The sequence below is a fragment of the Streptomyces sp. NEAU-YJ-81 genome, from assembly GCF_017592595.1.
GTDB classification, from domain to species: Bacteria; Actinomycetota; Actinomycetes; order Streptomycetales; family Streptomycetaceae; genus Streptomyces; species Streptomyces hygroscopicus_B.
On sequence record NZ_JAGFNO010000030.1, the window covers coordinates 1 to 113,897 of the forward strand.

Below are 113,897 nucleotides of genomic sequence, written 5' to 3' on the forward strand. Positions count from 1 at the left end.
TCCCCATACGGGGAGCCCGGGCCGCGGTCTCAGTGGCTCAGGTGCCTGGGTGGCCTCAGTGCCGGGGCGGCTGCCGGTCGGCCGATTCGGTACGGGCCTCGGACACGATCTGGTCGGTCCACTCCGAGAGCACCGGATCGGCGGCCGTGCCGACCTGGGACTTCCGCTCCCGCTCGGCCTTCTCCTCCGCCTCCATCTCCGCGATCACGTCGATCGGCGGCGGAGCCTTGGCGAGGAAGATCCAGGTCAGATAGACACAGAGCAGGAACGGCGGAATGCCGAGCGCGACCTTGACCCAGCCGAGCTGGGTGGCGTCCCCCCACCAGTAGAGCGGGAACAGCACCGCCGACTTGGCCAGCAGAATCAGCCCCCACGCCCAGGTGGACCGGGTGTAGGCGCGGAACCGGCCGGGGTTACGGGTACGCCAGGAGAGGTTCTCCTTGAGCATCGGCCCGAGCAACACCCCGATCAGCGGAAAGCGGAAGATCGCCGAGAGAATGTAGGCGATCGCCAGCCCCAGGGTGTAGAGCATGCCCGGCAGATAGAAGTTCTTCGCGTCGCCGGACATCATCGCGAAGATCGCGCCGAACGCGACCCCGAACACCCCGCTGAAGGCGTGCTTCAGCGTCTCCTTGCGCACCAGCCGGGTGACCGCGAGCAGCACGGTGAGACCGAGCGCGGCGATCGCGGCGAGATGGATGTCGCGGTTGATCGTGTACAGCAGGACGAAGACCAGACCGGGGACGGTGGTGTCCACCATGCCCCGCACCCCGCCGAACGCCTCCAGGAGCGCGGTGTCCGCCGCCGCCCTGCTGTCGGCGGCGGCGCTTCGGTGCCCGGTCGGGGTCGTCTTGTCGTCTGGCGTCACCGGCTACTCCTGTCCGAGCGGTCGGAGTTCGTACTTCGGATTGAACAGCACCCGGCGCCCATGGCTCATGGAGATCCGGCCCGAGGCGATCAGCTTGCGCCCCGGTTCTATCCCGATGATGGAGCGACGGCCCAGCCACACCACGTCCAGCGCGGCGGTGCCGTCGAAGAGCTCCGCCTCCAGAGCGGGAACTCCGGCCCGCGGTCTGAGCGTCACCGTGCGCAGCGTGCCCGTCACCTTGACGATCTGACGGTCGCCGCAGTCGCCGATCTTGGTGCAGCCCGCGGCCTCCGCGTCCTGCTGCAGCTCGGCGGAGTGCAGTTCCTCCTGGGAGCTCGACAGCCGGTCCAGCATCCGCCGGAACCGGCCGACCGGTTTGTCGGACCTGACTCCCCTGTCGGCCCCGTCGGAGGGGTGGGGTACGGAACTCATACGGCCAGCGTACCGGTGCGTCGGCGTCGAAACGCCGTCCCGCACTCATCGCCCGACCCACTCAGCGCTCGAACCGGTAGCCCATCCCCGGCTCGGTGACGAAGTGGCGCGGATGCGAGGGGTCGGCCTCCAGCTTGCGGCGCAACTGCGCCATATAGACCCGCAGGTAGTTGCTCTCGGTGCCGTACGAGGGGCCCCAGACCTCCTGCAGCAGCTGCTTCTGGCTGACCAGGCGGCCGGCGTTGCGCACCAGGACCTCCAGCAGATGCCATTCGGTGGGGGTCAGCCGCACATCGCGGCCGTCGCGATGGGCCTTCTTGGCGGCCAGGTCGACGGTGAACGAATCGGTCTCCACCACCACCGAGTCGTCCGGCTGCCCGGCGGGCTCGGCACGGCGGACGGCCGCGCGCAGCCGGGCGAGGAGCTCGTCCATGCCGAACGGCTTGGTGACGTAGTCGTCCGCCCCGGCGTCCAGGGCCTCGACCTTCTCGTCCGAGGTCTGACGGGCGGAGAGCACCAGGATCGGCACCCGGGTCCAGCCCCGGAGCCCCTTGATCACCTCCACCCCGTCCATATCGGGCAGACCGAGGTCGAGCACGATCACATCGGGATGGCGGGCGGCGGCCAGCCGAAGCGCGGTGGCGCCGTCCCCGGCGGCGTCGACCTCGTACTTGCGCGCCTTCAGGTTGATCACGAGGGCGCGTACGATCTGCGGCTCGTCGTCGACCACAAGCACCCGGTTCATGTGGCGGGCCTGCCTTTCCGTGTCGTTGTGCCTGACGTGGAGCCGACCTGGACCGGGAGGCCGGGGTCGACCGGCGGGCGGCCGGCGGCGACACGCAGCGTGAGCACCATGGTCATACCGCCGCCGGGGGTGTCCTCGGCGGTCAGCCGGCCGCCCATGGCCTCGGCGAAGCCACGGGCGACGGCCAGCCCGAGGCCGACCCCGGCGCCGCGCGGGGCGTCCCCGTACCGCTGGAAGGGCTCGAAGATACGGTCCTTCTCGCTGTCCGGCACGCCCGGGCCGCCGTCGGCCACGCGCAGCTCCACACGGTCGCCGAGGGCGCTCGCGGAGACCAGCACGGGGCGGTCCGGCGGGCTGTACTTCACCGCGTTCTCGACGATGTTGGCGACGCCGCGCTCCAGCAGCCCGGGGTCGACCGCGACCATCGGCAGCTCCTCGGGGATGTCGAGGGTGACCTTGGCCATGGGGACGCCGACGAGCGCCATCGGCACCACCTCGTCCAGGTCGATCTCCCGGATGAGCGGAGTGACGGTGCCGGTCTGCAGCCGGGACATGTCCAGGAGGTTGCCCACCAGGTGGTCCAGCCGGTCGGCGCCGTCCTCGATGCCCTCCAGCAGCTCGGCCTCGTCCTCCTCCGACCAGGCGACGTCATCGGAGCGCAGGGAGCTCACGGCCGCCTTGATGGCCGCGAGCGGGGTGCGCAGATCGTGGCTGACGGCGGCGAGCAGCGCGGTGCGGATGCGGTTCCCCTCGGCCAGCTCACGGGCCTGCCCGGCCTGCTGGGCCAGCCGCTGCCGGTCGAGGACGACGGCGGCCTGGGCGGCGAAGGCGGCGAGCACCCGGCGGTCCTCGGCGGGCAGGACCCGGCCGGAGAGCGCGAGCGCCATATGGTCGCCGACCGGCATGTCCACCTCCGCGTCCTCGGGCCGTTCGGGCGCCGGGGTCCCGTCGTGGCTGCCGACGCTGCCCGCGCAGGTCCACGGGGCGACGTCGCTCTCCCGCTCCAGCAGCGCCACCGAGTCCATGGCGAACGTCTCGCGGACCCGCTCCAGCAGCGCCTCCAGGCTGGTCTCGCCGCGCAGCACGCTGCCCGCGAGGAACGACAGTATCTCGGACTCGGCCCGCAGCCGGGCGGCCTGGTGGGTGCGGCGGGCGGCGAGATCAACCACCGAGGCCACACAGACGGCAACCGCCACGAAGATCGCTATGGCGACGATGTTCTCGGGGTCGGCGATGGTCAGGGTGTGGGTGGGCGGGGTGAAGTAGTAGTTGAGCAGCAGCGAGCCGACGGCCGCCGAGGCGAGGGCGGGCACCATGCCGCCCAGCAGGGCGGCCAGCACATTGAGGAACAGGAAGAGCAGCACCTCGTTGGCGAAGCCGGGCCCGGCCTCGGAGGCGAGGGTGGCGCCGGTGCCGGTGAGCAGCAGCGTGAGCAGGGCCGGTCCGGCCACCCCTACCACCCAGCCCGCGATCAGCCGGGAGCGGCCGAGCCGGGCCCCGCGCGCGACCGGCAGCCCACGGCCCTTGGCGACCTCGTCATGGGTGACGATGTGGACGTCCAGGTCGGGCCCGGAGTCACGGGCGACGGTGGCGCCCACCCCGGGTCCGAAGATGTACTGCCAGGTCTTGCGGCGGCTGGAGCCGAGCACGATCTGCGTCGCGTTGACACCGCGGGCGAACTCCAGCAGTGCCCCCGGAATGTCCTCCCCTATGACGTGGTGGAAGGTGCCGCCGAGGTCCTCCACGAGGGTGCGCTGGACCGCCAGCTCCTTGGGGGAGGCCGAGGTCAGGCCATCGCTGCGGGCGATGTAGACGGCGAGGATCTCGCTGCCGGAGCCCTTGGCGGCCATCCGGGCGGCGCGGCGGATCAGGGTCCGTCCCTCCGGGCCGCCGGTCAGCCCGACGACGATGCGCTCACGCGCCTGCCAGGTGGAGCGGATGGAGTGCTCGTCGCGGTACTGCTGGAGGTATTCGTCGACCCGGTCGGCGGTCCACAGCAGGGCCAGCTCGCGCAGCGCGGTCAGGTTCCCGGGCCGGAAGTAGTTCGACAGCGCGGCGTCGACCTTGTCGGGCGCGTAGATGTTGCCGTGTGCCATACGGCGGCGCAGCGCCTGGGGCGACATGTCGACCAGCTCGATCTGGTCGGCCCGGCGCACCACCTCGTCCGGGAGGGTCTCCCGCTGGCGCACCCCCGTGATCGACTCCACCACGTCGCCCAGCGACTCCAAGTGCTGGATGTTGACGGTGGAGACCACGTCGATGCCCGCGCGCAGCAGCTCCTCGACGTCCTGCCAGCGCTTTTCATTCCGGGAGCCGGGGACGTTGGTGTGGGCCAGCTCGTCGACGAGGGCGATGGCGGGGTGGCGCGCCAGCACCGCGTCCACGTCCATCTCGGTGAAGGTGCTCCCCCGGTACTCCAGCTCCCGGCGGGGCACCTCCTCGAGCCCGTGCATCATCACCTGGGTACGGCGACGGCCGTGGTGCTCCACGAAGCCGACCACGAGGTCCGCGCCCCGCTCGACCCGGCGATGCCCCTCGGACAGCATCGCGTACGTCTTGCCCACGCCCGGTGCCGCACCGAGGTAGATCCGCAACTTTCCGCGTCCCATACCCCTATTTTCCCTGTTGGACGGCGCCTGAGCTCATGGCGAGCTGCCAGAGGGCGATGCTTGTAGAGCAAACCTCGTCTCCGGCCGGGCCGGCCGTTCCTTGACGGCTCCCTTACGGTCGTCGGCGCCGTCTTGACGCGCCTTTGACGCCCGGCCGCCCAACCCCGGGCGAACCCCATACGAAAAGCCGGTGGGCCGTACTCCGCAGAGAAGAGTACGGCCCACCGGCAGACGCTCACCTCGGGCCGGGCCTTGCGCCGTCGGCTCAGCCGGATGTGAGCGAGCAGCCCGCCAGGGCGTCGAGACCGGAGGGGGCGGTCGAGCCCTGGCGGGAGAAGGAGAGTTCGATGCGGTCGATCGTCGAGGCCCGCTTGTCCTTCAGCGGGCCCAGGATGGCGTTCTGCACGAAGTTGGGGCCGCCCTCGCCCTGGCTCGTGCTGAGCCGCTTGTTGGCCTCGTCGAGCTGCGTCTGGAGCAGCGCGATATTGCGGTCCACCTCGGCCTGGGCCGCCGCCGGCACGCCGCTGATCTTCGAGGCGACATCCGGGCAGCTGATCGTCTGGCCGGAGCCCGCGTCGGCCCCGCCGCCCTGTTCGGCTCCTCCGCCCTGCTCGGCCCCGGAACCCTGCTCGGCTCCTCCGCCCGCGGGCTCGGACGCGGCGGCGGTCGGGGTCGCGCCGCTGTCCGCCTCACCGCCCGAGAGGGTGCACTCGGCGAGCGCGTCCAGCCCCGCCGGCTTCTCGGCGCGCCGTCCGATGGAGATCGCGATGCGGTCCAGGGTGGACTTCCGCTTGTCCGCCAGGGGACCGAGGATGGCGTTCTGCACGAAGTTGGGGCCGCCCTCGCCCTGGCTGGTGCTGAGCCGCTTGTTGGCCTCCGCCAGCTGCGTGTCCAGCAGGGCGAGGTTACGGTCCACCTCGGCCTGGGCCTCCGCCGGGATCTCCGGGAGGGAACCGGCCACCGCGGGGCAGCTGATGGTCTGCGCGGCCTTGGTCGACGCATTGGCGTCGCCGCTGCCGTCGTCCTGATCGGCCATGGCGGCTCCCACCACGACAGCCGCACAGGTGATACCGCCGATCGCGCCGGAGACGAGGATTCTCCGGCGGTGCAGTAACGGAAGGCCACGCGACATCTGATCACTCACCTCGTTGAGGTCGGACAGGGGGTGTCTCTCGCGACGCGCCCTCTCCCCCTCGGAGCGTCACAAGGTCTCGCGCCCATGAGTACGGCCGGTGCGGCCGGTGTGTTCACCGTGTCGCGCGAAATCCCCGAAGCGACCTCCGAGAAACGCCGAAGGGACCCGGGGGCCCTGCCCCGGGCCCCTTCGGGCCTTGTCTCCTGCCGTGCGCGACGGCGGCTCAGCGGACCTCGGAGATCTCCGGGCCGCGCTGGAGCCGGTCGGCGCCGCCCGCGAACCGCGAGCCCTGCGCCTCGTCCTGCTGCACCCCGTCGGGCACCATCTGCGCGTCGTCCGGCAGCTTGAGGACGATCGGGTCGCGCGGGGCCATCGGGCCCTCGCCGCGCACGACGACCGTGTCCCGGAAGATCGCCTCCAGGAGGCTGCCGGTCTCGGGCTGCACCGCGCCCTGCCCGGAGATCACACCGCGCAGGAACCAGCGGGGCCCGTCCACACCGACGAAGCGGACCACCTGCACACCGTTCTTGCCGTCCGGGAGCTGCACCGGGACCTGGGCGCGCAGCTCCCAGCCGAGCGGGCCCTCGACCTCGTCGACGACCCCGCCCTGCTGGGTGATGCCGGTGGCGATCTCGTCGCGCACCTCGCCCCAGATGCCTTCCTTCTTGGGCGCTGCGAAGCCCTGGAGCTGCACGGCGCTGTCCCGCAGCACCACGGTCGCGGCGACGATCGCGTCCCCCGCGACCTCCACCCGCAGCTCCATGCCCTCGACGCCGGGTACGAACAGACCACCGAGGTCCACCCGGCCCTCGCCGGGCTCGCGCACCTCGGATACGTCCCAGGGGCCCTCGGGGCGCGGGGCCGGCGGCAGGCTCACCCGGCCGGCCTCCACGGGTGCGGCGGTGTCCTCAGCGCCGTCCGCGTCCTCCGCGTCCTCGGCCAACTCGTCGGAGGTCACGTCGAGCGACTCGACGTCCTCCTTGCTGCGCTTGCGGCGACGTCCGAACACGTCATCGTCCTTCCCGGTCGGAACCGACCGAAGCGAATCCATTCCCACCCGTTGTGCCGTCCACGGCGGCATGACCGCCGGTGGACCCGAAGCCCCCTTCGGCCCGCGCCGACCCGGGAAGCTCCGCCACCTCCTGGAAGCGCACCTTCTCGACCTGCTGGACGACCAATTGGGCGATCCGGTCGAAGCGCTCGAACCGCACGCTCTCGCGCGGGTCCAGATTGACCACGATCACCTTGATCTCTCCACGGTACCCGGCATCGATGGTCCCCGGGGCATTCACCATGGCTACGCCGCAGCGCGCGGCAAGTCCGGACCGTGGATGCACGAAGGCGGCATACCCCTCCGGGAGCGCGATAGACACTCCGGTGGGCAGAACCGCGCGCTCCCCCGGAGCCAGCTCGGCCGCCTCGGTGGTGACCAGGTCGGCCCCCGCGTCGCCGGGGTGGGCGTACCCGGGGATCGGCACCTCGGGGTCCACCCTGCGGATCAGCACGTCGACGGGCAGCGGACTCATGGGTTCACCTCGAAAGCGCGCGCGACCTTCACCTGATCCGGATCGGCGAGCGCCGCGTCGATCTCCTCCGCCCGGCCGTTCTCGATGAAGTGGTCGACCCGCACCTCTATGAAGAGGGCCTGCGCCCGCACCGCGACGGGGCCGTCCGGAGCGCCGAGCCGGCCCGTGGCCGAGCAGTAGACCTTCCGGCCGTGCACGGCGGTCACCCGTGCCTCCAGATGCAGCTCGGTGCCGACCGGCACGGGCCGTGCGAAGTCGGTCTCCAGCCGCCCGGTCACCGTGATCGCCCGCTGCAGCCAGTTGAGCGCCCCGAGCGTCTCGTCCAGCGCCGCGGCCAGCACCCCGCCGTGGGCCAGGCCCGGCGCGCCCTGATGGCCGGGGCGCACCGTGAACTCGGCGGTGACGCTCACGCCCTCGCCCGCCCGCGCGATCAATCCCAGGCCCCCCGGATGATCGCCGCAGCCGAAGCACTGGTCGTAGTGCACACCGAGGGGCTTCCCGGGCGCGGGCGCGTCGGGGTGGCGCACGGGTGCCGTGGCGCCCTCCGGTGGCGTCAGCCCTGTCGTTCGTCCAGTCACAACGGCTGACCTTACCCGCGAGAACAGTCCGGTTCGGCGGCCATGCCAAGCTGATACGCATGCAGCCTTACGAAGAACGCCTCAGCGCGCCCCGTTCCTGGTGGTTCATCGCCGTTCTGATCGGGGTCTCCGTGGGGTTGATCATGCTGCCGTTCGGCACTCTGCCGATGCTCGGCGGGCTGATCGGCGGTGCGGCGCTGGCCTGCGTCGCGGTGAGTTCGTACGGGTCGGCCCGGGTGCGCGTGGTGGGGGACTCACTGGTGGCCGGCGAGGCGCGGATCCCGGTGTCGGTGCTGGGGACCCCGCAGGTGCTGGACGCCGCCGAGACGGCGGCCTGGCGGACCTACAAGGCCGATCCGCGGGCGTTCATGCTGCTGCGCAGCTACATCCCGACCGCGCTGCGGGTGGAAGTCACCGATCCGCAGGACCCGACACCGTATGTGTATGTGTCCACACGGAATCCGGAGGCGCTGGCCGCCGCGCTCACGGCCGTGCAACCCGCCTGAGCGGGGCCGCGCGAGGCGCTCATCTCTCCAGGGACAGCGGGAGGTCCCAGGGGATCTGCTTGGCCCGCAGATCCTTGCGGACCTTGCGCGCGAGCTTCTTGGTGTCGCGCCGGTTCATCGCGGCTCCCACGGCCGCGCCGACCATGAAGGGCGCCAGGACCGGCATGTTCCGGAAGCTGCGTCTGAGGACCTGCTGCCGCAGCTCGCGCTTCATCTGGACGCCCAGGGCCGCGTTGACGCTCGCCGGCTGGGCGACGTCGATGCCGCGCTCCTCGGCCCAGCAGCCGAGATACGCGATGGCGCGCTGACGCACCGTGCCGGGCGCCCGCACGCCGTAGACCTCGTGCAGCTCGGCGATCAGCTTGAACTCTATGGAGGCCACGCCGACGATCTCGGCGGCCAGCTCGGTGGGCATGGCGGGCGGGGCCGGCAGCATCGCCGCTGCGCCGACGCCCGCACCCACTGTGGCGGTGCCGCCCGCGGCACCGGCCACCAGTTTGTCCGCGAGCTCTTCGGGGCCGAGCCCCGGGAACTGCTCGCGCAGCATCGCGAGATCGCGGACCGGGATGCGTGGAGCATTGGCGATGATCCGGTCGGCGACCGCGTAGACCCCCGCTCTCGCGCGCTCGCCGCCTCTTCGTACACCGCGGCCGAGGTTGGTCGCGAGCGAGGCCATCCGGCCTCGCTCGGCCTCGTCCACGTCGTCGTGCTCCGCCTCCACGCCGACCCCGCGGCTCAGGCCGCGCAGTCGCGGCAGATCGGCTGGCCGTTCTTGGTCTCGGCGGCCAGCTGGCTGCGGTGGTGCACGAGGAAGCAGCTCATGCAGGTGAACTCGTCCGCCTGACGAGGCAGCACCCGGACGGACAACTCCTCATTGGAGAGGTCCGCACCGGGCAGCTCGAGTCCCTCGGCCTGCTCGAACTCGTCGACGTCGACGGTGGACGCAGACTTGTCGTTCCGCCGGGCCTTCAGTTCCTCGATGCTGTCCTCGTTGACGTCATCGTCGGTCTTGCGTGGGGTGTCGTAGTCCGTTGCCATGTCGCTCTCCCCCTCTGGGTATCTGTGGTGTCTCCAGCGCACGTAACGCGTGAGAGGCCGGACTTGTGCCCGACCCGAGGCGGAGATTTTGCCTCACATCAAGGTCTGTTACTCAATCGACACCCAACCGCACCCCTGAAGAGGTGATCGGGTTGGATGGCCATCGGGACCGTACACGGTCCGCATGTCGCACTCGCATGCGCCATGACGTGTACTTCCCGTGATCACGGTCCCCGAAAACCCGGATGTTCCCGGCTTTCCGTCAACCGCGACGATCACGCAGAGTATATGGCCGGAAAATCGCCCATGTGATCGATCACACAGCCTACCTCGGGTGGGCGGATCACGAAAATTCCGCCCAAAGCGAACATCTCCCGGGCAGGCTCCCGGCCTCGGGTTTCCCGGCGTCAGACCGGGAGCACCACCCGCATCACCAGGCCACCTCCCTCACGCGGCTCCGCCGCGATCCTGCCGCCGTGGGCGCGCGCCACGGACCGCGCGATCGACAGCCCGAGGCCGACGCCCTTGTCGCTGCCGGTGCGCTCGGTACGGAGCCTGCGGAAGGGTTCGAAAATGTTGTCCATCTCGTAGGCGGGGACCACCGGACCGGTGTTCGCCACCACCAGCACGGCCTGGCCCGGCCGGCTCTCGGTGGTGACCTCCACCCAGCCGTCCTCCGCAATGTTGTACCGCACCGCGTTCTGGACGAGGTTCAGCGCGATCCGCTCGAGCAGCACTCCATTGCCCTGGACCACCGCCGGAGCGCGCTGTCCGCGCAGCTCCACGCCCTTGCCCTCGGCCTCCGCCCGGACCTGCTCCATCGCCTGGGAGGCCACCTCGGCGAGATCCACCGGCTTGCGGTCGACGATCTCGTTGTCGCTGCGGGCCAGCAGCAGCAGACCCTCCACGAGCTGCTCGCTGCGCTCGTTGGTGGCCAGCAGGGTCTTGCCCAGCTGGACCAGCTCCGGGGACGCCTGGGGGTCCGAGAGCTGCACCTCCAGCAGGGTGCGGTTGATCGCCAGCGGGGTGCGCAGCTCGTGCGAGGCGTTGGCGACGAACCGCTGCTGGGCGGTGAACGCACGGTCCAGGCGCTCCAGCATCTCGTCGAAGGTGTCGGCGAGCTCCTTGAGCTCATCGTCCGGGCCGTCCAGCTCGATCCGGCGGGACAGGTCCGAGCCCGCCACCTGGCGCGCGGTCCGGGTGATCCGGCCGAGCGGCGAGAGCACCCGCCCGGCCATCGCGTAGCCGAAGGCGAAGGCGATCACGGACAGGCCCAGGAGGGCTATCAGGGAGCGGCGCAGCAGCCCGTCCAGGGCGAGCTGGCGCTGCTCCTTCATGCAGGTGTTCAGGACCGCGTTGAACTGGTCCGGGCTGCTCTGGCCGATGATCTCGGGGCAGGTGTTGTTGGTCGGCTGGACACTGCCGCCGACCAGTTTGAACGGCAGCTCGTTGCCGACGTGCAGGGCCTGGGCGGCCAGCAGGTAGATGATCGTCAGCAGCACCACCCCGGCGATCAGGAACATCCCGCCGTACAGCAGGGTGAGCCGTATCCGGATCGTGGGGCGCAGCCAGGGGTTGGGGCGCGAGGCGCCCTGGGGGTCCCAGCTGGGCTTGGGCGGTGCCGTCGGCGGCAGCGGGGTCGGAGTCGTCGCCATGCCGGATCAGATCCGGTAACCCGAGCCGGGGACGGTGACGATCACTGCGGGCTCGCCCAGCTTGCGGCGCAGGGTCATCACGGTCACCCGCACCACGTTGGTGAACGGGTCGGTGTTCTCGTCCCACGCCTTCTCCAGCAGCTGCTCCGCGGAGACCACGGCGCCCTCGCTGCGCATGAGCACCTCCAGGACCGCGAACTCCTTCGGCGCCAGCTGGATCTCCTTGCCGTCCCGGAACACCTCACGGCGGTTGGGGTCCAGCTTGATCCCGGCGCGCTCCAGGACGGGCGGCAGGGCGACGGTCGTCCGGCGGCCGAGCGCCCGCACCCGCGCGATCAGTTCGCTGAAGGCGAAGGGCTTGGGCAGATAGTCGTCCGCGCCGATCTCCAGGCCCTCCACGCGGTCGCTGACGTCGCCGGAGGCGGTGAGCATCAGGACCCGGGTGGGGATGCCGAGTTCGACGATCTTGCGGCAGACGTCATCGCCGTGCACCAGGGGCAGGTCCCGGTCGAGGACGACGACGTCGTAGTCGTTGACGGCGATGCGCTCCAAGGCGGCGGCTCCGTCATACACGACGTCGACGGCCATGGCCTCCCGGCGTAGTCCGGTGGCCACCGCATCGGCGAGCAGCTGCTCGTCCTCGACGACGAGTACGCGCACGTCGTTAGTCCTTCCTTGATTGCCGCACTGGGCATGATCTCGCCAAACTCGATGAGTGTTCGGCGCCTCCATCCTGCCTCGAAGTCTCATAAACCGGCGGTAAGAGGGATCGCCTCGGGATCCCGCAGCCCGATCATGGACGCGGTGGCAGGGGCGGCAGCGGCTGGAACGCCGAATTCAGATTCTTTCGGGGCCCGAGGTTTCCGCCCAGGACGGGGTGGGGAGGACGACTGCACACCCGCGATCACGCCTTGTCTCCGGCATCCCTCACTGTCATTGCCGTCGGCAAGGGCCACGCACGTGATCGTCCCGCCGTCGGCACACCCCCGTGCCACCGACCCACGACGAGGGGGCGCACATGGACGCGTTCACCGCAGGCATTCTGCAGCGCATAGAGAACACCAAGACCGATCTCATTCGCGCCCGTGAGACGGGCGACGATTTTCTTGTGGACGTGGAGCAGTCGGAGCTGGAAGACCTCCGTCGCCTCGCCGCCGAGCACGGTGTCGAAGTAAGCGCCTCGTTTGCTTGATCCCTTGCGGATTCCGGACCCGATCCAGATCCGGATTCCCTCCATGTAGCCGATTCCCATTCACCTCCGGATGGTGATCCAGAAAGCATCCGGTAACCACGCCGAAGCGCCCCGGTGTCCTTGTGACTCCGGGGCGTTTCCGCGTGTGGGCGGGGGGTGTGGACCGGGGGCATGTGGACCCGGGGGCGGGATCAGTCGTGCCAGGCGCCCAGGTCGTCCAGAAGCCCCCTCAGCGGCTCGAAAAGGCCGGGGGCGGCGGCGATGGTCAGCTCCGTGGAGGCAGGGACGCCAGGCCGCCCTCCGGTGAGCGCGCCCGCCTCGCGCGCTATGAGGGCACCGGCCCCGAAGTCCCAGGGGTTGAGCCCGCGCTCGTAGTAGCCGTTGAGCCGGCCGCAGGCCACATCGCACAGGTCGATGGCGGCCGATCCGCCGCGCCGGATGTCCCGCACCCGCGGCAACACGTCGTTGAGCACCCTGGCCTGCCCGATGCGGCGCTCGCGCACATACCCGAAGCCGGTGCCGATCAGCGACTCCTCCAGCGGGGCCGCGGGGCGGCAGTGCACCGGCTCCCCATTCAGCCGGGCGCCGCGGCCCAGGACCGCCTGAAAGGTCTCGCCGCGCATCGGGGCGGTCACCACCCCGACGACCGTCTCGCCGTCCTTCTCGGCGGCGATGCTGACCGCCCACGACGGCAGGCCGTAGAGGTAGTTCACCGTGCCGTCGAGCGGGTCGATCACCCAGCGCACCCCGCTGCTGCCCTCGCTGTTGGCGCCCTCCTCCCCGAGCACGCCGTCCTGCGGGCGGCGGCGCGCGAGGAGGTCGGTGATCAGCTTCTCGGCGGCGATGTCCATCTCGGTGACGACGTCGATCGGGCTGGTCTTGGTGGCCGCCACCCCGAGGTCGGCCGGGCGGCCGTCGCGCAGCAGGTCCCCCGCGCCACGGGCGGCCTCCAGCGCCGTATCGAGGAGTTCGGTCATGAGCGGGTCGGTCATCGTGCTCCTTAGCGGATTGCCCGGACGGGCAGCGGCGGTGGCGGGGCGGGGACGCTCAGTCCGAGCCCGCGGCGGCGGGGCGCGGCGAGCGGGCCGGACAGCAGCCCACCGGGCATACGTCATGGCTCGGGCCGAGGGCGCCCAGGGCGCAGCGCTCCGGGGCGGCCGCGGCCCGGTCCTCGGCGAAGCGCTCGGTGGCCGCGCGCTCCAGCACCAGATCGCGCACGCCCGCGGCGAACCGCGGATCGGCGCCGACGGTCGAGGCGCGGGAGACCGGCAGACCGAGCTCGGCGGCCTTGGCCGTGGCCTCGGTGTCGAGGTCGTACTTGACCTCCATATGGTCCGAGACGAAGCCGATCGGGACCATGACGACGGCGGGCACGCCCTCGCCGTGCAGCTCCTCGAGGTGATCGCAGATGTCCGGCTCCAGCCAGGGGATGTGCGGCGCGCCGCTGCGCGACTGGTAGACCAGCCGCCAGGGGTGCGGCGCACCGGTCTCCTCGCGCACCGCGTCGGCGATCAGCCGGGCCACATCGAGGTGCTGGGCGACATACGCGCCGCCCTCCCCGTCCTCCGTGTGCGCCTCCACCGGGCCGGAGGTGTCGGCGGCGGCGGTCGGGATGGAGTGCGTGGTGAAGGCGAGGTGGGCCCCGGCGCGGCGCTCCTCGGGCAACTGGGCGAGGGCGGCCAGCGTGGCGTCCACCATGGGCCGCACGAAGCCGGGGTGGCTGAAGTAGTGCCGCAGCTTGTCGACGCGCGGCAGCGGCAGGCCCTCGCCCTCCAGGGCGGCCAGGGCGTCCGCGAGGTTCTCGCGGTACTGGCGGCAGCCGGAGTACGAGGCGTAGGCGCTGGTGGCCAGCACCAGGATGCGGCGGTGGCCGTCGGCGGCCATCTCGCGCAGGGTGTCGGTCAGATACGGCGCCCAGTTGCGATTGCCCCAGTAGACCGGCAGGTCCAGGCCGTGCTCGGCGAAGTCCTTGCGCAGCGCGTGCAGCAGCTCGCGGTTCTGCGCGTTGATCGGGCTGACCCCGCCGAAGAGGAAGTAATGCCGGCCGACCTCCTTCAGCCGCTCGCGGGGGATGCCCCGCCCGCGCGTGACGTTCTCCAGGAACGGCACGACGTCCTCGGGGCCTTCCGGCCCGCCGAAGGAGAGCAACAGCAGTGCGTCATAAGGGTCGGGGGAAGGCTGTACTGACTGATCCGGCATGCTTCCGATCCTGCCACCAGCCGCTGACAGGCGGGAAACGGCCCTGCGCGAACCAGGGACATGCCCGTAATCTGTATCAGCTCGTACGATCCTTACCCTGCTCACGGCGGAGCCTGCCTTGCCCAGTACCAGCCCCTATCGTGCGATCTTCGCCGCCCCCGGAACCAAGGAGTTCTCCGCGGCCGGCTTCCTCGGGCGGATGACGCTGTCCATGGCGGGCATCGGCGTCGTCACCATGGTCTCCGAACTCACCGGCCGGTACGGGCTCGCGGGCGCCCTGTCGGCCATGCTGGCGCTCTCCGCGGCCTCCATCGGCCCGCAGATATCCCGGCTGGTCGACCGGCACGGACAGCGCCGGGTGCTGCGCCCGGCGACCCTCGTGGCGCTCACCGCCGTCTGCGGACTGCTGCTGAGCGCGCACCGGGGCTGGCCCGACTGGACGCTGTTCGTCTTCGCCGCCGGGGCCGGCTGTGTGCCCAGCGTGGGCTCCATGGTGCGGGCCCGCTGGGCGGCGATCTACGGGGACTGCCCGCGCGAGCTGCACGCCGCGTACGCCTGGGAGTCCATCGTCGACGAGGTCTGCTTCATCCTCGGGCCGGTCATCTCGATCGGGCTGTCCACCACCTGGTTCCCGGAAGCGGGCCCGCTGCTGGCCGCCTGCTTCCTGGCGGCCGGGGTCTTCTCGCTGACCGCGCAGCGGGCCACCGAGCCCGTACCGCATCCGCGCGGGCAGCACACCGGCCGTTCGGCACTGCGCTCGCGCGGGCTCCAGGTGCTGGTGGCCACCTTCGTGGCGACCGGCGCGATCTTCGGGGCGATCGACGTGGTGACGGTGGCCTTCGCCGAGGACGAGGGCCACAAGGGCGCGGCGAGCCTGGTGCTGGCGGTGTACGCGCTGGGCTCCTGTCTCGCGGGCGCGGTCTTCGGACTGCTGCGGCTGAGCGGATCGGTGTCCCGTCGTTGGTTGTGGGGTATTTGTGCGATCGCCGTGAGTATGATCCCGCTCCAACTGGTCGGGAACCTGCCGTTCCTGGCCGTGGCGCTCTTCGTCGCGGGCCTGGCCATCGCACCCACGATGGTCACCACCATGGCCCTCGTCGAACGCCACGTACCACGCGCGCATCTGACCGAGGGGATGACCTGGGTGAGCACCGGGCTCGCGGTCGGGGTGGCGCTCGGCTCGTCGGCCGCCGGAGGGGTGGTGGACGCGGCCGGGGCCCGGGCGGGGTACGCGGTGCCGGCCGTGGCCGGGGTGTTCGCGGCGGCGGTGGCGTTCCTCGGGTACCGCCGGCTCCGGCCGGCGCCACAGCGGGAGGGGTCGGGTGCGGATGGCCGTCAAGACCATGAAGACCGTACGGAGCAGCGTGTGGCGTAACTGGGCGGGGAATGTGACGGCCCGCCCGGTGCGGAGCGTCGCGCCGTCGTCCACTCAGGAGCTCGCCGAGGTGGTCCGCCGGGCGGCGGCGGAGGGGTTGAAGGTGAAGGCGGTGGGCTCCGGGCACTCCTTCACCACCACGGCCGCCACCGACGGGCTGCTCATACGCCCCGACCGCATGGCGGGCGTGCGCGGGCTGGACCGCGAGGCGGGGACCGTGACCGTCGCCGCCGGCACCCCGCTCCGGCAGCTCAACGAGACGCTGTCGGCCCATGGGCTGTCGCTGGCCAATATGGGCGACATCATGGAGCAGACCGTGGCCGGGGCGACCGCCACCGGCACCCACGGCACCGGCCGGGACAGCGCCTCGATCGCCGCCCAGATCAAGGGCCTGGAGCTGGTGACGGCGGACGGTTCGGTGCTGCGCTGCTCGGCGGCGGAGAACCCGGAGATCTTCGCGGCCGCCCGGATCGGGCTCGGCGCGCTCGGCGTGGTCAGCGCGATCACCTTCGCCGTGGAACCGGAGTTCCTGCTCACCGCGCGCGAGGAGCCGATGCCCTTCGACCGCGTCATGGCCGATTTCGAAAGGCTCGTGGCCGAGAACGAGCACTTCGAGTTCTACTGGTTCCCGCACACCGGGAACTGCAACACCAAACGCAACAACCGCAGCACCGGCCCCGCCGCCCCGGTGGGCCGGGTCAGCGGCTGGGTGGACGACGAGCTGCTGTCCAACGGCATCTTCCAGGTGGCCTGTTCGGTGGGCCGGGCGGTCCCCGCCACCATCCCCGGAATCGCCAAAATCTCCAGCCGCGCCCTATCTGCCCGGACCTACACGGACATCCCTTACAAAGTCTTCACCTCTCCGCGCCGAGTGCGCTTCCTGGAGATGGAGTACGCCGTGCCGCGCGAGGCCGCGGTCACCGTGCTGCGCGAGCTCAAATCAACCGTCGACCGGTCCGGATTGCGGGTCAGCTTCCCGGTGGAGGTGCGCACCGCGCCCGCCGACGACATCGCGCTGTCCACCGCCTCCGGGCGCGAGACCGCGTACATCGCCGTCCATCTGTACCGGGGCACCCCGCACCGGGCGTACTTCACGGCGGCCGAGCAGATCATGATCGCCCACGGCGGCCGTCCGCACTGGGGCAAGCTGCACAGCCGCGACGCGGGATACCTGTCCGGGGTCTATCCGCGGTTCGGTGAGTTCACGGCGGTACGCGACCGGCTGGACCCGGACCGGCTGTTCGCCAACGACTATCTGCGGCGGGTGCTGGGCGACTGACACGTCACGGCCCGTCGGTGGCGCCGGGCGTGGGCGTGACATCGCCGGAACCATCCGTTCCGCCCTCCGTGGCACCTCCGGACGGGGTCCGGGAGGGGCCGGGGGTGGCGGGCGCGGAGGTGCCGGGCGCGGTCGTGCCGCCGGTGCCGCTCTCGGGGCCGGAGCCCTTGCCGGAGCCGGACGATCCGGACGAACCGGGCGTCGGCGCGGTCGACGCGTCGGCCGCGCCGCCCCCGCGAGAGGTACGTGGAGACGGTGTCGGATCGCCGCCGCCCCGGGACACGCCGGGGCTCTGGGACGGGGCGGCCGGGCCGCGGCGCGAGGGGCCGGGGGTGGACTTCGACCCGGAGGAGCCGCTCACGCTGTCGCTGACGGTGGTTCCGCTCCGGCTCTCCCCCCAGACGTTGGACACCGGGCCTCCGGAGTACATCTCGATCCCCGTGATGACGCTCATGGCGGTGACGAAGACCGCCAGCGCCCCGAGGACGTGGCGCCGCCTCCCGCGCAGCCGGGTGCCGTGCGTGGTCGGCTCGCCGTACTCACCGGCCGCCCCCTTCCGCCGGAGCGTGACGGGCCCGGCGGGCCGCCGGGGCCCCGTCTGGACCCGCACCTCCTTGATCTGCTCACCGGTGCGGTGGAACAGATGCTGGAAGACGGTGCCGCCCGCGGTCGCCACCACGCTCATCACACCGGCGCCCAGGATCGTCCCGTAGACGCCCAGTTTGGAGGCGAGTACCGCGGCGGCGATGGCCGCCAGCGCGCTGCCGGCCACATGGGCCACGCTCAGCTCGATCCGCCCGCTCTTGGGTTGTCCGTCGCCGTCGGCCTTACCGTGCATCTCCCGCCTCGCTTGGACATTCGTTCCAGCCTGCAGGGAGAAGTGACCGATAAACGAAGCAGATCGTTCCGATTCTGTCGTTTCTGTGAAACTTGCCACCCAAATTGGGCCTCACTTCGAAGGATTCAGGCTCCGATCCCCCTTCCGGCCATGAACTCGGCTGGCGTGCCGCTCCACCCGAGCGGCCCGAATGGAGTACTGTGGCGAGCCCTGGCCCCGCTTTCCCGTCCGGCCGCCCGGACCCAGCGGGAGGGGTCAGAAGGCGGCAACCAACCGGCCCGGGCAACTCGGCAAAGTTGTGGCAGGCTGCACCCGGGCAGGCCACACTCGTCTAGCGGGAGAGCAGCGACGCAACCGTGACGTCGGCAGGCACCACCCGGGAGGTTCCCATGCCCGAACTGCGTGTCGTGGCCGTCAGCAACGACGGCACACGGCTGGTGCTCAAGGCTGCGGACAGCACGGAGTACACGCTTCCCATCGACGAGCGACTGCGCGCCGCGGTGCGCAATGACCGCGCTCGGCTCGGCCAGATCGAGATCGAGGTCGAGAGCCATCTGCGGCCCCGTGACATCCAGGCCCGTATACGTGCCGGCGCCACGGCCGAAGAGGTCGCGCAGATGGCGGGCATCCCCGTCGACCGCGTGCGGCGCTTCGAGGGCCCGGTGCTCGCGGAGCGCGCCTTCATGGCCGAGCGCGCCCGCAAGACTCCCGTGCGCCGCCCCGGCGAGAACACCGGACCGCAGCTCGGCGAGGCCGTAGCGGAGCGACTGCTGCTGCGCGGCGCCGAGAAGGACACCACGCAGTGGGACTCCTGGCGGCGCGACGACGGCACCTGGGAGGTGCTGCTGGTCTACCGGGTCGCCGGTGAGCCGCACTCGGCGAGCTGGACCTATGACCCGCCCCGGCGGCTGGTCCAGGCGGTGGACGACGAGGCGCGGTCGCTGATCGGCGAGGCCGACGACACGCCCGAGCCCAGCTTCCCGTTCGTGCCGCGGATCGCCCGGCTGCCGCGTGACCGGGATCGGGACCGCGACCGGCCGTCGTCCGAGCGCTTCGACGACGACTCCCCGGCGGCCACGCCCGCGTCCGCCTCGCTGGACGACGGTCTCGGTGAGCGGGACTCGCTCACCAGCCTGCTGGAGGCCGTGCCCAACTTCCGGGGCGACATGGTCGTGCCGGAGTCGCCGGTCGCGTCGGCCGCTCCGCCGGAGGAGCCCGACGAGGAGCCGGAGGCCGTCGAGCCGCCCGCCTCCGCGGCGAGCGCGGGTTCGGCGTACGCGGATGTGCTGATGCCGCGTTCGGTGGCGGGCCACCGCGACCGGCTGACCGGTACGACGGACCGCCAGGCGGAGGCGGACGGCGTCCGCCCGGGCCGCCGGGCCGCGGTGCCGAGCTGGGACGAGATCGTCTTCGGCACCCGCCGCAAGAAGCAGGAGTAGCAGCGAAGGAAGCCGCCGGCCGCACCACGGCCGGCGGCGGCCGATCCGGGCCCTGCCACCGCACGCCGGTGGCGGGGCCCTGCGGCGTGTTCAGCCCCGCTCGGGGCCCGTGGCCACCGGACGGTCGCCGTCGGAGGACCATTCGCTCCAGGAGCCGACGTACAGCGCCGCCGGAACGCCCGCGACGGCCAGCGCCAGGACCTGGTGCGCGGCCGAGACCCCGGAGCCGCAGTACACCCCGACCTCGCCGTCCTCCGTGGCGCCCAGGGCCGCGAATCGCTCGGCCAGCCGGTCGGCGGGCAGGAAGTGACCGTCGGCCGTGACGTTCTCCACCGTGGGGGCGGAGACCGCGCCCGGGATATGGCCGCCGACGGGGTCGATGGGCTCGACCTCGCCCCGGTAGCGCTCGCCCGCGCGCGCGTCCAGCAGCACCCCGCGCCGCGCGAGCGCCGCCGCGTCGTCCGCCTCCAGCAGTGGCAGGGCCCCGGGCCGCGGGACGAAGTCGCCCTCGGGCGCGTCCGGTTCATCGGTGGACAGGGCGCCGCCGACCGCCGTCCAGGCGGGCAGACCTCCGTCGAGCACCCTGACGGACGGATGCCCCGCCCAGCGCAGCAGCCACCACGCGCGCGCCGCGGCCCACCCCTGTCCGCCGTCGTACGCCACTACGCGCCGGTCCTGGCTCACCCCGGCCCGGCGCATCGCGGCCGCGAACGCGGAAAGATCGGGCAGGGGGTGGCGGCCGGTCTTTCCGGGCGGGGCCGCGAGCTCGGTGTCGAGATCGACGTAGACGGCACCGGACAGATGCCCCGCCTCGTATGCGGGGCGGCCGGGCGGCCCACCGAGTTGCCAGCGCACATCGAGCAGGAGCGGAGGCTGCTCCTCCGCCAGCTCACTCATGAGATCGGATGCGGTGATGATGGCATGCATAGGAACCATCCTTGCGTAGATATCTCTGCGTCGATTGGACCACCCGGTCACCCGGTGTACGTCCGAGTGACACCAGAGCGCAATGAAGCCGAAACGGACGTGCGGTAGTAATTCAGACATTCTGCTGCGGGGTACGGCGAATTGCGGTTCCGCCAGGGCGCCATGTGCGACAGGTGGTGAAAACATCGGTCGGACCCCCCGCATCAGCACCTCCGCACGACCGTCCCGCGCCGCCGACCGGCCCGGGGCCGCATGTCCACCACGATGGTCCGAGGAGAGATTGACGTATGACCCAGGCAGCGACTCGGCGCACACCGGGCACGCCCTGCTGGACGAGTCTGATGGTGCACAGCCTTGCCGCGACACAGGACTTCTACCACTCCCTGTTCGGCTGGGAGTTCACACCGGGCCCACAGCAGCTCGGCGCGTACGTCCGCGCGGTCCAGGGCGGCCGGCCGGTCGCCGGGTTGAGCGAGCTGCCTCCGGAACGCCATTTGCCCGTGGCCTGGACGACCTATCTGGCGTCCGACGACACCGATGAGACCGCCGAGATGATCCGCGCCTGCGGCGGCACCGTGGCGGTGGGCCCGCTGGACGCCGACGAGGCCGGCCGGATGCTGATCGCCGCCGACCCCGAGGGCGCGGTGTTCGGGGTGTGGCAGGAGTCCACGTACACGGCGGAGGAGACCGGGGCGCCGGGCACCCCGGTCTGGCACGAGCTGCTGACCCGTGAGGGCACCGGGGTCCACAAGTTCTACCGGATGGTCTTCGGCTACCAGGCGGAGACGGCGGCCGGGGAGGAGCCCGGCTGCCGCACCCTGCACCTGGACGGCCGGCCGGTCTGCGCGATCCAGAGCGTGGGCGACGCCCTGCCGCGCGACCGGGGCCCGTACTGGATGACGCACTTCGCGGTGGACGATGTGGACGACACGGTGCGCCGGGTCACCGAGTTGGGCGGTCAGGTGGTGCGGCCGCCGTCGCGGGGAGCGACCGGCCACCGGGCCACGGTGCGGGACCCGGAAGGGGCCGCCTTCACCGTCGTACGGCGCGCCGAGGGATAGGCGGGAGCGCCGGCCGGAGGGCCAGGGGCTGAGGGGCTGAGGGGCTGATCAAAGGGAGACCCCTCAGTCGACGGGCAGCACATCCGGCGACAGGGCGGCGGCGCGGGCTCCGGCGGCCGTCACCCGGTGCCGGTGGTGACGTCGGCACAGCACCTCGTAACCGACCTCGCTCTCCGGCCGGTTGACGTCGCCCACGACGACCTGGGCGCCCTCGACGACCATCTGGCCGCCGACGGTACGGGCGTTGTGCGTCGCCCGGGCGCCGCACCAGCACAGCGCCTCCACCTGCAGCACCTCCACCCGGTCGGCGAGCTCCACCAGGCGCTGGGAGCCGGGGAAGAGCTTGCTGCGGAAGTCGGTGGTGATGCCGAAGGCGAAGACGTCCAGCTCCAGGTCGTCGACCACCCGGGCGAGTTGGTCGATCTGGGGCGGGGTCAGGAACTGCGCCTCGTCCACGATGACGTAGTCGACCCGGCCCCCGGCGGTCAGCGCCTGGACCACATGGTCGTAGAAGTCGAGGTCGTCGGCGACCTCGACCGCCTCGGTGGCAAGACCCAGCCGTGAGGAGAGCTTGCCCTCGCCCGCCCGGTCGTCCCGGGTGTAGATCATGCCCTGGAGCCCGCGCGCCGAGCGGTTGTGCTGGATCTGCAGAGCGAGGGTGCTCTTTCCGCAGTCCATCGTTCCGGAAAAGAACACCAGCTCGGGCATGGGGAAGCGGAGCCTTTCGTAGGGCGGGGGTGAACGGGGGCGCTCAGGAGCGTACTTCGAGGAGCGGCACCAGCTGCTCCACGGGGGTCATCGAACCGTGCAGCCCGACCATGGCGGACTCCTTCGGCTCGGTATGCGAGGCGACGATCGCGACGTCGTCACACGCGGCGGCCACGATATCGCCGATCCGGCGGTAGACCCGGTCGTCGACGCCCTTACCGCCGCCATCGGCACCGCCGGGCCCGCCGAACCAGCCCGCCTCGATGGCCTCGTCACGGCCGGCCACCCACATCCGCTCCCCCAGCACCTCACGCCAGACGGCCAGCACATCACCCGCGGCGCCGGGAACGGCGTACACATGGCGGGCGCGGCCCTCGCCGCCCAGCAGCGAGACGCCCGCGCGCAGCTCCCAGTCCTCGTCGAAGTCGATGCGCGACTCCGGGTCGAAGGGGATGTCGATCATGCCGTGGTCGGCGGTCACATAGAGCGCCGAGCGGGGCGGGAGCTGTTCGGCGAGCCGCTGGGCGAGCCCGTCGACATAGCGGAGCTGATCACGCCACTCGGGCGAGTCCACGCCGAAGCGGTGCCCCTTGCCGTCCACCTCGCTGTAGTACGTGTAGACGAGCGAGCGGCCCGCGGCGCCGAGTTGCTCGGCCGCGAGGTCCATCCGCTCCTCGCCGGTGAGCCGCCCGTGGAAGGTGCCGCCACTCAGGGCGATCTTGGTGAGCGGGGTCTCGGCGAACGTCGGCGCGGAGACCTGGCAGGTGTGCACGCCCGCGGCATCCGCGAGCTGGAAGACGGTCGGATACGGCTGCCAGTCGTGCGGATCCGTCCAGGGCTGCCAGCGCAGCTGGTTCATCAGCTGGCCGGTGCCGGGGTCCCGCACCGTATAGCCGGGCAGACCGTGGGCGCCGGGAGGCAGTCCGGTGCCCACCGAGGCGAGCGAGGTCGCGGTGGTGGACGGGAAGCCCGCGGTGAGCGGCTTCCCGGCACCGCCCAGCGAACTGGGCAGCAGCGAGGTCAGGAAGGGCGCCTCGCCGGGGTGGGCGCGCAGCAGCTCCCAGCCGAGGCCGTCGACCAGGAAGACGCAGACGCGGTCGGCGGGTGCGAGCCCCAGACCGGAGGAGAGCCCCGGGACCTCCTGGCCCGCGGCGACGGCGGGCAGCAGATCGGCGAGCGAGCCGGTGCCGTACTTCGGCAGGGGGGCGGAGCGGGGGTCGAGCGGGGTGGGCTCTGGCCAGAAGGAGGCGGCGGAGGGCAGCGGGCCGGTGGCGGAGCCGGACATCAGCGGCCGGTGTCCGGCGTGGCCGCGGTGGCCTCGGAGAGCGCCTGGGCGAAGGCCAGGGTCTGGCGGACGGTGTCGGGGCCGTCCCCCGCCTCGCTGACGCGCAGGCTGAGGTCGTCGGCGGTGGACGAGCCCGTATAGCCGTGGTCGGCCTCGCAGTTGGGGTCGCCGCAGGCGGCGGGCTCCAGGTCGAGGCGGCTGACGGCCCCCCAGCCGATGGTCAGCACCACCTCGCGGGGCAGTGTGCCCGGCGTGTACGACTCGGGGTTGGCCACGACCCGGCTGAGCACGACCGAGGAGATCCGCTGGAGCTTCACGGACTCGGTGGAGGTGGTCGCGTACGGCGACGGGGAGGTGCCGTCCGCGGCCTGCTCGTCGGTGTGGCTGACGATGAAGCGGTTGCCGGTGAGGACCAGGACCGTGACATGGCGGCGGACCTCGTTGGCGTCGAAGGTGGTCTCCTGATGGACCAGGTACGACACGATGGGCTCACCACCCACGGCGGCCTCCACCGCTTCGGCCACGAGTGCCGGGTAATAGCCGCTGCGCTCGATCGCCGCGCGCAGCCCCTGGGTCGTCGTACCGGTCTTCGCCATGTGCACCATCCTACGGGGCCGCGCCGACACCGGCGCCGGTGCCCGCCAAGGCGCCGGACGACTCAGTAGGCGGGCATGTGGCGGGGGCCCAGGTCGGTGCGCGGGGGCGGCGGGGCGAGCCGCGCCGAGGCGCCGAGCACGGAGAGGCCCTGCTGGGCGACGACGACGGGTTCGAGGTCGACGGCGACCATCTCGGGTTGGTCGTCCACCAGGCGGGACACCCGCAGCAGCAGTTCCTCCAGGGCCGCGGTGTCCACGGGCTTGGAGCCGCGCCAGCCGAACAGCAGCGGCGCGGTCCGGATGGACCGGATCAGCTCGGCGGCGTCCCGGCCGGTGACGGGGACGAGGCCGTGGGCGGTGTCGCCGAGCAGTTCGGAGGGGGCGCCGGCGAGCCCGAAGGAGAGCACGGCCCCGGCGGCGGGGTCGATGGCCGCCCGTACGACGGTGTCCACGCCGCGTGGCGCCATCCGCTGCACGACCAGCCCCAGTTCCTCGGGCCGGCCCAGGTAGTCGGTCAACTCGGCGTAGGCCCGGCGCAGTTCCGTCTCGCTGCCCAGCTCCAGCCGTACCCCGCCGAGGTCGGCGCGGTGGCGCAGGTGGGCGGCGGTGGGCTTGAGCGCGACCGGGAAGCCGAGCCGCTCGGCGGCCCGCACGGCGGCGTCGGGGTCGGGCGCGGGGAGGGCGGGCAGCACGCTGACGCCGTAGCGGGCCAGGAGGCGCTGGGTGTCGGCGGCGGACAGCTCGACGCCGAGGCCCGCGTCGTCGCCGGTCCCGCCGCCCGTGCCGCCGCCCTTACCGTCGCTGGTCCGGACGCCCGTGGCTTCGCCGGTCCCGCCGCCTGTGCCGCCGCCCTTACCGTCGCCGGTCCCGCCGCCCGCGCCGTCGCCCGGGGTGACGTCGGCCGGGGCGAGCAGCACCTGGATGTCGGCGGCCGCACCCGCCTCGTCGATGTCGTCGTACTCGGGGACCCGTCCGGGCTCGGCGGCCTCCTGCCGCCAGTGCGCGTACCGCACCGCCTCGGCGAGCGCGCGCACGGCCCGCTCGGCGGCGGGATAGGCGGGGATCCGGCGGGTGCCGGGGGCGGGCTCGCCGCCGGTGCCGGCCAGGGCCTCCGCGAGCTCCTGGATCTCCAGGTGGACCACGGCCACCGGCTTGGCCGGACCGGGCCCGGAAGCCTGGGCCGCCTCCCTTACGGCCGTCGCGAGGGCCTTCGCGCTGCCGTCGCCGTCCCCAGGGCCGGCATTCCCGTCGCCGACCCAGGGGATGGCGGTGACGACGACGGCGTCGCAGGCGTCGTCGGTAAGGGCCTCGGTCAGGGCGCGCCGGAAGTCGTCCGGGGCGGCAGCCGTGGTCAGGTCGCGGGGCGGCAGCGGGCGGAGCCCCTCGGTCAGGCAGGCGTCGTAGGTGATCAGGCCGAGCGACTCGGAGTTGCCGAGGATGGCGACGCGTGGACCGGCGGGCAGCGGCTGGGAGGCGAGCAGCACCCCGGTGTCGGCGAGTTCGGTGACGGTGTCGACCCGGATGACGCCCGCCTGCCGCAGCAGATCGGAGACGGTGGCGTCCGGGATCTGTGTGGTGGGCACGGCATGGCCGGTGGGGGCGCTGCCGGTGTGGCGGGCGCCCTTGACGACGACCACCGGTTTGACGGCGGCGGTGCGCCGGGCGAGCCGGGTGAACTTGCGGGGGTTGCCGATCGACTCCAGGTACATCAGGACGACGTCGGTGCGCGGGTCGTCGTACCAGTACTGGAGGAGGTCGTTGCCCGAGACGTCGGCGCGGTTCCCCGCGGATACGAAGGTCGATATCCCCGCGATCCCGGCGAGGCTCGCCAGCCCGGCGCCGCGCCGGTGCAGCCCGGACAGCAGCGCGATGCCGATCGCCCCGGACTGGGTGAACAGGCCCAGCCGGCCGGGGTTGGGCAGCTGCGGGGACAGGGAGGCGTTCAACCGGACGCCCTCGGCGGTGTTGCTGACGCCGAAGGCGTTGGGGCCGATGACGCGCATGCCGTAGGACCGGGCCTGGCGGACGAGGTCGCGCTGCCGGTCGCGGCCCTCGCTCCCGCTCTCGGCGTATCCGGCGGAGAGCACGACAAGGCCCTGGACGCCGTGCTCACCGCATTCGGCCACGACGGCGGGCACCCGCTCGGCGGGGACGGCGACGACGGCGAGGTCCACGGGCTCCTCTATGGCGCGCAGCGAGCGGTGGGCAGGGACCCCCTCGGGCTCCAGGTGCGCCATGTCGTCGGGGAAGGCGTGGTTGACGGCGTGGACGCGCCCCGTGAAGCCGCCGTCCAGGAGGTTGCGCAGCACGGTGCGGCCGACTCCGCCGGGCGTGCGGCTGGTGCCGATGACGGCGACGGAGCCGGGCGCGAGCAGCCGCTGGACGGAGCGGGCCTCGGCCCGCTGCTCGCGGGCGCGCATGACGGCCAGGGAGCGGTCGGTGGGTTCGAGGTCGAATTCGAGGCGGACGACGCCGTCCTCGAAGCTGCGCTTCTGGGTGTAGCCCGCGTCCGTGAACACCTTGATCATCTTGGTGTTGGCGGGCAGCACCTCGGCGGCGAACCGGCGGATGTCCCGCTCGCGTGCGACGGCGGCGATGTGTTCGAGGAGCGCGGAGGCCACTCCGCGGCCCTGGTGGGCGTCCTGGACGAGGAAGGCGACCTCGGCCTCGTCGGCGGGGGCCGCGGCCGGCATCCCCCGTCCGTCGATGCGGTCGTAGCGCACCGTGGCGATGAACTCATCCCCCACGATGGCCGCCAGGCCCACCCGGTCGACGTAGTCGTGGTGGGTGAAGCGGTGGACGTCACGGTCGGAGAGGCGGGGGTAGGGCGCGAAGAAGCGGTAGTACTTCGACTCGTCCGAGACCCGCTCGTAGAAGCTGACCAGCCGCTGGGCGTCATCGGGGGTGATGGGACGGATCTGTGCCGTGCCGCCGTCCCGGAGCACCACATCGGCTTCCCAGTGGGTCGGGTAGGCGTGATGGTCCGACGGGCTCCGCATGGGGCCCAGGGTACGGGCCCGCCCGGTCCGGATGGTGGACACCCTTGCGTCGGGGCCGAGTGTCGGGGGAAGGTCCGTATCGGGCCAGTCCGGGCATGCCCGGGCTCACTCGGACATAGACCGGGTGGATCCGGACACCGTATGATTTTGGTCTAGACAACAGCACCCGTCACACCTGAAGGGCAACACCATGGCTGAGCGCCGCGTCACCATCGGCTGGGCCGAGGGCCTGCACGCCCGCCCTGCGTCGATCTTCGTCCGGGCGGCCACCGCCGCCGGCGTCCCCATCACGATCGCCAAGGGCGACGGCACCCCGGTCAACGCCGCCTCCATGCTGGCCGTGCTGGGCCTCGGCGCCCAGGGCGGCGAGGAGGTCGTCCTCGCCTCCGACGCGGACGATGCCGAGGTCGCGCTCGACCGGCTGGCGAAGCTGGTGGCGGAGGGCCTCGAGGAGCTTCCCGAGACCGTCTGATCCCCCCTCTGATTCACAGGTGATTCCCGTGTGAATCAAGGATTCGACACGGCGGGGCCGCGGTGACCATTACGGTCACCGCGGCCCCGCTGTTTTTCCGTTTCCATCCCGACTCGGAGTACCGAGAACCGGGCGCCGCGAAACCGCGCCGGGAATTCCCGAGAGTTGTATACGGGATCGCTGTTAATTCCGGCCGCTCGCCGTGTTTACGGAATGTTTCGAAGCCCTCACCGGGGTGGGGCGGCGCTGCCGGTATTCCGCCAGCGCGCGCTCGGTGTGCGCCGCGGCGAGCGCCCGCGCCCGGTCGGCGTCGCCGCGCGCCACCGCGTCCACCAGCGCGCCGTGCTCCGCCCAGGACTCCACGGCCCGCGCGGCCGGGTCGGGGCGCCGGGCGCCCCCGGGCGGTGCGGGCTGCGGCGCGGGAGCGGCCGCGTACACCCACACGGTCTTGCGGCGCAGCTGGACGAGCATCGCGGCCAGGCTCGGGCTGCCGGACGCCTGGGCGAGCGTCTCGTGGAACCAGTCGCCCAGCGGCCGCAGTTCACCGAGCCGGCCGTGCTGGGCCCGCTCCCGGCCGAGCCGGACCAGCCCGCGCAGCACCTTCAGATGGGCCTCGGTGCGGCGCTGTGCGGCCCGTGCGGCGCCCAGCGGCTCCAGCAGCGCCCGGATGTCCAGCAGATCGGCCGCCTCGCGCTCGGAGGGCTGGGCGACGCAGGCACCCGCGTGTCGGCGGGTCGTCACGAAGCCCTCGGACTCCAGGGTGCGCAGGGCCTCTCGGACCGGCACCCGCGAGACGCCGTAGCGCCGGGCGAGAAGTTCCTCGGTGAGCCGGCTGCCGGGCTGATATGTGCCGGAGACGATGTCGTCGCGAATCGCCGTACACACCGCATGCGCCGAAATCCGGCGACCGCTCTGGACCGCGGTCGTATCCCCGCTCACTTCCGGTCCCACATTGTCGAACCTCCGCCTTAACGCCCGCGAAACGCATCCATGGAACGCGCATTGAACGACTCTATTCCAATCGGACGTCATTTCCGATGGCGGAGTGCATTTCATGGATATTTTTTGGTCAGCCGGCGGCGCGGCACGCCGAAGGCCCCGTCCGGGGGACGGGGCCTTCTCGGATTCTCGCGGGACCGCGGGCGTGCGCGGAGTCCCGCGAGGTCAGACGTTGACGCCGTGCGAGCGCAGATACGCCAGGGGGTCGATGTCCGAGCCGTAGTCCGGGCTGGTGCGGGCCTCGAAGTGCAGATGCGGTCCGGTGACGTTGCCGGTGGCGCCCGACAGGCCGATCTGCTGGCCGGGGGTGACCTTCTGGCCGACCGAGACGCTGATCGACGACAGGTGGCCGTACTGGGTGTAGGTGCCGTCGTTCATCTTGATGACGACGTTGTTGCCGTAGGAGCCGCCCCAGCCCGCCTCGACGATCTCGCCCATGCCCACGGAGTGCACCGAGGTGCCGGAGGAGGCGTGGAAGTCGATGCCGGTGTGGCTGCCGGAGGACCACAGACCGCTGGCCGCCTCGTAGCCGGTGGAGACGTAGGAGCCGCCGATCGGCGTCTCGAAGGTGTTGAGGCGCTTGCGCTCGGCCTCGCGCGCCGCGCGCTCCTTGGCCTCGCGCTCGGCCTTGGCCTTCTTCGCCGCGGCCTCCGCCTTTCTGGCGGCCTCCTGGCGGGCGATCGCCTCCGCCTTGGCCTTGGCGGCGGCCTGCTCGGCGGCGGTCTCCTGGGACTGCGCCTGGGCCTCGATGTGGTCCGCGATCCCGTCGCCGATCACGATCGCCTGGGTCAGACCGGTCTGCTGGGGGCTGGGGCCGGTGTCGGCCGCGAACGCCTGTCCGGTGATCCCGGCGACGACGCCCGAGGCGACGGTGGTGATGCCCACGACGTTCGCGCCGGTGCGGACGTTGATCTTGGTGGTGCGGCGGTGTTTCCCGGTGGCAGTGCGGGTGGACGCCATGCTGAGGCGCACTCCTTTCCTTCCTTCTCGCCTACCGGGTTAGCTGACGGGTTCGGAGCAGGAAGGTCTCCTACGGACTCCTCCCCCGGCCGGGGAAGGCGCCCGATTCACCCCTGGGGACGTGTGGGTCCCCGGCTCCCCTGGCTCGCGCCGTACGGGGACTCGGCGATGACTGTCCGTGCCGCGGGTGCGGCGGGTTGCTGGCGAACAGCCGGACTGACGCTAAACGGGCCCGCTTTCGATCACCAAACGGTTCCGGTTTTTTGTTGCTCTCGCCACAAACCAAACAAGCTGTCACTCCCGCAAATCGGGCATGAAGGAAGGACCCCGGCACCTTTACGGGGCCAGGGTCCTTCCGCTGTGAGCTCGTTGACGGGACCGGCTGCCGGATCGTCAGCGGACCCGGATCGTCAGTGAGCCGGCCGGATCGCCGGTTCTTGGTCCGGATCCGGCCAACCGGCCAACTCCGGGCGGCTCAGCCGGAGATGACGCGCACCTCGCCGATGCCCAGCGCCCGGACCGGCTCCTCGATCGCCGAGGCGTCCCCGACCAGCACCGTGACCAGCCGGTCCGCCGGGAAGGCGGACACCACCGCAGCGGTCGCCTCCACCGTGCCGGTCTCCGCGAGGCGGGCGTACAACTGCGCCTGGAAATCGTCCGGAAGGTGCTGCTCGACCTGGTCGGCGAGAGTGCCCGCGACGGACGCCGCCGTCTCGTACTTCAGCGGGGCGACGCCCACCAGGTTCTGCACCGCGACATCGCGCTCCTCGTCGGTGAGCCCCTCCTCCTTCAGCGTGCGCAGCACCTTCCAGAGGTCCTCCAGCGCGGGCCCGGTGACCTCGGTGGCCACCGAGCCGCTGATCGCCAGCATGGCGGCGCCCGCGGAGCCGCCCGAGGGCGCCGGGGGCGCGGAGCGCAGCACCTGGCCGAAGGCGCGCACCCCGTAGGTGTAGCCCTTCTCCTCGCGCAGCACACGGTCGAGGCGGGAGGTGAGGGTGCCGCCGAGGCAGTACGTGCCGAGCACCTGCGCGGGCCAGACCCGGTCATGGCGGTCGGCGCCGACGCGCCCGATGAGCAGCTGGGTCTGCACCGCGCCAGGCCGGTCGACGATCACCACACGGCCGAGGTCGTCCGCGACGATCGGGGGAACCGTGCGCGGCGCGCCCGCCCCACCCGTCCAGGCGCCCAGGGTGTCGGCGAGCGCCCCGTCGAGGTCGACCCCGGTGAGGTCGCCCACGATGACGGCGGTCGCGGTGGAGGGGCGGACATGCGCCTCGTAGAAGGCCCGCACGGCCGCGGCGTCGATGCCCTCGATGGTCTCCTGGGTGCCCTGGCGCGGCCGGGACATCCGCGATTCGGCCGGGAAGAGGGCCGCGGAGAGGGCCATCGAGGCGCGGCGGGCCGGATTGGCCAGCTCATGGGGGATCTCGTCCAGCCGGTTGCGCACCAGCCGCTCGACCTCGCCGTCCGGGAAGGCGGGGGCGCGCAGTGCGTCGGCCAGCAGTCCGAGCGCCTTGGGCAGCCGGGAGACCGGGACCTCCAGGGAGACGCGGAGGCCGGGGTGGTCGGCATACGCATCCAGCGTGGCGCCGCAGCGCTCGAGCTCGGCGGCGAACTCCTCGGCGTCGTGCTTGTCGGTGCCCTCCGACAGGGCGCGCGCCATGATCGTGGCGACGCCTTCGAGCCCGGCCGGCTCGGCGTCCAGCGGCGCCTCCAGATTGATCTCGACGGCGACGACCTGCTGGCCGGGGCGGTGACAGCGCAGCACCGTAAGGCCGTTGGGCAGCTCACCGCGCTCGGGGGCCGGGAACGCCCACGGCTTGGGCGCACCGCCCTTGGGCTGCGGGTGGAAGGTCATGGTCGCGGTGACGGCGTCGCTCACTGGGCCGCCTCCCCTTCTGCGTCGGTCTCGGCGGCTTCGGCGGTGTCGGCTGCGTCCTCGGCGCCCTGGAGGGGCTCGTAGACCAGCACGGCGCGGTTGTCGGGGCGCAGCCGCGCCGCGGCCACGGCCCGCACCTCCTCGGCGGTGATGTCGAGCACCCGCTCCACGGCGGTCAGCGCCAGCTGCGGGTCGCCGAAGAGCACGGCGTACCGGCAGAGCTCGTCGGCCCGGCCACCGACCGTGGCCAGCCGGTCCAGCCACTCGCGCTCGATCTGCGCCTGCGCCCGCTCCATCTCCTGCGGGGTCGGCCCCTCCTCGGCGAAGCGGGCCAGCTCCTCGTCCACGGCGGTCTCGATGGCCGGCACCTCGACACCGCCGGAGGTCTTCACGTCCAGCCAGCCCAGCGAGGGGGCGCCGGACAGCCGCAGCAGGCCGAATCCGGCGGCCACGGCGGTGCGGTCGCGGCGCACCAGGCGGTTGTGGAGCCGGGAGGACTCCCCGCCGCCGAGGACGGTCAGCGCCAGATCGGCGGCGTCGGCCTCACGGGTGCCGTCGTGCGGCAGCCGGTAGGCGGCCATCAGGGCACGGGCCGGGACCTCCTCCTCCACGACCTCGCGCAGCTGGTCGCCGATCACCTCCGGGAGCGTGCCGTCGCGGGGCGGCCGCTTGCCGTCGTGGGAGGGAATGGAGCCGAAGTACTTCTCGATCCAGGCGAGCGTCTGCTCGGGGTCGATGTCGCCGACGATCGACAGCACGGCGTTGTTCGGGGCGTAGTAGGTGCGGAAGAACTCCCGCGCGTCCTCCAGGGAGGCCGCGTCCAGATCGGCCATGGAGCCGATCGGGGTGTGGTGGTACGGGTGGCCCTCGGGGTACGCCATGGAGACGAGCTTCTCGAAGGCGGTGCCGTACGGGACGTTGTCGTACCGCTGGCGGCGCTCGTTCTTGACGACGTCGCGCTGGTTCTCCAGGCTCTCCTCGTCCAGCGCGGTCAGGAGGGACCCCATCCGGTCGGCCTCCAGCCACAGGGCGAGCTCGACCTGGTGGGCGGGCATGGTCTCGAAGTAATTGGTGCGCTCGAAGCTGGTCGTGCCGTTGAGCGAGCCGCCGGCCCCCTGCACCAGCTCGAAGTGGCCGTTGCCGGTCACCTGCGCCGAGCCCTGGAACATCAGGTGCTCGAAGAGGTGAGCCAGGCCGGTGCGCCCCTTGACCTCATGGCGCGAGCCGACGTCGTACCACAGACAGACCGCGGCGACCGGGGTCAGATGGTCCTCGGAGAGCACCACGCGCAGGCCATTGGCCAGGCGGTGCTCGGTCGCTTTCAGGCCGCCGGAGCCGGCCTGCTGCGTGGCCGTGTGACCCATGGGCATGTACGTCCCTTCGATCGCGTGATGGAGCGCGTGCCAGCCGCATGCGCAGCGCTTCTGTCACTGTATGCAAGGGGACGGACATCTGGCGAAGTTCCGGTCCGTTCCCGTCCTCCCGAGCTGCCGCGAACCGTTTCCGCAGCCTCTCCGGCGCCGCGCGGCGCCCTTCGAGGGGCCGTCACACGGGGCCGCCGGACCCGGTTTCGGGACCCGCTCCGGCCCTTGCGACCCCGGGCCGTTCCACACTTGTCGGCGGCCCGGGCCACAATGGTCCGCGTCAGATCCCGCATCGGCAGTTGAAGGAGCCGCAAGCGCGATGGCCCGCCGCAGCACGAAGACCCCGCCGCCGGACGACTTCGAGGAGCGCATCCTCGACATCGACGTCGTCGACGAGATGCAGGGCTCCTACCTCGAGTACGCCTACTCGGTCATCTACTCGCGCGCGCTGCCCGACGCCCGAGACGGGCTGAAGCCCGTGCACCGCCGCATCCTCTACCAGATGAACGAGATGGGGCTGCGCCCCGAGCGCGGCTTCGTCAAGTGCGCCCGCGTCGTCGGTGAGGTGATGGGAAAGCTCCATCCGCACGGCGACGCGTCGATCTATGACGCGCTGGTGCGCATGGCGCAGCCGTTCTCCATGCGCCTGCCGATGGTCGACGGCCACGGGAACTTCGGCTCCCTGGGCAACGACGACCCGCCCGCCGCGATGCGGTACACCGAGTGCCGGATGGCGTCGGCGACCTCGCTGATGACGGAGTCGATCGACGAGGAAACGGTCGACTTCTCACCGAACTACGACGGCAGTGAGCAGGAGCCGGTCACCCTCCCCGCCGCCTATCCGAACCTGCTGGTCAACGGCACGTCCGGGATCGCGGTCGGCATGGCGACCAATATGCCGCCGCACAACCTCGGCGAGGTCATCGCCGCCGCCCGCCATCTCATCAGGCACCCGGGCGCGGACCTCGACACCCTGATGCGCCATGTGCCGGGCCCCGATCTGCCGACCGGTGGCCGGATCGTCGGCATGAGCGGCGTCCGGGACGCGTACGAGACCGGGCGCGGCACCTTCAAGATCCGCGCCACGGTGGCCGTGGAGGACGTGACGCCCCGCCGCAAGGGCCTGGTCGTCACCGAGCTGCCCTTCGCCGTGGGACCCGAGAAGGTCATCTCCAAGATCAAGGACATGGTCGGCGCGAAGAAGCTGCAGGGCATCGCGGACGTCAAGGACCTCACCGACCGCGAGCACGGGCTGCGGCTGGTCATCGAGATCAAGAACGGCTTCAACCCCGAGGCCGTGCTGGAGCAGCTCTACAAGCTCACGCCGATGGAGGAGTCCTTCGGCATCAACAACGTGGCGCTGGTGGACGGCCAGCCGCTCACGCTGGGGCTGAAGGAGCTGCTGGAGGTCTATCTCGACCACCGCTTCAACGTGGTCCGGCGGCGCAGCGAGTTCCGGCGTACCAAGCGGCGCAACCGGCTGCACCTGGTCGAGGGTCTGCTGGTGGCCCTCCTCGACATCGACGAGGTCATCCGCCTCATCCGGCAGAGCGACAACGCGGCGGAGGCCAAGCGGTCCCTCATCGAGCGCTTCGGCCTCTCCGAGGTCCAGACGCAGTACATCCTGGACACTCCGCTGCGCCGGCTGACCAAGTTCGACCGGCTGGAGCTGGAGTCGGAGCGCGACCGGCTCAACACCGAGATCGAGGAGCTGACCCGGATCCTCGACTCCGACGCCGAGCTGCGCAAGCTGGTCTCCGGCGAACTGGCCACGGTGGCCAAGAAGTTCGGCACCCCGCGCCGGACGGTGCTGCTGGAGTCGTCGAACGCACCGGTGACCGCGGTGCCGCTGGAGGTCGCGGACGACCCCTGCCGGGTGCTGCTGTCCTCCACCGGGCTGCTGGCCCGTACCGCCGACGGCGAGCCGTTCCCGGTCGAGGGGAAGGCCAAGCGCGCCAAGCACGATGTGATCCTCTCGGCGGTCCCGGCGACGGCCCGGGGATCCGTGGGGGCGGTGACCTCGACCGGGCGGCTGCTGCGGCTCACGGTGATCGACCTCCCGATGCTCCCGGAGTCGGCCGGGCCGCCCAATCTGGCGGGAGGAGCGCCCATCGCCGAGTTCCTCTCCCTGGAGGAGGGCGAGGAGCTGATCTGCCTCACCACCCTGGACGAGTCCTCACCGGGGCTCGCGATCGGCACGGAGCAGGGCGTTGTCAAACGCGTGGTCCCCGACTACCCGGCCAACAAGGACGAGTTGGAGGTCATCGGCCTCAAGGAGGGCGACCGGATCGTGGGCGCGGTGGAACTGCGCACCGGCGAGGAGGATCTGGTCTTCATCACCGACGACGCCCAGCTGCTGCGCTACGCGGCGAGCCAAGTGCGGCCGCAGGGACGCGCCGCGGGCGGTATGGCGGGCGTCAAGCTCGCCTCCGGCGCCAAGGTGATCTCGTTCACGGCCGTCGACCCGGCGAGCGACGCGGTGGTCTTCACGATCGCGGGCTCGAGCGGCACGCTCGATGACTCGGTACAGCAGTCGGCCAAGCTCACCCCCTTCGACCAGTACCCGCGCAAGGGCCGGGCCACGGGCGGGGTGCGCTGCCAGCGGTTCCTGAAGGGCGAGGACATCCTGGTCCTGGCCTGGGCGGGCGCGACCCCGGCCCGCGCGGCGGGGGCGAACGGAACCCCGGCGGCGCTGCCGGAGATCGACCCGCGCCGGGACGGCTCGGGTGAGCCGCTCGCCAAGCCGGTGACGGTGGTGGCCGGGCCGGTGTAGCCCGGCACGAACAGGACGAGCGCGCAGCAGGGGCGCGGCACCGCGAGGGTGCCGCGCCCCTTGCCGTTCACGGGCCCCTGCGGCTTTCGCGGGCACCCTCACCGTTCACAGGCCCCCGCGGCGTTCACAGGCCCCCGCGGCGTTCACGGGCGCCCACGGCGTTCACAGGCACCCGCGCCGATCACTCCCCTGGCCCCGGCGCCCTGGGACGGCGGAAGGCTTACGGAAGGCCCCGACCCTCGCGGGCGGCGGAAGGTCACGGCACACGTGTCAGTGGCCGCTGCCGTTGCGCCGGGCGCGCAGCTGCCGGAGGGCGAGGCGCGCACCGGCGTGGCCGCGGTCCGCCGCCCGCCGGAAGTGCCGCTCCGCCTCGGCCAGCTCACCGCGGTCCAGGTGGACGGTGCCGAGCACCACCATGGCCGAGAGGTCACCCGTCGCGGCGGCCTTGCCGAGCCAGTGGACCGCCTCGGCGTACGCGCCCCGCTCGCCCAGCCCGATGCCGTAGACGGTCATCCCCCGCGGATCACCGGCCTCGGCCGCCTTACGGGCGAGCGATTCGGGAATCGGCCGCCCCTCGTCGTAGGCCGCCCTCACCATCGCCCTCAGCCCGGGGTCCAGCGAGCGCGCCCCGCGTCTCCCCCGGCGCCTGCGCCATCGCGCCCATAAACCGCCCATATCCGCCCCCTCCACCCCCGAAGCGCCATTGTCGCGCCTGGCTCCCACCCCATGGAACGGCAGGCACACGGCGGGATGCGGACTGCCACCCTCCGCCGCTTGCGGACCGTAAGGCGCCCATGCGGCTCCCGCCGCTCGTTCTTCCGGGGGCTCCGGTGCGCACGCACGGCGCGCGCTCACGGCTCCGGCGCGCACTATCGATCAAGAGAGGTTAGGCTTACCTTCGTGAGCACGTGCGCGACCGCTTCCCGCGACCTGTCCGAGCCGCTCGCCGGGACGGCGGCCACCGCCCCCACCTGGCTGCTGGTGGAACAGCCCGGGCCCTGGGGCACCGAGGCCCTCACCGCCAGCAGGCTCGACAGGGCCCTCGGACGCGCGCTGGAGCACGCCACCGAGGACACCGGCGTACGGGTCGCGCTGATCCGCCGCCCCGGCCGTCACGCCGATCTGCACACCGGCGCGCGGCACCGGGTCTTCGTGGCCCACACCCGGCCCGGCCGCTCCTGGATCCGCACCACCGCCCTCGACGACCCCGCACGGCTGCTCGGCCTGGACTTCGCCGCGCTGGGCGCGGGCGACCCCGGCGGGCTCACCCTGCGCCCCCACGACCCCGCGGCCTGGGAGGAGTACACCGGCGATCCGCTGGTGCTGGTGTGCACCAACGGCAAGCGCGACCGCTGCTGCGCCCTCCTCGGCCGCCCGCTGGCCGGTGAGCTGGCCGCCTCCGGTGTCCACGGCACCTGGGAGATCACTCATATCGGCGGCCATCGCTTCTCCCCCACCCTCGTCGTGCTGCCGCACGGCTACACCTACGGCCGTGCCACCGCGCAAGGCGTCAAGGACGTCATCGAGGCGCTGCGGCAGGGCCGGGTGGTCACCGAGGGCTGCCGTGGCCGCTCCGCCTGGGAGCGCCCCGGCCAGGCGGCGGAGCTGGCCGTCCGCGAGCTGACCGGCGAGGACGGGGCGGACGCGCTGACCGTCGCGGGGACCGAGGGCGAGGCCCCGGTCTGGTCGGTGACCGTCGCGCACCGCGACGGCCGGGCCTGGCGGGTGAGCGTCGCGCAGGTCGCCACGGCGCCGCCGCGGCCGGAGAGCTGCGGCTTGCCGCTGGGCTCCCCGGCCCGGATGGAGGTCGTCGGGATCCGGGCCGCGAGGCAGCCCGCGCATGGCGTACGGGCGATGGCCGCCGGCCGCCTCTGAGCCCACGCCCCGCGCCCGTGGCACTCCGAGATCGCCGCCCCTCTCTGACACGCCATGCCACCCCGGGATCGCCGCTCCCGGCCCCCTCCCCGGGGTCCTGACGCGGCCCCTCCGGCCCGCCCTTGGTTACCCTTCGTTGCCATGAGCGCCGCGATACCGCCGGGGCAGACAGCCACGGCCACAAGGTGGCGCATCGGCTGGCCCCGACGCGTCTTCTCCCAGGTCCTGCTGATGCAGCTGGCCATCGCCACGGGTGTCACCGTGCTCGCGACCGGCCTCTTCCTCGCGCCGCTCAGCGACCACCTCGACGACCAGGCCATGCGCCGCGCCCTCGCCATCGCCCAGACCACGGCCGCCGAGCCCCGGCTGGCCGAGGCGCTCCAGCACACCCGGCCCACCCCCGACGGACCCGTGCAGACCGAGGCGGAGCGCATCCGCCGGGCGACCGGCGCCGAATACGTCGTGATCATGGATCGGCGCGGGGTGCGCTGGTCGCACACCTCCCCGGGCGAGATCGGGAAGCATGTCTCCACCGACCCCACCGACGCCATCGAGGGCCGGGAGATCATGGAGATCGACGAGGGCACCCTCGGCCGCTCGGCCCGCGGCAAGGTGCCGCTGCGCGCCGAGAGCGGCCGTATCGTGGGCGCCGTCTCGGTGGGCATCTCCTACGAGAGCGTGCGCGCCCGGCTCGTCGCCTCGGTCCCGGAGATGCTCGCCTACGCGGGCGGCGCGCTCGCCGTCGGCGCCCTGGCGGCGTATGTGGTCGCCCGCCGGCTCCAGCGACGCACCCATGATCTGGCCTTCTCCGATATCTCCGCGCTGCTCGCCGAGCGCGAGGCGATGCTCCACGGCATCCGGGAAGGCGTCGTCGCCCTCGACGCCCACGGCCGCATCCGGCTGGTCAACGACGAGGCGCAGCGGCTGCTGGATCTGTGCCCCGAGGACACCGGCCGGCCCCTGGAGGCGGTGCTCGCCCCGGGCCGTACGACCGGTGTGCTGTCCGGCCGGGTCACCGGCGCCGATCTGCTGACCGTCAGCGGCGGCCGGGTGCTGGTCGCCAACCGGATGCCGACGGACGACGGCGGTGCGGTGGTCACTCTCCGCGACCGCACCGAACTGGAGCGGCTGGGCCGCGAGCTGGACGGCACCCGGGGGCTGATCGACGCCCTGCGGGCGCAGGACCATGAGCACGCCAACCGGATGCACACCCTCCTGGGCCTGCTCGAACTCGAACTGCACGACGAGGCGGTGGAGTTCATCACCGAGGCGATCGGGGTGCACCGGGCCACCGCCGAGCAGGTCACCGAGCGGGTGCACGATCCGCTGCTGGCCTCCCTGCTGGTCGGCAAGGCCACGGTCGCCACCGAACGCGGGGTCTCGCTGTCCGTCGCCGAGGACAGCCTGCTGCCCAACCGGCTGGTGGACCCGCCGGGGCTGGTGACGATCGTCGGCAATCTCATCGACAACGCCCTGGACGCGGCGGTCGGTTCGCGGGAACCGCACGTCGAGGTGGAGCTGTGCGCGGACGACCGTACGGTGCTGCTGCGGGTGTCCGACACCGGCCCCGGGATCCCCGCCGACCGGCGCGATGTGGTCTTCACCGAGGGCTGGTCGACCAAGGAGCCGCCCGCGCACGGCAAACGCGGCATAGGGCTCGCGCTGGTCCGCCGCCTGGCCGGACGCCAGGGTGGCAGCGTCCGCGTGTCCGACCGCGAGGGCGGGGGCGCGGAGTTCACCGTCGTCCTCCCCGAGGCACTGACCGAACAGCCGGCCGGGACGCCGCTGACCGCGACAGGAGAGCCGCGATGACCCTTGGATCCGGACCGGGCGGACTCCTGGAGGTGCTGGTCGTGGACGACGACGTCCGGGTGGCCCGGGTCAACGCCGCGTACGTCGGAAAGGTGGCCGGTTTCCGTGTCGCGGGGCAGGCGCACTCCGCCGCCGAGGCGCTGGCCGTCCTGGAGACCACCCCCGTCGACCTGGTGCTGCTCGACCACTATCTGCCGGATGAGACGGGGCTGTCGCTGGTGCGGCGGCTGCGGCAGCTCGGCCACCACACCGACATCATCATGGTGACCGCGGCCCGCGATATCGCGACCGTCCAGGCGGCGATGCGCCATGGTGCGCTGCAGTACCTGGTCAAGCCCTTCACCTTCGCGGGGCTGCGCGCCAAGTTGGGGGGGTACGCGGCGCTGCGCCGTGCGCTGGAGGGCGACGGCGAGGCCGGACAGGACCAGGTGGACCGGATCTTCGGCGCCCTGGGCGGCGCCTCGGCCGGCCCCGCCGAGCTGCCCAAGGGCCACTCGGCACTCACCGCCGATCTCGTACGGGAGGTGCTGCGGGGCGCCGAGGGCCCGCTGTCCGCGCAGGAGGTGGCCGAGCGCTCCTCGCTCAGCCGGCAGACCGCGCAGCGCTATCTGAAGCTGCTGGAGCGCACCGGGCGGGTGCGGCTCAGCCTCAAATACGGCGAGACCGGCCGTCCCGAGCACCGGTATGTGTGGGTCTGAGCCCCGCCCTTAACCCCTGCCCGTCAGGCCGCGCCCGCCCCGGTGAGGGCCCGCACCTCCGTCTCGGCGTGCTTGGCGGCATGGCCGGGGACGTCGGCGGGCGCGGGTGAGGTGACCGTCCCGAGCCAGCCCGCGAGGAACCCGAGGGGCACCGAGACCAGGCCCGGGTTCTGCAGCGGGAAGAGGTGGAAGTCCACCCCCGAGAAGATCGCGTGCGGGCCACCGGAGACCACCGGGGAGAGCACCACCAGCACCACCGCCGGAAGCAGCCCCCCGTAGACCGACCACACCGCGCCGCGCGCGGTGAACCGCCGCCAGAACAGCGAGTACAGCAGCACCGGGAGGTTCGCCGACGCGGCGGCGGCGAACGCGAGCCCCACCAGGAACGCCACATTGAGGTCGTCGGCGAGCAGCCCGAGCCCGATCGCGGCCGCCCCGATGCCCACCGCGGCGATCCGCGCGACCACCACTTCGCCGCGCGGTGTGCGGCCCGCCCGTCGGCTCAGCGAGCCATACAGGTCATGGGCGACGGAGGCCGAGGAGGCGAGGGTGATCCCGGCGACGACGGCGAGGATGGTGGCGAAGGCGATGGCGGCGACGACCGCGAACAGCACCGTGCCCCCGGTCGATCCGGCGCCGCCGCCGAGGTCGAGCGCGAGCAGCGGAACGGCCGTGTTCCCGGCCGCGTTGGAAGCCCGTACGGCGTCGGTGCCCAGCACGGCGGCCGCGCCGAAGCCGAGCACGATCGTCATCAGGTAGAAGCCGCCGATCAGCCCGATGGACCAGATCACCGAGCGGCGGGCGGCGCGGGCGGTGGGCACGGTGTAGAAGCGCGAGAGGATGTGCGGCAGCCCGGCGGTGCCCAGCACCAGGGCCAGGCCGAGGCTCACGAAGTCCAGCCGGGCGGTCCAGCCGCCGCCGTATGTGAGGCCGGGGGCGAGGAAGTCCACGCCGTGTCCGCTGTTCCGCGCCGCGGTGCTGAGCAGGGCGTCGAGATCGCCGCGGAAGCGGATGAGCACCAGGGTGGTCAGCGCGATCGCCCCGCCCATCAGCAGCGCGGCCTTCACGATCTGGATCCAGGTCGTGGCCCGCATCCCGCCCAACGCCACGAAGACCACCATCAGGGTGCCCACGCCGATCACCGTCCAGGCGCGGGCACGGCCGCCCGTCTCCCCGATCAGCAGGGCGACCAGACTGCCCGCGCCGACCATCTGGGCCACGAGATAGAGCACACAGACCGTGACCGAGGAGACGCCCGCGGCGATCCGGACCGGGCGCTCCCGCATCCGGGCGGCCAGCACATCGGCCAGGGTGAACCGGCCGCAGTTGCGGACGAGTTCGGCCACCAGCAGCAGGACCACCAGCCAGGCCACGAAGAAGCCCACGCAGTAGAGCACCCCGTCGTAGCCGAAGAGCGCGATGAGCCCGGAGATGCCGAGGAAGGAGGCGGCGGACATGTAGTCACCCGCGATGGCGAACCCGTTCTCCATCGGGGAGAACAGCCGCCCACCCGCGTAGAACTCCTCCGGTGAGCCGTGCCGCCGGCGCCCCGCCCAGGTGGTGATCCCCAAGGTGGCCGCCACGAAGACGGCGAAGAGCAGCAGCGCCAGGCTCTGCTGATCGCCGGTCACCGGCCGCGCCCCCGCATCATCTCCTGCGTCACCCAGCGCAGTTCGAGCGCGACCCGGTCCCGGCGCAGCCGTGCGTGCCGGGCGTACGCCCAGGTCAGCAGGAAGGTGGTGGCGAACTGCCCGAGCCCCGCGACCATCGCCACATTGAGCGTGCCGACGACCGGGCGGGCCATCAGACCGGGGGCGGTGGTCGCCGCGACGACATAGGCGAGGTACCAGAGGAGGAACGCGGCTACCGCCGGGAACACGAACCGGCGGTAGCGCCGGCGCACCTCCTGGAAGGCGGCGCTGCCGTGCACCTCCGTGTAGACCTCCCGGGCGGCGGGCGGACGCGCGCGCCGAGCTCCGCTGTCCGTGTCGTCCGGCTCGCCCCAGCCGGACGCGAGCGTGTCGTACCACGGATCTTCCACCCGCGCCGCTCCCGTATCGCGAGCGTTGTGCATGTCCACCCCGAACACTCCTTGTTCACTGCCGCATTCGCCGCGTGACCAAGGATGGGCAGATCAGAAAGATCCAGGACCCTTCAATACCGGACGTTCACCCCATCAGGTGACTCAGGTGATGAACAGCCCGGAATCGGCACTCCAGGCGCGAGCCGGGCGGGAAAACGCCGACGGGGCCTCCCGGGTGGGAGACCCCGCCGAACCGGCCGCGGCGACAGGCCGGGCGTCAGACGTCGATGCGCGACCGGTCCAGAGTCGCCGCCGAGTTGGTGATGAACTCCTTACGGGGAGCGACCTCATTGCCCATGAGCAGGTCGAAGGCGCGCTCGGCGGCCTCCAGGTCGCTGATGTTGATGCGCCGCAGGGTGCGGTGGCGCGGGTCCATCGTGGTCTCCGCGAGCTGGTCGGCGTCCATCTCGCCCAGACCCTTGTAGCGCTGGATGCCGTCCTTGTAGCGGACCTCGCGGCGCTGGAGGTCCAGCAGCGTCTCCTGGAGCTCCTGGTCGGAGTAGGTGTAGACGTACTTGCTCTGCCCCCGCTTGGGGTTCACCAGCTCCACCCGGTGCAGCGGCGGCACCGCCGAGAAGACCCGTCCCTGCTCGACCATCGGCCGCATATAGCGCTGGAAGAGGGTCAGCAGCAGACAGCGGATGTGCGCGCCGTCGACATCGGCGTCGGCGAGGAAGATCACCTTGCCGTAGCGCGCCTGGTCGATGTCGAAGGTCCGGCCCGATCCGGCCCCTATCACCTGGATGATCGCGCCGCACTCGGCGTTCTTGAGCATGTCCGAGATCGACGACTTCTGCACATTCAGGATCTTGCCGCGGATCGGCAGCAGCGCCTGGAACTCGGAGTTCCGGGCCAGCTTGGCCGTACCCAGCGCCGAGTCCCCCTCGACGATGAACAGCTCGCTGCGGCCCACGTCGTCGCTGCGGCAGTCGGCCAGCTTCGCGGGCAGCGAGGAGGACTCCAGCGCGGTCTTACGGCGCTGCGCCTCCTTGTGCTGGCGGGCCGCGATGCGCGTACGGGCCGCGGCCACGACCTTCTCCAGGACGGCGCGGGCCTGCTGCTTGGCATCCCGCTTGGAGGAGGTCAGGAACTCCTTGAGCTCCTTGGAGACCACATTGGCCACGATCCGGGAGGCCGCCGAGGTGCCCAGCACCTCCTTGGTCTGGCCCTCGAACTGCGGCTCGGCCAGCCGGACGGTCACCACCGCCGTCAGGCCCTCCATGGCGTCGTCCTTGACGACGTCGTCCTCGGCGACGCGCAGCAGCTTGGCGGAGCGCAGCGCCTCGTTGACCGTCCTGGCGATCGCGCGCTCGAAGCCGGCGACGTGGGTGCCGCCCTTGGGGGTCGCGATGATGTTGACGAACGACTTCACGGTCGCGTCGTATCCGGTGCCCCACCGCAGCGCGATATCGACGCCCAGGTCGCGGGTGACCTCGGTCGGCGTCATATGGCCGCGCTCGTCGAGGACCGGCACGGTCTCCTTGAAGTTGCCCTGCCCGGACAGCCGCAGCACATCGCAGACGGCCTTGTCCTGGGCGAGGTACTCGCAGAACTCGCTGATGCCCCCGTCGTAACGGAAGGTCTCCTCGACCGGCCCCTCCCGCCCCTCCAGGGCCCGCTCGTCCCGGACGACCAGGGTCAGCCCCGGCACCAGGAACGCGGTCTGCCGGGCGCGGGCGTACAGCGTCTCCAGGGAGAGCTTGGCGTCCTTGAGGAAGATCTGGCGATCCGCCCAGTAGCGGATGCGGGTGCCGGTGCGGGTCTTGGGGACCCTCTTGCCCTTGAGGAGGCCGCTGGACGGGTCGAACGGGGCGTCCGGCCCGGATTCGGTGAAGATCCCGGGGACGCCGCGGCGGAAGCTGATCGCGTGGGTCTTGGCGTCGCGGTCCACCTCCACGTCGAGACGGGCGGACAGCGCGTTCACCACGGAGGCGCCGACGCCGTGCAGGCCGCCGGAGGCCGCGTACGAGCCGCCGCCGAACTTTCCGCCGGCGTGCAGCTTGGTCATCACGACCTCGACGCCGGACAGCCCTGTCTTGGGCTCGACGTCCACCGGGATCCCCCGGCCGTTGTCGCGCACCTCCACCGAGCCGTCGTCGTGGAGGATCACCTCGATGTGATCGCAGAAGCCGCCCAGGGCCTCGTCCACCGAGTTGTCGATGATCTCCCAGAGGCAGTGGCTGAGTCCACGGCTGTCGGTCGAGCCGATGTACATGCCAGGGCGCTTGCGCACTGCCTCGAGCCCCTCGAGGACGAGAAGGTGCCGCGCGGTGTAGTTGGAGCCGCCCCGGTCTGCTCCGGTCAGCAGCGCAGTGGACGGCACGGACGTGTCGGCGGTCACGCGGTTCGCTCCTCGCTGAATTTCTGGTTGGCCCAGCTGTGGGCACGATGGTGGCATGGTCGCCCGTCAGAGCGTACCGAGGCCTGATAGAGCCTTTGTGCCGCCACCCGTTGAAACGTCCATGCTAGTCGCACCGGCCACCGTTTCGCTCGTACGTTCGATACTTGACGGCGGTGACGCACACATCACGTTCCCTTTCAGGCATGAACCATTTAGGCTCCGGGCACGTCATCATTCACAACCGGCAACCCGGCCGGGAGCGTGAACCAGACAAACGACTCGATACACCAAAGCTAGGCAATACGGCTCATTCGCCGCCAAACGTCACCATCCGGCCTACTCAGAAGCAATTTTTGGGAAAAAGCCACGAGCGGGAACGATTTCAGGCTGGTTGGATGTTGACCCTGGTACGACAGCTCGTCGAGCTAGAGAAGAGGCGACGTGACTACTGTTCTGACCCCCGCGAGCCCGTTGACGGCCGCTGACCGCTGCGACCGCTGCGGCGCCCAGGCGTACCTGCGCGTGGTGCTGATCAGCGGTGGTGAACTGCTCTTCTGTGCCCATCACGGGCGCAAGTTCGAGCCGGAACTCAAGAAGATCGCCGCGGAAATACAGGACGAGACCGAGCGGCTCACCGCAGCTCCGGCGTCCGCGTCCGACGACGAACGCTGACGCCTCACACCCACGACGACGAGCGACGCCGGTTCAGGGCCGGATCCCGGGCGGTCTGCCCCCGAGTGGGGCGGCCGCCCACGCTCGTTTCGTGGGCCCGTCCGCACAACCCCACGGGCCCTCCGGGGCTCCCTCCAGAATCCACCGCCATCACGGGGCTCGCCTCAGCCATGGGCCGCCACCAGATCGGCCACCGCCGAAATCCTCGTGTAGACACCGGGCCGCCCCGCCTCAGCACATCCGCTGCCCCAGGACACCAGGCCCACCAGCCGCCCCCGGGCGACCAGCGGCCCTCCGCTGTCCCCCTGGCAGGCGTCCCGGCCCCCGTCCGGCACCCCCGCGCAGACCATGGACCGCGGGTCATAGTCCCCCTCCGCGTTGCCCGGATAGGCGCGCTCACAGACCGTGTCGGCCAGCACCTGCACGGACGCCGTGCGCAGCGCCGACGCATAGCTGCCATCGCCCTGCGTATCGCCCCAGCCGTACACCGCGGCCTTTTCCCCCGGCCGGTACGCCCGGTCGCCGCTGCCCGCCATGGGGATGGTGTAGGGCGCCGGCACCGCGACCCCCAGGGTGAGCACCGCGATGTCCCCGGCCCTGTTGTCGCCCTCGTACGCCGGATTGACCCACACGCGCGCCGTCGGGTACTCCACCCCGTCGCTCTTCCGCAGGTCATTGCGGCCGATGATCACCCTGAGGTCATTGACCTGCCGCCAGTCCATGCCGAGCACCCCACGGCTCAGACAGTGGGCCGCCGTGACGACCGTCGTGGGCCCCACCACCGCCCCGCCGCAGAACTGGCCCGACCTCTTCTCCCCGAAGAGCGCACGGCTGGCCAGGGCCACCGTCCAGGGCGCCTCGACCGTACGGGCCGGATGCCCGCCGATCACGACACGGTCGGCCGTCGCCGGAGCGGGCGCGGTGAGCACCATCGCGAGCGCGGCGGCCAGCGGCACCACCAGGACGACGAGGAGCGAGCGGAGCGACGTACGCATGCAGCCTCCTGACCATACGGAGCGTCTCGCACACTCAGAGTTACCCCCTATGTCGCAAACCGCATCCCGAGTGGGCCAAGCGGGGAACACGGCGCCGCGGCACCGCGAAGGCCGGGCCCCTCGAGGGGCCCGGCCTTCGCGCTGTACCGCTTCGGTTTATGCGGCGGCGGTCCGCATCAGTCCAGGTAGTCGCGGAGGACCTGGGAGCGGGACGGGTGGCGCAGCTTCGACATCGTCTTGGACTCGATCTGACGGATGCGCTCACGCGTCACGCCGTAGACCTTGCCGATCTCGTCGAGGGTCTTCGGCTGGCCGTCGGTGAGGCCGAAGCGCATCGAGACCACGCCCGCCTCACGCTCGCTGAGCGTGTCGAGCACGGAGTGCAGCTGCTCCTGCAGCAGGGTGAAGCTGACCGCGTCGGCCGGGACGACCGCCTCGGAGTCCTCGATGAGGTCACCGAACTCGCTGTCGCCGTCCTCGCCCAGCGGGGTGTGCAGCGAGATCGGCTCACGGCCGTACTTCTGGACCTCGATGACCTTCTCGGGGGTCATGTCGAGCTCCTTGGCCAGCTCCTCCGGGGTGGGCTCACGGCCCAGGTCCTGGAGCATCTGGCGCTGGACGCGCGCCAGCTTGTTGATGACCTCGACCATGTGCACCGGGATACGGATGGTGCGGGCCTGGTCGGCCATGGCGCGGGTGATCGCCTGACGGATCCACCAGGTGGCGTACGTGGAGAACTTGTAGCCCTTGGTGTAGTCGAACTTCTCGACGGCGCGGATCAGACCGAGGTTGCCCTCCTGGATGAGGTCCAGGAAGAGCATGCCGCGGCCCGTGTATCGCTTGGCCAGGGAGACCACCAGACGGAGGTTGGCCTCCAGGAGGTGGTTCTTGGCGCGGCGGCCGTCCTCGGCGATGATCTCCAGCTCACGCTTGAGCTTGGGGGCCAGCTTGTCCGAGTTGGCGAGCTTGTCCTCGGCGAACAGACCGGCCTCGATGCGCTTGGCGAGCTCGACCTCCTGCTCGGCGTTGAGCAGCGGGACCTTGCCGATCTGCTTGAGGTAGTCCTTGACCGGGTCGGCCGTGGCACCGGCCGCGGCGACCTGCTGCGCTGGGGCGTCGTCCTCGTCCTCATCGGAGAGCACGAAGCCCGCGTTCTCGGGCTCGGCCTCGGCGCCCTCGGGACCGGGCTTGCCCGGTGCGGCCTCCTCGATGACCTCGTCGCCCTCGAGAAGCTCGTCGGTGACGTCCTTCTTGGCGGTGGTCTTCTTCGCGACCGTCTTCTTGGCGGCGGCGGTGGTCTTCTTGGCGACCGTCTTCTTGGCCGTGGCCTTCTTGGCGGCGGCCTTCTTCGCGGGGGACGCCGCGGCCTCATCGGCCGGGATATCGCCGGCGTCCGCCGATGGAATGGCCGGGGCTGTGGGGGCCTTCTTGGCGGTAACCGTCTTGGCCGCGACAGTCTTGGTGGCGGTGCGCTTTGCCGGGCTCTTCGCTGCGACGCTCTTGCGGGTGCGCTTGGGCGCTTCTGCGGCACTGACCATCAGCGTCACACCCTCCTCGTCGAGGATCTGGTTGAGGCTGCGCAGTACGTTCTTCCACTGGGTTGGCGGAATCTGGTCAGCCTCGAAGGCCCGGCGCACATCGTCGCCTGCGATCTGCCCCTCAGCCTTTCCCCGCTCGATGAGCGCCATGACAGACTCCGACTCGGCGATCTCCGGCGGGAGCGTACGGGATGTGCTGGCCGACACGAACAACCTCTCGGAACGTTGGAAACGGCTTCCGGCTCAGTCCGGTGGGGACCGGAGCCGACGACCGCCGGCAGGGATGAACCGACGGCGCGGGCGGAGTGCGGAGGAGTACAGCGTTACGAGCGACATCCGTATTCCCTCCGCGGCTGCCACCTCTTTAATCATCGCGCTACCCCAAAGAGCGTTACGCCCAATACTCGTGGCCCGAGTCACACCCCATAACGGTCTTAATGCCCATCCAACGGGACAGAAAACTCCCAGTCGCGCACCGATGGGAGTCGTACGGTGCCGACCGATCGGTCGCGCCGCGCCGCCGAACCCGCGGCGCGGGATCCGGCGACGCCCTCTCGTACGCCGTACGGCATCCATCGGGCCGGCACTCGCCGCCTACTGACACCGCCTTGCCGTACGTCGTACGCGGCACGCTCCGGGCGCCCGGGGATCCGGGCACCGGACGCGCCGACGGATCAGTGCTCGCGCGGCGCGGGCACCCCGACCTCGGCATGATCGAGATCCGGGTGGACGGTCAGCAGCTGGCGCATCGCCGCCTCGGACGCCGCGGCGTCGCCCTCGCCGATCGCCTCGACGATCCTGCGGTGGTGGGTGACTCCCGCCTCGCTGAGGCGGTCGCAGCCGGAGACGGGCGCCCCGGAGACGTGGAGCGCGGCGGCGACGATGCCCGCCAGGTGCTCCAGCATCCGGTTGCCCCCGACCTGCAGCAGCAGCCCGTGGAACTCGGCGTCGGCGCGGGAGAAGGTGAGGGTGTCACCCTGTGTCAGCGCATGGGTCATGATCTCGACCATGTCGGCGAGCCGCTGCTGCACCTCCTCACGGCCGTGCCCGGCGGCGAGCCGGGCGGCCAGCGGCTCGATGGTCCAGCGCAGCTCGCACAGCTCGCGACGCTGGTCGTCGCGCTGTGGGCCGAACGCGCGCCACTCGATGATGTCCGGATCGAGCAGATTCCAGTCGCTGACCGGGCGGACCCGGGTGCCCACGTTGGGGCGGGCACTGACCAGGCCCTTGGCCTCGAGGACGCGCAGCGATTCCCGTACGACGGTGCGGGAGACCTCGAAGCGCTGTCCGATCTCCTCGGGGACGAGCGGACGGTCCGCACCCAGGTCGCCGGAGACGATCATCTGGCCCAGCTGCTGTACGAGTTGGCCGTGCAGCCCGCGGCCCCGGTTGCCGGCCGCGCGTCGGCCCACCCGGCCGATCTCTGCCTCGGCGCCGTCCCAGGAGGAGGGGGCGCTGCCGCGGCCGGCGCCGGGGGCGTCGGCGTAGGAGTAGCGGTCAAGCTCGCCCGAACCGGCCAGGCCGGAGTCGGCGGGGCGAGCCGCGGTCATCGTGGTGTGCGCAAGGGTACTCACGCATCCTTTGTCGGCGACGCCTCGGAAGCCCTTGAGGTCTTTGGTGAAAAGCACACGAAAGGGTGATCGCCCATTACCTCATAATTGACGCTCAATCGGACAGAAAGAAGCATGCTGCGGGGAGTTGCGAGCAGTTCGCGCTATGGGTGTGCGAATCCACTTCGGGCCTGATCCACTGGCTTCGCGGGCGGGCGACCGGCGGACCGGGCCCGGCGGCCCGGCCCGGGGTGGGGTGGGTACTACTGGCGAGTGCTCCTGCCGCGCAGGCCGGTGATGGCGTAGGCACACAGCAGGACGGCGACCGACAACATCAGGGCCTGCCCGACCGGTTGGGAGGCGAGCCGCAGCGCGACCGCCAGCCCTCGGTCGATCATGGAGGGCGGCCGGTCCAGCGTCGCCGCGCGCAGCCGGTGCGGCAGCATGACCAGCGATCGCAGCGACGGATCCTCCGCCGCGCGCTGGACGACGGGCACCGCGAGGATCGGCACGGCGAGCAGGGTGGCCAGCCCGAGGGCGGTGGACCGGAAGACTCCGGCGGCGAGCAGCCCGGCCCACGACGAGCCGATGGTCAGCCCGAAGACGCCGACCACCAACTCCGGCCAGTCGCCCGGCAGCGGTACCGCGTTGCCGCCGACGAGCAGCAGGAGCGCCGCGCTGTCGAGCACGATGACGCCGAGCGACAGCATGATGGCACCGGCCGCGCAGACCGCGAATTTGGCGGCCAGCAGTCCGAGCCGTCGGGGCACGGCGTCCCGGGTCGCGGCCAGTGCCGGAAAGCGGAACTCGTCCCCGAAGGCGAGGGCTCCCAGCAGGCCGGCCGCGATGGCGACGGGAGGCAGCGGGAGATCGGCGGGCCAGCCGGTGAGCCGGTGCAGCTCCCCGACGCCACCCGTGCGGGCGAGCAGCACGGAGGCGAGGAGGGAGGCGACGATGGCGGCGACGCCGATCAGCCAGCCGGTCCGTACACCGGTGGTGCGGCGCAGCTCGTAGCGCATCGGCCAGGCGGGGCCGGGGAAGCGGAGCTTGGGGAGCAGACGCATCGGGGGTGCCTCGGGGTCGCGGGCGCGGGCGCCCGCGGAGGTGCCCGGGCCCAGATCTGCGGTCTCTTCGACCAGCCGGTGGACCACGATGCCGTGGCGGTAGGCGGTCTCCCCGACGGAGGCGGGGGACAGGCCGTAGACGGAGATGTGGGTCTCGTCGTCCCGCACCACGGAGAACGGGTCGGCGGGCGCGGGGACCGGTTCCTCCTCGGCCTCGGCCCGGGCCACGGCCCCAGTCCGCGCGACGGCCGCATCGGCGTCGGCAGCGGGGGCGGGCACAGAGGCGGCGGGGACAGGGACGGGGGCGGGGACAGCCCTTTTCGCCTTGTCCGACTTGGCCGCCTTGCCATCCGACTTGGCCGTCTTGTGGTCCGGCTCGGGCGCCTTGTCGTCCGGCTGGGCCGCCTTGTCATTGGCCGCGGCCTCCGCGGTGGCCTTCTTCGCCTCGGCCCCGACAGCGGCGCCCCGGGCAGCGGGCTGGGCCTTCCTGACCTTGCGCCAGATCGCCCTCTTCCTGACCTTGGGCCCGGCACCCTCGCCCTTGGTCGCGTCGCCCCCTTCGGCGACGTCGGACGGGGCGGCGTCGGCCTTTGCCGCCTCGGCCTTGGCCGCGAGCTCGGCCGCGGCCCGGGCCTCCTCCTCCGCCTTGACCTCGGCCAGCTGACGGGCGGCGTGGACCTCCTCCTCCAGGACGGCGGCGAGCCGGCCGACGAGCGGGGAGTGGACCACGACACGGGGGCGCAGCCGGGTCTGGGCGAACTCGTCCACTGGCTGATCGGCCACCAGTCGGCCCGACTCCAGGGTGAGCACCTGGTCCGCGACGCGGATGGCGCCTTCGGCGTTCTCGGTGGCGACGAGGACGGCGCCGCCCTGGGCGGCGAATTGGCGCAGCAGCCCGTAGAGCCAGGCGGTCTCCCGGGCCGACAGGCCCCGTGCGGGCTCGTCGAGCACCAGGGTGTGCGGATCCCCGAGAAGAGCGATGGCGATCCCGAGACGACGCTCCGCCCCGGTCGACAGATCACCGAGACGCTCGTCCGCCAGATCGGTGAGGCCGACCACGTCGAGCACCACATCGGCGCGTGCGGCGGGCACCCCGGCCGCGGCACCGAGCATCCTCAGATGCCCCCGCACGGTGCGGCCGGGGTGACCGGGGACGTCCTCGAGGAGAACGCCGATCTCATGAGCCGGGCGCCGGATGCGGTGCAGGGGGCGGCCCCGGAAGAAGGCGGAGCCATGGCCCCGGTCGAGCTGCAGCAGAAGCCGCAGGGCGGTGGTCTTGCCCGCGCCTGGGCCGCCGAGCAGTGCGGTGACCCGGCCCGCCGGGGCCTCGAAGGTGAGGTCGTCGACAACGGGCGGCTGGTTGCGGCGGGGGGTGCTGGTCAGTCCGGTGGCCTGGATCATGGCTTCTCCCGCGGGGCATGGAACCGCTCGATGGCACGTGGGGACTGGTGGCGTACCGGAGCACGTTAACCCGCTATGTCCTATTTCTTCGGCACATAGCTCTCCCGTGGATTCGTCGTGTCATGGCTCGTCACACCTCGGGACGGAGCATGGGCGGATTGAGCAGCGTCGCTCCTCCGGCCCGGAACAGCTGGGCGGGACGGCCACCCTGACGGGTCGTCGTACCGCCCGTGGGCACCAGGAATCCCGGGGTGCCGGTGACCTTGCGGTGGAAGTTGCGCGGGTCCAGGGCCACGCCCCACACCGCCTCGTACACCCGGCGCAGCTCGCCGACCGTGAACTCCTGCGGGCAGAAGGCGGTGGCCAGCGAGGAGTACTCAATCTTGGAGCGGGCGCGCTCGACCCCGTCCGCGAGGATGCGGGCATGGTCGAAGGCGAGCGGGGCGGCCAAATCGCCGTCGCGGCCGAAGGCCCCGTCCTGGTCGAGCAGCGATCCGACCGGGGCCCAGCGCACACTGTGCGCGTCGCCTCCGGCCCGAGGCGCGGGCAGATCGGGTGCCAGCGCGAGGTGCGCCACGCTGACCACGCGCATGCGGGGGTCCCGCTTCGGATCGCCGTATGTGGCGAGCTGCTCCAGATGGGCAGCGTTCGGAGGGACCGGAAGCGTGGGGTCATGGGCGAGCAGCCCGGTCTCCTCGACCAGCTCCCTGGCAGCGGCGGCGGCGAGATCCTCATCGGCCCGCACGAAACCGCCGGGTAGCGCCCACCGCCCCTTGAAGGGCGCCTCCCCGCGTCGGACGGCCAGCGCACACAGCGAATGCCGCCGCACGGTGAGCACGACCAGATCAACGGTGACGGCGAACGCCGGAAAGGCCGACGGGTCGTAGGGCATGACGCGATCATAGTCGTCTGCCTGACGATAATCAGGCCCTTGGGCATGATCACCAATGTTCGGGAAATCGCTCTCTCAAGCGCTCGCCTGCACGAATCCCGTACCTCCTTCCGAACGCCTCCGAGCCGCCCCACGCCCCCGACCACCGCACCCCGGCCCACCCACCGACCGTCCACCGGCCGTCCACCCCAGGCCACGCTCCAGGGCTCCCCTCGTCGCCTCTGGCCCCGCCCCACGGCTCTCCCGCCGGTCCGGGTCAGCGGCGGCTGCGCGTCCCCCGTCCACCGGTCCGGCGCCGGGCGCGCGGCCGCCCTTCCGGGCGACGCCTGCCACCCGGGGCGGCCGCCCCGGCCGGGCCGCTCTTCCCACCCGAGCCCACGGTCCCGCCCGGCCACTCCCTTGCAGACTGCCGCTCTTCCTTGGCTTCTGCTTCAGCCAGTTCCTCCGTCTCCGCCGGCTCCTCCGTCTCCTCTGCCTCCTCGGCCTCCGCGCGGGTGGCCCGCTCGGCTGGCTCAGCCGACTCGACCGCTCCGGCCGTCTCCAACGGCTCGGCGTCCACCGGATCGCCGAGCCTCTCCAACTCCGCGTGCACTGCCGCGTGCACAGCGCGGTCGGCACGGTCGGCGAGGTCGGCACGCTCGGCGCGGTCGGCCCCGTCGGAGTCCTCCTGACGCAGGCACTGGCGCAGCAGCTTCGGATGGACCCCCTCATTGCACGCCTGATGCAGCAGCCTGGCGAAGAGATAGTCGGGATCGACCCGCAGGGCACGGCCGAGCGCCACTCGCGCCGTGAGCTCATCACCCGCCGACCAGGCGACCCACCCCGCCAGGGTGAGCGGCGCCGCCGCATGCTCCCCGTACGGGCCGACGCAGCGACGGGCCAGCGCGCGCCACAGCCGCAGCGCCGCGTCGGCGTCCACTTCCTCCATCCACCCGGCCGCCCGGTCCCGGGTCCGTCGGTCCTGCAGCCCGATGATCACCGCGGCCGCTTCCCGATCGTCCAGCAGCCGGTCATCGTGAAGATCGGCCGCACACGCGTCGGCGGCCGACGGCGCGGACTGGAAGGTGTCCAGCATCCGGCCCACCAGACCGAGGGTTTGCGCACATACCGTCGTGGATTCAGCACCGTCCAGAATCCTCGGCACGAGCTCGGCCCCGGCCGCGTCCAGCGCCCGCTCCTGCCCGTCGGCCCGGGGTGCGCCGAGCGGGGCGAGCCTGGCCTCCATCTCGCGCAGCGAGCCGCGCACCTGGACCCCCGCGAACGTCGCCGCCGCGGCCATGACCGAGGTGCCGGGCAGGGCGAGCGGAACGCCTTCCGGCGGGCAGCAGCGCCGGTCGGGACAGACATACGACCAGAACCGGCCGCCGGAGATGCACAGCGCCTCGAACACCGGCACCTCCAATCCGCCGCACGCGGTGCGCAGCCGCTGCGCGAGTGGCCGCAGCCGCTCCATCGCCTCCTCCCCCGACTCGCCCTCGGCCGGCTCCTGGCACAGGAACAGAACGACTCCGTCCGGCCGCCCGCCACGCCGCTCGCTGCCGCCGATCAGGCATTCGGCGAGCTGGTCGCAGACTTCGGGCCACTCCTCCGGGATCCGGGGAATGCCGAGCCTCAGCCTGCCGCCGAACCGGCCGCGGGAGCCGTGCAGCGCGATCATCACGATGCTGTCGTCAGGCTGAAAGCCCAGGACATAAGGCAGGGCATCGGCGAGCTCGGCCGGGCTGCGGAGGGTGACCTGCTCTTCGCCGGGCAGACCGGCCGTTTCGTTGTGTCGAGTCATGGCCCGACGGTCCCTCAGCCCCGTCGGCCCCGCCACCCCTGTGGATAACGTTATCCACAGGCTGCCGGGACCATTGGCGCGATGTCGGCCGGATCGGGTTGCATGGGGGCATGAGCGACGAAGATCTGCGTACCTCGGCCGACCGCGTCCTGGCCCGCCTCGTAGGGGACACCACCGGCTCCGCCCGGCTCCGGGAGGATCAATGGCGGGCGATCGAGGCGCTGGTCGCCGAGCGCCGCCGGGCGCTGGTCGTGCAGCGCACCGGTTGGGGCAAGTCGGCGGTGTATTTCGTCGCCACCGCGCTGCTGCGCGAGCGCGGCAGCGGTCCGACCGTGATCGTCTCCCCGCTGCTCGCGCTGATGCGCAACCAGGTCGAGGCCGCCGCGCGCGCCGGTATCCAGGCCCGCACCATCAATTCCGCCAACACCGAGGAGTGGGACACCATCCAGGCGGAGGTGGCCGAGGGCGGGGTGGATGTGCTGCTGGTGAGCCCGGAGCGGCTCAACAACCCCGATTTCCGCGACACGGTGCTGCCACAGCTGGCCGCCGCCACCGGCCTGCTGGTCGTCGACGAGGCACACTGCATCTCCGACTGGGGCCATGACTTCCGGCCCGACTACCGCAGGCTGCGCACCATGCTCGCCGATCTGCCCCAGGGCGTGCCCGTGCTCGCCACGACCGCGACCGCGAACGCACGGGTCACGGCCGATGTGGCCGAGCAGTTGGGCACCGGTGAAGGGACCGCGCGGGCGCTGGTGCTGCGCGGGCCGCTGGACCGGGAGAGCCTGCGGCTGGGCGTGCTGCCGCTGCCGGATGCCGCGCATCGGCTCGCCTGGCTCGCCGAGCACCTCGATGAGCTGCCGGGCTCCGGGATCATCTACACCCTCACCGTCGCCGCGGCCGAGGAGGTGACCGCGTTCCTGCGGCAGCGCGGCCACACCGTCACCTCCTACACCGGCAAGACGGAGAACGCGGATCGCCAGCAGGCCGAGGAGGACCTGCTGGCCAACCGGGTCAAGGCGCTGGTCGCCACCTCCGCGCTGGGCATGGGCTTCGACAAGCCGGACCTCGGCTTCGTGGTGCATCTCGGTTCGCCGTCCTCCCCCATCGCCTACTACCAGCAGGTCGGGCGTGCCGGGCGCGGTGTGGAGCACGCCGAGGTGCTGCTCCTGCCCGGCCGCGAGGACGAGGCGATCTGGCGGTATTTCGCCTCGCTCGCCTTCCCGCCCGAGGAGCAGGTGCGCCGCACCCTCGAGGTGCTGGCGGCGTCGGACCGGCCGGTGTCCCTGCCCGCGCTCGAGCCCCAGGTCGAGCTGCGGCGGTCACGTCTGGAGATCATGCTCAAGGTGCTCGATGTGGACGGCGCGGTGCGGCGTGTGCGCGGCGGCTGGACCGCGACCGGGCAGCCTTGGGCGTATGACGCGGAGCGGTATGCGTGGGTGGCGCGCCAGCGGGAGGCCGAGCAGCAGGCCATGCGGGAGTACGCCTCGACGGGCGACTGCCGGATGGAGTTCCTGCGGCGGCAGCTGGACGATGAGAAGGCGGCGCCCTGCGGCCGCTGTGACAACTGCGCGGGGGCCCGGTTCACCACCGAGGTGTCCGACGCCTCGCTGGACGCGGCGCGCGGCGAGCTGGGGCGGCCCGGTGTCGAAGTGGAGCCGCGCCGTATGTGGCCGACTGGGCTGCCCGCGGTGGGCGTCGACCTCAAGGGCCGCATTCCGGCGGATGAGCAGGCCGCCCCGGGCCGGGCCCTGGGCCGTCTCTCCGACATCGGCTGGGGAAACCGGCTGCGGCCGCTGCTGGCCCCGCAGAGCCCGGACGCCCCGGTGCCCGACGATGTGGCCGGTGCGGTGGTGACGGTGCTCGCCGACTGGGCCAAGGGCCCCGGCGGCTGGGCCTCGGGCACGCCGGACGCCGCGGACCGCCCGGTGGGCGTGGTCACGGTCGCCTCGCGCACCCGCCCGCAGCTGATCCGGACACTTGGCGAACGGATCGCCACCGTCGGCCGGTTGCCCCTGCTCGGGAGCGTTGCGTACCACGACGGCGATTTCGACACCCGGGTGCCGCGCACCAACAGCGCCCAGCGGCTGCGAGCGCTGCACGGCGCGCTGACCGTGCCTCCCCCGCTGGCGGCGGCCCTTGCCGAGGCGGGTGGGCCGGTGCTGCTGGTGGACGACATGGCAGACACCGGCTGGACCTTGGCCGTCGCCTCCCGGCTGCTCCGCCGGGCCGGAGCGGCTGGAGTGTTTCCGCTGGTCCTGGCCGTGCAGGGGTAGGGGCGGCCAGGGCGGCGGCGGGGCATGAACCAGTCAGGAATATAGAACGCACATCCAGGTAAAACGGTCAGTGGGGCCAACTGCTCATTGCCGCACGCGGGCGCGACCGCAAGAATTGTCCACAGCTCCCCCGCCCCCGGTCCGTCCGTGGTCCGACGGGGCTGTGTCGTGGCCCGCGCCCGTGCCCGACCCTTCGCACGGACCGTGGGCGCAGACGAAGGGAGGACCGTGACCTTCGGCTTCGCTCCGCCACCGTCCGCCGATTCCGTTGCCCGGGTCGGCCGGATGCTCCAGCCCGCCGAGTGGGCGGCAGCGGGGATCCCGCTGCTGCGCAATCCACGCGAGGTGGTCACCGGACTGCACAGCCGCCATCTGCCGACGCCCTCGACCGTCGTTGTCGCGGTCCTCGATCCGGACGAACGGCTCACGGCGAGCGCCTCGTTCGTCCGCCGCACCGCCGCCGTCGACGGCTGGGACTTCCGGAACGCGCTGCTGGCGCAGTTGCGCCGGGTGATCCCACACGATCTGCGGCGCCGCACACCGATCCGCACCGCCGTGCTGCTCTACTGCCGCGAGGGCGAGAGCCGGTGGACGGACGAGGACGGCGCCTGGATGTGGGGGTTGCGCGACGCCTGCACCCTGCACGGCCTGCGCTGCGGCGCCTACATCACGCTGACCCGTGACGGATGGCGGGTCCTCGGCGAGGGGCGGGGCGGCCGTCGGCCGCACTCCGCTTCGCTGCCCACCGAGTTGGACGTGGCCGTCGAGGGCGACGGCGACCCGAAGGCGCTGCCGCGGCCCCACCTCGGAGCGCGTACGGCGCTGAGTCACTCCGCCGCCGTCTGACCGGTCGCCGGGCACCCGCGTCCGACCGGTCGCGGGGCGCCCGTGGCCACCTCCGTCCGTCCGGACGCCGGACAGCTCCGCCCACGGGGGACAGAGCCTGCCGGACACCGGGCGTTCGGGGACGTGCGGCCTCAGGCGCCCGGACCGATGAGGGCGTTGATGCGCTTCGGGTCGCCGCAGACGATCAGCAGCATCCCGGCACGGCCCATCGCCTCGGGCAGCGCGCGGGCCACGGCGTCGTTCGCACCGCCGTTGACGGCGACGACCACGACCGGGCGGCCCTTGACGCGGTCGGCATCCGCACCGGCGTAGAAGACATCGTCTCCGGCGTCGTGCTGCGCCCAGTACGACGCCTCGCCGAAGGACAACTCATGCGCCGCCCACGGATGCTGCTCCCCGGTGGTCAGCACCAGGATGTCAGCGGGGGCCCGGCCGGAATCCAGCAGCAGATCGACCGCCTCGTCCGCCGCGTCCAGCGCGCCGTCCACCGTGGCGGGGATCAGCTGGAGCTGGGGACCGGCCTTCGCGGCGGCGGGTGCGGCCTTGGCAGCCGAAGCCGCCGGGGCGGTCGGCAGGGGCTTCGTCGCATCGCTCGTGGTGCGCTGCGACTGAGCCGACGAGGTTCCGGCGGAGCCACGGTTGGGACCGGGGCTTCCGGGCCGCCGCGGTGCGGGCCGGGGGCCGGGACCAGGGACAGGACGAGGGGTCGGCGCGGTGCGGCCTGCGGCCGGTGTCGCGCGGGGACCCGGGACACTCTCGTGAATCTGAGGCTCCTCGGGGATGAGAGGCATGGGCTGATGTCTATCAAACGTCGGTGCGAGTCGCATCGGCGGGTGGCGGTTTTGACCGCTTGGTCTGCTCAGAAGTCGAAGCCGAGTTGGCCTTCGCCCTCCAGCCCGACCGGTTCGGGGGTGCTGCGGACCCGCTTCAGGTGCCGCCAGCGGGGCAGCCCGTCCATATAGGCCCAGGACAGCCGGTGGTGGGGCGTGGGCCCCAGTTCCCGCAGGGCGGCGCGGTGCACGGGGGACGGATATCCGGCGTTGTCCTCGAAGCAGAAGTCCATGTGCTCGGCTCCCAGTTCGACCATCATCGCATCCCGGCGCACCTTGGCGATCACCGAGGCGGCGGCGACGGACACACAGGACTGATCGCCCTTGATGACCGTACGGACCGCCCAGGGAGCGCCGAGGTAGTCGTACTTCCCATCAAGGATCACCGCCTCCGGCCGGACCGGCAACGCGTCCAGCGCACGCGTGGCGGCGAGCCGGAGGGCGGCCGTCATCCCCAGGCCGTCGATCTCCTCGGGGGAGGAGTGACCCAGGGCGTGCGCGGTGACCCACGAGTGCAACTCCTGGGCCAGGGTCGTGCGCTTCTTGGGGCTCAGCAGCTTGGAGTCGGTGAGCCCGGTCGGCGGACGGCGCAGACCGGTGACCGCCGCGCAGACCGTCACCGGACCGGCCCATGCCCCGCGCCCGACCTCGTCGATACCGACGACGATCTTGGCTCCCGTCGTGGCGCGAAGCGAGCGCTCGACACTGTGGGTGGGCGGTTCATATGCCATGGCGAGGACAACCTTACGCCGCTCTTACCTGCGTTCGGAACCCGGATCCTCGGCAGCGGTCCCCGGCTCATCCGGGCGGCCCCGTCCCCGATGAATCGGGTGGCCGATTCGCCTCAACACGGCGCGGCGGAGGGTCGGTTCACCGGTGGGGCAAACCGGGCGACGCACCGCATCACGCCCGCGGGAGGGGTCAGTCGGCCTGCACCGGGACCCACTCCGGCAGCGCCTCGGTGCGGTCCTGCCAGTCGGCGGGCGGCGCACCGGCGGCAGCGGCCGCGACCACTCCCCCGACGATGGCGCAGGTGGTGTCCACGTCCCCGCCGGCCGAGGCCGTCCTCCAGAACGCCTCCTCGAAGGAGCCCAGGTGGCGGGCGGCCGCCCACAGGGCGAACGGCACGGTGTCATGGGCGCTGGTGCGCCGGCCGCAGCCGAGCACCGCGGCGACGGTCCCGGCGTCCGCGTAGTCGAGCATGTCGCGGGCGCGGCGCAGGCCCGCCTGGACCGCGCTGCGCGGCACCACCTCGACCACCCGGTCCAGCAGCTCCTCCGGCCCGCCGTGGCCCGCCGGATCCGCCACCAGCGCCGCGGCCGCGGCCACCGCCATGGCTCCCGCCACGGCCTCGCGGTGCTGATGCGTGGTGTACGCCGAGATCTCCGCTTGATGCGTCGCCTGCTCCACATCGCCCGCGTACCAGGCTCCCAGCGGGGCGATCCGCATGGCGGCGCCGTTGCCCCACGACCCCTGCCCCTGGAACAGCCCGGCGGCCAGGTCACGCCAGTCGCCGCCCTCCCTGATCAGGCGAAGCATCCGGTTCACGGCGGGGCCGTAGCCCCGGTCGAAATCATGGTGGTCGGCGAAGGACCGGGCGAGATGGTCCTGGTCGATCCGGCCGTGGTTCACCAGGATTGCCAGGATCGAACAGGCCATCTCGGTGTCGTCGGTCCACTGCCAGGGGTCGGGCGGCAGCTCGCGACGCTTGAGGAACGGATAGTTGGCGGGGACGAAGAACTGGGAACCGAGGGCGTCGCCCACGGCCAGCCCGCGCAGACTCCGAAGAGCCCGATGGAAACGGTCAGCGGTCATCGCTGCGCACTCTAACCGGTGCGGCCGTAGGGCTTGGGGGTGCACCAGCGTTCGAAGGGCCGGTCCAGGTGGTAGCGCCCGTCGGAGCCGAGCAGCAGGGCCCGTGTTTCGCCGTTGCCGGGGTTCGACAGCGACTCGAATTCGGCGACGTTCCAGTGCAGCCACCGCATGCAGAACAGTCTCATGGTCAGCCCATGGGTCACCAGCAGGACGTTCGGCGGATGTGCCGGGTCCTGGAAGCTGCGCCACAGACTCTCCAGGAACGCGTCCACCCGGTCGTAGACGTCGGCGCCCGACTCACCCTGCGCGAACCGGTAGAAGAAGTGCCCGTAGGCGTCGCGGTACGCCATCTGCTTCCGCACGTCCTCGCGGTCCTGCCAGTTTCCCCAGTCCTGCTCCCGCAGCCGCGGCTCCTCCCTGACCCGAGTGCGCGTGGGGTCGAGATCGAGCAGCCTCAGGGTCTGGTGGGTGCGTCGGTACGGCGACACATAGATCGACACGCGCTCGTCGCCGAAAGCGGCGCGCAGCCGCTCGCCCGCCTCCGTCGCCTGCCGACGCCCGGTCTCGGTCAGCTTCAGAGCATGGTCGGGCACCCTTTCGTACACCGAGTCATCAACATTCCCCTCTGATTCTCCGTGCCGCAGGAGGACGATGCGCCGGGGTCGTGCCATGGCGCCACCCTAGATCGAGGCCGCGACCGGTGCCGCATCCCCCTCCTCGGCCATGGGCCGGCCTCCTCGTATTTCGCACCGGCGCCCGGTGAAGCGGCTGCGCAGCAGCCGGTCGTGCGACACCACCACCAGCGCCCCGGTCCACTGGGCCAGCGCCTCCTCCAGCTCCTCGACCAGGCCGAGGGCGAGATGGTTGGTCGGCTCGTCGAGCAACAGCAGATCGGCGGGGCGGGCCAGCAGCCGGGCGAGCGCCAGCCGACGGCGCTGGCCCGCCGAGAGCGATCCCACCGGGACGTGGAGATCATCCGTGCGGAACAGTCCGTACGACAGCAGAAGGGCGCCCTGCTCCTCCGGTGTCCCCGGCAGCCCACGGCCGAAGGCCGACAGCAGCCGCTCCCGGGGCCCGGCAACCGGTACTTCCTGGGCGAGATAGCCGATCCTGCCCCGGCGGGTCGCCCGGCCCGCATCGGGTGTCTCCCATCCCGCCATGACCCGCAGCAGCGTGGATTTGCCCGCGCCATTGGCGCCGTGGACGAGCAGTCTCTCCCCGGCCGCCACAGTGAGCCGGTCGACCGCCAGCCGCTCCCCCACGCGGACGTCGTGGAGGTCGATGAGCACACCGTCCGCCGTACCCGCGGCGGGGAGCGCCGAGAACCGCAGCGGCTCCGGCGGGCGCGGCACCGGGTCCTCCTGGAGTCTGCGCAGTCTCTCCCTGGCGTTGCGCACCCTGCTGGACACCGAGGACTGCACACGTCCCCTGTCCCGGTCGTAGGCCAGCTTGTTGCCGTCCTTCATGCCGCGGCCCGGGGCGACCCGCCGTGCGACGGTCGTGGCGGCCTCCGTCAGCGCGGCCGTCTCCGCGCACCACTCCTCGTACGCCTGCTCCCAGCGGCGGCGCGCGGCGGTCTGCTCGGCGACGAATCCGGCGTACCCCCCGCCGTACCGCACCAAGGCGCGCCGGTCGGCGTCCACCTCGACGATCGCGGTCGCCACCCGCTCCAGGAAGACCCGGTCGTGGGAGACCGCGAGGACGGTGCCCGAATGCCCCCGCAGCGCCTCCTCCAGCCAGCTGAGCGCGGCACCGTCGAGGTGGTTCGTCGGCTCGTCCAGCAGCATCACCTCAGGGGCAGCGGCGATCAGGCAGGCGAGCCCGAGCCGGGCCTGCTCACCGCCCGACAGACTGCCGAGCCGCCGCTCGTACCCGATGCCACCGAGCCCCAGACCGTGCAGGGCCTTCTCCACCCGGGCGTCCGCCTCATAGCCGCCGCGGGCCTCGAACGCGGTCAGCAGATCGCCGTACGCTGCGAGCGCGCCGGGGGCGCCACCGCCGAGATCCGCCTCCAGCTCGCGCAGCCCGCGCTCCATGGCGCGCACCTCGGCAAGGGCTGCGTCCACCGCGTCGCGCACCGTGTGGTCCGGGGGCAGCTCGGGCGTCTGGCCGAGGTGACCGATGCCGCCATCGGCCACCGTCACCACGGCGCCGTCGTCCGGTGACTCGCTCCCGGCCAGCAGCCGCAGGAGGGTGGATTTGCCCGCCCCGTTCTCCCCCACGACGCCGACCCGCTCCCCGGGCCGGACCGCGAAGGACACGTCGTCGAGCAGCAGCCGGTCACCCCGGGACAGCGTGACGCCTCGGAGTGAGATCTGCGTGGGCACAGGGGCGCACCTCCAAGCACGCGAGCACGTGGGCCATTCGGACCGCACGCTCCAAACACAACTACAGTTGCGTTACCCTCATCATGACACAGGAAACCCGCTAACACAACTGGAGTTGCACTTGTCCGCAGAGAGCGCCGCCCCGACACCGGGCACCGTCCGCCCCGGCGGGCGCACCGCGCGCACCCGCTCGGCGGTGCGCGACGCCGTGCTCACCGGCCTCGCCGAGCACGGCTATCCCGGTCTGACCGTGGAGTACGTGGCCGAGCGCTCCGGCATCCACAAGACGACCGTCTACCGGCGCTGGGGCAGCGTCGAGGGGCTCGTGGCGGACGCGCTCGACCTCGCGGGCGAGGACGCCTGGACACCACCCGACACCGGAAGCCTGGAGGGCGATCTGCGCGCCCTCGCCCGCGAGGTGACCGAGACCTTCGGCAGCGCGCCGGCCGCCGCCGCGCCGACCGCCTTCATCGCGGCCGCGTTCCAGTCCGAGCGCGCGGCCGAGGCGCTGCGCGACTTCTACACCGAGCGCTTCGCCCGCTGCGAATCCGTGGTGCGGCGGGCCGTCGACCGCGGTGAGGCCCCGTCCGGCACCGACGCCGCGGCGGTCGTACGCGCCGTCTCCGCGCCCCTGTTCTTCCGGGCGCTCATCACCCGTGAGCCCATCGATATGCCGCTCGCCGACCAGACGGCGGCCGCCGTCGCCGCCGCGGTCCGGGCCGGGGCGTATTCCCCTGCCCGCCGGTGATCAGGCCACCTCCTGAGCGCATGGCCACCTCTTGAGCGCAGGACCGCCCCTCGCCGGCCGAGGGCTCATCCCGTCCTCACACCACCGTCCAGGCAGACTCGACCCGTACGACATCGCCGGCGATCGCCGCCACATCCGCCTCCGTCTGCGCGCGCAGGCCGAGCCGCTCGACCCGCTCCACCCGGTACTTCCCGTGCTCGGCCGCCGAATCCCACATCGACAGCACCAGGAACTCGTTGCCCGGCGCCTCGCCGAACACCCCGCGCAGCATCCCGGGCGACCCGGCCATGGCCGGATTCCACACCTTCTCCTGCACCAGCGTGAAGTGATCCACCCGGTCGGGACGCACACGGCAGTGCGCGACGCGCACCACGTCCGCGTCGGAGAACCGCGGCTCGAAGCCGACCTTCACATCGAATCGGTGCTCGAACAGCCGGACTTGCATATCCCGGTACGTGCCCGACTGCGCGGCCGCCAGCCGGTCATGCGAACGCGCCATGAAGGAGTCGTAGAACGCCCGGCTCTCCCAGAACGCGAAGACATGCGCCACATCCGGGCGCCCCCGGCTCCAGCCACCGCCCTGCCCCCGGAATCCCGGTTCGCCGGGCAACCCCGCCCACTTCCGCTGCCCCCGCTCGAAACCCGGGCGGTCCACCACGGTGCAGCGAATCCACTTGACCAGCACCGCGCCATCCTACGGCCGTGCGGTGGCCCCCATCACATACCGGAGAGTCCGCCCCCGGTTCGGCATCGCACCGTACGACGCCCGGAGACGACGGCGGCGGGGCGCGAGCCCGAAGGCCCGCGCCCCGCCGCGGATGTCATCCGTAAGGATCTGCGATCAGCTGCAGCCGCTGGTCGAACCGCAGCCCTCGCACAGGTAGCAGCTACCCGCGCGGCGCATCTTGGTGCCGCAGGAGAAGCAGAGCGGCGCGTCCGCGTTCATCCCCAGCTGGATCTCGACCAGTTCGGTCGAGCTGTGGGCCTCCCTCGCCGACTCGGGCGTGGTCCGCGGCTGGGACGTGCTGCTCTTCTGAGCCTCCACATGGCGCGGCGCCGACTGGGCCAGGCCCTCGACGTCCATCTCGTCGTCGCTGGGCTCGTAGGACCCCGTCTCCAGGTGGCGCTGGCGCTCCTCGGCGGAGTGGATGCCGAGCGCCGAGCGGGTCTCGAAGGGCAGGAAGTCCAGCGCCAGCCGGCGGAAGATGTAGTCGACGATCGACTGCGCCATCCGCAGGTCCGGGTCGTCCGTCATACCGGCCGGCTCGAAGCGCATGTTGGTGAACTTCGAGACGTAGGTCTCCAGCGGCACGCCGTACTGCAGACCGACCGACACGGCGATCGAGAAGGCGTCCATCATGCCCGCCAGGGTCGAGCCCTGCTTGGACATCTTCAGGAAGACCTCACCGAGACCGTCGTCCGGGTAGGAGTTGGCGGTCATGTAGCCCTCGGCGCCGCCCACCGTGAAGGAGGTGGTGATGCCGGGACGGCCCTTGGGGAGCCGCTTGCGGACCGGGCGGTACTCGACGACCTTCTCGACCTCGGGCTCGGCCTGTGCCTTCTCCTCCTTCTTCTTGGCGGAGAGCGGCTGGCCGACCTTGCAGTTGTCGCGGTAGATCGCCAGCGCCTTGATGCCGAGCTTCCAGCCCTCGAAGTAGATCTCCTCGATCTCCTCGACGGTGGCGGACTCCGGCATGTTGACCGTCTTGGAGATCGCGCCGGACAGGAACGGCTGGGCGGCCGCCATCATCCGCACATGGCCCATCGGCGAGATGGAGCGCTCGCCCATCGCGCAGTCGAAGACCTCGTAGTGCTCGGGCTTCAGCCCCGGCGCGTCGATCACATTGCCGTGGTCGGCGATGTGGGCGACGATCGCCTCGACCTGCTCCTCCTGGTAGCCGAGCCGCTTGAGCGCCTTGGGGACCGTGTTGTTCACGATCTGCATGGAGCCGCCGCCGACCAGCTTCTTGAACTTGACCAGGGCCAGGTCCGGTTCGACGCCCGTGGTGTCGCAGTCCATCATCAGGCCGATGGTGCCGGTCGGCGCGAGCACCGACGCCTGGGCGTTGCGGAAGCCGCTCTTGTCGCCGAGGCGCAGCACGTCCTGCCATGCCTCGGTGGCCGCGGCCCAGACCGGGGTGTCCAGGTCGTCCATGCGCTTGGCGATGGCGTTGGCGTCCGAGTGCTGCTTCATGACGCGCTTGTGGGCGTCCGCGTTACGGGCGTAGCCGTCGTACGGGCCGACCACGGCGGCGAGTTCCGCGGAGCGCTTGTACGAGGTGCCGGTCATCAGGGAGGTGATGGCTCCGGCCAGGGCCCGGCCACCGTCGCTGTCGTAGGCATGGCCGGTGGCCATCAGCAGGGCGCCCAGGTTGGCGTAGCCGATGCCCAGCTGGCGGAAGGCGCGGGTGGTCTCGCCGATCTTCTCGGTCGGGAAGTCCGCGAAGCAGACGGAGATGTCCATCGCGGTGATGACCAGCTCGACGACCTTGGCGAAGCGCTCGGCGTCGAAGCGCTGGTTGCCCGCGTCGTCGTCCTGGAGGAACTTCATCAGGTTGAGCGAGGCGAGGTTGCACGAGGAGTTGTCCAGGTGCATGTACTCGCTGCACGGGTTGGAGGCGGTGATCCGGCCCGATTCCGGCGAGGTGTGCCAGTGGTTGATGGTGTCGTCGTACTGGATGCCCGGGTCGGCGCAGGCCCAGGCGGCCTCGGCCATCTTGCGGAAGAGGGACTTGGCGTCGACCTCTTCGATGGGCTCACCGGTCAGCCGGCTGCGCAGCCCGAACGAGGAGCCGGACTCCACCGCCTTCATGAACGTGTCGTTCACGCGGACGGAGTTGTTGGCGTTCTGGTACTGGACGGACGTGATGTCGTCGCCGCCCAGGTCCATGTCGAAGCCCGCGTCGCGCAGGGCGCGGATCTTCTCCTCCTCCTTGACCTTGGCCTCGATGAACGCCTCGACATCCGGGTGATCGACGTCGAGCACGACCATCTTGGCGGCCCGGCGGGTGGCGCCGCCCGACTTGATCGTTCCGGCGGAGGCATCGGCGCCGCGCATGAAGGAGACGGGGCCGGAGGCGTTGCCGCCCGAGGAGAGGAGCTCCTTGGAGGAGCGGATGCGGGAGAGGTTCAGGCCGGCGCCGGAGCCGCCCTTGAAGATCATCCCCTCTTCCTTGTACCAGTCCAGGATCGACTCCATCGAGTCGTCCACGGAGAGGATGAAGCAGGCGCTGACCTGCTGCGGCTGCTTGGTGCCGACGTTGAACCAGACAGGCGAGTTGAAGCTGAAGACCTGGTGCAGCAGCGCGTAGGTGAGCTCGTGGTCGAAAATCTCGGCGTCCGCGGGCGAGGCGAAGTAGCCATTGTCCTCACCGGCCTGGCGGTAGCTGCGCACCACGCGGTCGATGAGCTGCTTAAGGCTCGCCTCGCGCTCCGGGGAACCCACCGCGCCACGGAAGTACTTGCTCGTGACGATGTTGACCGCGTTCACCGACCAGAAGTCGGGGAACTCCACGCCGCGCTGCTCGAAGTTGACCGAACCGTCGCGCCAGTTGGTCATGACGACGTCACGACGCTCCCAGACCACCTCGTCGTACGGATGCACGCCGGGGGTGGTGTGGATGCGCTCGATGCGCAGACCCTTGTTCGCCTTGCTTCCCTTGGAGCGGGAGCCTCGTGCCGGGCCGCTCGTCGTCTCTGTCATTCCGCCTCCCTGGTACGGGCGAAAACGCCCTGATGTGCCCATTTCTTCCCCAGGCACGTATCTGTCTTTCACCCGGATGCGGCAAGCGCCCCGGGTAGGTGTGTGGGTCGCCGGTCAGTCGGCGGCGACAGCCGACGCGGGGGCCTCCGCGGCCCCTTCGGCGCCGGACCCGCGGTCGTGCGCGGGAGGCCGTTGCTGGTCACGCAGCTCCGCCACGGCCGCCTCGAAGTCCTCGAGAGAGTCGAAGGCGCGGTAGACGGAGGCGAAGCGGAGGTAGGCGACGAGGTCGAGCTTCTGAAGCGGGCCGAGTATGGCGAGCCCGACGTCATGGGTGGACAGCTCGGCGCTGCCGGTGGCCCGGACCGCCTCCTCCACCTGCTGACCGAGCTTGGCGAGGGCGTCCTCGGTGACCGGACGGCCCTGGCACGCCTTGCGCACACCCGAGATGACCTTGTCGCGGCTGAAGGGCTCGGTGACCCCGCTGCGCTTGATCACCATCAGTGACGCGGTCTCCACGGTCGTGAAGCGACGCGAGCAGTCGGGGCACTGGCGGCGCCTGCGGATCGAGCAGCCGTCGTCGGTAGTGCGGCTGTCGACGACACGGCTGTCGGGGTGCCTGCAGAAGGGGCAGTGCATGACTCCGAACCCTCCCTCACCCTCAAGAACGGCGCATGCCTGAACATGCCTGACTAGCCCCGATCGGGCCGGGAGGCCCGCCGGGACGGCCACAAGCATAGGCGAAAACCTTGGCGGCGAATCCACCAGGGACCACAACTTGTGGGTGGCTTGCATCCATCAAACCACTAGATCTGGTGGCTGGCACTCAACCGAGCCGGATGGCGTGTCACGGCTGGGGAGCAGGCACGAGACTACGCGAGCCCCACGCGTCCCGGATTCACGGGGGTCGGGATGCAAGACTGGGGCCGTCCCCACGGCGGCCGGATCAAACGGTCCATACACCTAACCCTGTGATCACGTCAGCCCATCTGCGAAATTTCACTCGAACGTGTGTTTGGCGCAACCTTTCGAAAGCAACTACCGTTGTCCAACTAGGGAGAACATCTCGAGAGGGGCCGTCGTGACCACCACCGCAGAGAGCGCCACCGTTACCGCCCAGGAGCGCTCCCAGAGCCGACTCGAACAGACACACGCGATGAACCAGACCCACCCGATGAACGACGACGCCACGAATCCGGAAGGACAGAAGCCCACGCGCTCGCTACCAGGGCGACCTCCAGGCATCCGGGCGGACAGCTCAGGGCTGACCGACCGGCAGCGGCGCGTCATCGAGGTCATTCGCGACTCTGTGCAGCGGCGTGGTTACCCGCCGTCCATGCGGGAGATCGGCCAGGCGGTGGGCCTCTCCAGCACCTCGTCGGTCGCCCATCAGCTGATGGCTCTGGAGCGGAAGGGCTTTCTGCGGCGCGACCCCCATCGGCCCCGGGCCTACGAAGTCCGCGGTTCCGACCAGCCCAGCGCCCAGCCCACGGACACCGCCGGCAAGCCCGCCGCCTCCTATGTGCCGCTCGTCGGCCGGATCGCGGCCGGTGGGCCGATCCTCGCCGAGGAGTCGGTCGAGGATGTTTTCCCGCTCCCCCGGCAGTTGGTCGGCGACGGTGAGCTCTTCGTGCTGAAGGTGGTCGGCGACTCCATGATCGAGGCCGCCATCTGCGACGGGGACTGGGTGACGGTGCGCCGTCAGCCCGTCGCCGAGAACGGTGACATCGTCGCCGCGATGCTCGACGGCGAGGCCACGGTGAAGCGCTTCAAGCGTGAAGACGGCCATGTGTGGCTGCTCCCGCACAACGCCGCCTACCAGCCGATTCCCGGCGACGAGGCCACCATTCTGGGCAAGGTGGTCGCGGTGCTGCGGCGCGTCTGAGCGCACCGGATCGAGGTGCGCCCTGAGCGTGCCCCACGACCGGGCCCCGGGACCACTGCGCCGGTTCCGGGGCCCTGCTGTATGTGGCGACCGTCGGGGCCCTGTCGCATGTGGCGACCGTGGCGGCCTTGGGGCGCGACGCCCCGCCAGGCCGCCCGGTCCTTGGCCCGCTAGGCCCTGTCCGGTGGATCTTCGCGCCTGTGACATCAGCGGCTGCCGCCGCGGGGCCCGCGGCGTCTGGTGCAGGGGGCACCTCCCAGCGGTAGCTGGGGGAGCATCGCAAGGCGTCGCGGGCCCCGCGAAGATCCGCCGGACAGGGCCTAGGCCCCCTGGGCCTTGGCCGCCGCGTCGATGGCGGCCAGCGAGCGGCGCACCTGGTTGCGGTCGGTCGTGTACCAGAAGTCCGGCATGGACTTACGGAGGAACGAGCCGTAGCGGGCCCGCTCGACCCGCGGATCCAGGACGGCGACGATGCCCCGGTCGTCCGAAGCCCGCACGAGCCGGCCCGCGCCCTGCGCCATCAGCAGCGCGGCATGGGTCGCGGCGACGGCCATGAAGCCATTTCCCCCAGCCTCCTCCACCGCCTTCTGGCGGGCACTCATCAGAGGGTCGTCGGGGCGGGGGAAGGGCACCCGGTCCATCACCACCAACTGACAGCTGGGCCCTGGCACATCGACGCCCTGCCAGAGGGACAGCGTGCCGAACAGGCAGGTCCGGGCATCGGCGGCGAAGGCACGGATCAGCTCGCCCAGCGTCTCCTCGCCCTGGAGGAGGATGGGCGAATCGAGACGCCCGCGCAGCTCCTCCGCGGCCGCCTGGGCGGCGCGCATGGACGAGAACAGCCCGAGCGTGCGACCGCCCGCGGCCTCGACCAGCTCGGCGAGCTCATCGAGCATATCGGCGCGGCTGCCGTCGCGGCCGGGCTGGGCGAGATGCTTGGCGACGTAGAGGATCCCCTGCTTCGAGTAGTCGAAGGGCGAGCCGACGTCGAGGCCCTGCCAGCGCGGCGCGGTCTCCTCGCCGCCCTCCGGATCCTGCGGGCTCTCGGGGGCGAGACCGAGTGAGGCCGCCACCCCGTTGAAATCCCCGCCCAGCTTGAGCGTGGCGGAGGTGAGGACGACGGACCGGTCGTCGAACAGCTTCTCGCGCAGCAACCCCGACACGGAGAGCGGGGCGACCCGCAGCGAGGCGCCGAAGCGGTCGTGCCGCTCGTACCAGACCACGTCGTACTCGGAGCCCTCGAAGATCCGCTCGGCCACCTGGTGGATGTTCTCCACGGAGCCCAGCGCCTGCTTGCGGATCGCGTCCTCGTCCTTGACCGAGGCGTCCCGCGTGGCGCCGAGCGCCGAGATCACCGTGCGGGCCGCGTCGCGCAGCGCCATCAGCGCATAGCCGAGGTCCTCGGGGATCTTCTCGAGGCGGCCGGGCAGCGCGAGCTCCATCAGCCGCTCGAAGCCCTCCGAGGCGGTCTGGAGGGCGTCCGCCGCCTGCTCGTTGACCAGCTTCGCGGCACGCCGCACGGCGCGGTTGACCTGGCCGGGGGTGAGCTCCCCGCTGGCGACGCCGGTGACCCGGGAGACCAGCTCATGGGCCTCGTCGACGATCAGCACCTCATGGCTGGGCAGCACGGGAGCGCCCTCGATGGCGTCGATGGCGAGCAGCGCGTGATTGGTGACGACGACATCGGCGAGCTTGGCCCGCTCACGGGCGGCCTCGGCGAAGCACTCCGCGCCATAGGCGCATTTGGACGCGCCGAGGCACTCCCGGGAGGTGACCGACACCTGGGACCAGGCGCGGTCCGAGACACCGGGGCTCAGATCGTCCCGATCGCCCGTCTCGGTCTCGTCCGACCAGTCGCGCAACCGCAGCAGGTCCTTGCCGAGCTTGCTGGTGGGCGTGGCGGCCTCGAACGGGTCGAAGAGGCCGGCTTCATCGGCGTCCTCCTGCGGGACGCCCTCGTGGAGCCGGTGCAGGCACAGGTAGTTGGAGCGGCCCTTGAGCATGGCGAACTCGGGGCGGCGGCGCAGCAGCGGGTGCAGGGCCTCCACGGTGCGGGGCAGGTCTCGCTCGACGAGCTGCCGCTGCAGGGCGAGGGTCGCCGTGGCGACGACGACACGCTCGCCGTGGGCGAGGGCGGGCACCAGATAGCCGAGGGACTTCCCGGTGCCGGTCCCGGCCTGAACCAGCAGGTGGGAGCTGTCGTCGATCGCCTCCGCCACGGCTTGGGCCATGGCGGTCTGACCAGGGCGCTCGGTGCCGCCGACGGTGGTTACGGCGGCCTGCAGCAGATCGGCGAGTGGAGGCGAGGACGATTCAGTCATAGGGCTGCCAGCCTACGGGGCGGCACCGACATCACTCCCGTCGGTGTGGTCGGTGACGGACGGTTTCGGCGAGCGCGGGGCTGGGGCGGATCCCCGTTTCCTGGGACGGACGGACCCCGCTTTCGTGGGACGGCCGTCCTCGCTGCGTGGGAACCGGGACCGGGCGAGCGGTGTATCAACAGTGAAGTCTCGCATCGAAGCAGGCACATCATCGGGGGGCACGGATGGTTGCGGAGGATCACAGGACGTGTCGCAGGGCACGGTCGCGCAGCATCAGCGCGGCGCGTTTGCCGGGGAGTTCGACTTCCGCGGAGAAGCGGAATCCGGCGCCGAGGAAGGCGGCGACGGAGGGGGTGTTGCGAAGATCCGGTTCGGCCACGACCCGGGTGCAGGACGGACGGTGCTCGAGGACGAGGTCGGCGGCGGCGCGGAGCAGGATCGTCCCCAGGCCACGGCCACGATCGCCGACCCGGCCGATCAGCAGGTGGATACCCGTGTCGTGCGGCCGGGCCGGGTAGTACCGCGCGAGCGGGTCCAGGTCGGCGCGGTACACCTCCCAATAGCTCATCGGGGCGCCGTCCAGGACGCCCAGACAGGGCACGCTGCGGCCATCGCCGTCGAGCTGATCCCCGAGGTGGCTCGCGGTGGTCTCGTCGGGGCCGTCGAGCTCCCAGAAGGCGGCGACGGAGGGGTCGTTCATCCATTGGGCGATGAGCCGCAGATCACGCCCGATGCGGACCGGGACGAGCTGGAAGGTGCCCAACGGGGTGCTGGTGGGCCGCCATTCGACGATGTGGTCGAGCAGATCCGCCCGGCCGTCGGCCTCCCGTCCGGTGGCGTCCAGGTCGATGAGTCGTGCGATGTCCTCTTCCTGGCGCAGCCGCATGTCGATGGTGTCGTCGGTGCTGGAGCTCGTACTGGAGTCGGTGTGCGGCACGGCGACGCTCTCCTCTCAGGGGGCTCGGCACGTCGTGAGGGACGTGAGGGTGAGGGGCGTGATCGCGGGTCTCGGAGTCAAGCCATGGGGGTGACAGCTGGGATGCCGGAAGGAGAGACAGAAGTGACGAGGGGGTTGGCGATGGTCACATAGACGGACTGGGTGTCCACCGGTCCCACGAGCTCGTCCAGGCCGCGCAGCCGCGTGAGGAGATTGGCCTTGCAGCGCAGGGTGGGCGTCTCCAGGAGCCGGGCGGGAAGCGGTGAGCGGGTCCTGCCGGGGCCGGACGCGGCCTCGCTGAGAAAGCGGCGGAACGCGGCCAGCAGGACGCGCTCGTCGACCAGTCGCTGGGACCCGAAGGCGCCGATCATTCCGAGGACGTTGTTGACACCCAGGTAGTAGGCGAACCGCTCGTCGGTGACCTCGTCGGGGACGAAGGTGTCGCTGCGGCCGCCGATACCGGGCAGCCGGCGCTGGAGTTCGGCGTGCCGGGACGCGCGGAAGTAGTAGCCCTGGTTGTCCCGGTAGCGGCCGCCGATCGGCCAGCCGTCGGGGTCCAGCAGTACCAGGGTGTTCTGCTGGTGCGCCTCGAGCGCGATACCGGCTTCTCCGTCCAGCCAGAGCATGGGGCGTACGACCGTGTGCAGATAGCGCAGGAACCACTCCGCGCCGACGGCCGCGGTGGAACGGCCAGTGCGAGCGGCGAGCCGGGCGACGAGGTGGGCGAGCCGGGAGCGCATCACCGGCTGTCCGCGCCAGGGGCGCAGCGCCAGGAGTCCGGCGACGCAGACGGCGTCGTCGCCGGGACCGAACGGGTTGTGCCGGATGACGACGTCGAGGCCGGTCACGGGTTCGCCATCCGGTCCGTCGACGGCGAGCCAGGCCGGGTCGCGGACGATGTCGAATCCCGGGAATCCGGGGAAGGCCGCCCGCCACTGCTCGGCCAGTCCGCTGCGGAGCAGCCGGTGCACCTCGACACCGCGGCGGAGTTCCTTGCGGAGGTTCTCACGACGGGAGTTGGTGATCCGCAGAGCGAGGGAGAGTTTCAGCATGGCAGGAGCGCCGGGCCGGTAGACGGTGCGGACCGAGGAGGTGGGGTGCCAGTGTCCGCCGGAGGGCCCGAGGTCGTGCAACAGGCCGGAGTCGAAGAGCGCGGCTGCGTCCGGACGGTGTCGGATCTCGCGAGCCTGCCAGGGATGCAGCGGCAAGGGGACGGTCCCGTCCGGCAGTTGGAGGCCGCTGCCCGCCAGGGAGAGGGCGAGCCGCTCGGCGGGCACGGTCCGGCCGCGCTCCGTCCAGGCCGACTCGCAGGCCAGCACGGACCGGGCGACCGCGATCCAGTGAAGGGGGAAGGAGCCACGCGATTCCGGTGAGCAGACGGTGGATTCGCTGTCGGAGAGGCCCTCGCGGCTCTTCGGCGTGGGATGCAGGGGGTGACCGAAGAGGAGGGACTGTTCCGCGTTGAGAAACGGGGTGCTCGTGCCGGGGTCGGCGGGCGCCGCACGGCGGTGGGCGAGGAAGAGGGCGGTGCGTCGTACGGAGTCCGCGACACGGCCGACGAGTTCGGTGGCGTCCGCGTCGGGGTCATCCCGCCGTGCGCTGTAGGCCGCCTCGCGGGTGAGCAGAGCCGCGAGGGTGACCGCCCCGACGGCGGGCGCGTCGTGGGGGCCGTGCTCCAGCAGCGGCGGGCCGAAGCGGTGCCAGCCGGTGGGCGACCAATAGCGCACCGGGACGAGGAGGACGGTTCCGCTGGCGGCGAGGGGGATACGCAGGGTGTCCCCGTCGGGGTACGCGAGGCCGCTCTCCCGTACCCAGCAGCGCAGCAGGTTCTCGACGGCCGCACCGTCGGCCGCGATCTGCGGGTCGGGGTCGTCGAGCGGATCCACGCCGACCACACGGGCACGGTCGGCGGGCGCTTCATGGCTGTCGCGGTCCTGCCGGGGAACGGCCATCGCGGGGAGGGGCGGCCCCTGGGCGGGCAGTTGCGGCACGGACGGCTCCTCCGCCGAGGGCTCTGGGTCGGAGGGCTGGAGTGCTCTCGCTCCCGGACTCGCTTCCGCCGCGCTGACGAGCGGCGCCGTGGCGGGCGACACTGCCAGGGGCAGTGGCTCCACCGCAGAGCGTGGCGGCACCGCCGCCGGGGATGGTGGCGCCGCCGCCGAGGGAAGTGGCCCCGCCGCCGCAGGTGATGGCACCGCCCACCGGGGTGGCACTGCCGCCAGGGGTGGCGGCACCGCAGCGGGGGTTGGTGGCGGTGCTGGGGGCTCCGCCTGGTCTCCGGCGGCCGTCATGGCGGTGGACGGTGCCCTGACCATTGGGACCGCCGCGGATGGGGCGGGAGGGGCGGGCGGTCTGGCCGTCCCGGCCGGGGGAGGCGCTGTGTGGGGCGGGTGCGGGAGGGGCGGCGGGGGGCCGGGGTGGGCGGAGTCGCCGGAGTCGGTCAGGGCGCCGGGCACGGGCTGCGGTCGGGGAGACAAGGGGGCTCCCCCGGGGGTGTGCGGCATGGTGGGTATGGCGCGGGCATCACGGCGTTCACGTCCTGGGCCCGGCGCCTGCCTCCTTCGGTGGTGCGATGGCGGTGCGGTCGTACGGTGCGGGGCACGTCAGCGTCGGTTTCCGGCGGGCGGTGGGGCGAACGGGGCAGCGGCGGGCGGGAGTTCACCGGAGCGGGTTCCGGAGGTGCGGATCGCCGCGTCCAGGGCGTCGGCAAGCCGGTCCAGAACGGCCTCTGTCTGCTCGTCGGTGATGGTGAGTGGAGGGAGGAGGCGGATCACCGCGTTGTGGCGTCCGCCGAGTTCGACGATGAGCCCGCGCCGCAGGCACTCCTGCTGGACCGCCGCCGCGAGCGCGGGAGCGGCGGGCGGAGCCGCCGTACGCGCGACACCGGCGTACGACGCTCCCCCGCCCGGGGTTTGGCGCGCACCCCCGCCCAAAGCTCCGCGCGCACCCTCGCCCTCGGCGCCCGTCAGCCAGGCTCCTTCGCACGGGGTCACTTCGCTCAGGGCCGCCTCGCTCTGGGATGCCCCGTACGGGGTTGCGCCGCCCGGGACCCCCTCCCAGGCGGCGTCCGCGACCGGCCCGACCCGCGCTGCGGCCCCGGCCTGCCCGGCCTCCGCCATGGCCCCCGCCTCTGCGATGGCCCCCGCCTCCGCGATGGGTCCCGTCTCCGCGATGGGTCCCGTCTCCGCGATGGGCCCGGTCTCCGGGGCGACCAGTTCCAGGCCGATCATGAGGCCGCGGCCGCGTACCTCCCCGATCTGCGGGCGCCCGGCGGCGAATCGGCGCAGCCGCTCCAGCATCCGTCGGCCGACGACCGCCGCCCGCTGGGAGAGGTGGTTCTCCCGGACGTACGCGAGGGTGGCCGTGCCCGCGGCCATCGCCAGCTGGTTGCCGCGGAAGGTGCCCGCGTGGGCTCCGGGGGGCCAGACGTCGAGCTCCTCCCGGTAGACCACGACGGCCAACGGCATGCCCCCACCAATGGCCTTCGAGAGCACCATCACATCGGGCACCACCCCGCTGTGGTCGACCGCCCAGAAGGCCCCGGTGCGCCCGACGCCGGTCTGCACCTCGTCCGCGATGAGCGGGATGGAGCGGGCCGCGGTAATCTCGCGCATCCGGCGCAGCCAGCCGTCCGGTGCCGGGAACACCCCGCCCTCCCCCTGTACGGGTTCGAGGATCATCCCGGCCGGGTCGGACACCCCGCCCTTCGGGTCGTCGAGCAGCGTCTCGGCCCAGCGCGCGGAGAGTTCGGCACCGCGCTCCCCGCCGACCCCGAACGGGCAGCGGTAGTCATACGGAAAGGGCAGCCGGGTCACACCGGCCGCAGAGGCCCCGCCGGAGGCGGCCAGCGCACCGGCCGTCATGCCGTGGTAGGCCCCGGAGAAGGCGAGCAGGCCATCGCGCCCCGTGGCGATCCGCACCAGCTTGAGCGCGGCCTCGACCGCGTCCGTGCCCGCCGGTCCGCAGAACTGCACCCGCGCGCGGGCGGCGAGTCCGGGCGGCAGGGTGGCGAACAGCTCGTCCGTGAAGGCGTCCTTGACCGGTGTCGCCAAATCCAGGACCTGCAGCGGCGCTTCCGAGTCCAGAACGGCCCGGATCGCGTCCAGCACCACCGGGTGGTTGTGCCCCAGGGCCAGCGCCCCGGCCCCGGAGAGGCAGTCGAGATAGCGGCGGCCGTCGGCCCCTTCGACCGTCATCCCCCGGGCGCGCACCGGAACGATGGGCAGCGCCCGGGCATAGGTGCGGGCGGCCGACTCACGCAGCGCCTGGCGCCGCAGAATTCCCTGGGTGGCGCCACCGTCGTCGGAGACGGCGGACAGGGCCATCGGCGGGAGCTGGGTCACGGCCACGAGTCTCGGTCCTCCTGCTGCTGAACGCCCTCCGGCTGTCCCCCGTACGTACCAACGACGCGTGACGCTCTGGATCACGGGCTGAGCGAAGATCCTTGCGGCCGGGAACCAAGGACCCGCTCGCAGCCGTCGTAGGCGGCACCGGCATAGTGGGATACCACCCCATTGCCGGGGCGGTGCATGACAATTCCAGATAGGCCGTAGAGCAGATCAGTACCTCAGGGGGAGTTCCGCCCATGCCATCCTCACGCCGACCCGCACTGGCCGTGGCCGTCATAGCCTCGGTTCTGGCGCTCACCGCCACCGCGTGCGATTCCTCGGACGACAACACCGACGCCAGGCCGACCGCGTCGTCGGAGCAGGGCGTGGACGACATCAAGCTGCCCGACAACCTCAACGACAAGTTGAAGAACCTCGGCATCGATCTGGACCAGTGGAAGAACGGTGCCTGGAACAAGTGGGACCGGGACGACTGGCTGCGCGAGGCCGGTGACTTCATCAACCCGATCATCAAGGGTCTGTGGAAGCCGGACCGGATGCGCGACGCGCAGGAGCCCGACAAGCCGGTCGACGACAGCGACATCGCGGACGATCAGGGTGTGACCGACCCCGATCCGCAGCCTGTCCCGGCCAAGGAGGTCACCAGCCCGTACAGTTCCAAGGTCCCCTACGCGGGCAAGGTCTTCTTCGACGGCCCCGAGGGTTCGATGGTCTGCTCCGCGACGGTGGTAGAGGACCCGGCGCACCCCGGCAAGTCCAACCTGGTGTGGACGGCGGGCCACTGCGTCCACGCGGGCAAGGGCGGCGGCTGGTACAAGAACCTGATGTTCGTCCCCTCCTACAACGACGCGGGCAAGTCGCAGGCGGAGCTGGAGAACGCCACCAAGGAGGAGCTGGCTCCCAAGGGTGTCTGGTGGGCCGACTGGGCGCAGACCTCCTCGCAGTGGATCGACAGGGGCGCGGCCGTGGGCGGCAAGGGCGCTCCGTACGACTTCGCGGTGATGCATGTGAAGCCGGAGGTCAGCGGCGGCAAGTCGCTCGAGGAGATGGTGGGCGGCGCGCTGCCGGTCGACTTCAACGCCCCGGCGGTGAAGTCCATCGACGAGATCACGGCCACCGGCTACCCGGCCGCCCCGCCGTTCGACGGCCAGAAGATGAACCAGTGCGCGGACAAGCCGGGCCGGCTCTCCCTGGACGCCAAGCAGCCCACGATGTACCGCATCGGCTGCACCATGACCGCGGGTTCCTCCGGCGGTGGCTGGGTCGCCGAGGGTTCGGACGGCAAGCCCGCGCTGGTGTCCAACACCTCGATCGGCCCGTCCAACGCGACCTGGCTGGCGGGCCCGCACCTGGGCCCCGAGGCGAAGGGCGTCTACAACGCCGTCAGCAAGAAGTTCGCGAGCCAGTGACCGGCTGAGCCGGTCACCGTCAGGCAACCACAACGGCGAGGGCCCGCCCCCGGAAGTCCGGGGGCGGGCCCTCGCCTTATGCCTGTCGTGCCCTCGCCGTGTGACCGTCGTGCCCTCGCCGTGTGCCGGTCGTGGCTAGTGCTGTCCGGCGGCCGCGGCCGGGACGAAACGCCGCAACTCCGCCGCGAGCTCCTCGTGCACCCGTGCCTTGAGCAGCGTGCCCTCAGGGGTGTGCTCCTCGGAGAGCACCTCACCCTCGACGTGGGTACGCGCGACCAGCTTGCCGTGGGTGTACGGCAGCAGCACCTCGATCTCGACCTGAGGCCGGGGCAGCTCCTCGTCGATCACCGCGAGCAGCTCGTCGATGCCCAGTCCGCTGCGGGCCGACACCGCCATGGCGCGCCGCTCCATGCGCAGCAGCCGCTGCACGACCAGCGGATCGGCCAGATCCGCCTTGTTGATCACGACGATCTCGGGCACATCGACCGCGCCCACATCGCGGATCACCTCACGCACGGCGGCCAGCTGCTCCTCCGGCGCCGGATGCGAGCCGTCCACCACATGGACGATCAGATCGGCGTCGCCGACCTCCTCCATCGTGGAGCGGAACGCCTCCACCAGGTGGTGCGGCAGGTGCCGGACGAACCCGACGGTATCCGCCAATGTGTAGAGCCGCCCGCTGGGGGTCTCGGCCCGGCGCACGGTCGGGTCCAGAGTGGCGAACAGTGCGTTCTCCACCAGGACGCCCGCACCGGTGAGCCGGTTGAGCAGCGAGGACTTGCCCGCGTTGGTGTATCCGGCGATGGCGACGGAGGGGACCTTGTGGCGCCGGCGCTCCTGCCGCTTGATGTCGCGGCCGGTCTTCATCTCGGCGATCTCGCGGCGCATCTTCGCCATCTTCTCGCGGATGCGGCGCCGGTCCGTCTCGATCTTGGTCTCACCGGGACCACGGGTGGCCATACCGCCGCCCGAGGATCCGGAGCCACCGCCACCCATCTGCCGGGACAGCGACTGACCCCAGCCTCGCAGCCGCGGCAGCATGTACTGCATCTGGGCGAGCGAGACCTGCGCCTTGCCCTCTCGGGACTTGGCGTGCTGGGCGAAGATGTCGAGGATCAGGGCGGTCCGGTCGACCACCTTCACCTTGACGACGTCCTCGAGGTGGATCAGCTGGCCGGGGCTCAGCTCACCGTCGCAGACCACGGTGTCGGCACCGGACTCGACCACGATGTCGCGCAGTTCCTCGGCCTTGCCGGAGCCGATGTAGGTGGCGGGATCCGGCTTGTTGCGCCGCTGGATCACGCCGTCGAGCACCAGGGCACCGGCGGTCTCGGCGAGCGCGGCCAGCTCCGCCAGGGAGTTCTCCGCGTCCTGCGCCGTACCGGAGGTCCATACGCCGACCAGCACCACGCGCTCCAGGCGCAGCTGCCGGTACTCGACCTCGGTGATGTCCTCGAGTTCAGTAGACAGCCCCCCCACACGCCGCAGCGCGGCACGGTCGGAGCGGTCGTACTGGTCGCCGTCACGTTCCTCGTCGATCTCGTGACTCCAGGCGACGTCCTCTTCCATCAGGGCGTCGGCCCGAAGGCTCTCGGCGGGGCGCTGCCGGTCCTGCGGAAGGGAAGAGGAGTGGGTCAAAGGAATCCTTACGTCGTGGAATACCGTCACTGTCGACAACGCGTGGCGGGCCCGCGGGATTCCCCGCCGGGGCCGGCCGCGACGCCGACTCCTTGATGGTCGCACGCGGCGGCCGGGCCGTCACCCTGGTTTCACGGCCCATGGCACCGCGTAACGCACCGCATGCCGTCCCGCCCGGGCGCCCGGCAGCGCGGCGCCCTTCGTGCTCTCCTTCGCCGTCGGCCGCCAGTCGGGGTGTCCCGGCATCGGCGGCGTCTTCTTGTCGTACAGCCAGGGACGGAGGAATCCGCTCAGATCGCGCCCCGCCACCTGGGAGGCCAGCCGGATGAAGTCGGCGGTCGAGGCCACACTGTCGCGGTGGCGGAGCACCCATTCCCGCTCCAGCCGGTCGAAGGCGGCGCGGCCGATCCGCTGCCGCAGTGCGTACAGCACCAGCGCGCTGCCGTCGTAGACGACCGGGCGGAAGATGCCGATCTGCTGGCCGGAGTCGGCCGGCTTGGGGGCCGCGGGCGGCCCTCCCTCGGCCCGCCAGGCGTCGGACTGCTCGTACGCCTTGCGCATCCGCCGCTTCAGGCTCGCCTTACCGCGCTCATCGGCGTACAGCGCCTCGTACCAGGTGGCGTGGCCCTCGTTGAGCCATAGATCCGACCAGCGGCGCGGGCTGACGCTGTCGCCGAACCACTGGTGCGCCAGCTCGTGCACCATGATCGATTCGATGTACCACCGGGGCAGCTCCTTGCTGGTGAACAGATCGCGCTCGAAGAGGGAGAGCGTCTGTGTCTCCAGCTCGAAGCCGGTGGTGGCGTGGGCGATCAGGACGCCGTAGTTCTCGAAGGGGTAGCGTCCGGCCTTCTTCTCCATCCAGGCCAGCTGTCCGGGAGTGCGCGCGAGCCACTTCTCCAGCCGTGCGCGGTCCGCCGCGGGTACGACGTCGCGCACCGGCAGCCCGTGCGGCCCGGTGCGGCGCGGCACGGCGGAGCGGCCGATGGAGATCTGCGCCAGCTCGGTGGCCATGGGATGGGCGAGGCGGTACGTCCAGGTGGTCCGCGATCCCTTGTGGACGCGCTGCCCGGGAAGACCGCCCGCGACGACCGTAAGGGTCTTCGGGGCGGTGATCCGGAAGGTGAAGCGGGCCTTGTCGGCGGGGTGGTCGTTGCAGGGGAAGACCCGGTGGGCGGCGTTGGCCTGGTTGGCCATGACCAGCCCGTCGCTGGTGCGGACCCAGCCGCCGTTGGTGCCGCCCCGCGGATCGCTGGTGTGGTGGACGGTGACCCGGAAGGCGGCGCCCTTACGAAGCGGGGTGGACGGCGTGACCACCAGGTCCTCACCGGCCGTCACGAACCGGGCCCGCGCTCCGTCGACCCGCACCGAGTCCACGACGCCCTGGGCGAAGTCGAGGTTGACGGTGCGCAGGGGGGCGGTGGCGCGGGCGTCGATGGTGGTGACGGCGTCGAGCGGCCGGTCCTGACGGCGGTAGTCGAACGCGATGTCGTACGCCGTGACGTCGTAGCCGGGGTTGCCGAGCTCCGGGAAGAGGGGGTCGCCGATGCCCAGGGGCCTGGGGTGCGTGGACGATACCGGCCCCGCGGCGGAGGAGGGGCCGACCGCGAGGAAGACGGCGGCCATGGCCGCGGCCACCAGCGCGGTCCTGCGGCGCCCGGTGCGCGGCGGCCAGGGGCGGCGCCCCGAAGAAAACGTCATGCCCTACGGCTACCAGCGCCCCGGCGCCGGCGCAGTCGCTCCCGGCTTTGATCCACCCAAAGGAGTTCAGGCGGCCCGGCTGCGTTCAGGAGCGCGCCGCGGCCATGCTGCGGCCATCGCGTGTCACGTCGTAGACCCCGGGGACGTTGCGCATGGCCCGCATCAGCGTCGGCAGCCTGCCCGCGTTGGGCAGCTGGAGCGTGTAGGTGTGCCGGACGCGCTGCTCACGGGGCGGTTCGACGGCGGCCGCGACCACCTCCGCGCCCTCGGCGGCGATGGCCTCGGTGAGATCCGCGAGCAGATGCGGTCTGCTGAACGCCTCCGCGAAGAGGGTCACGCGATAATCGCCGCCCCCGTCCCCGTCGTCCTCGTCCGCCCAGCGCACCGCGACAGCCGTGCGCCCGGCCGCGGTCATCCGCGCCACCCCGGGGCAGCGCTCGCGGTGCACGGTGACGGCCCCGCCGCGCACCGCGAAGCCGGTGACCGCGTCAGGCGGCACGGGGGTGCAGCAGCGGGCCAGCCGTACGGTCGCGCCGGGCCGGTCGACGACGATGCCCGCCTCGGGGCGGACCGCCCCGGCCGCGGGGACGGCGGCTTCGCCACCCTGCGAAGCCTGCGAGCCCTGCCCGTCCTGCCCGGCCTGGCCGGAGAGAGTGGAAGCGGACTCCGCCTCCGGCTCCTGGACCGCGTCCCGGGACTCCTGCGGGGAAGGCTGCGGCGCCGGGTGGGCGGCCAGCCAGCGGTTGATGGCGATGCGGGCGGCCGGGGTGCGGGCGTGGTCGAGCCACTCCGGCGAGGGGCCGTGCGAGGCGGCGTCCCGGGTGTCGCCGGCCATCAGGAGCTGCAGGGTGTCGCCGTCGCGCAGCACCGTGCTCAGGGTCGCGATCCGGCCGTTGACCCGGGCGCCGATACAGGAGTGCGCGTCCTCGCCGTACAGGGCGTACGCGGCGTCCACACAGCTCGCGCCCGCGGGCAGGCCGAGCGTCCCGCCGTCGGAGCGGAAGACCGTGATCTCGCGGTCCTGGGCGAGGTCGTCGCGGAGCGAGGTCCAGAAGAGGTCGGGGTCGGGGGTGGCGCTCTGCCAGTCGAGCAGCCGGGACAGCCAGCCGGGGCGGGTCGGGTCGGCCCGCTCGCCCTCGGGGGCGTCGGCGCCCTCCGTCGGGGTGTACGGATTGCCGAGGGCGATCACTCCGGCCTCCGCGACCCGGTGCATCTGATGAGTGCGGATGAGGACCTCGGTGACCTCGCCGTCGCGCCCGGCCACGGCCGTGTGCAGCGACTGGTAGAGGTTGAACTTGGGGACCGCGATGAAGTCCTTGAACTCCGAGATCACCGGGGTGAAGCAGGTGTGCAGTTCGCCCAGGACCGCGTAGCAGTCCGCGTCGTCGGAGACGAGGACGAGGAGGCGGCCGAGGTCGGTGCCGGTCAGCTCGCCGCGCTTGAGCCCGACCCGGTGGACGGAGACGAAGTGCCGCGGCCGGACGAGGACTTCGGCGGTGATGCCGGCCTCATGCAGCACGCCCCGTACGTCCTCGGCGGCGCGGGCCAGCGGGTCGGGGCGCCCGGCGTGGGCCTGGAGGAGCTCGCGGGTCCGCGCGTACTCATCGGGGTGGAGGATGGCGAAGACCAGGTCCTCCAGCTCGGTCTTGAGCGCCTGCACGCCCAGCCGCTCGGCGAGCGGGATCAGCACATCCCGGGTGACCTTGGCGATGCGCGCCTGTTTCTCGGGGCGCATCACGCCGAGGGTGCGCATGTTGTGCAGCCGGTCGGCAAGTTTGATCGACATCACCCGGACGTCGTTGCCCGTGGCGACGAGCATCTTGCGGAAGGTCTCGGGCTCGGCCGCCGCGCCGTAGTCGACCTTCTCCAACTTGGTCACGCCGTCGACGAGATAGCGGACCTCCTCGCCGAACTCCTCGCCCACCTGATCGAGAGTCACCTCGGTGTCCTCGACGGTGTCGTGGAGCAGCGAGGCGGTCAACGTCGTGGTCTCGGCGCCCAGTTCGGCGAGGATCAGCGTGACGGCCAGCGGATGGGTGATGTACGGCTCACCGCTCTTGCGCATCTGGCCGCGGTGGGAGGACTCGGCCAGGACATACGCCTTGCGGAGCACATCCAGATCGGCTCCGGGATGGTGTGCGCGGTGGACCTTGGCCACATGCTCGATCGCGTCCGGCAGCCGGCCGCGGGAGGCCGGCCCCAGCAGGGCCGCCCGGCTGAACCTGCGGAGATTGCGCAGGTCGATGCGGGGGATGCCGCGCCTGCGGCCGAACGGGGCCTGGTCGGTGGCCTCTGCGCTCATGGGCAACCTCCGGCGGCGTCGAGCGTCAACCGGCGTGGGTACTCCCACGGGGCCGGTGCTTGATGCTATCGAGCCCATCACGCACGGCCGACCGGCTCTCGCCCAGAGTGAAACGGATCACCCATTCGAGGGAAGTGTCAGCCGAGGTCCGTGCCCAGCCAAGCGGGATCCAGTTCCCCCTCGGCCACGATCACGGCAGGGCCGGTCATCTCCACCGTACCGTCTGGCCGTTCGCTGATCACAAGGCGCCCTCCGGGAACGTCCACGGTGTACGTGACGGGGTGGCCGGTGACCGCCGGGTCGGCCCCGTCACGGCGCGCGGCGGCCACCATCACGGCGCAGGCGCCGGTGCCGCAGGAGCGGGTCTCACCGGAGCCGCGCTCATGCACGCGCATCGCGACATGGCGCGGTCCGCGGTCGACGACGAACTCGACGTTGGTGCCGTGGGGGTACGCGGATGCGGGGCGCACGGCGGGGGCCGCGAGCAGCTCACCGGCCTGGGCGAGGTCGTCGACGAAGGCGACCGCGTGCGGGTTGCCCATGTTCACGTTGCGCGCGGGCCAGCTGTGCTCACCGACCGTGACCGTGATCTCCGCCTCGGGGCCGGGCCCGGGCAGCGTGGCCTCGCCCATCACGACGGTGATCGGGCCGTCGGGCCCCGCCGTGGCCTCGCCCGGCTGTGCGGCGTCACCGGCGTCCTTGGCGATGTGGACCCGGCGCACTCCGGCCCGGGTGGCGACCGCGAGATCGCCCTCCTCGGCGAGACCGGCCCGCTGCAGATACCGGGCGAAGACGCGGACTCCGTTGCCGCACATCTCGGCGATGCTGCCGTCGCTGTTGCGGTAGTCCATGAACCATTCGGCCTGGTCGGCCATCGCCCGCGCCTCGGGGTGCGCCGAGGACCGCACGACGCGGATCAGCCCGTCACCGCCGATACCGGCACGGCGGTCGCAGATCCGGGCGACAGCGGTCGCGGACAGCTCCAGGCTGCCGTCCAGGTCGGGGACGATGACGAAGTCGTTCTCGGTGCCGTGACCCTTGAGGAAGGACAGCCGTGGTGCGGTGCTCATCCCTCGATCCTACGGGGCACCGCGCGCGCCGTCCCTCCGTGCCCGGGCCGTCGGCGCCGGGCCGCGACGAGCGCACCGCCGCGAGCCGGGCGCCGTAAGGCCGCGGAGAGCCGCCGGACACCTAGCGGAGGCGGGCGACCCGCCAGAAGGTGAGGGCGGCCAGCAGGGCCACGATCAGCACGTAGAGGACGACGAAGCGCCAGTCCGGGCGGCGTCCGGAGCCTCTGGGAGGAAGGCCCGGCCAGGTGTAGCCCACCCGGCGGGCGGCCATCAGGCCCCAGCCCGCCGCGCAGCAGCTCAGCAGCAGGCCGAGCATGGCAACGACCGCCCCTCCGTCGCCGAACTCGAAGGCGAGCGGGAAGGCGAACATCAGCGAGCCGAGGATGGCGAGGCCGACGATCGGCGCGATCTGCCAGATCCGCAGCCGGCGCGGCGGGCGCAGCTCCCGGAAGGACTCCCCGGAGACGGATCCCGCGCCGTCCGGGTCCTCGGAGCCGTCATCGAGGACCGGTGCGCCGGTCTCGTGGAGCGCTCCGGCCTCATCGGGGCCGTCAGGGGTCAGCGGCCCCGCGTCTCCGTGCGGCGATTGCTGCGATGCGTCGCGAGGGCCGGCCTCCATCGCCACACGCCCTCCCAACTCCAGACATCACGGCACGATCGGAGCTTGATGATGGCATGCCCGCCGGGGCCCGAATGACGAGCTGAGCGTCCCGATGCCATGACGTGATCAGGCTGTGACCGCCCGTTCAACCAACGCGAGCGCGCTCGACAGGAGTTCCCCTCTGCGGTCGGCGGCTCCGCTGAGCCAGTGGAGCCGGGGATCGCGGCGGAACCAGGAATCCTGGCGGCGCGCGAACCGCTTGGTGGCGCGCACGGTTTCGGCCCTCGCCTCCTCCACGGTGCACTCCTCCGCGAGCGCGGCGAGCACTTGCTGATAGCCGAGGGCGCGGGAGGCGGTACGGCCGGAGCGCAGCCCGGCGGCCTCCAGCAGGCGGACCTCCTCGACCAGCCCGGCGTCCCACATCCGGTCCACCCGCAGGGCGATCCGCTCGTCCAGCTCGGGCCGCTCGACGTCGACGCCGATCTGCAGGGTTTCGTAGACCGCCTCATGCCCGGGCAGATTGGCGGTGAAGGGGCGGCCCGTGATCTCGATGACCTCCAGCGCCCGGACCACCCTGCGGCCGTTGCTGGGCAGGATCGCGCGGGCCGCCTCCGGGTCGGCGGCGGCGAGCCGGGCGTGCAGGGCCCCGGAGCCCCGCTCCTCCAGCTCGGCCTCGAGCCGGGCCCGGACGGCGGGGTCGGTGCCCGGGAACTCGAGCGCGTCGATGGCCCCGCGGATGTAGAGGCCGGAACCGCCGACCAGGACGGGGGTGCGGCCCTCGTCGAGCAGGCGGTCCATCTCGGCGCGGGCCAACCGCTGGTACTCGGCGACGCTCGCGGTCTGGGTGACGTCCCAGATGTCCAGCAGCCGGTGTGGCACCCCCTGCCGCTCGTCCTCCGTCAGCTTGGCGGTGCCGATGTCCATGCCCCGGTACAGCTGCATGGAGTCGGCGTTGACGACCTCGCCGTCGAGATGTCTGGCGAGCGCGACGCCCAGATCGGACTTTCCGGCCGCGGTGGGGCCGACGACGGCGATGACTCGCGGCGGGTGGCCTGCAGTATTCACCGGGCCAGTCTCGCAAACGCCGGGGGCCTCCTCGAATGAGCGACGTGACGGGGCACTGCCGGGTTCGTTGCCCGCTTGCGAGGTTCCGAGGGCCGGTTCACGGAATCGGCCTCCGCGCGCGACGCAAGGCAACGCTCCGAGCGGCACGGGATTTCGCCCGCACGAGTAAGGTATGGAGTAGATATGGGCGTGTTTTCCAGGTTTCGTCGCGATCGTCATGTGCCGAAGGAGGCGAGCCGCTCGTCCGAGAAGGCACCGTCCGCACAGGACGCCCAGGTCACGGCCGACGCCATGACGGCGGAGGCCGCGTCCGGGACAGGCGACGGGGCTGAGACCGCGCGGAGCGGGAAGGAGAACCCGGCGGGTGAAGGCGCCGGGATCCCCAGGCAGCAGTCCGCCGCCGAGGCGGCCGACAGCGAGACCGGTGAGAGCGCCCGCACATAGGCAGCCGACGAGGGTAGGTGGCACATGGGCCTGATGGACAATCTCAAGGCCAAGGCCGGTCAGATGAAGGGCAAGGCCGGCAGCCTTGCGCAGCAACACGAGGCCAGGATCGAGCGGGGCCTGGAGAAGGCGGCCAAGACGGTCGACACCAGGACCAAGGGCAAGTACAGCGCCAAGATCGAGACTGGCAGGGGCAAGGCGAAGGGCGCTCTCAACCGCCTCTCGCACATGGACGAGGACAAGCCCAAGCGCAAGCGCGACGAATAAGGCCGGCCAGGCCAGGACGGCGCCCAGAACGGGGGCGGGCGACGCCGGGCCCGGACCGGCCGGCCCCGCCGGTACGCGGCCGTGGAGCGGACGCTCCACGGCCGCGAGCGGTCTATGAAGACCAGCTCGCCACGAAATACCCCACGCCGTATGGCGCTTCGTCATACCGCAACTCCCCCTTCAGGGGCGCCCCCTCGGCCGCCCCCGCGAGCACCTGCAGCGGCGCGCGGCCCGCCGCCTTGAGCTCGTACGCCAACTCCTCGTCGAGCGCGGCCAGCGCCCCGGTGTCGGCGGCCGCCAGCGCCCGCGCCACCTCGGCGTCGAACGGGGCCGCCCGCTCGTCGAGATAGCCCGGCGCCTTCAGCGTGCGGCATGCGGTGCCGTCGCCCATCACCAGCAACGCGATCCGCTCCGCCCGCCCGGCGAGCTCCCTTCCAACTTCAATACACCGCTCGGCCGCGAGAGGTTCCCCCACACCCAGCCCCTCGACGGGCACCGCCGGGTCCCACCCCGCGTGCTCCAGCAGCCAGGCGGCGACCGCCAGGGACAGTGGCAGCGACGGCGGCAGCGAGGGCGAGGGGCTCAGCCCCGCGGCATCGTCGCCACCGGACACCCCGTCCGCCGCCGGCGCGGCCAGCCGCACATCCAGCTCCACGCCGAAGCCGCGGAACGATCCGGCCGCGCCCTGCGCATGCGGTCCGCGCCCGGCACGCTCGGCCGGCCCCACCACGATCAGGCGCTCCGGACGCGCCGCCGCGAGGCCACGGACGGCCTCGGCGCATGCCGCGCGCAGCCCGTCCAGCTCGGGAGTGGCTCCGGCGGCGACCTCGGGCACCAGCAGTGGCGGACACGGGCAGACGGCGGCGGCGATCAGCATGATCGCCAGCCTAGCCGTGCGCTCAGTCGCAGCCGCAGCCCGCGGCGGGCGCGGCCGGCAGCGGCGGCGGGGCGCCCACCGTCGGCAGGCCCAGCATCACACCCGCGGGCTTCTTCTCCCCGGCTGCGTTCCGCCGCTCCCAGGCGTCTCCGGCGCGGGTGCGCCGCACGCCCCGGGCCGGGCCCTCGGCCAGCAGATGGTGCGGGGCGGCGTAGGTGATGTCGACGGTGACGACGTCGCCGGGGCGCACCGGCTCCTCGGGGCGCGCGAAGTGCACCAGGCGGTTGTCGGCGGCGCGGCCGGACAGCCGCCGCGTGGCGTCGTCCTTACGGCCTTCGCCCTCGGCGACCAGCACCTCCAGCGTGCGGCCGACCTGCTTCTTGTTCTCCTCCCAGGAGATCTCCTCCTGGAGGGCGACCAGCCGCTCGTAGCGCTCCTGGACGACCGCCTTGGGCACCTGGCCCTCCATCTCGGCGGCGGGCGTCCCGGGCCGCTTGGAGTACTGGAAGGTGAACGCCTGGGCGAAGCGCGCCTCGCGCACCACGTGCAGCGTCTGCTCGAAGTCCTCCTCCGTCTCACCGGGGAAGCCGACGATGATGTCGGTCGAGATGGCGGCGTCCGGCATCGCGGCGCGCACCTTCTCGATGATGCCGAGGTAGCGCTCCTGCCGGTACGAGCGGCGCATCGCCTTGAGCACCGTGTCCGAGCCGGACTGCAGCGGCATGTGCAGTTGCGGCATCACGTTCTCCGTCTCCGCCATGGCGGAGATCACGTCGTCGGTGAAGTCCCGCGGATGCGGCGAGGTGAACCGGACCCGCTCCAGGCCCTCGACCTTCCCGCAGGCGCGCAGCAGCTTGCTGAACGCCTCGCGGTCGCCGATGTCGGAGCCGTACGCGTTCACGTTCTGGCCGAGCAGGGTGATCTCGGTGACGCCCTCGGCGACCAGCGTCTCCACCTCGGCGAGGATGTCGCCGGGGCGGCGGTCCTTCTCCTTGCCTCGGAGCGCCGGGACGATGCAGAAGGTGCAGGTGTTGTTGCAGCCGACCGAGATGGAGACCCACGCGGCATACGCGGACTCGCGCCGCGTCGGAAGGGTCGAGGGGAAGGCTTCCAGGGACTCGGCGATCTCGACCTGGGCTTCCTCCTGGACGCGGGCGCGCTCCAGCAGCACCGGCAGACTGCCGATGTTGTGGGTGCCGAAGACCACATCGACCCAGGGGGCCTTCTTGACGATGGTGTCGCGGTCCTTCTGGGCCAGACAGCCGCCGACGGCGATCTGCATGCCCGGCCGCCGCGCCTTCATCGGTGCGAGCCGGCCGAGGTTGCCGTAGAGGCGGTTGTCGGCGTTCTCCCGCACCGCGCAGGTGTTGAAGACGACGATGTCGGCCTCGCCCTCACCGGTGCCCTCCGGTGCGCGGACAAAGCCCGCCTCTTCCAGTAGGCCCGAGAGCCGCTCGGAGTCGTGGACATTCATCTGGCACCCGTAGGTGCGGATCTCGTAGCTCTTGGTCGCTTGAACGTCCACTGCCGGGCTCCGGTCGCTGCTGATGGTCACGCATCAAGGGTAGGCGCTCACAGAAGCCCCCCTGCCTGGCGGTGGGCCGGGTACCCAACGGCACACTATGTTCCATGACACGGAACAGCTCCCAGGGCAACATGCTCGACAAGGCAGTGGCGGTCCTCGACTGCTTCCGGCCCGACGGCGGCGCGTTCCGTCTCACAGAACTGTCCGCGCATACGGGGCTGGCCAAGACCACCGTGTTCCGGCTCTGCGCCGATCTGGTCCGTCTCGGCCTGCTCGAACGTGACGCCGAGACCTATCGGCTCGGCGGCGCTCTGTTCGAGCTGGGCTCACTCGTCCCGCGCCGACGCGACCTGCGAGAGGCCGCGCTGCCGTTCCTGCAGGACCTCTTCGAGGCCACCCACGAGACCGTGCACCTCGGGGTCCGCGAGGGCCACGAGGTGGTCTATGTCGAGCGCATCCACGGCCACGACGCTCTTCGGCTGCCGTCCCGCATCGGCGGCCGACTGCCCCTGACCTGCACCGGCGTCGGCAAGGCGCTTCTGGCGTTCTCGGGCTCCGAGCTGGTCGAGGACGTCCTGGCCGCGTCCCTGCCCCGCCTCACCCCCCACTCGATCATCGATCCTGACCGGCTGCGCACGGCCATCGAGCAGGCCCAGGTCGCGGGTCTGGCCTATGAGGAGGAAGAGGCGGCTTCGGGGGTCAGTTGCATCGCCGCTCCCGTCTTCGACGGACCGACCGCGGTGGCGGCGCTGTCGGTGGCCGTACCCCGCAGCCGTTTCCGGCCCGCGCAGCTGGCGCCGGCCGTCCGGACCGCGGCCCTGGGGCTGTCGAGGGCCCTGCGGTCCGGCACGTGACCGAGTGCCCGGCGGGATCCGCGGCTCGCCCCTCCCCTCCCGGGAGCGGGGCTGGCAGGATCCTCGCCATGGCCGTCACCCTTCCGCGCCTGGACCGGCGCCGTGCCCTGCAGTCCGCCGCCGCGGGCCTCGTCGCCCTGGGGCTGCTGCTGTGGTGGCTGCTGGCAATGGGCGGCGGCCCCTCGCCCAGCGGCCGGGTGACCTTCGCGACCGGGGTCTCCACCGGGGTCTACGACACCTATGGCCGAATGCTCGAGCGGGACCTCGCCCGGGACCTCCCCGATGTCGATGTGCGGCTGGAACAGACGCGGGGGTCCCCGGACAACGTCCAACGGCTGGCCCGGGGCAGGGCCACCTTCGCCATCGCCGCCACCGACGCCGTCGCCGCCTACCAGGGGGAGGGAGCCGGGCGGCTGCGGGCCTGCGCCCGGCTGTACGACGACTACATGCAACTCGTCGTGCCGAGGGGCTCCTCGGTGCGATCGGCCCGCGACCTGAAGCATCTGCGGGTGGGCGTGGGCGACGACGGCTCGGGCGTGCAGCTCATCACCCGGGCGCTGATCAAGGCCGCCGGGCTCGACTTCAATCGGGACATCCGAGCCGAGCGGGTCGGCATCGACGCCATGCCGAGGCTGCTGCGGCAGGGCAAGCTCGACGCCTTCTTCTGGTCGGGCGGGCTGCCGACCACCGCGGTGCGCACCCTGGCCCACGCCTATCCGATCCGGCTCGTCCAGCTCGGCGACCTCACCGGCCCGCTGCACCGGCAGGGCGGGGTGACGCGCTACTACCGGGCGGCCACCGTGCCCGCCGACGCGTACGAGGAGATACGCAGGCCGGAGCCGGTCAAGACGATCGCCGTACCGAACCTCCTGGTCACCACGGACCGGGTGGACCCCGATCTGGCGGAGGGCGTCACCCGCACGGTGATAGAGAACCGGGACCGCATCGGGGCGAAGGTGCACGCCGCCCAGAAGGTGGACCTGCGGACCGCCGTCTTCACCGATCCGCTCGCCCTCCACAAGGGCGCGGCGCGCTATTACCGCTCGGTCAAGCCGTAGCCGGGCTACGTCCGAGGCCGGCCGAAACGGCCGAGGCGCCGCTGGAGGGTCCGGCAGGATCCGCCTATGACAGTGAAGAACGGGAGGCGGTGGCACGTCCTTACGGCCTTCACGTTCTCACCGGGCCCGGTCCCTTCACCTGCTCACTCGGCCCGGTGCGCGGGACGGTGATGGTCACGCGCAGCCCGCGGGGCTCGTTGGGGGCGTAGTCGATCGTGCCCCCGCCCGCCGCGAGCAGGGCGCGGGTGATGGACAGGCCCAGGCCCGAGCCCGAGATGTTCTGGTGGCGGCTGCTGCGCCAGAAGCGGTCGCCGACCCGGGCGAGTTCGTCCTCGGTGAGGCCCGGGCCGCCGTCGGCGACGACGATCGCGACGGTGTCGCCGTCCGTGCGCGCCGAGACCTCCACATGCGCCCCCTCGGGCGTGAACTTCAGGGCGTTGTCGACGACGGCGTCCAGCGCGCTGGACAGGGCCACCGGGTCGGCCCAGCCGGTGATCGCCGCGGGGCCTGTGTAGGCGAGCCCGACCTCCTCCCGCTCGGCCACCAGAAGCCAGGCGTCCACCCGGTCGGCCGCCAGCTCCGCGATGTCGGTGAGCCGCAGATCGGCGGCGGAGTGCTCGGCCAGGGCGAGGTCGAGCAGATCGTCCAGGACGCTGGCCAGGCGCTTGCCCTCCGCGCGCACCGAGGCGATCTCCTCATGGCCGTCCGGCAGGTCGAGCGCCAGCAGCTCGATGCGCAGCAACAGCGCGGAGAGCGGATTGCGCAGCTGGTGGGAGGCGTCGGCGACGAACGCCCGCTGCTGCTCCAGGACTTGTTCGACGTTGTCGGCCATCTCGTTGAACGAGCGGGCGAGCCGCCGCAGTTCCGGGGGCCCCGAGGCGGCCGCGACACGTGACTGCATCCGCCCGGTGGCGATGTCGTGGGTTGCGGTGTCCAGGACGCGCACGGGCCGCAGCACCCATCCGGTCAGCCGGAAGGCGGCCCCCACGGCCAGCAACATGGCGGCGCCTTCGCCCGCGCCGATGACCAGCCAGCCGTGCAGGGTCCGCGACCGCATCTGGCCGGTGGGCGAGTCGGTGACGACGACGGCCACCACGTCCCCGTCGCGGACGACGGGGGAGGCGACGGTGAGCCTGCCCCGCTGCCAGGGCCACACCTGGGGCGGATCGTGGCTGCGGCGCCCGGCGAGGGCCTCGTCGAAGGCCCGGGCGCTCACGCCCGTGTCCGGCAGCCGCCAGTTGCCGGGCGCCTCGGCCATGGGCGGCGCGTCCCGGTCCCGGTAGAAGACCCCGGCCCGGATGCCGTACAGGTCGTGGTAGCGCTTCAGCTCCGCGCGCAGGGTGTCCAGCCGCTCGCCCCCCTCGGCGCCGGCCGCCCCCGTCGGCCCGGCGGTGACGAACTGGGCGAGCGCGGCGAAGCGCGCGGTGTCGTCGATCCGGTCGACGACCACCCGCTGCTGCTCCCGGGCCGCCACGCTCCCGGCGAGCGGGAAGCCGAGCGCGAGCAGCACGCCCGCCATAAGGACGATGAGAAGCGGGAGGAGTCGGGTGCGCACCTTAAGAGCCCCGGTCGCTCAGCGGGCCGGGGCGACGAGGCGGTAGCCCACCCCGCGCACGGTCTCGATCAGGGCGGGCATCCGCAGTTTGGAGCGCAGGGAGGCGACATGGACCTCCAGGGTGCGCCCGGTCCCCTCCCAACTGGTGCGCCAGACCTCGCTGATGATCTGCTCCCGGCGGAAGACGACACCGGGGCGCTGGGCGAGCAGTGCGAGCAGATCGAACTCCTTACGGGTGAGCGAGACGGTCGTGCCGTTGACCGAGACCTGGCGGGTGGGCAGTTCGATGGTCACCGGGCCGAGCCGCAGCGGCGGATGGGGGCCGTCCGGGCCCTCGTCGGCGCCATGGCCCGTGTCCTGGGCGGCGGTGCGGCGGCTGACGGCGTGGATGCGGGCGAGCAGCTCCATGGTGTCGTACGGCTTGACCACATAGTCGTCGGCGCCGAGGTTGAGTCCGTGTATGCGCGAGCGCACATCAGCGCGCGCGGTCACCATGATCACGGGGGTGGCGGTGCGCTTGCGGATCTTGCCGCACACCTCGAAACCGTCCTGGTCGGGCAGGCCGAGGTCGAGGAGTACGACGCCGAAGGGGGCGCCGGAGTCGGGCAGCAGCGCCTGCAGCGCCTCCTCGCCGCTGCGGGCGTGGGTGACCTCGAAACCGTGCCGGGAGAGGATGGCGGACAGGGCCGCGGCGACGTGGTTGTCGTCCTCGACGAGCAGCAGTCTCACCAGCCCCTCCGCCACCTTCCCGTACCAGCGGAGACGCGCCCCGTACGCGCCCCCGTCACCATGGCTTCGAATACGGCCACGAACATGGCCACAGGGCATCCACCCCGATCGAGGGGCACCCGTCAAGACGCATTCGGTCACACACCGGTTTCCGTTATGCAGCCGGTACAGCCCGCGTCGTCTCGTTCACGCAGCGTGTCACGCCGCAGCCATATCGTTATCCTCAATTTCAGCTCAGATGTAATGACGCTGGTCGCGGCCGGTCATTACTGTCCTCCCAACCGAGGAGGACGGAGCGAGACGCCGATGAGCGAAGTATCGGTGACCAAGGACGCCGCACCGGTGGCGGACGCGTTGGTTGCGCTGTCAGGGGTCAACAAGCACTTCGGCGCGCTGCATGTGCTCCAGGACATCGACCTGACCATCAGCCGGGGCGAAGTGGTCGTCGTCATCGGGCCGTCCGGGTCCGGGAAGTCGACGCTGTGCCGCACGGTCAACCGGCTGGAGACGATCGACGCCGGGTCCATCACGATCGACGGCAAGCCGCTGCCCCAGGAAGGCAAGGAGCTCGCCCGGCTGCGCGCCGACGTCGGCATGGTCTTCCAGTCCTTCAACCTCTTCGCGCACAAGACGGTGCTCGAGAACGTGATGCTGGGCCAGGTCAAGGTCCGTAAGACGGACAAGAAGGCCGCCGAGGAGAAGGCCCGCACGCTGCTGGACCGGGTGGGCGTCGGTGCCCAGGCGGACAAGTACCCCGCCCAGCTGTCCGGCGGCCAGCAGCAGCGCGTGGCGATCGCGCGCGCCCTGGCCATGGACCCGAAGGTGATGCTCTTCGACGAGCCGACCTCGGCGCTGGACCCGGAGATGATCAACGAGGTGCTGGAGGTCATGCAGCAGCTCGCCAGGGACGGCATGACGATGGTCGTCGTCACGCACGAGATGGGCTTCGCCCGCTCCGCCGCGAACCGGGTGGTCTTCATGGCCGACGGCCGGATCGTCGAAGAGGCCGAGCCGGAGCAGTTCTTCAGCAACCCCCGCAGCGACCGGGCCAAGGACTTCCTGTCGAAGATCCTTCACCACTGAGTCCACGCCGGCCCGGCAGACCCGCCGGCACGTTCGCCACTGCGTATCTGGACCACGTACTGAACACAGAGGGATGGGCACCATGAGGATTCGTAAGACGGCCGCGGCGGCCACGGTGGTTCTCGCGCTGGCCGCGACGGCGACCGCCTGTGGCGGCGAGAAGGGCACCGCCGGGGACAAGCCGAAGGGCGGCGAGGTCTTCAGCGGCGACTACACGGTCGCGAAGGACGTGAAGATCGACTCGTCGACCCTGAAGGCGGCGCAGAAGCGCGGCAAGATCGTCATCGGCGCCAAGGCCGACCAGCCCTTCCTCGGGTTCCAGGACACCGAGGGCAAGCGCTCCGGCTTCGACATCGAGATCGCCAAGATGGTCGCCGCGGACCTCGGCTTCTCCGCGGACAAGATCACCTTCAAGACGGTGGACTCCAACGTCCGCGAGACCTCGATCTCCAAGGGCCAGGTCGACTACTACGTCGGCACGTACACCATCAACGACGAGCGCAAGAAGCAGGTCGGCTTCGCGGGCCCGTACTACCAGGCCGGTGCCGACCTGCTGGTCCGCGCGGAGGACAAGGGCAAGATCACCGGCCCGGACAGCATCAAGGGCAAGAAGGTCTGCTCCATCGTCGGCTCCACCCCGCTCCAGGAGATCAAGAAGCCGAAGTACGGCGCCAAGACCACCGAGCTGAGCAAGTACTCGCTCTGCGTCAAGCAGCTCCTCGACGGCCAGGTCGACGCGGTCACCACCGACGACGCGATCCTCAAGGGTTACGCCGCCCAGCGCTCGACCAAGCTGCACGTGGTCGGCAAGCCGTTCACCGAGGAGCCGTACGGCATCGGCATGAACAAGAACGACAAGGCGCTCCGCGACGCGATCAGCGACTCGCTCGAGAAGCACATCAAGAACGGCGACTACAAGAAGGCGTACGAAGGCACGCTCGGCAAGTCCGGCTCCTCCTACGTCGCCCCGAAGACCCCCCTGCCCCGCTACTGAGCAGGATTCCCCGTTCGCCTGGAAGCCGGTGCGCTCCGCACGCCGCTGACCTGACCGCTACCGCGGAGAATCGATGAACGTACTCCTCGATCATTTGCCCCAGTTCCGTGAGGGGTTCCTGGGAACCCTCTCCATCACGGCGGCCAGTGCGGCGCTGGCTCTCGTCCTGGGCATTGTCATAGCCGGCTTCCGGGTGTCGCCCATACCGCCGCTGCGGGCCTTCGGGACGGCCTGGGTCACCCTGCTGCGCAACACCCCGCTGACCCTGCTCTTCCTGATCGCGTTCTTCGTGATCCCGCAGATCTTCTTCCCCGGAACGAGCCCGTTCGTTCTCGCCATGGGGGCGCTGGGCTGCTACACGTCGTCCTTCGTCTGCGAGGCCGTCCGGTCCGGTATCAACACCGTGCCGCTCGGCCAGGCGGAGGCCGCCCGCAGCCTGGGGATGACCTTCTTCCAGACCCTCCGGCTGATCGTGTTCCCCCAGGCCACCCGGTCCGTGATTCCCCCCATGAGCAGCATCTTCATCGCGCTCACCAAGAACTCGGCCATCGCCGGGGCGTTCAGCAACACCGAGCTGTTCAACGTCTCGAAGCTGCTGAGCGACAAGGGCTTCGCGATCGGCTGGATCTTCCTGTGGATTGCGCTGTGCTATCTGGTCATCACCTTCGCCATCAGCGGTCTCTTCCGACTGCTGGAGAGCCGCCTGGAGGTGGCCCGATGAGCTCGAGCGTCCTTTACGACGCCCCCGGCCCCAAGGCCCGCGTCCGGAACCGCATCTACTCCGTCGTCGGCGGCCTGGCCGTCCTCGGGCTGATCGTCTTCGCCGTGGTGCGGCTGAACGACAAGGGTCAGTTCGCGCCCGAGATGTGGGACATCTTCAACTACGCGGGCGTGCGGACCAGCATCCGCGACGGTGTGGTCACCACCTTGAAGGTGTTCGCGGTCGCGGCGGTCCTCTCGCTGGCCCTCGGCGTCCTGCTCGCCGTCGGCCGGCTCTCGGACCACAAGGCCGTCCGCTGGTTCGCGACCGGTTTCATCGAGCTGTTCCGGGCCGTCCCGCTGCTGATCACCATCTACGTGCTGTGGGTGCTCTTCCTGACCTACCGGTCGGACCTGGGACTCAGCGGTGACAACACCGGCTTCTGGGCGCTGGTCATCGGACTGACCGTCTACAACGGCTCGGTCCAGGCCGAGGTGTTGCGGGCGGGCATCAACTCGGTGCCCAGGGGCCAGCGCGAGGCCGCCTACGCCCTGGGCATGCGCAAGACCCAGGTCATGATGACGGTCCTGGTGCCGCAGGCCGTACGGGCGATGCTGCCGACCATCATCAGCCAGCTGGTGGTGACGCTGAAGGACACCTCCCTCGGCTATGTCATCACCTACCAGGAGCTGCTGTTCCAGCTTCAGCAGCTGGCCGGGAACATCGTCGTCAACGACGACAACCCCTACGTTCCGGTGATCATCGTCGGCGGCGCCATCTACATCGCGATGTGTCTGGCCCTCTCCGCCCTCGCCACCTGGATCGAGCGGCGCGGCCGGCGCGCCAAGACCGGCATCCGGGTCGCGGACGCGGGCCAGCCGCTGGCGGCCGCCGACGCGCTCGACGTCGTCGACCACTCCACGGTCTCCGCCCCGGACGCGCCCACCGGCAAGACGGACTGAGGGGCCGGGCGGGGGCCGGGCGGACGAGCGACCGGGCGACCGGGCGACCGGGCGGACGACCGTCCGGGGGCCGGGCAGACGAGTGAAACCCTTACCAGGGCGGTGGCGCACGCGCCACCGCCCTTCGTCGCTTGACGCGGGCAGCGGCAGTGGGTTGCATGCTTTCTGTGATCGCTCACCGGGTTTCAACTGCCAATTTCCGTACGTCACGTACGACCCGCAGGGCCACAGGAACCGCACCGTGGACCCGGTGATCGTCGCCGGGGCGGGCCCGGTCGGCCTCACCCTGGCCCTCGCCCTGGCACGCCTTGAGGTGCCCGTCATCCTGCTGGACGAGTCCACGGGCGGTGAGGAGAGCCGACTGGCCCGCACCGTCGTGCTGCGCCCGGACGCCGCCGCCCTGCTGGAGCGGCTGGGCTGCCGGGTCACCGCCCGGACGCGGCCGTGGACCGGATGGCGCACGATGCGGCGGCGGCAGCTGGTGCGGCAGGTGGCCCTCACACCCGGCAGCCTCTTCGGCGGCGAGCGCGGCACCGGCGGTCCCTTCCGCGGCGAGCGAGGCGGCGGCTGGGACGGCGGCCTTACGGAGGCCATGGGCTCCCCCGGCGCTGACGGGCCGGAGGACGAGGCGGCACCGGCGCCGACGGCCTCACCGGTGCATCTGCCCCAGCATGAGCTCACCCGGGCGCTGCGGGGCTCGCTCGCCGCCATTGGCGACGAGGACCTCGTCCGCATCGTCTCCGGAAGCCGGATCGACAGCCTGGAGCAGGACGACCACGGGGTCGGGGTGCGCACCCGGGGCGCCCAGGCCACCTGGTGGCGGGGCAGCTATCTGGTGGGCTGCGACGGGCCGCGGTCCACCGTCCGCAAGCTCCTGGGCGTGCGCTTCCCGGGCCGTACGGCCGTGGAGCGGCACGCCGTCGCGGCGCTGCGCGCCGAACTCCCCTGGCCCGGCGAGGCCGTGCTGCACCGCTCCCCGCCCTGGCGCAGCATCGACGCGGAGGTGACCGCCCGGCCGCTGCCGCACAGCCTGTGGCGGGTCGACTGGCTGCTGCCGCCCGGCCGCGATCTCGTCACCCCCGATGCCCTGCTGGTGCGGGTGCGCGACACCCTCACGGGGTGGTGCGGGGATTCCGAGCCCCCCTACGAGCTGCTGGACACCGGCGTGCACACCGTGCACCACCGGCTCGCGTTGCGCTGGCGCGTGGGGCGCGCCTTCCTGGCCGGGGACGCCGCCCATCTGCTGGGCGCGCTCGGCACCCAGGGGCTCGAAGAGGGGCTGCGGGACGTCGACAACCTCGCCTGGAAGCTGTCCCTGGCCTGGCACCACGGGGCCTCGGAGGCTCTGCTGGACAGCTATCAGGCGGAGCGGCGCGGAGCCGTGGGGGCCCGGCTGCGCGCGGCGGACCAGGCGCTGCCGCTGGTGCGGGCGGCCGGCGGCTGGCACGCGGTGCGGCGCACCGTGCGGCCCGGCGGGGCACGCGGGCACGACGCGCTGCTCACCGACGGTCACCTCGGACAGGGTCCGCTGGGCGCGCCGCCGGTCTACGACCGTTCGCCATTGGCCCCGGCGGCGCCGCCGGATGGCTCGATCACGGTGGGCACGCCGCCCGGGGCGCCGGTCGCCGATGTGCCGGTGACCGCGCCGGACGGCTCGGTCGTACGGCTGCGGGAGCGGCTCGGCCGGGAGTTGCTGGTGGTGCTGGTCGCCCCCGGCACCGGGGTGTGGGACCGCCGCCACTGGATGCGCGCCGGGCTGATGCCGAGGCTGGCGGCGGCCGTCGCGGCGCTGCCCATGCGCACCGAGCTGCTGGTCGCCGAGGCGTATCCGGGAGCCCCGGCGCACACCGTGCTGCTGGTGCGGCCGGACGGCCATCTCGCCGCGGCACTGTCGGGGGTGCGGCCTAGCGCGCTGTACGCGTGCGCGGACGCGGCCCGGGGCGGGAACGCGGCCAGGGGCGTACCGGCGGAGGCGAGCGCGCGGCGGTAGCGCGGGATCGACCAACGAGGCCGCGCCGGGGTCACGGATGGTTTCCGGGCGCCCGGCCTGCGTCCGGGCGTGCGATCCGTGTCAGGGCGTGCGTGGACCGGGCGCGAGCCGGTGAGGTTGACCTTCCTTTCCGGCACATGATTCACTTCACAGCGTGACTGACACCTGCTTGCCTCGCTTCTGGCGGAGGGTCCATCTGGACCTGGTCCGCTACGCGGGCTGTGTCTGTCGTCCGTCCTGTTGATCCGCTTCTTTCCCGCGCGGTGCGGCCGCGCCTCTTTCGCGATCACTCAGGATGGTTCTCTGTGCCCGACGTACGCACTTCCACCCCCGGTCCCGTGCGCCCTTCCACGGACGTCATCACGGACCCGGCATCCGGCCCGGCCGCTCCGCCCAGCGCCGCGGAGCTGCTCGACTTCGCTCGCCGGACCGCCGCCGACGCCGAACTCGTCGCCTCGCTTCCGCTCGATCCGGAGGGCCGCACCTGGCTACGCCTCGACGGGCCGGGCGGCAGCGAAGCCTGGCTGATCGGCTGGCCTCCGGGCACCGGCACCGGCTGGCACGACCACGGCGGCTCCCATGGCGCCTTCGTCGCGGCGGCGGGTGAACTCAACGAGCAGTCACTCGCCGCGCGTCTCCCTACCGAGGGCTGGAAGACCCTTGAGCTGGCCGACGATGTGGACCGCGAGCAGCGGCTGCCCGCCGGGCAGGGCCGGGCCTTCGGACCGCATCATGTGCATGAGGTGATCAATCCGTCCGACACCGAGCATGCGGTGTCGGTGCACGCCTACTATCCGCCGCTGCCGCTCATGCGGCGCTACAGCCGCACCGGTCATACGCTGCGGCTGGAGCAGGTCGAGCGGCCCGAGGAGTGGGGATAAACACGATGGGCACGACCAAGCGGAGCGTGGACGAGCTGCTGGCCGAGGCCCGCGAGGAACTCGACCGGCTGGAGCCGCTCGACGCCGCGGCGGCGCAGGTCCAGGGCGCACTGCTGGTGGACATACGGTACGCGGCGCTGCGGGAGCGCGACGGCACCATCCCCGGAGCGCTGATCGTCGAGCGGAACGAGCTGGAGTGGCGGCTCGACCCGCAGTGCGACCACCGGCTGCCCGAGGCCACCCATCACGATCTGCGGGTCGTGGTGGTGTGCAACGAGGGCTACGCGTCCAGCTTCGCCGCCGTCTCGCTGCGTCAGCTGGGCCTGGAGCGGGCGACCGATCTCATCGGCGGCTTCCAGGCATGGCGCGCGGCGGGCCTGCCCGTGCGCTAGCGCCACCGGGCTCGGGGGCCGCACGTCTCGGGTGTCGCACTCGGGGGGCACCCGTCTTAGGGGTCGGCGTCTGCCGCACGGCCGCACATCGCTCTTTCTCGGTAACCGGCTTCACCGGATTGGCCCCAGGGCCGTCACAGCCCACAGCCCCGCCGCGACAGAGCCGCTGGGGCTCAGAGGTCAGGGATGTGGTGCTCCAGGAGCTCCGGGTCCTCTCCCTCCTCCTCCAGTGCGCGCCGCACCACCCGCAGCGCCAGCCCCTCGGAGTAGCCCTTGCGGGCCAGCATCCCGGCGAGACGGCGGATCCGCTTCTCCCGGTCGAGGCCACGGGTGGCCCTCAGCTTGCGCTCGACCAGCTCCTGCGCCGTCCGCTCCTCCTGATCGGCGTCGAGCTGTCCCACGGCGTCGTCGATCAGGGCGGAGTCCACGCCCTTGGTGCGCAGCTCACGGGCGAGCGCCCGCCGGGCGAGCCCCCGGCTGTGGTGCCGGGACTCCACCCATGCCTCGGCGAACGCCGCGTCGTCGATCAGGCCGACACCCTCGAACCGGGACAGCACCTCCTGCGCCGCGTCATCGGGGATGCCCCGGGTGCGCAGCGCGTCCGCGAGCTGCTTACGGGTGCGTGGGGTCCCGGTGAGCAGGCGCAGGCAGATCGCCCGCGCCTGCTCCTCCGGGCCAGGCGGCGGCCCCTGCTCGGCCCTCGACAAGGAGGGGGCGCCGCTGTCCGGACGGTCCGGGCGCTCCGGACGGCCTGAGCCGTCCGGCCATTCGGTCCGCCGTGTCATGGATCAGCTCTTGGCCGCGGCGGTCTTGGCCGCCTTCGCCCCGGTCTTGGCCGCCGGGGCGGCCACGGCCTTCGCCGGTGCGGCGTCGGTCACGCCCGCGGTACCAGCCGCGTCCGCGGTGGGTGCCGCGGCCGCCGGGTCCTGGGGCTTGACTCCGATGCCGAGCTTTTCCTTGATCTTCCTCTCGATCTCATTGGCGAGATCGGGGTTGTCCTTCAGGAAGTTGCGGGCGTTCTCCTTGCCCTGGCCGAGCTGGTCGCCCTCGTAGGTGTACCAGGCACCAGACTTGCGGACGAAGCCGTGCTCGACGCCCATGTCGATCAGGCCGCCCTCGCGGCTGATGCCCTGGCCGTAGAGGATGTCGAACTCGGCCTGTTTGAAGGGCGGCGCGACCTTGTTCTTGACGACCTTGACGCGGGTGCGGTTGCCGACCGCGTCGGTGCCGTCCTTGAGGGTCTCGATGCGGCGGATGTCGATGCGCACCGACGCGTAGAACTTCAGCGCCCGGCCACCGGTCGTGGTCTCCGGGGAGCCGAACATCACGCCGATCTTCTCGCGGAGCTGGTTGATGAAGATCGCGGTGGTCTTGGACTGGTTGAGCGCGCTGGTGATCTTACGGAGCGCCTGGCTCATCAGCCGGGCCTGGAGGCCGACGTGGGAGTCGCCCATCTCGCCCTCGATCTCTGCGCGCGGCACCAGGGCGGCGACGGAGTCGATGACGATGAGGTCGAGGGCGCCGGAGCGGACCAGCATGTCCACGATCTCGAGTGCCTGCTCGCCGTTGTCCGGCTGGGACAGGATCAGTGAGTCGGTGTCCACGCCCAGCTTCTGCGCGTAGTCCGGGTCGAGGGCGTGCTCGGCGTCCACGAAGGCGACGGTGCCGCCGGCCCGCTGAGCATTGGCCACCGCGTGCAGGGTCAGGGTCGTCTTACCGGAGGACTCGGGGCCGTAGACCTCGACCACCCGGCCGCGCGGCAGACCGCCGACGCCGAGGGCGACGTCGAGAGCGGTCGACCCGGTGGGGATGACCTCGATCGGCTCGTTCGGCCGATCGCCCATGCGCATCACGGCGCCCTTGCCGAATTGCCGTTCAATCTGTGCGAGCGCGGCGTCGAGCGCCTTCTCGCGGTCGGTTCCTGCCATGGGTCCCACCCGGTTTGCTTGAGTCGATCGCTTCACGTCCATGACGCTAGCGCCTGCCACTGACAAGCGGCCCTGACGTCCTCGGCCTGTGGATAACCTGTCGGGCCTCCATCAGAATGGATGTTCGATTTTTATGTCAACTACGCCGCGCCAACGCGGCGCGCATCCGCGCGAGGGCCGACATGCCGCGCCGCCGCGTGCGCCCGTGCACCCGCAGATCGTCGGCCACGTCATAGCGCTTGATGTACGCGCCGAGGAACGCCTGCAGCGTCGCGGTCGCCGGAATCGCGATCAGCGCGCCCACCGCGCCCAGCAGCGCGGTGCCCGCTATCACCGATCCGAAGGAGACGGCCGGGTGGATGTCCACCGTCCTGGCGGTGATCCTCGGCTGCAGCAGATAGTTCTCGAACTGCTGGTAGATCACGACGAAGATCAGGACCCAGAGCGCATACCAGGGGTCGATGGTGAACGCGATCAGCATCGGCAGCGCCCCGGCCAGGTAGGTGCCGATGGTCGGGATGAACTGCGAGATCAGCCCCACCCAGACGGCGAGCGCCGGGGCGTAGGGCACGCCCAGGGCCTCCAGCAGGACGTAGTGGGCGACGCCGGAGATCAGTGCCATCAGCCCGCGGGAGTAGATGTAGCCGCCGGTCTTGGCGACCGCGATCTCCCAGGCGCGCAACACCTCGACCTGCCGGGTCGGCGGCAGCACCGAGCACAGGGCGCGGCGCAGCCGGGGCCCGTCGGCGGCGAAGTAGAAGGCGAACAGGGTCACCGTCAGTGTCTTGAACAACCCGCCGAGCACCTGTGCGGAGACGTCCAGCACATTGTCGGCGCTGTTCTTGACGTAGCTCTGCAGCCAGTCGGAGTGCACCAGGCTGTCCTGGATCTCCAGACGCGACAGATGGGTGTGGAACGTGTCGTTGATCCACCTGACCACATTGTCGAGGTACTGCGGGAAGTCCTGGACCATGGTGATGATCTGATCGGCGAGCATCGAGCCGAGCAGGGTGAAGAAGCCCGCGGTGCCGATGAGGATGGCGAGAAAGACCAGCCCCGTGGCCAGCCCCCGGCGCATGCCGCGGGCGGCCATCCGGTCCACGGCCGGTTCGATCGCGAGCGCCAGGAAGAACGCGATCAGGATGTTCAGCAGAAGCCCGGTCAGCTGATCGAAGGCCCAGGTCGCAAGGCGGTAACAGGCCACCAGCGCGAGTGCGAGCACCATGGCGCGCGGCAGCCAGCGCGGCATGCGCGCGGCGGGTTGCGGGGAGTCCGAGGAGGACCGAGCGGCGCTCGGGGTGTCGTCGGCGTCGGAGGAGAGGGTCTCTTCGGTCGGGGCCACGGAGCAAGTGTGGCGTACACCGGACGAAGAAATCCGGCCACCCCGGGAAGCTCGTGCACCCGGGGCAGCCGGAGGGCCGCTCAGCGCCTGCTGTCGGGGATCTCCATCGCGGCGCAGACTGCGCGCCAGACGTCCTTGGCCTCCCAGCCGTCCGTCAGTGCCTCGTGCACCGTCCGGCCGCCGAGTTGCGACATCACATGATCGCGCGCGAAGGAGTCGGCGTACGCCGCGCCGAAGTGGTCCGCCATTCGCTGCCAGAAGTCCGTCAACCGCATGTGACCAGTATCGCGCTCCCGGGGGTGCACCCAGGCGTGAGCCCCCTACCGACCGTGTCTCGCGGCCTACGGTCTGTCCATGGATCGATCCGCAAGCCTCCCCTCCTCGCCCTCCCTCCCCACGCCCGGGTCCGCCGAGCCGGCGCAGCCGGCCGAGTCCTCCGCGCTCTCCCGCGCCGAGCGGTTCGTCTGGCTGACGGCCCGCGTGCTGGAGCAGCGCAGATTCGCTTATCACTTCCTGGCCGGCGGCGCCGAGGCGGTCGAGACCGCGCTGGCCGCGTATCTGGGGACCGACGGGGGCTACGGCCATGCGCTGGAGCCGGATCTGCGCGGCCCGGTGAGCCAGCCGCTGCATGCCGTGCACGCCTTACGGGTGCTCGACGGGATCGGACGCTGCGGCGGGCAGCGGGTGGAGCGCCTGTGCCGCTACCTGACGTCCGTGTCCACCCCGGACGGCGCGCTGCCCGCCTGCCACCCCTCGCTGCGCGGCTATCCGGCGGCCCCCTGGGTCCCGTCGGCGGACGATCCGCGCAGTGATCTGCTGACCACCGGGCCGGTGGTGGGGCTGCTGCACCGTAACGAGGTGTGGCATGCGTGGCTCTTCCGGGCCACGGACTTCTGCTGGGCGGCGGTCGCCGCCCTGGGGGAGGGCGGCGCGACGACGCGTCCGTACGAGGTCGCGGCGGCCGTCGCCTTCCTCGACGGGGCGCCGGACCGGGCACGCGCCGAGGCGGCGGCCGAGCGGCTCGGCCGCCGGGTGCGGGAGGAACGGCTGATCGTGCCGCCGGCGGCCCCCGAGCGCACCGAGGACCGTCCCCTGTCGCCGGGGCAGGGCCCCGGTGAGCCCTTCCAGGTGCACGACATCGCCCGTACGCCCGGCTCGCTGGCGCGCCGGTGGTTCACCGACGCCGAGGTGGAGCGGTCCCTGGACGTGCTCGTGGCCGCGCAGCAGGAGGACGGCGGCTGGCCGCCGCACCGGCGCCCATGGACACCTGGGGCCACGCTGGAGTGGCGGTCGGTGGCGACCGTCGAGGCGCTGCTGGCGCTGCGGGCCTACGGACGGCGGATCTGAGCGCGGGCGTCCGCGGCGGTCACAGGGCCCGGACACCGGCCGTGACGACGACGGCCACGGCGACCACCACCAGGAAGGGGGCGCGGAGCACCAGCGCGAGCGCCGCCGCCCCCACCCCGGCCGCCCTCGCGTCCAGGAGGAGATGCTGGCCGTCGCTGAAGGTCTGCTGGGCGGTGAGGGCGGCGAGCAGGGCCACGGGCAGCAGCGCGGCCAGACGCCTGACGAGCGGGCGCTCCAGGACTCCGGCGGGCACCGAGAGGCCCAGCAGCTTGACGAGGTAGCAGCCCGCCGCGGTGACGCCGATGGCGATCCAGATGGTCATCGGCGCTCACCGGGCTCCGTGCCGCGTGTCATGCGTCCGTGCACCGTAAGGACGGCGGGGGCGGCGAGCGCCGCCACCAGGACCGGGACCCCGGCGGGCAGCACCGGCTGGCACAGGAGCACCAGCAGGACGCCGAGACCGGCCACGGCCCGCTCGACGGTGCCGCTGAGCATGGGGGCCAGCAGGGCGAGGAAGACGGCGGGCCCGGCGGCGTCCAGGCCCCAGGCGTCGGTGTCGCCGAGCGCGGACGCCCCCAGGGCACCGATCAGCGTGGTGAGGTTCCACAGGACGTACAGCGTCAGCCCGGTGATGGTGAAGCCGAGACGCGCGGTGCGCCGGTCGGGCTGGGCGAGCGCGACGGCGGAGGTCTCGTCGATGACCCAGTGGGCCGCCAGGGGGCGCACCGCGCGCGGCAGCCCGAGGAGTCCGGACAGCCGCAGCCCGTAGAAGGCGTTGCGCACTCCGAGGAAGAACGCCCCGGCGGCGGCGGTGAACGGATTGCCGCCCGCCGCCAGCGCGCCCACGAGGGCGAACTGCGACGCCCCGGTGAAGACGAGCAGGCTGAGCGCGCAGGTCTGCAGCAGGCCGAGTCCGGCGCCGGCCGACGTCACCCCGAAGGCGAAACCGGAGAGCCCCACGGCGACACCGACGCCCAGGGCGTCGCGGACAACGGCCGAGTCCGCCGGAGGCGCGGCGGGATCGGTTCGCATCTCTATCTGTTCTGACACACCGCGCACATTAGGAGAGCGCTTCGGATCCGGTCTTGTACGTTCTTGCGCGCTCCCGCCGGTAAGCGCCCGGTGGCACCCCCACGATGCGGGTGAAGTGGCGGTTCAGATGGGACTGGTCGGTGAAGCCGACGGTGACGGCCGCCTCGGCGGGCGCGGTCCCGGCGTCCAGCAGCCGCCGGGCCCGGCGGACCCGGGCGTCGGTGAGCCAGGTGTGCGGCGGCATCCCGTAGACGGTGCGGAAGGCGCGCAGCAGGGCGAACGGACCGGTCTCCAGCTCGGCCGCCAGCCGTTCCAGGGACGGCGGGTCGGCCATGCGCTCCTGGAGGATCGCGCGGGCGCGCGCCGCCCTTCGCGCACCCGCGGTGCGCGCCGTGCGCTCGGGGAGCGGGCCGCCATGGTCGCGCAGCAGCCGGGCGAGGGCGATGCGCAGCAGGCTGTCGGCGGCCAGCGCGTTGCCCTCCTCGGCGGCCCGGTGCACTGCGGTGACCAGCCGCGCGCCCTGGGGGTCGTCGACGGAGGGGATCCGGAATCCGGCCGTGCCACGGAGCGTGGTCGTCTCGGCGGCGACACCGGCGACCAGGTCCGCGGCCGGGTACAGCACGCTGTACGCCCACCCCTCGGGCGCCCCCGCCCGTCCGGTGTGCGGTACCTCTGGGTTGATGAGCGCGAGCCCGCCGGGCCCGGTGCGCTCGACGGCGCCGCGGTGGTGGAACTCCTCGACGCCCTCGGTGATCGCGGCGATCACGAAGGACTCATGGGTGTGCCACACGAAGGTCTTGTGGATGTAGCGGGCCCGCAGCAGATCGACGCCCGGAAGCTGGGGGTACCGCCAGTGCCGCGCGCTCTCCCCGTTTCCCATGGCACCATTGTGCGCCCCACCCGGGCCCCCGCTGACCTGCGACTCCGTCCATTGTCAGTGGTCCGGTGCACGATGGAGGGCATGGCAGGCTCGGCGCTCGACGCATTCTCCCCGGCCACCCGCGGGTGGTTCACGGGCGCCTTCACCGCGCCCACGCCCGCGCAGGAGGGCGCGTGGCGGGCGATCGGCGAGGGCTCGGACGTCCTGGTGGTCGCCCCCACCGGCTCGGGCAAGACCCTGGCCGCCTTCCTGGCGGCCCTGGACAGGCTGGCCGGTGAGCCGCCGCCCGCCGAGGCGAAGAAGCGCTGCCGGGTGCTATACGTCTCCCCGCTGAAGGCCTTGGCGGTGGATGTCGAGCGCAATCTCCGCAGCCCGCTGACCGGTATCCGCCAGGAGTCGGTGCGGCTGGGCAGGCCCGAGCCGGAGATCCGAGTGGGCACCCGCTCGGGCGACACCCCGGCCGCCGAGCGCCGCGCTCTGGCCACCCGCCCGCCGGACATCCTCATCACCACCCCCGAGTCGCTGTTCCTGATGCTCACCTCCGCCACCCGGGAGGCGCTGCGCGGGGTGGAGACCGTGATCCTGGACGAGGTCCACGCCGTCGCGGGGACGAAGCGGGGCGCGCATCTCGCGCTGTCCCTGGAGCGCCTCGACGAGCTGCTCGATCGCCCCGCCCGGCGCATCGGGCTGTCCGCGACCGTGCGGCCGGTGGACGAGGTGGCGCGGTTCCTGTCGCCGCGGCGCAAGGTGGAGATCGTCCAGCCGCCGTCGGGCAAGGAGTTCGACCTGTCGGTGGTCGTGCCCGTGGAGGATCTGGGCGAGTTGGGCGGCTCCCCCGCCCAGGAGGGCGAGGCGGGCGAGCGGCCGTCGATCTGGCCCCATGTGGAGGAGCGGATCACCGATCTCGTCCAGGCCCATCGCTCCACCATCGTCTTCGCCAACTCCCGCCGGCTGGCCGAGCGGCTGTGCAACCGGCTGAACGAGATCGCCTACGAGCGGGCCACCGGTGAGGCCCTGCCCGAGGACCACTCCCCCGCCGAGCTGATGGCCGAGGCCGGCGCGGCCCGCGGCGCGCCCCCGCTGCTGGCCCGCGCGCACCACGGCTCGGTGTCCAAGGAGCAGCGGGCGCTGGTCGAAGAGGACCTCAAGGCCGGCCGGCTGCCCGCCGTCGTCGCCACCTCCAGCCTCGAACTCGGCATCGACATGGGCGCGGTCGACCTGGTCGTCCAGGTCGAGTCACCGCCCTCGGTGGCCTCCGGTCTGCAGCGGGTGGGCCGGGCCGGCCACCAGGTGGGCGCGGTCTCCACCGGCGTCGTCTTCCCGAAGTACCGCGGGGATCTGGTGCAGGCCGCGGTGGTCACCGAGCGGATGCGCGAGGGGGCCATCGAATCGCTGCGGGTGCCCGCCAACCCGCTGGACGTGCTCGCCCAGCAGCTGATCGCCATCACCGCCATGGACACCTGGGACGTAGACGAGCTCCTGGCCCTGATCCGCCGAGCCGCGCCGTTCGCCTCGCTCCCGGAGTCGGCGTACACCTCGGTCCTCGACATGCTCGCGGGCCGCTACCCCTCCGACGCCTTCGCGGAGTTGCGGCCGCGCCTGGTGTGGGACCGCGTCGCCCATACGGTCACGGGCCGCCCCGGGGCGCAGCGGCTCGCGGTGACCTCCGGCGGCACCATCCCCGACCGCGGGCTCTTCGGCGTCTTTCTGGCGGGCGCCGACCCCAAGAAGGGCGGCGGCAGGGTCGGCGAGCTCGACGAGGAGATGGTCTACGAGTCGCGGGTGGGCGATGTGTTCACCCTGGGCACCACCTCATGGCGGATCGAGGACATCACCCGCGACCGGGTCCTGGTCTCCCCCGCCCCCGGCGTCCCCGGCCGGCTGCCGTTCTGGAAGGGCGACCAGCTCGGCCGCCCCCTGGAGCTGGGCCGCGCCCTGGGCGCGTTCCTGCGCGAAGTCGGCGCGCTGCAGCCCGAGGACGCCCGCCTGCGGCTGCTGGCCGCCGGTCTGGACGCCTGGGCCGCCGAGAACGTCATCGGGTATCTGGACGAGCAGCGCCGTGCCTGTGGGCATGTGCCGGACGACCGCACGATCGTGGTGGAGCGGTTCCGCGACGAGCTGGGCGACTGGCGGGTGGTGGTCCACTCCCCCTTCGGCGCGCAGGTCCACGCCCCCTGGGCGCTCGCCCTGGGCTCCCGTCTGTCCGAGCGGTACGGCATCGACGCCCAGGTCATGCACGCCGACGACGGCATCGTGCTGCGGCTGCCCGACGCCGATCTGATGGGTCTCGACCTCCTCGACGCCGACCCGATGCGCCAGGGCGTGGAGTACGACACCGACCAGTCCCCGGTGGGCGCTGCCGATGTCGCGTTCGACAAGGGCGAGATCAACCAGATCGTCACCGACCAGGTCGGCGGCTCGGCGCTGTTCGCCTCCCGGTTCCGCGAATGCGCCGCCCGCGCGCTGCTGCTGCCCCGCCGCGACCCCGGCAAGCGCACCCCGCTGTGGCAGCAGCGCCAGCGCGCCGCGCAGCTCCTCCAGGTGGCGAGCGAGTTCGGTTCCTTCCCGATCGTCCTCGAAGCCGTCCGCGAATGCCTCCAGGACGTCTTCGACGTCCCCGGCCTCACCGAGCTGATGGGCGACATCGAGGCCCGCCGGGTCCGGCTGGTGGAGGTGACCACCCCCGAGCCGTCCCCCTTCGCCCGCTCGCTGCTCTTCGGCTATGTGGCGCAGTTCCTCTACGAGGGCGACTCCCCGCTCGCCGAGCGCCGCGCCGCCGCCCTCTCTCTCGACGCGCGGCTGCTGGCCGAGCTCCTGGGCCAGGCCGAGCTGCGCGAGCTGCTCGACGCCGACGTCCTGGCCGAGCTGGAGCACGAGCTGCAGTGGCTCACCGAGGACCGCCGGATCAAGGACGCCGAGGGCGTCGCCGACGTCCTTCGGCTGCTCGGCCCGCTCACCGCCGCCGAGCTGGCCGAGCGCGGTGCCGAGCCCGGATGGGCCGAGGACCTGGCCGGGGCCCGGCGCGCCATCCGGGTCCGGATCGCGGGCGAGGACCACTGGGCCGCGGTGGAGGACGCCGGGCGGCTGCGGGACGCGCTCGGCACGGCGCTGCCGGTCGGCGTCCCCGAGGCGTTCACCGAACCGGTCAAGGACCCCCTGGGCGATCTGCTGGCCCGCTATGCCCGCACCCACGGCCCGTTCACCTCGGCGCAGGCCGCCGCCCGCTTCGGCCTCGGCGTGGCCGTCACGGAGGGCGCCCTGCACCGCCTGGCCGCCGACGGCCGCGCCGTCCAGGGCGAATTCCATCCCTCGGGCATCGGCCAGGAATGGTGCGACGCCACCGTGCTGCGCCGGCTGCGGCGCCGCTCCCTGGCCGCGCTGCGCCATGAGCTGGAGCCCGTACCGCCCTCGGCGCTCGCCGCCTTCCTCCCGCAATGGCAGCATCTGGGCACCCACAGTCTGCGCGGTATCGACGGGCTGGTGCGCGCGATCGAGCAGCTCCAGGGCGCGCCCGTGCCCGCCTCCGCCCTGGAGAAGCTGGTCCTGCCGTCCCGGGTGAGCGATTACGCCCCCACGATGCTCGACGAGCTCGCCGCCTCCGGGGAGGTCGTCTGGGCCGGGGCCGGAGCGCTGCCGGGGAAGGACGGCTGGGTCACCCTGCACCTGGCCGACACCGCCCCGCTGCTGCTGCACACCCCGCACCCCCTTGAGGCGGGCCCCCTCCATCAGGCCGTCCTCGACTCCCTGGCCGGGGGGTACGGGCTGTTCTTCCGCCAGATCGCCGAGCAGGCCCGCGCCGCCGGGCACGAGTTCCAGGACCCCGAGCTCGCCGAAGCCCTGTGGGACCTGGTCTGGTCCGGCCGGGTCACCGGTGACACCCTCGCCCCGCTGCGCTCCCTGCTGGGCTCGGGCCGTACGGCGGGCTCCACCGCGCACCGCGCCAAGCGCACGGTCCCCCGGGGGCGCTACGGCGGCCTTACGGGCCGCACCGGCCGGCCCACGGCATCCCGCAACGGCCCGCCCACGGTCGCCGGGCGCTGGTCCCTGCTGCCGGAGCGCGAGCCCGAGCCCACCCACCGCGCCCACGCCCTGGCCCGCACCCTGCTCGACCGGCACGGCGTGGTCACCCGCGGGGCGGTCGCCGCCGAGGGGGTCGAGGGCGGCTTCTCCGCCGCCTATCGGGTGCTGTCCGCGTTCGAGGAGACCGGCCAGGCGCGCCGCGGCTATGTGGTCGAGGGTCTCGGCGCCGCACAGTTCGCGATGGACGGCGCGGTGGACCGGCTGCGCGCGGTCAGCACGGCCCGTGACCGCGCGGCGACCCCCGCCTTCGACGGACAGCGGGGGCAGTCCCGGCGCGCCTTCGTGCTCGCCTCGGCCGACCCCGCCAATGCCTACGGCGCCGCGCTCCCCTGGCCCGATCCGCCCGCGGACGCGGGCCACCGGCCGGGCCGTAAGGCGGGAGCGATGGTGGTGCTCGTCGACGGAGAGCTCGCGCTCTACATGGAGCGGGGCGGCAAGACCCTGCTCGCCTGGCCCTCGGGCGAAGCCGAGGCCGCCTCCCCCGAGGACGACGTCCGGCTGTGGACGGCGGTGGAGTCGCTGGCCGAGTCCGCCCGCGCGGGTGCGCTCGGCTCCGTCACCGTCGAGCGCGTCAACGGCGTCCAGGCGCTCTCCTCCCCGATCGGCAAGCTCCTGGAATCGGCGGGCTTCCACCCGACCCCGCGGGGCTTCCGGCTACGTCCCTGATCGCAAACGCCCCCGGCACCATGTAGCGCCCCTCGTGGCGCCCTTGATCCAACGGCGGCTCCGCACCGGACGAAGACGGAGCGCTCCCACCTGCCCGCGCCCACCGGCATCATGGATGCCATGCCCGAAGGAGACACCGTCTGGCAGACCGCACAGCGCCTTCACCAGGCCCTCGCCGGTTCTCCGCTCACCCGCAGCGACCTGCGCGTCCCCCGCCTGGCGACCGCCGACCTCACCGGCCGCCAGGTCCTTGAGGTCGTCCCGCGCGGCAAGCATCTGCTGACCCGTGTCGAGGGCGGGCTGACCCTCCACTCCCATCTGCGGATGGACGGATCCTGGCAGGTGTACGGGCCGGGCGAGCGATGGCGTGGCGGCCCGCACCACCAGATCCGGGCCATCCTCGCCACCGCCGCCCACACCGCCGTCGGCTACCGCCTCCCCGTCCTCGAACTGCTCCGCACCGGCGACGAGGACAAGGTCGTCGGGCATCTCGGCCCCGATCTCCTCGGCCCCGACTGGGATCCGGACGAGGCACTGCGCCGGCTGCTCGCCGATCCGTCCCGGCCCCTGGGCGAAGCGCTGCTGGACCAGCGGAACCTCGCCGGGATCGGCAATGTCTACAAGTCCGAGCTGTGCTTCGTGCTGCGTGTCTCGCCCTGGCTGCCGATCGGCGAGGTGTCCTCCCCCAAGCGCCTGGTGGCCCACGCCAAGAAGCTGCTGGAGGCCAACAGGAACCGGCGCGCCCGGGTCACCACGGCCGATCCGCGCCCCGACCGGCGGCTGTGGGTGTACGGGCGCCCGGGACGGCCCTGCCTGCGCTGCGGTACGCCGGTGCGCGCCGCCGACCAGGGCCGTGCGGGTCAGGAGCGCTCGACCTTCTGGTGCCCGAGCTGCCAGGCGGGACCGCAGGGACCCGCCCCGTCCTGACGCGGAGGGCCTCCCCTGCGGGCGCCGCCCCTTCTGGGCGAGGGACCGCAGTGCACCGGCAGCAGGCTCAGCCCCCAACCGCCGACCGCTAACGCCCCCTCCACCGGCCCGGCCTCTCCCGGCTGTATCGCCAGCCGCAGCACGGACCACCACCAGACACCGCCCAGAGCGAGCGCGAACACCCACCGGACCGGCCTGAGGCCCTGGGCGTCGGCCCCTCCGACGGCTGCCATGACTGCCTCCTTCGGCGACGCCAGACGCCTGTTCGCATACGGCGGGAGGGCGCACAGGAAGCACGTCGGCGCGTGTCGGACACTCGCGATCCCCCCAGTGTGCCCAGCCGGGCCCAACTGCGCACCCAGAGCGGGCCGCCGAGCCGAAACGCCAGGTCGAAGGGGGCGGAAAAGAAAATCGCCCGGCGCCGGGGCGGGCCGACCACCACGGTCGCCCACCCCGAAGCCAGGCTGTCACCCGCTCCGGCGCCCGGTCGGCCTCAGCACGGCCGAACCCCGGCTCAGCGCCTCAACCGGCACCTCAGCCGGCGCCTACGACGCCTCAAGCCGGACCCCGGGCCCGGCTCAGCGCGTCAGGCTCGATGGCCGCCGTTCTCGGCCTGGAACATCCAGTGGTGCTTCTCCAGGTCACGGGTGAGCTCGATGAGAATGTCCTGGGTCACCGGGTCCGGTTCGTCGGTCGCGCGGATCCGCTCCCGCATCCGCGCGATCACCGCTCCAAGGGCGTCGACGAGCGTCCGGATGGCCTGTGTGTCATCGGTCCAGCCGTCCTTGACCGTGTCGACACCGCTGGTCGCGGCGACCGTCTGAGCCCGTCCGTCCGGCGCCACTCCGAGCGCCGAGGCCCGCTCCGCCACCGTGTCGGCATGATCCCTGGTCGTCGCCACGACCTCGTCGAGCTGCAAATGGATCGTGCGGAATCGCGGGCCCACGACCGTCCAGTGGATCTGCTTGCCCACCAAGTGGAGGTCGACGAGATCGACGAGGGCGCCTTGCAGCGCGTCAGCGACGACCTTGAGGTCTTCCTCCGGCAGCGGGCTCCTCACCACAGACATCCGGTTCCTCCTGTTCGACCGTTTGACCCCTCTTGATTACCTCTCCTCATGTGGGGTGACCCGAATCCGGCCGGACAAACATCGAGGCCCCGGCCGGTACGGCTACCGGCCGGGGCCTCGAAGAGCTCTGGTCAGGCCCTCAGGCCGCCACCACGTCCACGGCTTCCTTGGGGGACTTGATGGTCACCCGCTCCTCCGGAACGCCCGTCACGGACGTCACAGAGACGGGATTGAGCACGGGCCGCATGGGCGCCGGGACCTTCTCGGTGGTGGACGCGGCCGACTCGGCCAGTTCGGCGAGCGACAGCTCGTCGCTGACCTCACGCATGACCTGCGACATCCGCACCTCAAGGGCGT

Annotated in this window: 98 protein-coding genes and 1 riboswitch (1 of these 99 running past the window's edge); of the genes, 32 read left to right on the forward strand and 66 right to left on the reverse strand. The window is 71.9% G+C overall.

What is annotated here, in order from left to right:
• Positions 1–55: 55 nt before the first annotated feature.
• From J5X86_RS40065 to J5X86_RS40100, 8 genes are all read right to left on the reverse strand, one after another.
• Complete coding sequence (locus J5X86_RS40065; RefSeq protein ID WP_208521565.1) at positions 56–868, reverse strand: DUF3159 domain-containing protein; 813 nt, start codon at positions 866–868, stop codon at positions 56–58.
• Positions 869–871: 3 nt separating this feature from the next.
• On the reverse strand, positions 872–1,300 hold the full coding sequence (locus J5X86_RS40070) for an OB-fold nucleic acid binding domain-containing protein (RefSeq protein WP_014055423.1): 429 nt from the start codon (positions 1,298–1,300) through the stop codon (positions 872–874).
• A 61-nt stretch (positions 1,301–1,361) separates the two neighbouring features.
• Positions 1,362–2,045, reverse strand: a complete 684-nt coding sequence (locus tag J5X86_RS40075) for a response regulator (RefSeq protein ID WP_208521566.1) — start codon at positions 2,043–2,045, stop codon at positions 1,362–1,364.
• Positions 2,042–4,654, reverse strand: coding sequence for a sensor histidine kinase KdpD (locus tag J5X86_RS40080; protein ID WP_208521567.1), 2,613 nt, complete (start codon positions 4,652–4,654; stop codon positions 2,042–2,044). The genes J5X86_RS40075 and J5X86_RS40080 overlap by 4 nt, the downstream gene beginning before the upstream one ends.
• A gap of 265 nt (positions 4,655–4,919) precedes the next feature.
• Positions 4,920–5,786, reverse strand: a complete 867-nt coding sequence (locus J5X86_RS40085) for a hypothetical protein (protein WP_208521568.1) — start codon at positions 5,784–5,786, stop codon at positions 4,920–4,922.
• A 226-nt stretch (positions 5,787–6,012) separates the two neighbouring features.
• Entirely contained in the window at positions 6,013–6,798 is a 786-nt protein-coding gene (locus J5X86_RS40090; protein ID WP_093465219.1) for a DUF3710 domain-containing protein, read from the reverse strand.
• 1 nt (position 6,799) lies between these two features.
• Positions 6,800–7,315: a dUTP diphosphatase gene (gene dut, locus J5X86_RS40095; protein WP_078644247.1), complete on the reverse strand. Its 516-nt coding sequence runs from the start codon at positions 7,313–7,315 to the stop codon at positions 6,800–6,802.
• Positions 7,312–7,893, reverse strand: coding sequence for a PaaI family thioesterase (locus J5X86_RS40100; RefSeq protein WP_208521569.1), 582 nt, complete (start codon positions 7,891–7,893; stop codon positions 7,312–7,314). Before J5X86_RS40100 ends, dut begins: the two co-directional genes overlap by 4 nt.
• A 59-nt stretch (positions 7,894–7,952) precedes the next feature.
• On the opposite strand from J5X86_RS40100, the gene J5X86_RS40105 reads away from it, so the two are divergent.
• Positions 7,953–8,399 carry a DUF3093 domain-containing protein gene (locus tag J5X86_RS40105; protein WP_208521570.1) on the forward strand — a complete coding sequence of 149 codons (447 nt, stop codon included), beginning with the start codon at positions 7,953–7,955 and terminating at the stop codon, positions 8,397–8,399.
• A gap of 19 nt (positions 8,400–8,418) precedes the next feature.
• On the opposite strand, the gene J5X86_RS40110 is transcribed toward J5X86_RS40105, so the two are convergent.
• The 4 genes from J5X86_RS40110 to J5X86_RS40125 all read right to left on the reverse strand — a co-directional run bounded on the left by J5X86_RS40110 (position 8,419) and on the right by J5X86_RS40125 (position 11,752).
• Entirely contained in the window at positions 8,419–9,120 is a 702-nt protein-coding gene (locus J5X86_RS40110) for a hypothetical protein (protein WP_208521571.1), read from the reverse strand.
• A gap of 14 nt (positions 9,121–9,134) precedes the next feature.
• Positions 9,135–9,437 carry a DUF4193 domain-containing protein gene (locus J5X86_RS40115; protein ID WP_009714537.1) on the reverse strand — a complete coding sequence of 101 codons (303 nt, stop codon included), beginning with the start codon at positions 9,435–9,437 and terminating at the stop codon, positions 9,135–9,137.
• Positions 9,438–9,844: 407 nt separating this feature from the next.
• On the reverse strand, positions 9,845–11,092 hold the full coding sequence (locus J5X86_RS40120) for a HAMP domain-containing sensor histidine kinase (RefSeq protein ID WP_059141647.1): 1,248 nt from the start codon (positions 11,090–11,092) through the stop codon (positions 9,845–9,847).
• A 6-nt stretch (positions 11,093–11,098) separates the two neighbouring features.
• Positions 11,099–11,752: a response regulator transcription factor gene (locus J5X86_RS40125; RefSeq protein ID WP_014055413.1), complete on the reverse strand. Its 654-nt coding sequence runs from the start codon at positions 11,750–11,752 to the stop codon at positions 11,099–11,101.
• 358 nt (positions 11,753–12,110) lie between these two features.
• Between J5X86_RS40125 and J5X86_RS40130 the strand changes: the two genes are divergently transcribed.
• Positions 12,111–12,284 carry a hypothetical protein gene (locus J5X86_RS40130; RefSeq protein ID WP_014055412.1) on the forward strand — a complete coding sequence of 58 codons (174 nt, stop codon included), beginning with the start codon at positions 12,111–12,113 and terminating at the stop codon, positions 12,282–12,284.
• A 191-nt stretch (positions 12,285–12,475) separates the two neighbouring features.
• On the opposite strand, the gene J5X86_RS40135 is transcribed toward J5X86_RS40130, so the two are convergent.
• Positions 12,476–13,276 carry an inositol monophosphatase family protein gene (locus tag J5X86_RS40135; protein ID WP_208521572.1) on the reverse strand — a complete coding sequence of 267 codons (801 nt, stop codon included), beginning with the start codon at positions 13,274–13,276 and terminating at the stop codon, positions 12,476–12,478.
• A 55-nt stretch (positions 13,277–13,331) separates the two neighbouring features.
• Positions 13,332–14,483 (reverse strand): ferrochelatase, encoded by a 1,152-nt coding sequence (locus tag J5X86_RS40140; protein ID WP_208521573.1) that lies wholly within the window; start codon positions 14,481–14,483, stop codon positions 13,332–13,334.
• A 118-nt stretch (positions 14,484–14,601) separates the two neighbouring features.
• On the opposite strand from J5X86_RS40140, the gene J5X86_RS40145 reads away from it, so the two are divergent.
• Positions 14,602–15,858, forward strand: coding sequence for an MFS transporter (locus J5X86_RS40145; protein ID WP_208521574.1), 1,257 nt, complete (start codon positions 14,602–14,604; stop codon positions 15,856–15,858).
• On the forward strand, positions 15,812–17,137 hold the full coding sequence (locus J5X86_RS40150) for a D-arabinono-1,4-lactone oxidase (protein ID WP_208521575.1): 1,326 nt from the start codon (positions 15,812–15,814) through the stop codon (positions 17,135–17,137). Before J5X86_RS40145 ends, J5X86_RS40150 begins: the two co-directional genes overlap by 47 nt.
• 4 nt (positions 17,138–17,141) lie before the next feature.
• Here the strand turns inward: J5X86_RS40150 and J5X86_RS40155 are convergent, their stop codons facing one another.
• The gene (locus tag J5X86_RS40155; RefSeq protein WP_208521576.1) at positions 17,142–17,975 is read right to left on the reverse strand and encodes a hypothetical protein; all 834 of its coding nucleotides are present in this window, start codon (positions 17,973–17,975) and stop codon (positions 17,142–17,144) included.
• 356 nt (positions 17,976–18,331) lie between these two features.
• Here J5X86_RS40155 and sepH point away from each other — a divergent pair, with 356 nt between their 5' ends.
• Positions 18,332–19,414 carry a septation protein SepH gene (sepH, locus tag J5X86_RS40160; RefSeq protein ID WP_208521577.1) on the forward strand — a complete coding sequence of 361 codons (1,083 nt, stop codon included), beginning with the start codon at positions 18,332–18,334 and terminating at the stop codon, positions 19,412–19,414.
• A 90-nt stretch (positions 19,415–19,504) separates the two neighbouring features.
• Here the strand turns inward: sepH and J5X86_RS40165 are convergent, their stop codons facing one another.
• Complete coding sequence (locus J5X86_RS40165; RefSeq protein ID WP_208521578.1) at positions 19,505–20,341, reverse strand: sulfurtransferase; 837 nt, start codon at positions 20,339–20,341, stop codon at positions 19,505–19,507.
• A 287-nt stretch (positions 20,342–20,628) separates the two neighbouring features.
• Between J5X86_RS40165 and J5X86_RS40170 the strand changes: the two genes are divergently transcribed.
• The gene (locus J5X86_RS40170) at positions 20,629–21,402 is read left to right on the forward strand and encodes a VOC family protein (RefSeq protein ID WP_208521579.1); all 774 of its coding nucleotides are present in this window, start codon (positions 20,629–20,631) and stop codon (positions 21,400–21,402) included.
• Positions 21,403–21,465: 63 nt separating this feature from the next.
• Here J5X86_RS40170 and J5X86_RS40175 read toward each other — a convergent pair whose 3' ends face one another.
• The 4 genes from J5X86_RS40175 to J5X86_RS40190 form a co-directional block, all read right to left on the reverse strand.
• Positions 21,466–22,110 carry a thymidine kinase gene (locus J5X86_RS40175; protein WP_208521580.1) on the reverse strand — a complete coding sequence of 215 codons (645 nt, stop codon included), beginning with the start codon at positions 22,108–22,110 and terminating at the stop codon, positions 21,466–21,468.
• Positions 22,111–22,153: 43 nt separating this feature from the next.
• Positions 22,154–23,395 (reverse strand): alkaline phosphatase family protein, encoded by a 1,242-nt coding sequence (locus J5X86_RS40180; RefSeq protein ID WP_078644229.1) that lies wholly within the window; start codon positions 23,393–23,395, stop codon positions 22,154–22,156.
• Positions 23,395–23,991, reverse strand: coding sequence for a DUF5998 family protein (locus J5X86_RS40185; RefSeq protein WP_030842663.1), 597 nt, complete (start codon positions 23,989–23,991; stop codon positions 23,395–23,397). Before J5X86_RS40185 ends, J5X86_RS40180 begins: the two co-directional genes overlap by 1 nt.
• Before the next feature lie 62 nt (positions 23,992–24,053).
• Positions 24,054–26,990 (reverse strand): bifunctional GNAT family N-acetyltransferase/acetate--CoA ligase family protein, encoded by a 2,937-nt coding sequence (locus J5X86_RS40190; protein ID WP_208521581.1) that lies wholly within the window; start codon positions 26,988–26,990, stop codon positions 24,054–24,056.
• Between the two features lie 190 nt (positions 26,991–27,180).
• Between J5X86_RS40190 and J5X86_RS40195 the strand changes: the two genes are divergently transcribed.
• Positions 27,181–27,462: an HPr family phosphocarrier protein gene (locus tag J5X86_RS40195; protein WP_020867963.1), complete on the forward strand. Its 282-nt coding sequence runs from the start codon at positions 27,181–27,183 to the stop codon at positions 27,460–27,462.
• Positions 27,463–27,645: 183 nt separating this feature from the next.
• Here the strand turns inward: J5X86_RS40195 and J5X86_RS40200 are convergent, their stop codons facing one another.
• The 4 genes from J5X86_RS40200 to J5X86_RS40215 form a co-directional block, all read right to left on the reverse strand.
• Complete coding sequence (locus J5X86_RS40200) at positions 27,646–28,401, reverse strand: GntR family transcriptional regulator (protein ID WP_308124864.1); 756 nt, start codon at positions 28,399–28,401, stop codon at positions 27,646–27,648.
• 225 nt (positions 28,402–28,626) lie between these two features.
• Positions 28,627–29,421 (reverse strand): M23 family metallopeptidase, encoded by a 795-nt coding sequence (locus tag J5X86_RS40205; protein ID WP_208521583.1) that lies wholly within the window; start codon positions 29,419–29,421, stop codon positions 28,627–28,629.
• Between the two features lie 14 nt (positions 29,422–29,435).
• Positions 29,436–29,599, reverse strand: a riboswitch (cyclic di-AMP (ydaO/yuaA leader).
• Between the two features lie 297 nt (positions 29,600–29,896).
• Positions 29,897–31,303 carry a pitrilysin family protein gene (locus J5X86_RS40210; RefSeq protein WP_208521584.1) on the reverse strand — a complete coding sequence of 469 codons (1,407 nt, stop codon included), beginning with the start codon at positions 31,301–31,303 and terminating at the stop codon, positions 29,897–29,899.
• On the reverse strand, positions 31,300–32,670 hold the full coding sequence (locus J5X86_RS40215; RefSeq protein WP_208521585.1) for a pitrilysin family protein: 1,371 nt from the start codon (positions 32,668–32,670) through the stop codon (positions 31,300–31,302). The genes J5X86_RS40210 and J5X86_RS40215 overlap by 4 nt, the downstream gene beginning before the upstream one ends.
• 313 nt (positions 32,671–32,983) lie before the next feature.
• On the opposite strand from J5X86_RS40215, the gene J5X86_RS40220 reads away from it, so the two are divergent.
• Positions 32,984–35,437 carry a DNA topoisomerase (ATP-hydrolyzing) subunit A gene (locus tag J5X86_RS40220; protein ID WP_208521586.1) on the forward strand — a complete coding sequence of 818 codons (2,454 nt, stop codon included), beginning with the start codon at positions 32,984–32,986 and terminating at the stop codon, positions 35,435–35,437.
• Between the two features lie 270 nt (positions 35,438–35,707).
• Here the strand turns inward: J5X86_RS40220 and J5X86_RS40225 are convergent, their stop codons facing one another.
• Positions 35,708–36,034 (reverse strand): tetratricopeptide repeat protein, encoded by a 327-nt coding sequence (locus J5X86_RS40225; RefSeq protein WP_243982712.1) that lies wholly within the window; start codon positions 36,032–36,034, stop codon positions 35,708–35,710.
• A 303-nt stretch (positions 36,035–36,337) separates the two neighbouring features.
• On the opposite strand from J5X86_RS40225, the gene J5X86_RS40230 reads away from it, so the two are divergent.
• From J5X86_RS40230 to J5X86_RS40240, 3 genes are all read left to right on the forward strand, one after another.
• On the forward strand, positions 36,338–37,312 hold the full coding sequence (locus J5X86_RS40230) for a sucrase ferredoxin (RefSeq protein ID WP_208521588.1): 975 nt from the start codon (positions 36,338–36,340) through the stop codon (positions 37,310–37,312).
• A gap of 141 nt (positions 37,313–37,453) precedes the next feature.
• On the forward strand, positions 37,454–39,124 hold the full coding sequence (locus J5X86_RS40235; protein WP_208521589.1) for a sensor histidine kinase: 1,671 nt from the start codon (positions 37,454–37,456) through the stop codon (positions 39,122–39,124).
• Positions 39,121–39,822, forward strand: a complete 702-nt coding sequence (locus tag J5X86_RS40240; RefSeq protein WP_208521590.1) for a response regulator — start codon at positions 39,121–39,123, stop codon at positions 39,820–39,822. Before J5X86_RS40235 ends, J5X86_RS40240 begins: the two co-directional genes overlap by 4 nt.
• A 23-nt stretch (positions 39,823–39,845) precedes the next feature.
• Here J5X86_RS40240 and J5X86_RS40245 read toward each other — a convergent pair whose 3' ends face one another.
• From J5X86_RS40245 to J5X86_RS40255, 3 genes are all read right to left on the reverse strand, one after another.
• Positions 39,846–41,453, reverse strand: coding sequence for a cation acetate symporter (locus J5X86_RS40245; RefSeq protein WP_208521591.1), 1,608 nt, complete (start codon positions 41,451–41,453; stop codon positions 39,846–39,848).
• A complete protein-coding gene (locus J5X86_RS40250) occupies positions 41,450–41,902 on the reverse strand; it encodes a DUF485 domain-containing protein (protein ID WP_208521592.1) in 453 nt (150 codons plus the stop codon). The genes J5X86_RS40245 and J5X86_RS40250 overlap by 4 nt, the downstream gene beginning before the upstream one ends.
• 220 nt (positions 41,903–42,122) lie before the next feature.
• A complete protein-coding gene (locus J5X86_RS40255) occupies positions 42,123–44,246 on the reverse strand; it encodes a type IIA DNA topoisomerase subunit B (RefSeq protein ID WP_208521593.1) in 2,124 nt (707 codons plus the stop codon).
• Between the two features lie 441 nt (positions 44,247–44,687).
• Between J5X86_RS40255 and J5X86_RS40260 the strand changes: the two genes are divergently transcribed.
• Positions 44,688–44,918: a hypothetical protein gene (locus J5X86_RS40260; protein ID WP_030842698.1), complete on the forward strand. Its 231-nt coding sequence runs from the start codon at positions 44,688–44,690 to the stop codon at positions 44,916–44,918.
• A 164-nt stretch (positions 44,919–45,082) separates the two neighbouring features.
• On the opposite strand, the gene J5X86_RS40265 is transcribed toward J5X86_RS40260, so the two are convergent.
• The 6 genes from J5X86_RS40265 to J5X86_RS40290 all read right to left on the reverse strand — a co-directional run bounded on the left by J5X86_RS40265 (position 45,083) and on the right by J5X86_RS40290 (position 54,138).
• Positions 45,083–45,913 (reverse strand): trypsin-like serine protease, encoded by an 831-nt coding sequence (locus J5X86_RS40265; protein WP_208521594.1) that lies wholly within the window; start codon positions 45,911–45,913, stop codon positions 45,083–45,085.
• Between the two features lie 176 nt (positions 45,914–46,089).
• On the reverse strand, positions 46,090–47,664 hold the full coding sequence (locus J5X86_RS40270) for an RNA polymerase sigma factor (protein ID WP_279595663.1): 1,575 nt from the start codon (positions 47,662–47,664) through the stop codon (positions 46,090–46,092).
• Positions 47,665–48,125: 461 nt separating this feature from the next.
• The gene (locus J5X86_RS40275; RefSeq protein WP_308124866.1) at positions 48,126–49,079 is read right to left on the reverse strand and encodes a FadR/GntR family transcriptional regulator; all 954 of its coding nucleotides are present in this window, start codon (positions 49,077–49,079) and stop codon (positions 48,126–48,128) included.
• Between the two features lie 185 nt (positions 49,080–49,264).
• Entirely contained in the window at positions 49,265–51,466 is a 2,202-nt protein-coding gene (locus J5X86_RS40280) for an ATP-binding cassette domain-containing protein (RefSeq protein WP_208521597.1), read from the reverse strand.
• Positions 51,467–51,596: 130 nt separating this feature from the next.
• Complete coding sequence (locus J5X86_RS40285) at positions 51,597–52,358, reverse strand: NUDIX domain-containing protein (RefSeq protein WP_208521598.1); 762 nt, start codon at positions 52,356–52,358, stop codon at positions 51,597–51,599.
• A 256-nt stretch (positions 52,359–52,614) separates the two neighbouring features.
• Entirely contained in the window at positions 52,615–54,138 is a 1,524-nt protein-coding gene (locus tag J5X86_RS40290) for a DUF4192 domain-containing protein (protein WP_208521599.1), read from the reverse strand.
• A gap of 110 nt (positions 54,139–54,248) precedes the next feature.
• Here J5X86_RS40290 and J5X86_RS40295 point away from each other — a divergent pair, with 110 nt between their 5' ends.
• The gene (locus J5X86_RS40295) at positions 54,249–56,414 is read left to right on the forward strand and encodes a RecQ family ATP-dependent DNA helicase (RefSeq protein WP_208521600.1); all 2,166 of its coding nucleotides are present in this window, start codon (positions 54,249–54,251) and stop codon (positions 56,412–56,414) included.
• Between the two features lie 228 nt (positions 56,415–56,642).
• Entirely contained in the window at positions 56,643–57,260 is a 618-nt protein-coding gene (locus J5X86_RS40300; protein WP_208521601.1) for a hypothetical protein, read from the forward strand.
• Positions 57,261–57,391: 131 nt separating this feature from the next.
• On the opposite strand, the gene J5X86_RS40305 is transcribed toward J5X86_RS40300, so the two are convergent.
• The 5 genes from J5X86_RS40305 to abc-f all read right to left on the reverse strand — a co-directional run bounded on the left by J5X86_RS40305 (position 57,392) and on the right by abc-f (position 62,232).
• On the reverse strand, positions 57,392–58,051 hold the full coding sequence (locus J5X86_RS40305; RefSeq protein WP_208521602.1) for a hypothetical protein: 660 nt from the start codon (positions 58,049–58,051) through the stop codon (positions 57,392–57,394).
• 68 nt (positions 58,052–58,119) lie between these two features.
• Positions 58,120–58,821, reverse strand: coding sequence for a ribonuclease HII (locus J5X86_RS40310; protein WP_208521603.1), 702 nt, complete (start codon positions 58,819–58,821; stop codon positions 58,120–58,122).
• A 190-nt stretch (positions 58,822–59,011) separates the two neighbouring features.
• Positions 59,012–59,905: an ADP-ribosylglycohydrolase family protein gene (locus tag J5X86_RS40315; protein WP_208521604.1), complete on the reverse strand. Its 894-nt coding sequence runs from the start codon at positions 59,903–59,905 to the stop codon at positions 59,012–59,014.
• Positions 59,906–59,916: 11 nt separating this feature from the next.
• On the reverse strand, positions 59,917–60,576 hold the full coding sequence (locus tag J5X86_RS40320; RefSeq protein WP_208521605.1) for a histidine phosphatase family protein: 660 nt from the start codon (positions 60,574–60,576) through the stop codon (positions 59,917–59,919).
• Between the two features lie 9 nt (positions 60,577–60,585).
• The gene (abc-f, locus tag J5X86_RS40325) at positions 60,586–62,232 is read right to left on the reverse strand and encodes a ribosomal protection-like ABC-F family protein (protein ID WP_208521606.1); all 1,647 of its coding nucleotides are present in this window, start codon (positions 62,230–62,232) and stop codon (positions 60,586–60,588) included.
• Positions 62,233–62,353: 121 nt separating this feature from the next.
• Here abc-f and J5X86_RS40330 point away from each other — a divergent pair, with 121 nt between their 5' ends.
• Positions 62,354–62,980, forward strand: a complete 627-nt coding sequence (locus J5X86_RS40330; protein ID WP_243982714.1) for a TetR/AcrR family transcriptional regulator — start codon at positions 62,354–62,356, stop codon at positions 62,978–62,980.
• Between the two features lie 76 nt (positions 62,981–63,056).
• On the opposite strand, the gene J5X86_RS40335 is transcribed toward J5X86_RS40330, so the two are convergent.
• From J5X86_RS40335 to nrdR, 3 genes are all read right to left on the reverse strand, one after another.
• Entirely contained in the window at positions 63,057–63,665 is a 609-nt protein-coding gene (locus J5X86_RS40335; protein WP_078644192.1) for a YdbC family protein, read from the reverse strand.
• 156 nt (positions 63,666–63,821) lie between these two features.
• Complete coding sequence (locus tag J5X86_RS40340) at positions 63,822–66,683, reverse strand: vitamin B12-dependent ribonucleotide reductase (protein WP_208521608.1); 2,862 nt, start codon at positions 66,681–66,683, stop codon at positions 63,822–63,824.
• A 114-nt stretch (positions 66,684–66,797) separates the two neighbouring features.
• Positions 66,798–67,319, reverse strand: a complete 522-nt coding sequence (gene nrdR / locus J5X86_RS40345; protein WP_208521609.1) for a transcriptional regulator NrdR — start codon at positions 67,317–67,319, stop codon at positions 66,798–66,800.
• 442 nt (positions 67,320–67,761) lie between these two features.
• On the opposite strand from nrdR, the gene lexA reads away from it, so the two are divergent.
• Complete coding sequence (lexA, locus tag J5X86_RS40350; RefSeq protein ID WP_093465161.1) at positions 67,762–68,565, forward strand: transcriptional repressor LexA; 804 nt, start codon at positions 67,762–67,764, stop codon at positions 68,563–68,565.
• Between the two features lie 320 nt (positions 68,566–68,885).
• Here the strand turns inward: lexA and J5X86_RS40355 are convergent, their stop codons facing one another.
• The 4 genes from J5X86_RS40355 to J5X86_RS40370 all read right to left on the reverse strand — a co-directional run bounded on the left by J5X86_RS40355 (position 68,886) and on the right by J5X86_RS40370 (position 76,172).
• The gene (locus J5X86_RS40355) at positions 68,886–70,886 is read right to left on the reverse strand and encodes an ATP-dependent DNA helicase (protein ID WP_208521610.1); all 2,001 of its coding nucleotides are present in this window, start codon (positions 70,884–70,886) and stop codon (positions 68,886–68,888) included.
• Positions 70,887–71,124: 238 nt separating this feature from the next.
• Positions 71,125–71,823, reverse strand: a complete 699-nt coding sequence (locus tag J5X86_RS40360; protein WP_208521611.1) for a GNAT family N-acetyltransferase — start codon at positions 71,821–71,823, stop codon at positions 71,125–71,127.
• A 77-nt stretch (positions 71,824–71,900) separates the two neighbouring features.
• Positions 71,901–73,814, reverse strand: a complete 1,914-nt coding sequence (locus J5X86_RS40365; protein WP_208521612.1) for an IucA/IucC family protein — start codon at positions 73,812–73,814, stop codon at positions 71,901–71,903.
• A gap of 612 nt (positions 73,815–74,426) precedes the next feature.
• On the reverse strand, positions 74,427–76,172 hold the full coding sequence (locus tag J5X86_RS40370) for a diaminobutyrate--2-oxoglutarate transaminase family protein (protein WP_374229348.1): 1,746 nt from the start codon (positions 76,170–76,172) through the stop codon (positions 74,427–74,429).
• A gap of 236 nt (positions 76,173–76,408) precedes the next feature.
• Here J5X86_RS40370 and J5X86_RS40375 point away from each other — a divergent pair, with 236 nt between their 5' ends.
• Positions 76,409–77,581, forward strand: a complete 1,173-nt coding sequence (locus J5X86_RS40375; RefSeq protein ID WP_208521613.1) for a serine protease — start codon at positions 76,409–76,411, stop codon at positions 77,579–77,581.
• A gap of 135 nt (positions 77,582–77,716) precedes the next feature.
• Here the strand turns inward: J5X86_RS40375 and hflX are convergent, their stop codons facing one another.
• The 6 genes from hflX to miaA form a co-directional block, all read right to left on the reverse strand.
• Positions 77,717–79,219 (reverse strand): GTPase HflX, encoded by a 1,503-nt coding sequence (gene hflX / locus J5X86_RS40380; RefSeq protein WP_078644181.1) that lies wholly within the window; start codon positions 79,217–79,219, stop codon positions 77,717–77,719.
• A gap of 120 nt (positions 79,220–79,339) precedes the next feature.
• Positions 79,340–80,920, reverse strand: a complete 1,581-nt coding sequence (locus J5X86_RS40385; RefSeq protein WP_243982715.1) for a M1 family metallopeptidase — start codon at positions 80,918–80,920, stop codon at positions 79,340–79,342.
• 85 nt (positions 80,921–81,005) lie between these two features.
• Positions 81,006–83,222 carry a bifunctional (p)ppGpp synthetase/guanosine-3',5'-bis(diphosphate) 3'-pyrophosphohydrolase gene (locus J5X86_RS40390; protein WP_208521614.1) on the reverse strand — a complete coding sequence of 739 codons (2,217 nt, stop codon included), beginning with the start codon at positions 83,220–83,222 and terminating at the stop codon, positions 81,006–81,008.
• 137 nt (positions 83,223–83,359) lie between these two features.
• Positions 83,360–84,292, reverse strand: coding sequence for a diaminopimelate epimerase (dapF, locus tag J5X86_RS40395; protein ID WP_208521615.1), 933 nt, complete (start codon positions 84,290–84,292; stop codon positions 83,360–83,362).
• Positions 84,293–84,413: 121 nt separating this feature from the next.
• Positions 84,414–84,911 (reverse strand): hypothetical protein, encoded by a 498-nt coding sequence (locus tag J5X86_RS40400; RefSeq protein ID WP_208521616.1) that lies wholly within the window; start codon positions 84,909–84,911, stop codon positions 84,414–84,416.
• A gap of 108 nt (positions 84,912–85,019) precedes the next feature.
• Entirely contained in the window at positions 85,020–85,958 is a 939-nt protein-coding gene (gene miaA, locus J5X86_RS40405) for a tRNA (adenosine(37)-N6)-dimethylallyltransferase MiaA (RefSeq protein WP_208521617.1), read from the reverse strand.
• Between the two features lie 183 nt (positions 85,959–86,141).
• Here miaA and J5X86_RS40410 point away from each other — a divergent pair, with 183 nt between their 5' ends.
• Both J5X86_RS40410 and J5X86_RS40415 read left to right on the forward strand, forming a co-directional pair.
• Positions 86,142–86,402 (forward strand): hypothetical protein, encoded by a 261-nt coding sequence (locus J5X86_RS40410; RefSeq protein ID WP_374229349.1) that lies wholly within the window; start codon positions 86,142–86,144, stop codon positions 86,400–86,402.
• 24 nt (positions 86,403–86,426) lie between these two features.
• A complete protein-coding gene (locus J5X86_RS40415) occupies positions 86,427–86,669 on the forward strand; it encodes an antitoxin (RefSeq protein WP_078644170.1) in 243 nt (80 codons plus the stop codon).
• A gap of 112 nt (positions 86,670–86,781) precedes the next feature.
• Here the strand turns inward: J5X86_RS40415 and J5X86_RS40420 are convergent, their stop codons facing one another.
• Entirely contained in the window at positions 86,782–87,546 is a 765-nt protein-coding gene (locus tag J5X86_RS40420; protein ID WP_208521619.1) for a class III extradiol dioxygenase subunit B-like domain-containing protein, read from the reverse strand.
• A 22-nt stretch (positions 87,547–87,568) separates the two neighbouring features.
• Positions 87,569–89,020 carry a tRNA (N6-isopentenyl adenosine(37)-C2)-methylthiotransferase MiaB gene (gene miaB / locus J5X86_RS40425; protein WP_243982739.1) on the reverse strand — a complete coding sequence of 484 codons (1,452 nt, stop codon included), beginning with the start codon at positions 89,018–89,020 and terminating at the stop codon, positions 87,569–87,571.
• Between the two features lie 182 nt (positions 89,021–89,202).
• Between miaB and J5X86_RS40430 the strand changes: the two genes are divergently transcribed.
• Positions 89,203–89,925: an IclR family transcriptional regulator gene (locus tag J5X86_RS40430; RefSeq protein ID WP_208521643.1), complete on the forward strand. Its 723-nt coding sequence runs from the start codon at positions 89,203–89,205 to the stop codon at positions 89,923–89,925.
• A 68-nt stretch (positions 89,926–89,993) separates the two neighbouring features.
• Positions 89,994–90,983, forward strand: a complete 990-nt coding sequence (locus tag J5X86_RS40435) for a TAXI family TRAP transporter solute-binding subunit (protein WP_208521621.1) — start codon at positions 89,994–89,996, stop codon at positions 90,981–90,983.
• A gap of 109 nt (positions 90,984–91,092) precedes the next feature.
• On the opposite strand, the gene J5X86_RS40440 is transcribed toward J5X86_RS40435, so the two are convergent.
• Together J5X86_RS40440 and J5X86_RS40445 are read right to left on the reverse strand one after the other, a co-directional pair.
• The gene (locus tag J5X86_RS40440) at positions 91,093–92,538 is read right to left on the reverse strand and encodes a HAMP domain-containing sensor histidine kinase (RefSeq protein ID WP_208521622.1); all 1,446 of its coding nucleotides are present in this window, start codon (positions 92,536–92,538) and stop codon (positions 91,093–91,095) included.
• Between the two features lie 18 nt (positions 92,539–92,556).
• On the reverse strand, positions 92,557–93,267 hold the full coding sequence (locus tag J5X86_RS40445) for a response regulator transcription factor (protein ID WP_208521623.1): 711 nt from the start codon (positions 93,265–93,267) through the stop codon (positions 92,557–92,559).
• 306 nt (positions 93,268–93,573) lie between these two features.
• Between J5X86_RS40445 and J5X86_RS40450 the strand changes: the two genes are divergently transcribed.
• The 8 genes from J5X86_RS40450 to J5X86_RS40480 all read left to right on the forward strand — a co-directional run bounded on the left by J5X86_RS40450 (position 93,574) and on the right by J5X86_RS40480 (position 100,269).
• On the forward strand, positions 93,574–94,350 hold the full coding sequence (locus tag J5X86_RS40450) for an amino acid ABC transporter ATP-binding protein (protein ID WP_078644159.1): 777 nt from the start codon (positions 93,574–93,576) through the stop codon (positions 94,348–94,350).
• An 82-nt stretch (positions 94,351–94,432) separates the two neighbouring features.
• The gene (locus J5X86_RS40455) at positions 94,433–95,344 is read left to right on the forward strand and encodes a glutamate ABC transporter substrate-binding protein (RefSeq protein WP_208521624.1); all 912 of its coding nucleotides are present in this window, start codon (positions 94,433–94,435) and stop codon (positions 95,342–95,344) included.
• A 73-nt stretch (positions 95,345–95,417) separates the two neighbouring features.
• On the forward strand, positions 95,418–96,065 hold the full coding sequence (locus J5X86_RS40460) for an amino acid ABC transporter permease (protein ID WP_078644157.1): 648 nt from the start codon (positions 95,418–95,420) through the stop codon (positions 96,063–96,065).
• Entirely contained in the window at positions 96,062–97,006 is a 945-nt protein-coding gene (locus J5X86_RS40465; protein WP_208521625.1) for an amino acid ABC transporter permease, read from the forward strand. Before J5X86_RS40460 ends, J5X86_RS40465 begins: the two co-directional genes overlap by 4 nt.
• Before the next feature lie 241 nt (positions 97,007–97,247).
• On the forward strand, positions 97,248–98,996 hold the full coding sequence (locus J5X86_RS40470; protein ID WP_208521626.1) for an FAD-dependent monooxygenase: 1,749 nt from the start codon (positions 97,248–97,250) through the stop codon (positions 98,994–98,996).
• A 154-nt stretch (positions 98,997–99,150) separates the two neighbouring features.
• Entirely contained in the window at positions 99,151–99,240 is a 90-nt protein-coding gene (locus J5X86_RS53055; RefSeq protein WP_309471148.1) for a putative leader peptide, read from the forward strand.
• A gap of 94 nt (positions 99,241–99,334) precedes the next feature.
• Positions 99,335–99,877, forward strand: coding sequence for a cysteine dioxygenase family protein (locus tag J5X86_RS40475; protein WP_208521627.1), 543 nt, complete (start codon positions 99,335–99,337; stop codon positions 99,875–99,877).
• Positions 99,878–99,882: 5 nt separating this feature from the next.
• The gene (locus J5X86_RS40480) at positions 99,883–100,269 is read left to right on the forward strand and encodes a rhodanese-like domain-containing protein (RefSeq protein ID WP_078644152.1); all 387 of its coding nucleotides are present in this window, start codon (positions 99,883–99,885) and stop codon (positions 100,267–100,269) included.
• Between the two features lie 173 nt (positions 100,270–100,442).
• Here J5X86_RS40480 and recX read toward each other — a convergent pair whose 3' ends face one another.
• The 4 genes from recX to J5X86_RS40500 form a co-directional block, all read right to left on the reverse strand.
• Positions 100,443–101,054, reverse strand: coding sequence for a recombination regulator RecX (recX, locus tag J5X86_RS40485; protein ID WP_208521628.1), 612 nt, complete (start codon positions 101,052–101,054; stop codon positions 100,443–100,445).
• 3 nt (positions 101,055–101,057) lie between these two features.
• On the reverse strand, positions 101,058–102,197 hold the full coding sequence (gene recA / locus J5X86_RS40490; RefSeq protein ID WP_208521629.1) for a recombinase RecA: 1,140 nt from the start codon (positions 102,195–102,197) through the stop codon (positions 101,058–101,060).
• A gap of 136 nt (positions 102,198–102,333) precedes the next feature.
• A complete protein-coding gene (locus J5X86_RS40495; protein WP_208521630.1) occupies positions 102,334–103,539 on the reverse strand; it encodes an AI-2E family transporter in 1,206 nt (401 codons plus the stop codon).
• An 80-nt stretch (positions 103,540–103,619) separates the two neighbouring features.
• Complete coding sequence (locus J5X86_RS40500) at positions 103,620–103,814, reverse strand: DUF3046 domain-containing protein (RefSeq protein WP_078644148.1); 195 nt, start codon at positions 103,812–103,814, stop codon at positions 103,620–103,622.
• A gap of 79 nt (positions 103,815–103,893) precedes the next feature.
• On the opposite strand from J5X86_RS40500, the gene J5X86_RS40505 reads away from it, so the two are divergent.
• Entirely contained in the window at positions 103,894–104,886 is a 993-nt protein-coding gene (locus J5X86_RS40505) for a hypothetical protein (RefSeq protein ID WP_208521631.1), read from the forward strand.
• A 19-nt stretch (positions 104,887–104,905) separates the two neighbouring features.
• Here J5X86_RS40505 and J5X86_RS40510 read toward each other — a convergent pair whose 3' ends face one another.
• Genes J5X86_RS40510 through J5X86_RS40520 form a run of 3 tightly spaced genes read right to left on the reverse strand, consistent with a single transcriptional unit; the run spans position 104,906 to position 106,798 of the window.
• Positions 104,906–105,208 (reverse strand): AzlD domain-containing protein, encoded by a 303-nt coding sequence (locus tag J5X86_RS40510; protein WP_059146753.1) that lies wholly within the window; start codon positions 105,206–105,208, stop codon positions 104,906–104,908.
• The gene (locus tag J5X86_RS40515) at positions 105,205–105,918 is read right to left on the reverse strand and encodes an AzlC family ABC transporter permease (RefSeq protein ID WP_208521644.1); all 714 of its coding nucleotides are present in this window, start codon (positions 105,916–105,918) and stop codon (positions 105,205–105,207) included. Before J5X86_RS40515 ends, J5X86_RS40510 begins: the two co-directional genes overlap by 4 nt.
• 28 nt (positions 105,919–105,946) lie before the next feature.
• Positions 105,947–106,798 carry an AraC family transcriptional regulator gene (locus J5X86_RS40520; RefSeq protein ID WP_208521632.1) on the reverse strand — a complete coding sequence of 284 codons (852 nt, stop codon included), beginning with the start codon at positions 106,796–106,798 and terminating at the stop codon, positions 105,947–105,949.
• A gap of 81 nt (positions 106,799–106,879) precedes the next feature.
• Here J5X86_RS40520 and J5X86_RS40525 point away from each other — a divergent pair, with 81 nt between their 5' ends.
• Together J5X86_RS40525 and J5X86_RS40530 are read left to right on the forward strand one after the other, a co-directional pair.
• Entirely contained in the window at positions 106,880–111,544 is a 4,665-nt protein-coding gene (locus J5X86_RS40525; RefSeq protein ID WP_208521633.1) for an ATP-dependent helicase, read from the forward strand.
• 120 nt (positions 111,545–111,664) lie between these two features.
• On the forward strand, positions 111,665–112,471 hold the full coding sequence (locus J5X86_RS40530; RefSeq protein WP_208521634.1) for an Fpg/Nei family DNA glycosylase: 807 nt from the start codon (positions 111,665–111,667) through the stop codon (positions 112,469–112,471).
• Here the strand turns inward: J5X86_RS40530 and J5X86_RS51315 are convergent.
• The 3 genes from J5X86_RS51315 to J5X86_RS40540 form a co-directional block, all read right to left on the reverse strand.
• Positions 112,405–112,704 (reverse strand): hypothetical protein, encoded by a 300-nt coding sequence (locus J5X86_RS51315; RefSeq protein WP_243982716.1) that lies wholly within the window; start codon positions 112,702–112,704, stop codon positions 112,405–112,407. The two genes, J5X86_RS40530 and J5X86_RS51315, sit on opposite strands and share 67 nt — an antisense overlap.
• 353 nt (positions 112,705–113,057) lie before the next feature.
• Positions 113,058–113,540, reverse strand: coding sequence for a Dps family protein (locus J5X86_RS40535; RefSeq protein ID WP_208521635.1), 483 nt, complete (start codon positions 113,538–113,540; stop codon positions 113,058–113,060).
• Positions 113,541–113,679: 139 nt separating this feature from the next.
• A protein-coding gene (locus J5X86_RS40540; RefSeq protein WP_014055327.1) for a helix-turn-helix domain-containing protein crosses the window boundary here: on the reverse strand, positions 113,680–113,897 show its 3' portion. 169 nt of this gene lie beyond the right edge of the window; 218 of the gene's 387 nt are visible here — the last part of the coding sequence; the start codon falls outside the window, past its right edge; the stop codon is at positions 113,680–113,682.

Excerpts from the sequence above, each read along its gene's own strand:
- J5X86_RS40265 (WP_208521594.1), bottom strand. The coding sequence starts at position 45,913 with ATGCGTACGTCGCTCCGCTCGCTCCTCGTCGTCCTGGTGGTGCCGCTG.
- J5X86_RS40115 (WP_009714537.1), bottom strand. The coding sequence starts at position 9,437 with ATGGCAACGGACTACGACACCCCACGCAAGACCGACGATGACGTCAAC.
- J5X86_RS40400 (WP_208521616.1), bottom strand. The coding sequence starts at position 84,911 with ATGGAGGCCGGCCCTCGCGACGCATCGCAGCAATCGCCGCACGGAGAC.
- J5X86_RS40280 (WP_208521597.1), bottom strand. The coding sequence starts at position 51,466 with ATGATCCAGGCCACCGGACTGACCAGCACCCCCCGCCGCAACCAGCCG.
- J5X86_RS40435 (WP_208521621.1), top strand. The coding sequence starts at position 89,994 with ATGGCCGTCACCCTTCCGCGCCTGGACCGGCGCCGTGCCCTGCAGTCC.
- J5X86_RS40220 (WP_208521586.1), top strand. The coding sequence starts at position 32,984 with ATGGCCCGCCGCAGCACGAAGACCCCGCCGCCGGACGACTTCGAGGAG.
- dapF (WP_208521615.1), bottom strand. The coding sequence starts at position 84,292 with ATGAGCACCGCACCACGGCTGTCCTTCCTCAAGGGTCACGGCACCGAG.
- J5X86_RS40530 (WP_208521634.1), top strand. The coding sequence starts at position 111,665 with ATGCCCGAAGGAGACACCGTCTGGCAGACCGCACAGCGCCTTCACCAG.
- J5X86_RS40390 (WP_208521614.1), bottom strand. The coding sequence starts at position 83,222 with ATGAGCGCAGAGGCCACCGACCAGGCCCCGTTCGGCCGCAGGCGCGGC.
- J5X86_RS40510 (WP_059146753.1), bottom strand. The coding sequence starts at position 105,208 with ATGACCATCTGGATCGCCATCGGCGTCACCGCGGCGGGCTGCTACCTC.
- dut (WP_078644247.1), bottom strand. The coding sequence starts at position 7,315 with ATGAGTCCGCTGCCCGTCGACGTGCTGATCCGCAGGGTGGACCCCGAG.
- miaB (WP_243982739.1), bottom strand. The coding sequence starts at position 89,020 with ATGAATGTCCACGACTCCGAGCGGCTCTCGGGCCTACTGGAAGAGGCG.
- J5X86_RS40320 (WP_208521605.1), bottom strand. The coding sequence starts at position 60,576 with ATGGCACGACCCCGGCGCATCGTCCTCCTGCGGCACGGAGAATCAGAG.
- J5X86_RS40080 (WP_208521567.1), bottom strand. The coding sequence starts at position 4,654 with ATGGGACGCGGAAAGTTGCGGATCTACCTCGGTGCGGCACCGGGCGTG.
- J5X86_RS40480 (WP_078644152.1), top strand. The coding sequence starts at position 99,883 with ATGGGCACGACCAAGCGGAGCGTGGACGAGCTGCTGGCCGAGGCCCGC.
- J5X86_RS40135 (WP_208521572.1), bottom strand. The coding sequence starts at position 13,276 with ATGACCGACCCGCTCATGACCGAACTCCTCGATACGGCGCTGGAGGCC.
- J5X86_RS40130 (WP_014055412.1), top strand. The coding sequence starts at position 12,111 with ATGGACGCGTTCACCGCAGGCATTCTGCAGCGCATAGAGAACACCAAG.
- J5X86_RS40105 (WP_208521570.1), top strand. The coding sequence starts at position 7,953 with ATGCAGCCTTACGAAGAACGCCTCAGCGCGCCCCGTTCCTGGTGGTTC.
- nrdR (WP_208521609.1), bottom strand. The coding sequence starts at position 67,319 with ATGCACTGCCCCTTCTGCAGGCACCCCGACAGCCGTGTCGTCGACAGC.
- J5X86_RS40240 (WP_208521590.1), top strand. The coding sequence starts at position 39,121 with ATGACCCTTGGATCCGGACCGGGCGGACTCCTGGAGGTGCTGGTCGTG.
- J5X86_RS40535 (WP_208521635.1), bottom strand. The coding sequence starts at position 113,540 with ATGTCTGTGGTGAGGAGCCCGCTGCCGGAGGAAGACCTCAAGGTCGTC.
- J5X86_RS40195 (WP_020867963.1), top strand. The coding sequence starts at position 27,181 with ATGGCTGAGCGCCGCGTCACCATCGGCTGGGCCGAGGGCCTGCACGCC.
- recX (WP_208521628.1), bottom strand. The coding sequence starts at position 101,054 with ATGACACGGCGGACCGAATGGCCGGACGGCTCAGGCCGTCCGGAGCGC.
- J5X86_RS40225 (WP_243982712.1), bottom strand. The coding sequence starts at position 36,034 with ATGGTGAGGGCGGCCTACGACGAGGGGCGGCCGATTCCCGAATCGCTC.
- J5X86_RS40305 (WP_208521602.1), bottom strand. The coding sequence starts at position 58,051 with ATGCCTCTCATCCCCGAGGAGCCTCAGATTCACGAGAGTGTCCCGGGT.
- J5X86_RS40295 (WP_208521600.1), top strand. The coding sequence starts at position 54,249 with ATGAGCGACGAAGATCTGCGTACCTCGGCCGACCGCGTCCTGGCCCGC.
- J5X86_RS40150 (WP_208521575.1), top strand. The coding sequence starts at position 15,812 with ATGGCCGTCAAGACCATGAAGACCGTACGGAGCAGCGTGTGGCGTAAC.
- J5X86_RS40520 (WP_208521632.1), bottom strand. The coding sequence starts at position 106,798 with ATGGGAAACGGGGAGAGCGCGCGGCACTGGCGGTACCCCCAGCTTCCG.
- J5X86_RS40355 (WP_208521610.1), bottom strand. The coding sequence starts at position 70,886 with ATGACTGAATCGTCCTCGCCTCCACTCGCCGATCTGCTGCAGGCCGCC.
- J5X86_RS40140 (WP_208521573.1), bottom strand. The coding sequence starts at position 14,483 with ATGCCGGATCAGTCAGTACAGCCTTCCCCCGACCCTTATGACGCACTG.
- J5X86_RS40450 (WP_078644159.1), top strand. The coding sequence starts at position 93,574 with ATGAGCGAAGTATCGGTGACCAAGGACGCCGCACCGGTGGCGGACGCG.
- J5X86_RS40340 (WP_208521608.1), bottom strand. The coding sequence starts at position 66,683 with ATGACAGAGACGACGAGCGGCCCGGCACGAGGCTCCCGCTCCAAGGGA.
- J5X86_RS40205 (WP_208521583.1), bottom strand. The coding sequence starts at position 29,421 with ATGGCGTCCACCCGCACTGCCACCGGGAAACACCGCCGCACCACCAAG.
- J5X86_RS40415 (WP_078644170.1), top strand. The coding sequence starts at position 86,427 with ATGGGCCTGATGGACAATCTCAAGGCCAAGGCCGGTCAGATGAAGGGC.
- J5X86_RS40315 (WP_208521604.1), bottom strand. The coding sequence starts at position 59,905 with ATGACCGCTGACCGTTTCCATCGGGCTCTTCGGAGTCTGCGCGGGCTG.
- J5X86_RS40175 (WP_208521580.1), bottom strand. The coding sequence starts at position 22,110 with ATGCCCGAGCTGGTGTTCTTTTCCGGAACGATGGACTGCGGAAAGAGC.
- J5X86_RS40215 (WP_208521585.1), bottom strand. The coding sequence starts at position 32,670 with ATGCCCATGGGTCACACGGCCACGCAGCAGGCCGGCTCCGGCGGCCTG.
- J5X86_RS40385 (WP_243982715.1), bottom strand. The coding sequence starts at position 80,920 with ATGACGTTTTCTTCGGGGCGCCGCCCCTGGCCGCCGCGCACCGGGCGC.
- J5X86_RS40455 (WP_208521624.1), top strand. The coding sequence starts at position 94,433 with ATGAGGATTCGTAAGACGGCCGCGGCGGCCACGGTGGTTCTCGCGCTG.
- J5X86_RS40430 (WP_208521643.1), top strand. The coding sequence starts at position 89,203 with ATGCTCGACAAGGCAGTGGCGGTCCTCGACTGCTTCCGGCCCGACGGC.
- J5X86_RS40285 (WP_208521598.1), bottom strand. The coding sequence starts at position 52,358 with ATGCCCTACGACCCGTCGGCCTTTCCGGCGTTCGCCGTCACCGTTGAT.
- J5X86_RS40460 (WP_078644157.1), top strand. The coding sequence starts at position 95,418 with ATGAACGTACTCCTCGATCATTTGCCCCAGTTCCGTGAGGGGTTCCTG.
- J5X86_RS40075 (WP_208521566.1), bottom strand. The coding sequence starts at position 2,045 with ATGAACCGGGTGCTTGTGGTCGACGACGAGCCGCAGATCGTACGCGCC.
- J5X86_RS40120 (WP_059141647.1), bottom strand. The coding sequence starts at position 11,092 with ATGGCGACGACTCCGACCCCGCTGCCGCCGACGGCACCGCCCAAGCCC.
- J5X86_RS40410 (WP_374229349.1), top strand. The coding sequence starts at position 86,142 with ATGGGCGTGTTTTCCAGGTTTCGTCGCGATCGTCATGTGCCGAAGGAG.
- J5X86_RS40235 (WP_208521589.1), top strand. The coding sequence starts at position 37,454 with ATGAGCGCCGCGATACCGCCGGGGCAGACAGCCACGGCCACAAGGTGG.
- J5X86_RS40165 (WP_208521578.1), bottom strand. The coding sequence starts at position 20,341 with ATGCATGCCATCATCACCGCATCCGATCTCATGAGTGAGCTGGCGGAG.
- J5X86_RS40085 (WP_208521568.1), bottom strand. The coding sequence starts at position 5,786 with ATGTCGCGTGGCCTTCCGTTACTGCACCGCCGGAGAATCCTCGTCTCC.
- J5X86_RS40465 (WP_208521625.1), top strand. The coding sequence starts at position 96,062 with ATGAGCTCGAGCGTCCTTTACGACGCCCCCGGCCCCAAGGCCCGCGTC.
- J5X86_RS40525 (WP_208521633.1), top strand. The coding sequence starts at position 106,880 with ATGGCAGGCTCGGCGCTCGACGCATTCTCCCCGGCCACCCGCGGGTGG.
- J5X86_RS51315 (WP_243982716.1), bottom strand. The coding sequence starts at position 112,704 with ATGGCAGCCGTCGGAGGGGCCGACGCCCAGGGCCTCAGGCCGGTCCGG.
- J5X86_RS40170 (WP_208521579.1), top strand. The coding sequence starts at position 20,629 with ATGACCCAGGCAGCGACTCGGCGCACACCGGGCACGCCCTGCTGGACG.
- J5X86_RS40500 (WP_078644148.1), bottom strand. The coding sequence starts at position 103,814 with ATGCGGTTGACGGACTTCTGGCAGCGAATGGCGGACCACTTCGGCGCG.
- J5X86_RS40515 (WP_208521644.1), bottom strand. The coding sequence starts at position 105,918 with ATGCGAACCGATCCCGCCGCGCCTCCGGCGGACTCGGCCGTTGTCCGC.
- J5X86_RS40180 (WP_078644229.1), bottom strand. The coding sequence starts at position 23,395 with ATGTCCGGCTCCGCCACCGGCCCGCTGCCCTCCGCCGCCTCCTTCTGG.
- J5X86_RS40070 (WP_014055423.1), bottom strand. The coding sequence starts at position 1,300 with ATGAGTTCCGTACCCCACCCCTCCGACGGGGCCGACAGGGGAGTCAGG.
- J5X86_RS40375 (WP_208521613.1), top strand. The coding sequence starts at position 76,409 with ATGCCATCCTCACGCCGACCCGCACTGGCCGTGGCCGTCATAGCCTCG.
- J5X86_RS40190 (WP_208521581.1), bottom strand. The coding sequence starts at position 26,990 with ATGCGGAGCCCGTCGGACCATCACGCCTACCCGACCCACTGGGAAGCC.
- J5X86_RS40420 (WP_208521619.1), bottom strand. The coding sequence starts at position 87,546 with ATGCTGATCGCCGCCGCCGTCTGCCCGTGTCCGCCACTGCTGGTGCCC.
- J5X86_RS40505 (WP_208521631.1), top strand. The coding sequence starts at position 103,894 with ATGGATCGATCCGCAAGCCTCCCCTCCTCGCCCTCCCTCCCCACGCCC.
- J5X86_RS40290 (WP_208521599.1), bottom strand. The coding sequence starts at position 54,138 with ATGACTCGACACAACGAAACGGCCGGTCTGCCCGGCGAAGAGCAGGTC.
- J5X86_RS40185 (WP_030842663.1), bottom strand. The coding sequence starts at position 23,991 with ATGGCGAAGACCGGTACGACGACCCAGGGGCTGCGCGCGGCGATCGAG.
- recA (WP_208521629.1), bottom strand. The coding sequence starts at position 102,197 with ATGGCAGGAACCGACCGCGAGAAGGCGCTCGACGCCGCGCTCGCACAG.
- J5X86_RS40310 (WP_208521603.1), bottom strand. The coding sequence starts at position 58,821 with ATGGCATATGAACCGCCCACCCACAGTGTCGAGCGCTCGCTTCGCGCC.
- J5X86_RS40155 (WP_208521576.1), bottom strand. The coding sequence starts at position 17,975 with ATGCACGGTAAGGCCGACGGCGACGGACAACCCAAGAGCGGGCGGATC.